At 60.1% G+C, this 90,547-nt stretch carries 79 protein-coding genes and 3 pseudogenes; 46 read left to right on the top strand and 36 right to left on the bottom strand.

Going from position 1 to position 90,547, the window contains the following annotated elements; all coding sequences use genetic code 11:
* Positions 1–495 (top strand): hypothetical protein (locus FFS37_RS36040; protein ID WP_210240488.1); only part of this gene is annotated, 495 nt, incomplete at its 5' end.
* 533 nt (positions 496–1,028) lie between these two features.
* Here FFS37_RS36040 and repC read toward each other — a convergent pair.
* The 4 genes from repC to FFS37_RS29650 form a co-directional block, all read right to left on the bottom strand.
* A complete protein-coding gene (gene repC, locus FFS37_RS29665; protein WP_137934514.1) occupies positions 1,029–2,372 on the bottom strand; it encodes a plasmid replication protein RepC in 1,344 nt (447 codons plus the stop codon).
* A gap of 198 nt (positions 2,373–2,570) precedes the next feature.
* Positions 2,571–3,611: a plasmid partitioning protein RepB gene (repB, locus tag FFS37_RS29660; protein WP_137934513.1), complete on the bottom strand. Its 1,041-nt coding sequence runs from the start codon at positions 3,609–3,611 to the stop codon at positions 2,571–2,573.
* A complete protein-coding gene (gene repA, locus FFS37_RS29655) occupies positions 3,608–4,825 on the bottom strand; it encodes a plasmid partitioning protein RepA (RefSeq protein WP_137934521.1) in 1,218 nt (405 codons plus the stop codon). Before repA ends, repB begins: the two co-directional genes overlap by 4 nt.
* Positions 4,826–4,983: 158 nt before the next feature.
* Positions 4,984–5,319 carry a hypothetical protein gene (locus FFS37_RS29650; protein WP_137934512.1) on the bottom strand — a complete coding sequence of 112 codons (336 nt, stop codon included), beginning with the start codon at positions 5,317–5,319 and terminating at the stop codon, positions 4,984–4,986.
* A 181-nt stretch (positions 5,320–5,500) separates the two neighbouring features.
* Here FFS37_RS29650 and FFS37_RS29645 point away from each other — a divergent pair.
* Positions 5,501–5,963: pseudogene (locus FFS37_RS29645) on the top strand (IS6 family transposase); the annotation flags it as partial.
* Between the two features lie 242 nt (positions 5,964–6,205).
* Here the strand turns inward: FFS37_RS29645 and FFS37_RS29640 are convergent.
* Positions 6,206–7,315 (bottom strand): site-specific integrase, encoded by a 1,110-nt coding sequence (locus tag FFS37_RS29640; protein ID WP_232375812.1) that lies wholly within the window; start codon positions 7,313–7,315, stop codon positions 6,206–6,208.
* Between the two features lie 301 nt (positions 7,316–7,616).
* Here FFS37_RS29640 and FFS37_RS29635 point away from each other — a divergent pair, with 301 nt between their 5' ends.
* Together FFS37_RS29635 and FFS37_RS29630 are read left to right on the top strand one after the other, a co-directional pair.
* Positions 7,617–7,913, top strand: a complete 297-nt coding sequence (locus FFS37_RS29635) for a hypothetical protein (RefSeq protein ID WP_137934510.1) — start codon at positions 7,617–7,619, stop codon at positions 7,911–7,913.
* Complete coding sequence (locus FFS37_RS29630; protein WP_137934509.1) at positions 7,903–8,496, top strand: type II toxin-antitoxin system VapC family toxin; 594 nt, start codon at positions 7,903–7,905, stop codon at positions 8,494–8,496. The genes FFS37_RS29635 and FFS37_RS29630 overlap by 11 nt, the downstream gene beginning before the upstream one ends.
* A 114-nt stretch (positions 8,497–8,610) precedes the next feature.
* Here FFS37_RS29630 and FFS37_RS29625 read toward each other — a convergent pair whose 3' ends face one another.
* A complete protein-coding gene (locus FFS37_RS29625) occupies positions 8,611–8,889 on the bottom strand; it encodes a hypothetical protein (protein ID WP_137934508.1) in 279 nt (92 codons plus the stop codon).
* Positions 8,890–8,975: 86 nt separating this feature from the next.
* Here FFS37_RS29625 and FFS37_RS29620 point away from each other — a divergent pair, with 86 nt between their 5' ends.
* From FFS37_RS29620 to FFS37_RS29605, 4 genes are all read left to right on the top strand, one after another.
* A complete protein-coding gene (locus tag FFS37_RS29620) occupies positions 8,976–9,926 on the top strand; it encodes a DUF1403 family protein (RefSeq protein WP_137934507.1) in 951 nt (316 codons plus the stop codon).
* A 5-nt stretch (positions 9,927–9,931) separates the two neighbouring features.
* Entirely contained in the window at positions 9,932–10,639 is a 708-nt protein-coding gene (gene scpB / locus FFS37_RS29615; protein WP_137934506.1) for an SMC-Scp complex subunit ScpB, read from the top strand.
* 156 nt (positions 10,640–10,795) lie between these two features.
* Complete coding sequence (locus FFS37_RS29610; RefSeq protein WP_137934505.1) at positions 10,796–12,562, top strand: ATP-dependent nuclease; 1,767 nt, start codon at positions 10,796–10,798, stop codon at positions 12,560–12,562.
* A complete protein-coding gene (locus FFS37_RS29605) occupies positions 12,559–14,085 on the top strand; it encodes an ATP-binding domain-containing protein (RefSeq protein ID WP_137934504.1) in 1,527 nt (508 codons plus the stop codon). Before FFS37_RS29610 ends, FFS37_RS29605 begins: the two co-directional genes overlap by 4 nt.
* Before the next feature lie 64 nt (positions 14,086–14,149).
* Here the strand turns inward: FFS37_RS29605 and FFS37_RS29600 are convergent, their stop codons facing one another.
* The 5 genes from FFS37_RS29600 to FFS37_RS29575 all read right to left on the bottom strand — a co-directional run bounded on the left by FFS37_RS29600 (position 14,150) and on the right by FFS37_RS29575 (position 19,145).
* Positions 14,150–15,802, bottom strand: coding sequence for a hypothetical protein (locus FFS37_RS29600; RefSeq protein ID WP_137934503.1), 1,653 nt, complete (start codon positions 15,800–15,802; stop codon positions 14,150–14,152).
* Between the two features lie 182 nt (positions 15,803–15,984).
* Positions 15,985–16,848, bottom strand: coding sequence for a DUF3800 domain-containing protein (locus FFS37_RS29595; RefSeq protein WP_096460118.1), 864 nt, complete (start codon positions 16,846–16,848; stop codon positions 15,985–15,987).
* A 46-nt stretch (positions 16,849–16,894) separates the two neighbouring features.
* Entirely contained in the window at positions 16,895–17,404 is a 510-nt protein-coding gene (locus FFS37_RS29590; protein ID WP_137934502.1) for a helix-turn-helix domain-containing protein, read from the bottom strand.
* A gap of 650 nt (positions 17,405–18,054) precedes the next feature.
* Entirely contained in the window at positions 18,055–18,756 is a 702-nt protein-coding gene (locus FFS37_RS29580) for an RES family NAD+ phosphorylase (protein ID WP_232375811.1), read from the bottom strand.
* 2 nt (positions 18,757–18,758) lie between these two features.
* Positions 18,759–19,145, bottom strand: a complete 387-nt coding sequence (locus tag FFS37_RS29575; RefSeq protein WP_137934499.1) for an MbcA/ParS/Xre antitoxin family protein — start codon at positions 19,143–19,145, stop codon at positions 18,759–18,761.
* Between the two features lie 157 nt (positions 19,146–19,302).
* On the opposite strand from FFS37_RS29575, the gene FFS37_RS29570 reads away from it, so the two are divergent.
* From FFS37_RS29570 to FFS37_RS29535, 8 genes and pseudogenes are all read left to right on the top strand, one after another.
* Positions 19,303–19,599, top strand: coding sequence for a multiubiquitin domain-containing protein (locus FFS37_RS29570; protein WP_137934498.1), 297 nt, complete (start codon positions 19,303–19,305; stop codon positions 19,597–19,599).
* Complete coding sequence (locus tag FFS37_RS29565) at positions 19,596–19,982, top strand: E2/UBC family protein (protein ID WP_137934497.1); 387 nt, start codon at positions 19,596–19,598, stop codon at positions 19,980–19,982. Before FFS37_RS29570 ends, FFS37_RS29565 begins: the two co-directional genes overlap by 4 nt.
* Positions 19,979–20,278: a hypothetical protein gene (locus FFS37_RS29560; protein WP_137934496.1), complete on the top strand. Its 300-nt coding sequence runs from the start codon at positions 19,979–19,981 to the stop codon at positions 20,276–20,278. The genes FFS37_RS29565 and FFS37_RS29560 overlap by 4 nt, the downstream gene beginning before the upstream one ends.
* Positions 20,279–20,337: 59 nt before the next feature.
* A pseudogene (gene istA, locus FFS37_RS29555) lies at positions 20,338–21,904 on the top strand (IS21 family transposase).
* On the top strand, positions 21,837–22,565 hold the full coding sequence (gene istB, locus FFS37_RS29550; RefSeq protein WP_027038551.1) for an IS21-like element helper ATPase IstB: 729 nt from the start codon (positions 21,837–21,839) through the stop codon (positions 22,563–22,565). Before istA ends, istB begins: the two are co-directional and overlap by 68 nt.
* Positions 22,566–22,711: 146 nt before the next feature.
* Entirely contained in the window at positions 22,712–22,972 is a 261-nt protein-coding gene (locus FFS37_RS29545; protein WP_137934494.1) for a hypothetical protein, read from the top strand.
* 210 nt (positions 22,973–23,182) lie between these two features.
* Positions 23,183–24,442 carry a metallophosphoesterase family protein gene (locus FFS37_RS29540; RefSeq protein ID WP_137934493.1) on the top strand — a complete coding sequence of 420 codons (1,260 nt, stop codon included), beginning with the start codon at positions 23,183–23,185 and terminating at the stop codon, positions 24,440–24,442.
* Positions 24,439–27,909, top strand: a complete 3,471-nt coding sequence (locus tag FFS37_RS29535) for an ATP-binding protein (protein WP_137934492.1) — start codon at positions 24,439–24,441, stop codon at positions 27,907–27,909. The genes FFS37_RS29540 and FFS37_RS29535 overlap by 4 nt, the downstream gene beginning before the upstream one ends.
* A 464-nt stretch (positions 27,910–28,373) precedes the next feature.
* On the opposite strand, the gene FFS37_RS29530 is transcribed toward FFS37_RS29535, so the two are convergent.
* On the bottom strand, positions 28,374–31,268 hold the full coding sequence (locus tag FFS37_RS29530) for a class I SAM-dependent DNA methyltransferase (RefSeq protein WP_137934491.1): 2,895 nt from the start codon (positions 31,266–31,268) through the stop codon (positions 28,374–28,376).
* A 761-nt stretch (positions 31,269–32,029) separates the two neighbouring features.
* On the opposite strand from FFS37_RS29530, the gene FFS37_RS29525 reads away from it, so the two are divergent.
* The 7 genes from FFS37_RS29525 to FFS37_RS29495 all read left to right on the top strand — a co-directional run bounded on the left by FFS37_RS29525 (position 32,030) and on the right by FFS37_RS29495 (position 42,846).
* Positions 32,030–33,223: a DUF6361 family protein gene (locus FFS37_RS29525; protein WP_137934490.1), complete on the top strand. Its 1,194-nt coding sequence runs from the start codon at positions 32,030–32,032 to the stop codon at positions 33,221–33,223.
* Positions 33,220–35,031: a phospholipase D family protein gene (locus tag FFS37_RS29520; RefSeq protein WP_137934489.1), complete on the top strand. Its 1,812-nt coding sequence runs from the start codon at positions 33,220–33,222 to the stop codon at positions 35,029–35,031. Before FFS37_RS29525 ends, FFS37_RS29520 begins: the two co-directional genes overlap by 4 nt.
* Entirely contained in the window at positions 35,028–37,964 is a 2,937-nt protein-coding gene (locus FFS37_RS29515) for a DEAD/DEAH box helicase (RefSeq protein WP_137934488.1), read from the top strand. Before FFS37_RS29520 ends, FFS37_RS29515 begins: the two co-directional genes overlap by 4 nt.
* A gap of 631 nt (positions 37,965–38,595) precedes the next feature.
* A complete protein-coding gene (locus FFS37_RS29510; protein ID WP_137934487.1) occupies positions 38,596–39,648 on the top strand; it encodes an ABC transporter substrate-binding protein in 1,053 nt (350 codons plus the stop codon).
* A 25-nt stretch (positions 39,649–39,673) separates the two neighbouring features.
* A complete protein-coding gene (locus tag FFS37_RS29505; protein ID WP_232375810.1) occupies positions 39,674–40,795 on the top strand; it encodes an ABC transporter ATP-binding protein in 1,122 nt (373 codons plus the stop codon).
* A 4-nt stretch (positions 40,796–40,799) separates the two neighbouring features.
* Entirely contained in the window at positions 40,800–42,032 is a 1,233-nt protein-coding gene (locus tag FFS37_RS29500; RefSeq protein WP_137934486.1) for an ABC transporter permease, read from the top strand.
* A gap of 4 nt (positions 42,033–42,036) precedes the next feature.
* Positions 42,037–42,846 carry an ABC transporter permease gene (locus FFS37_RS29495; protein WP_137934485.1) on the top strand — a complete coding sequence of 270 codons (810 nt, stop codon included), beginning with the start codon at positions 42,037–42,039 and terminating at the stop codon, positions 42,844–42,846.
* Between the two features lie 45 nt (positions 42,847–42,891).
* Here the strand turns inward: FFS37_RS29495 and FFS37_RS29490 are convergent, their stop codons facing one another.
* Both FFS37_RS29490 and FFS37_RS29485 read right to left on the bottom strand, forming a co-directional pair.
* Positions 42,892–43,785, bottom strand: a complete 894-nt coding sequence (locus FFS37_RS29490) for a LysR substrate-binding domain-containing protein (protein ID WP_137934484.1) — start codon at positions 43,783–43,785, stop codon at positions 42,892–42,894.
* 101 nt (positions 43,786–43,886) lie between these two features.
* Positions 43,887–45,101: a M24 family metallopeptidase gene (locus tag FFS37_RS29485; protein WP_137934519.1), complete on the bottom strand. Its 1,215-nt coding sequence runs from the start codon at positions 45,099–45,101 to the stop codon at positions 43,887–43,889.
* A 256-nt stretch (positions 45,102–45,357) separates the two neighbouring features.
* On the opposite strand from FFS37_RS29485, the gene FFS37_RS29480 reads away from it, so the two are divergent.
* Positions 45,358–46,572, top strand: a complete 1,215-nt coding sequence (locus tag FFS37_RS29480) for a M24 family metallopeptidase (protein WP_137934483.1) — start codon at positions 45,358–45,360, stop codon at positions 46,570–46,572.
* A 340-nt stretch (positions 46,573–46,912) separates the two neighbouring features.
* Here the strand turns inward: FFS37_RS29480 and FFS37_RS29475 are convergent, their stop codons facing one another.
* On the bottom strand, positions 46,913–47,692 hold the full coding sequence (locus tag FFS37_RS29475; protein WP_137934482.1) for a creatininase: 780 nt from the start codon (positions 47,690–47,692) through the stop codon (positions 46,913–46,915).
* 99 nt (positions 47,693–47,791) lie between these two features.
* Between FFS37_RS29475 and FFS37_RS29470 the strand changes: the two genes are divergently transcribed.
* The 5 genes from FFS37_RS29470 (at position 47,792) to FFS37_RS29450 (ending at position 52,808) form a co-directional block, all read left to right on the top strand.
* A complete protein-coding gene (locus FFS37_RS29470) occupies positions 47,792–48,706 on the top strand; it encodes a LysR substrate-binding domain-containing protein (protein WP_137934481.1) in 915 nt (304 codons plus the stop codon).
* Positions 48,707–48,798: 92 nt separating this feature from the next.
* The gene (locus FFS37_RS29465; protein WP_137934480.1) at positions 48,799–49,935 is read left to right on the top strand and encodes a polyamine ABC transporter substrate-binding protein; all 1,137 of its coding nucleotides are present in this window, start codon (positions 48,799–48,801) and stop codon (positions 49,933–49,935) included.
* A gap of 106 nt (positions 49,936–50,041) precedes the next feature.
* Positions 50,042–50,887, top strand: coding sequence for an ABC transporter permease (locus FFS37_RS29460; RefSeq protein ID WP_137934479.1), 846 nt, complete (start codon positions 50,042–50,044; stop codon positions 50,885–50,887).
* Positions 50,884–51,717, top strand: a complete 834-nt coding sequence (locus tag FFS37_RS29455; protein ID WP_137934478.1) for an ABC transporter permease — start codon at positions 50,884–50,886, stop codon at positions 51,715–51,717. The genes FFS37_RS29460 and FFS37_RS29455 overlap by 4 nt, the downstream gene beginning before the upstream one ends.
* Positions 51,714–52,808, top strand: a complete 1,095-nt coding sequence (locus FFS37_RS29450; RefSeq protein WP_137934477.1) for an ABC transporter ATP-binding protein — start codon at positions 51,714–51,716, stop codon at positions 52,806–52,808. The genes FFS37_RS29455 and FFS37_RS29450 overlap by 4 nt, the downstream gene beginning before the upstream one ends.
* Before the next feature lie 16 nt (positions 52,809–52,824).
* On the opposite strand, the gene FFS37_RS29445 is transcribed toward FFS37_RS29450, so the two are convergent.
* Positions 52,825–53,826, bottom strand: a complete 1,002-nt coding sequence (locus tag FFS37_RS29445; protein WP_137934476.1) for a GlxA family transcriptional regulator — start codon at positions 53,824–53,826, stop codon at positions 52,825–52,827.
* Positions 53,827–53,958: 132 nt separating this feature from the next.
* On the opposite strand from FFS37_RS29445, the gene FFS37_RS29440 reads away from it, so the two are divergent.
* The 6 genes from FFS37_RS29440 (at position 53,959) to FFS37_RS29415 (ending at position 61,871) form a co-directional block, all read left to right on the top strand.
* A complete protein-coding gene (locus FFS37_RS29440) occupies positions 53,959–55,212 on the top strand; it encodes a sarcosine oxidase subunit beta family protein (protein WP_137934475.1) in 1,254 nt (417 codons plus the stop codon).
* A gap of 13 nt (positions 55,213–55,225) precedes the next feature.
* Positions 55,226–55,528 carry a sarcosine oxidase subunit delta gene (locus FFS37_RS29435; protein WP_137934474.1) on the top strand — a complete coding sequence of 101 codons (303 nt, stop codon included), beginning with the start codon at positions 55,226–55,228 and terminating at the stop codon, positions 55,526–55,528.
* On the top strand, positions 55,525–58,524 hold the full coding sequence (locus tag FFS37_RS29430) for a sarcosine oxidase subunit alpha (protein ID WP_137934473.1): 3,000 nt from the start codon (positions 55,525–55,527) through the stop codon (positions 58,522–58,524). Before FFS37_RS29435 ends, FFS37_RS29430 begins: the two co-directional genes overlap by 4 nt.
* Before the next feature lie 9 nt (positions 58,525–58,533).
* On the top strand, positions 58,534–59,094 hold the full coding sequence (locus FFS37_RS29425; protein WP_137934472.1) for a sarcosine oxidase subunit gamma: 561 nt from the start codon (positions 58,534–58,536) through the stop codon (positions 59,092–59,094).
* Between the two features lie 17 nt (positions 59,095–59,111).
* The gene (glyA, locus tag FFS37_RS29420; RefSeq protein WP_137934471.1) at positions 59,112–60,386 is read left to right on the top strand and encodes a serine hydroxymethyltransferase; all 1,275 of its coding nucleotides are present in this window, start codon (positions 59,112–59,114) and stop codon (positions 60,384–60,386) included.
* A gap of 87 nt (positions 60,387–60,473) precedes the next feature.
* The gene (locus FFS37_RS29415) at positions 60,474–61,871 is read left to right on the top strand and encodes an L-serine ammonia-lyase (RefSeq protein ID WP_137934470.1); all 1,398 of its coding nucleotides are present in this window, start codon (positions 60,474–60,476) and stop codon (positions 61,869–61,871) included.
* A gap of 42 nt (positions 61,872–61,913) precedes the next feature.
* Here the strand turns inward: FFS37_RS29415 and FFS37_RS29410 are convergent, their stop codons facing one another.
* The 3 genes from FFS37_RS29410 to FFS37_RS29390 all read right to left on the bottom strand — a co-directional run bounded on the left by FFS37_RS29410 (position 61,914) and on the right by FFS37_RS29390 (position 64,735).
* Positions 61,914–62,102: a type 2 periplasmic-binding domain-containing protein gene (locus tag FFS37_RS29410; protein WP_210240487.1), complete on the bottom strand. Its 189-nt coding sequence runs from the start codon at positions 62,100–62,102 to the stop codon at positions 61,914–61,916.
* A 420-nt stretch (positions 62,103–62,522) separates the two neighbouring features.
* A complete protein-coding gene (locus FFS37_RS36645) occupies positions 62,523–62,963 on the bottom strand; it encodes a hypothetical protein (protein ID WP_408631456.1) in 441 nt (146 codons plus the stop codon).
* 1,409 nt (positions 62,964–64,372) lie between these two features.
* A complete protein-coding gene (locus FFS37_RS29390) occupies positions 64,373–64,735 on the bottom strand; it encodes a hypothetical protein (protein ID WP_137934468.1) in 363 nt (120 codons plus the stop codon).
* Positions 64,736–65,653: 918 nt separating this feature from the next.
* On the opposite strand from FFS37_RS29390, the gene FFS37_RS29385 reads away from it, so the two are divergent.
* On the top strand, positions 65,654–66,058 hold the full coding sequence (locus FFS37_RS29385) for an MAPEG family protein (protein ID WP_137934467.1): 405 nt from the start codon (positions 65,654–65,656) through the stop codon (positions 66,056–66,058).
* Between the two features lie 163 nt (positions 66,059–66,221).
* On the opposite strand, the gene FFS37_RS29380 is transcribed toward FFS37_RS29385, so the two are convergent.
* The 10 genes from FFS37_RS29380 to FFS37_RS29340 all read right to left on the bottom strand — a co-directional run bounded on the left by FFS37_RS29380 (position 66,222) and on the right by FFS37_RS29340 (position 73,813).
* Entirely contained in the window at positions 66,222–66,443 is a 222-nt protein-coding gene (locus tag FFS37_RS29380) for a hypothetical protein (RefSeq protein ID WP_137934466.1), read from the bottom strand.
* 458 nt (positions 66,444–66,901) lie between these two features.
* Positions 66,902–67,069 (bottom strand): hypothetical protein, encoded by a 168-nt coding sequence (locus tag FFS37_RS36230; RefSeq protein WP_232375814.1) that lies wholly within the window; start codon positions 67,067–67,069, stop codon positions 66,902–66,904.
* A gap of 230 nt (positions 67,070–67,299) precedes the next feature.
* Positions 67,300–68,151 (bottom strand): HAD-IC family P-type ATPase, encoded by an 852-nt coding sequence (locus tag FFS37_RS36585; protein WP_332312849.1) that lies wholly within the window; start codon positions 68,149–68,151, stop codon positions 67,300–67,302.
* The gene (locus FFS37_RS29365) at positions 68,118–69,923 is read right to left on the bottom strand and encodes a cation-translocating P-type ATPase (RefSeq protein WP_137934464.1); all 1,806 of its coding nucleotides are present in this window, start codon (positions 69,921–69,923) and stop codon (positions 68,118–68,120) included. Before FFS37_RS29365 ends, FFS37_RS36585 begins: the two co-directional genes overlap by 34 nt.
* Before the next feature lie 172 nt (positions 69,924–70,095).
* Positions 70,096–70,803, bottom strand: coding sequence for a CBS domain-containing protein (locus FFS37_RS29360; RefSeq protein WP_137934463.1), 708 nt, complete (start codon positions 70,801–70,803; stop codon positions 70,096–70,098).
* Positions 70,804–70,842: 39 nt separating this feature from the next.
* The gene (locus tag FFS37_RS29355) at positions 70,843–71,418 is read right to left on the bottom strand and encodes a sterol desaturase family protein (RefSeq protein ID WP_137934462.1); all 576 of its coding nucleotides are present in this window, start codon (positions 71,416–71,418) and stop codon (positions 70,843–70,845) included.
* 157 nt (positions 71,419–71,575) lie between these two features.
* On the bottom strand, positions 71,576–71,719 hold the full coding sequence (locus FFS37_RS35875; RefSeq protein ID WP_171026473.1) for a hypothetical protein: 144 nt from the start codon (positions 71,717–71,719) through the stop codon (positions 71,576–71,578).
* Positions 71,720–71,907: 188 nt separating this feature from the next.
* Positions 71,908–72,354, bottom strand: coding sequence for an RrF2 family transcriptional regulator (locus FFS37_RS29350; protein ID WP_137934461.1), 447 nt, complete (start codon positions 72,352–72,354; stop codon positions 71,908–71,910).
* Positions 72,355–72,436: 82 nt separating this feature from the next.
* Positions 72,437–72,901 carry a group III truncated hemoglobin gene (locus tag FFS37_RS29345; RefSeq protein ID WP_137934460.1) on the bottom strand — a complete coding sequence of 155 codons (465 nt, stop codon included), beginning with the start codon at positions 72,899–72,901 and terminating at the stop codon, positions 72,437–72,439.
* Between the two features lie 390 nt (positions 72,902–73,291).
* On the bottom strand, positions 73,292–73,813 hold the full coding sequence (locus tag FFS37_RS29340; protein ID WP_137934459.1) for a PTS sugar transporter subunit IIA: 522 nt from the start codon (positions 73,811–73,813) through the stop codon (positions 73,292–73,294).
* Positions 73,814–74,438: 625 nt separating this feature from the next.
* Between FFS37_RS29340 and FFS37_RS29335 the strand changes: the two genes are divergently transcribed.
* The 3 genes from FFS37_RS29335 to FFS37_RS29325 all read left to right on the top strand — a co-directional run bounded on the left by FFS37_RS29335 (position 74,439) and on the right by FFS37_RS29325 (position 76,315).
* Positions 74,439–74,852 carry a DUF5602 domain-containing protein gene (locus FFS37_RS29335; RefSeq protein ID WP_137934458.1) on the top strand — a complete coding sequence of 138 codons (414 nt, stop codon included), beginning with the start codon at positions 74,439–74,441 and terminating at the stop codon, positions 74,850–74,852.
* Positions 74,849–75,373, top strand: a complete 525-nt coding sequence (locus FFS37_RS29330) for a plastocyanin/azurin family copper-binding protein (RefSeq protein ID WP_137934457.1) — start codon at positions 74,849–74,851, stop codon at positions 75,371–75,373. Before FFS37_RS29335 ends, FFS37_RS29330 begins: the two co-directional genes overlap by 4 nt.
* A gap of 111 nt (positions 75,374–75,484) precedes the next feature.
* A complete protein-coding gene (locus tag FFS37_RS29325; RefSeq protein ID WP_137934456.1) occupies positions 75,485–76,315 on the top strand; it encodes an ATP-binding protein in 831 nt (276 codons plus the stop codon).
* Positions 76,316–76,332: 17 nt separating this feature from the next.
* Here FFS37_RS29325 and FFS37_RS29320 read toward each other — a convergent pair whose 3' ends face one another.
* The gene (locus FFS37_RS29320; protein ID WP_232375808.1) at positions 76,333–77,220 is read right to left on the bottom strand and encodes a LysR family transcriptional regulator; all 888 of its coding nucleotides are present in this window, start codon (positions 77,218–77,220) and stop codon (positions 76,333–76,335) included.
* A gap of 472 nt (positions 77,221–77,692) precedes the next feature.
* On the opposite strand from FFS37_RS29320, the gene FFS37_RS29315 reads away from it, so the two are divergent.
* From FFS37_RS29315 to FFS37_RS29295, 5 genes and pseudogenes are all read left to right on the top strand, one after another.
* On the top strand, positions 77,693–78,142 hold the full coding sequence (locus FFS37_RS29315; protein WP_137934455.1) for a (2Fe-2S)-binding protein: 450 nt from the start codon (positions 77,693–77,695) through the stop codon (positions 78,140–78,142).
* 11 nt (positions 78,143–78,153) lie between these two features.
* Complete coding sequence (locus FFS37_RS29310) at positions 78,154–80,409, top strand: xanthine dehydrogenase family protein molybdopterin-binding subunit (protein ID WP_210240485.1); 2,256 nt, start codon at positions 78,154–78,156, stop codon at positions 80,407–80,409.
* Positions 80,410–80,636: 227 nt separating this feature from the next.
* On the top strand, positions 80,637–81,932 hold the full coding sequence (locus FFS37_RS29305; protein WP_137934454.1) for a c-type cytochrome: 1,296 nt from the start codon (positions 80,637–80,639) through the stop codon (positions 81,930–81,932).
* A 107-nt stretch (positions 81,933–82,039) separates the two neighbouring features.
* Positions 82,040–82,156: pseudogene (locus FFS37_RS36225) on the top strand (sulfite exporter TauE/SafE family protein); the annotation flags it as partial.
* 16 nt (positions 82,157–82,172) lie between these two features.
* The gene (locus FFS37_RS29295; protein ID WP_332312808.1) at positions 82,173–82,847 is read left to right on the top strand and encodes a uracil-DNA glycosylase family protein; all 675 of its coding nucleotides are present in this window, start codon (positions 82,173–82,175) and stop codon (positions 82,845–82,847) included.
* A gap of 194 nt (positions 82,848–83,041) precedes the next feature.
* Here FFS37_RS29295 and FFS37_RS29290 read toward each other — a convergent pair whose 3' ends face one another.
* The 5 genes from FFS37_RS29290 to FFS37_RS29270 all read right to left on the bottom strand — a co-directional run bounded on the left by FFS37_RS29290 (position 83,042) and on the right by FFS37_RS29270 (position 87,984).
* A complete protein-coding gene (locus FFS37_RS29290; protein ID WP_137934453.1) occupies positions 83,042–83,257 on the bottom strand; it encodes a hypervirulence associated TUDOR domain-containing protein in 216 nt (71 codons plus the stop codon).
* Between the two features lie 105 nt (positions 83,258–83,362).
* A complete protein-coding gene (locus FFS37_RS29285) occupies positions 83,363–84,898 on the bottom strand; it encodes an FAD-dependent oxidoreductase (protein WP_137934452.1) in 1,536 nt (511 codons plus the stop codon).
* Between the two features lie 139 nt (positions 84,899–85,037).
* Positions 85,038–85,859 carry a universal stress protein gene (locus FFS37_RS29280; RefSeq protein ID WP_137934451.1) on the bottom strand — a complete coding sequence of 274 codons (822 nt, stop codon included), beginning with the start codon at positions 85,857–85,859 and terminating at the stop codon, positions 85,038–85,040.
* Between the two features lie 203 nt (positions 85,860–86,062).
* Positions 86,063–86,350 (bottom strand): hypothetical protein, encoded by a 288-nt coding sequence (locus FFS37_RS29275; RefSeq protein WP_126067802.1) that lies wholly within the window; start codon positions 86,348–86,350, stop codon positions 86,063–86,065.
* Positions 86,351–86,448: 98 nt separating this feature from the next.
* On the bottom strand, positions 86,449–87,984 hold the full coding sequence (locus FFS37_RS29270) for an FAD-dependent oxidoreductase (protein WP_137934449.1): 1,536 nt from the start codon (positions 87,982–87,984) through the stop codon (positions 86,449–86,451).
* Between the two features lie 538 nt (positions 87,985–88,522).
* Between FFS37_RS29270 and FFS37_RS29265 the strand changes: the two genes are divergently transcribed.
* Positions 88,523–89,509, top strand: coding sequence for a hypothetical protein (locus tag FFS37_RS29265; protein WP_137934448.1), 987 nt, complete (start codon positions 88,523–88,525; stop codon positions 89,507–89,509).
* A gap of 121 nt (positions 89,510–89,630) precedes the next feature.
* Here the strand turns inward: FFS37_RS29265 and fsa are convergent, their stop codons facing one another.
* Complete coding sequence (gene fsa / locus FFS37_RS29260) at positions 89,631–90,287, bottom strand: fructose-6-phosphate aldolase (RefSeq protein WP_137934447.1); 657 nt, start codon at positions 90,285–90,287, stop codon at positions 89,631–89,633.
* Here fsa and FFS37_RS36220 point away from each other — a divergent pair.
* Positions 90,259–90,547 (top strand): DUF488 family protein, N3 subclade (locus FFS37_RS36220; RefSeq protein ID WP_232375807.1); only part of this gene is annotated, 289 nt, incomplete at its 3' end. The two genes, fsa and FFS37_RS36220, sit on opposite strands and share 29 nt — an antisense overlap.

The raw sequence follows: 90,547 nt of genomic DNA, 5'->3' as shown, positions 1-90,547 counted from the left end.
CCATCGGCCGGAAACTTTCAACCAGCCCGGTGGCGTCATCTACAGATCTATGCGCGTGTTCGCGCTTCGTTCGACCTTAGCGTGTCTGCGGGAACGGTTCTTGTTCCGACCCCCGATAGATTCGAAGGGAGAGCCAAGCGCGTTCTCGACATTACGGAAGTCGAGGACTGGGTCGTGTCGGAAGTATCGGCCATAGAGCCGCTCACGGTCATAGACCTGCGAACGACAGGGCTGCTAAAGCTCGGTGTGACGACCAACGCCGCCCGTGCCAAGCACCAGGCCGCCGGCCGTCGACTTAGCAAGGCGCTCTATGATAGCTTCGCAGTCGACGGTGTACTCTATTCTTCTCGTCTGACGTCGGCCGAGTGTCTCGCAGTCTACGATCGCGCCGTGAAGCCCAAATTGCGATCAAATGCGGCAGTAGGCCTCGTGCGGCACGCCGGACTGATCTCGGCTTTAACGGCGATAAACGTATCGGTGCGGGGGCTTGGATAGGCATTCACATAAATGCGCCCAATTCGCTTTCCTGCGGACGACGTGATAGTCCGTCAAGTTAGATACTTCTTGAGCGCGAGGCTTAGGCCTTGCTGGGCAGCTGGTCCAACTCCCGATCAAAGAGACCGTCCCGTCCTCTTTCTTCTCGCCTCGGCCATGAGGCGTCCGGGCGTTGAAAGGCCCATTCCCCTTCAGCCCACTACATGGCGATCTGGGAAACACAGGATTTTCATTTTAGTGCGTAGGGAAGTATAGAATCTACAAACAGTCCTGGTCCGTGGCTAACGCTGATCCCCGAGCCGCTTGTACGCCGTCCGGGCATCAGCTGGAACCGCGCTGTCAGCCCGCGCCAACCAAGCCGCGCGATCGGTCTCAGTAAGTGAGTTCCACCACACCATTCCGGCGGTTTCGTCCGGCGTCGGTTCCCGATCGTGTTCGTTTCATGCCCTCGATGCTCTCATAAGACGCTCGTCCCAACAAGCACTGCAGCGATCGCTCAAGCTCATAGAGCGGATCAAAACCCGCCTTCCTCATCATGATCCGCGCCCCGGTCTGTCGAGGCTGCGTCGCAACGCATCGCTGATTTCCAACCGTGATTCGGTGCGCACAACCTTGCCTGCCGCCTCCAAATCGACGGCAGCGGCTTCAGCTCCGGTTCCGGTCGTCTTGGATGCGTCAAGCTTGGCCCGCAACAAGGCCATCACCATCGGCCAGACCGAGAACTTTCCGGCCTTTGCTCGGTCCGTCAAGCTGCGCAAATAGCCGCCGGCGCTGTTGATCTGGTCCTGCCGCTGGTAGATCGCGGCAATGATAATCGCCGCCTGCTGCTCACCCATTGCCGTTCGCGCTTCCTCCCAGGCGCTCGGGCTGATGCCCATGGTCGGCCGGGCAACCTCGGCCGCGGCCAGAAATTCACGCCAGCTGCGGATTCCGCCGCCGCCCTTCACTAGCCAAAGCATGTTCGGGCAGGCGTCCAACACGATTCCTAATGGTAGTTCGCGCTTCGGCAGGCTCCGTACGTTGTCGGTGTCCGCAACGTTGCCGCCCGCTTCATCTTTATTTCCTAAGCCGGGTTCAGATTCAAATTTAGAGTCTGGTTTTGAATTCTGTATGTGGCGCCCATTTTGGGACTCATTGGCGTCCACTTTCTGTGTTTTTACAAATGATTCCAATGCTTCACGCACTTCAGCCCAAAGGCCTTCAAGTTCTCCGGCAACCACCTCGAGAGTCTGCCTAGGTGCAGTGCGTGGTATCTGACCAACAATCGCCTGGTAGGCCTGCTGAACCCTGCCCCAGTTCGCCGGCACGCCTTCCTCAATGCCGGCGTCGATCATCTTGACGATATCACGTCGGCATATGGTAAGCCGCTCCTTAACGAGACGAAACGCCTTCTTCTCAGATCTGACCGCATCCGCAAGATCCTTGAACTCCTCAGCGCGCGCCACGATCGGCGAGATGTCAAAGCCATAGGCTTGCTCGATCTCGCCCGCCTGCCCTTTCCGGGCGAAGCGCTTGCCGTTTGGGCTGTCCCGACGGATGATCAATCCACACTCGACCAGAACGGCCAGGTGTCGCCGTAAGGTCGTTGGGGGCATGCCATTGGCGCGGCGGATCAGCTGCTCGTTGGATGGCCAGACTATCAGCTCGCCGTCGCCACAAAGCGCCGTGTCCGGATGGAACGACAACAGCGCGTCGAGAATGGCCAAGGCGCGATCAGTGGCGCCCAGAGCGATCCTGGCGTCCTTAATATCTTGGAAGACATGCCATTTGTGGACAGTCGACCCCTTCGGCACCGCCCTTGCGGTGACTTGGCTTGAGATCATGCCAAGCGTCATTTGCCGCCGCCCAAAGGGCGTCGTTGAGATATGCGTTTCCATGCTCTTTCACCTATCGCTAGGCAAAAGAAACCTGCTCGCCGAAACGACGCCTATGCCCGAAAGGGCTCTTGACTGTGATTCGCGGAAGTGCGATTCTCTAGGTGCTAACTTGGAGAAGGGCTTCCGGACGCTGTTTCGGGGGCCTTTTTCTTTTGCTGTGTCGATCTCCTACCTTCGATGCCTGTATCGGCGGAGCCGTTAACGGCTCTGCCGATTCTCCTTGAAGAGCCGCGGCAGCTCGTTGATCACGAATTCCGCAAACTCCGGTGATGATTTCCGGTCGATTGTGACTGTGACTTTCTGTTTGCTCTGGGTAATACGGCCGATTTCCTGACCAGCATCCGATAGAAGCGCATCCTGGCTGCGGGCGAGCGTGCCGGGCTTGAGCGATCGCGCCACAGCTTCAAACCTCTCCTTTGAGGAAAGGGTGGCGAATTGGTGCTGCTGAATGACGGCTCTCGCCTTGTGCAGTTGGGCCGGATCGACCACGACATCGGCCAACGACATCCAATTGCGCCGGCCGACGCCATGCGCGGGACCGATCGCCTCGATGAGATCACCAGGAATTTTGGCGCCGACAGCCAGCATGTTCGACAAGTCGCTTTTGTAGACAGAGAGCGCTGACATGATCACATCCCGTGAAAAGCGCTGTTCGAGCTGCTGAGCGAAACGAACTTTTTCAATATAGGAGAGATCTTGCCTTTCATTGTTCTCCTGGCCTTGGGCAACGACCAATTCCTGGTCTGTGAGCTTCCGCACGATTGCTTTGACTGGGATTTCCAGCTCAATCGCTGCGCGCAGGCGCCGGTGGCCGAAGGCGACCTGGTACTTGGCCGGATGTTCAGGATGGGGCCGCACGAGAATGGGTACCTGCTGACCCTCGTTCCTTATTGCCTCCACGAAACTGCGGAACGCTTCGTCGTCGCTCAACATTCGATCGGGGATGAACGATGGCTCGACACTGCTGGCGTCGAGCTCGACGATCGCCTGACCAGAGATCAATCGTTGCTCGATCTCGTCGGCCCTTTTCGAACGCTCATTCATTTCCCCGAGTGATTGCCCCAGAGCCCCCACTGGGGACCCGGAGCCGCTCTCCAACAGATCGGGCGAACCTAGAAGCGGGCGAATGCGCGAAGACCGTCTGGCTGCCGGTGGTTCAGGGGTCTCGGGACCGGAGAGCTCGGGATCAACCTGTGGCGGGCCGGATTCAAGGTTGGCGAAAATGCGCTTCCTGCTCATAGCGGTCTCCCCCACGCCTTCTTAATGAGAGCTTCGATCTCTGCGTTAACGCTCTCCACCGATTCTATCGCGCGGTCGTAGGTTGTTCGCGTAAATTGGCTGCGTTCCACCTCGAAGATCGTTTGGTTGGTAAGTCCCGCATCGGAAATTGCCGTACTTTTCAGCATCGGATGATTGAGAACGTGCTCCCCAAAGATAGAGCGGAGGAAGGCGACCATTTGATTTTGAGGTCCGTCGCTCGGCTCAAACCGGGTGATCAGATACTTCATCCATTTGTATTGCGAGGAAGCCCCCGCCCTGCTGATTTCATCCAACAAATCGCCCGTCATCGCCAGAAACTGGCTCATCGACATAACATCGAGCATCTGCGGATGGACGGTAATCAGGACCGACGTTGCGGCCGTAAGCGCGGATAGAGTGAGATAGCCCAGTTGCGGGGGACAATCGATCACCACGACATCATAAATCTTCTGAACCTGCGCGAGTGCTTGGCTAATACGGGCAAAGAACATGGCGTCGCCAGGCGCTCGGTTCATGAGCGCACGCGGAGTATCGTGTTCGAACTCCATCAGTTCGAGATTGCCGGGAATTAGGTGCAAGTCGGGGATGTATGTCGCACGGACAATTTCAGCGATGGGCCGCCTTTCTTCGTCGTAGCGGAGTGCCCCATAAAGGGTTTCATTCGGACCGACATCGATCTCCGGCTGATGGCCAAAGAGGGCGGACAGGCTTGCCTGTGGATCAAGGTCGATTGCCAGGACCCTATAGCCCTTCAGGGCGAGGTATTGAGCAAGATGGGCCGTGGTCGTTGTTTTCCCAGACCCGCCCTTGAAGTTCATCACCGTGATGACCTGAAGGTCTTCGTTTTCGGCTCGCCAAGGGAGATAGCGCCTGCTGCCTCTTGCTCCGCTGTCCAGGAACTTACGAATCGTATGAATCGCGTCGACCGAATAGGAACGCCGTCCACCACCGGAGACCGTGGACGCATCCGGGATTTCAGCGGCCACCTGTCGCAGGTAGCCTTCTGTTATCCCAATGAGCTTGGCGGTCTCGGCAGGCGAGAAATTGCGGATACCCTTTTCGGCATTGGGAGGAAACGTGCTGAGATGGTGGGCCTGCAGCTGAGTCGATAGCGTAGCCGAGTGACGCTGGATTAGCGTCTTCAACTCTTCCGACTCGCTGGCTGGCTCAAGTGCCGCAGCAGTGCTATCCATGGATTTCATTCTCTCTCGCCGCAGTTGCGGAAGTTTGTCATGTTTGCGGTTTTTTCCGCAGATGACCGGACTATGCCCGATTCTTTCTCATGCGCAAGAAAATAAGGGTTAACAGCTTCTTAACACGGATGGGTTCGCCATAGAGCTGTTAGCCGCGGCTAACTCCTCTTGGTCACCTCCGAGTGTCGAGCGGAATATACGTTCCGTTCGCTCGCCTCCGGTTGACCAAATGCGCTCGACCAAAGGCCGAGACGTTTGCCGAGCGCCAGCTTTTCGCGTCGAGCATAGCCCGGCAATGTCCCCTCGCCGCTTGTCGCCAAGACAATACCCATGCCAGCGTCGAGTCCCATCACTGCCGGGTTCTCGTCATCGACGTTACCCTGCGCGCGGAAAGCAGCCTCATCTGGCCGCTCGATGCGGATGGGCGGCACGCGACAGCCTTTCCGAGCGTTCGCGAAACGAGCCAGGCTGCGCCGACCAAACCGCATGGCCATGGGACGTCACCGTGAATAGCGGTCTGACTGGATCAAGTCGAAGGTGTGGCTCCCTAGGGCGATGTCACCGCAACGCCTTGTAAGGGACGCCGCGATAGACGCACTTCCATAAACCCCAGGCCAGTCAGCTACCAATGCCACTGCTTCCCGCCTCAGAGCATCGCCAATGCCGGGCGCGGCTCGGTTTCCGCTGGGTGTGCGCCTTGTCGAGGCTGCTGGAGTGCGCCGTTGTCGTCTCCAATTAAACGATCCGCCGTTGGAGAAGTTCTGCACGGACTATGCGCGTAACATTCATCCCAAGAAGCCGAGCCGGAACGACGTTTGGCATCTGGACGAGGTGGTCATCACCATCGTCGGCAAAAAACACCGGTTGCGGCGCGTCGTCGATCACGACGGTTATGTGCTTGACAAGATCGTCGGAACCGCCGCGACACCAAGGCGGCGCGCGCCGCCAAGTAATGCCGGACGTCGAAAGTGGACATCACGAGGATCTGAACAACCGCGCCGCGAACTCACATGGGCCACGGCGAAAGCGCTAGCGTACGATGCAGAGCTTTCGATCGCCGGGAAGTCTTCAGCACTTCCTCTCAATCTTCTCCGCCATCCGAAATCTCACGTTCCCACCCAGTCCACAACGCTCCGCTTTCAAAATGCCGCGTTCACCGTCATGCAAGCGATCGCGGAGTGGAAAACCGTGCGAGCCGTGACCTGAAATCAATCCGCAAGGCAGAACGCCTTCCGCGTGTCCGAGTTCACCTTAAGGTGACATCGCCCAGTGGGGCTGCTCTGACCTTGCACCAGATCATGGAAAAAGAGCCGGAAGCGGGTCTTATGGGCTCTGTCAGCCGATAAAGCTGAAGGTGGGTAGGGGCGGGCCTCTTGGCGCCTATAGCCCGCTTGCCTTGGTGAGATTGACACGGAAACGATCGCGTCTGCGCTGATAGCGGCGAGTCATTTCAGCCGAGGCATGGCCGAGCTGCTTTTGAACGTAGCGCTCATCAACCTCGGCCGAGGAAGCAAGGCCAGCGCGCAACGAATGGCCAGAAAACTTTTGGCCGCGTTCGCTCTCCGAAAGATCCCCGCGCACGCCGGCGGCCAAGACCGCGCGTTTGACCAGCCGCGCCACCTCCTGATCGTTGAGCCGCTCGGCACCCACCGCTTTGCCCTGACCGGTGACGCGGCGGAAGAGGGGGCCATGCGCGATGCGGGCCAGCTTCAGCCATGTCTGCAGGGCGACGACCGGGCAGGTGGCGTCGGACGAACCGCGGCCGATCTCGACCTCGCGCCAGCCGGTCTTGCCCCGCAACGTCACCAGCACGCCCTTGCCTGGGAAAACTTCAATCCATCCGCGACCGTCCTCGGTTTGATCGCGCGCAACATCAAGGCCGACGATTTCGGAGCGGCGCAAGCCGCCGGCGAAGCCCAAAAGCAGCATGGCGCGGTCGCGCAGACCGCGCAGCGTGCCACGGTCGAGCGTTTCCAGCATGGCTACAAGATCGTCGCGCAGGATGGCTTCCTTTTGACGGGGAGGGGAGGCGTGTTTGTTGCGGATGCCGGCCAGCACTGTGGCGATGTGCCGGTCCTTTCGGTCGAGCGGTTGACCGCGTTGCGTATAGTTCCATGTCAGGGACGAGAGGCGGCGCTCGATGGTCGACACCGACTTTTTGTCCCTCGCTGATCCCGAGGCCTGGGCGGCGATGTAGAGGCCGACGATTTGTGGGTCTGGCGGCAGCGGATCAAACGACTGGCGCCGGCACCAGCCGCAAAAATGCTTCCAGTCGGCGGCATAGGCGCGACGGGTATTCGTCGAGCTGGCGGCCTCGACATAATCGCGCGCGCGGTCTGCAAGCTTTTCGAGATGCGCGGGCATTGATGCTTGTCGCGAGCCCTGGACCTGCGAGGAAGGGGAAGGGGCCTCATCCGGGCGTCCCATTTCCATGACGACGTCGCCAATGTCAGGCAGATCGACGGTGTCGGTCGTGTTGACGGGCGTCATGAAATTACGGGGACTGCCCATCGGGGGCTCTCGTTCATTGGAATGTCGCAGTCTGCGATTCTGAGAGCACAACGTGCGACCAAAGCGCCGAATTGTCCACCGCGAGACGCTTGACTAATAGCCAAACTGCTTCCCGCCACGTACGACAATGGCCGGGCCTCGCGGCCCCGAGCGGGCACTGTACTCATGGACGATGCGGCGATCGTTTCCTCGGCATTGCCGTTCCTTGCCCCGTTCATTGCCTTCCCGTTCAACATCCTCTATGTTTCGTTCAACAGCGGAGAATCGAGGAAACCCTAGGATGAGCGATCGTGGCGCAACGGCAGCCGAAAGCGAGGAGCGGATCGCCCACACCCGCAACCGCCTGGTGCTTGAGCAGGCAAGGGCGGTTGGCCTTCTTGGCGCGGCCAAGAACACACGCCTTTCCGGCAGGGTGCCGTCGGAACTGATTGAGGCGGCGAAGAAACGTGCGCATGTGACCTCCGACACCGAACTCCTGGAGCTCGCCTTGTCGCGGCTGGCCCTCGATGACGATTTTGGCGCCCGGCTTGTGCGCCGTAAGGGCAGTATCCCTGCGGATATTGATCTTGGCGTTTGATCTCAGGAGCGCGCTGCGTTCCCTCAAGCCACAGCGGCGCACCGCGGGGCTGGAACGGCGTCCGGAGTCCGCGCTGTCCTGGGCTGGAGACGAGCCGGCGGTCGGTGGTGCCCTGCTTCTCGACACAAGCGTCTATCTGGATGTCTTGCAGGGACGCACTCCCGAAGCCGTCGATGAGCTTCTCACCTATCGGCTTTGTCACCACTCGGCCGTTTGTCTTGCCGAGCTCAGCCATGTGTTCGGCCGGCTCGACCCGGCGCATCCCACGACGAAGTCGATCCTGAAAGTGGTTGCAGACACGATCGAGGACATTCCCGGGCATCGGCTACATGCTCCCGACGCCACCGCCTGGGGACGCGCCGGCATGCTGGCCGGCCTCCTGTTCCGGCTGAGCCGTCTGCCGAAAGGGGAGGGGCACGAACGCCGCTTCCTCAACGATGCGCTGACCTTTCACCAGACCGGTCCGCTGGGGGCGACGGTCCTGACCGCGAACATCCGGGATTTCGATCCCCTCAGCCAGTTGGTTCCGTCGGTGCGGGTGATCTTCTACCGGCCGTTGACAGGCTTGCGCCCGCTGGGTTGAAAACATTGGTGGCAGATATGCGTGTAGACCATCGTCGTCGCAAGGGAGGGAGTGACGGAGTGAAAATGAAGGGCGAGCGGTTGCAAAAAGGGCAAAAATACGCTATACGATGCCTCAAGTGGTGAAACGTGTGATCGTTCCATCTTGGTCGGGAACAAGGCTGCTGGCAGCCGATAGCCCGAGGGTCAGGCAAGGCATTTTGTTCGGCCTGATGGCGACAGCCGGCGGCTTGCCGCCGCGATAAATCTCGTGATTTCTGGTGAAAAATAAGGGCGAGTGGGGCATTTTGCTGCTCGCCCGAAAAACGAGCGATAATGCAAGATTATCGTTCGTTATTGCTGCGCGACAAGCACAGCGCTTTTCGTCCATTTCTGTTGCTAAAAGCGCCGCCATGATTCATCGTGCTCTCCATGATTCTGCGTCCCAGACCTTCTGCACGTCACCACGCCACGCCTGCCGGAACCCCTCCGACCGTGCCAATGGCAGCGGTGCCGGCTTGGCTGCGCCGGGCCATCTCGGATGCCCACAGTCATGCGAGAAACGAGTTCGAGGACGTCTCGCTCGCCGCGGGCGCTGCCATCGGCGCGCTCGATGCTGTCGTCCGCCGTCAGGAGCGGTGGGCCGGCGCCTGGCGGCAGCGCCTGGCGCTTTCGGCTGCCGTGGCAACGGCAAAGCAGGCTGGCCGCGTCGAGGATGAAAGCGCGCTGCGCGACGCCGTGTTGCTCACCCGGCCCGGCGACAATGTCGGGCCCGCCGGCCGTTTTCTCCTCGCCTGGCGTCGGCTGGCATCTCGGCCAGCGGGGGATCTCCTGACGGAGAAAAATCTCGCGGCGGTGTTGGAGGAGTTTGGCTACGCGCCGGATGATGAGGCGGTCAGCGATCTGGCGGATGATCTTCGACAGCTTTCCGCAGGCATCGGAATGGTCGGCATGCTGACCGGTGCGTTCACTGCCGCCGAACGCCGTGGCTTCGCACGCACCGTTGGAGCTTGGCTCGCCGACGCCCTGCGGGCGCAGCGGCTGGGTTGGGCATACGCCATGCCGCTGCTGGGCGCCGAGGCAGCCTTGGGGACAGGCGCCCGCACGCCTCGACTGGCAGCCAGCTCCGTGGCGACAGGCATTGAGACAGATCCTGATGAGCGTGCGAAAGGCCTGCTGGCCGCGCAGGCACGCGCCGCGCTGCGCGCCATTGATTTATCCGTCGAGCTCGAGCGCCGCGCGGACCGGCTGCTTGCGGTCGCGCCGAAACTCCGGGCCAAGGCGGCGGACATGGTCGTCGAAAGGCTCTTGTCCGACGACGCGATCGTGGCATCCGAAAAGATCGCCGGCATGAGCGACCGCGGCCTGCGCCGGCTGTTCGACCGGCTGGTCGAACTCGGTGCCGTGCGCGAGCTGTCGGGCCGCCCAACCTTTCGCATCTACGGGCTGTGACGACCATGGTGGAAGCGGTGCGCAGACGCGGAAAGGATCGGCCAGATGACCGTCGATCAGCTGACCAGCTGTTTGACCGGGAGCTGGATCACTTGCCGCCGGAGGCGCGCTGGCGCGAATGGAAGAACCGTGTCGAAGCGACCATCTTCGCCGCCAGCGAACCGGTCGGCCGCGAGACGCTCGCGCGGATCGTCGGAAAAAACTGCAGCGTTGACCTTTTGATCGATGACATTCGCGAGGAACTGCGCGGTCGACCCTATGACCTCGTCGCCGTCGCTGGTGGCTGGAAGCATCTGACCCGGCCGGCTTATGCAGACGCTATCCGCAGTGCAGTCGGCGGTAACGAGCGCGCGGTGGACCTCACGCAGTCAGAGGTGCTCGTGCTGATGTGCATCGGCTACTTCCAGCCGATCACCCGTGCCGAGTTGTCATCTTTCTTCGGCAAGGAGATCAGTCGCGATTTTATGGGTCATCTGCGCGGTGCCGGTCTGATCGCTTCCGGCCCTCGTAGCCCGACGCCGGGCGCGCCCTACACCTACGTGACGACAAAAGAATTCCTGCTGGAGTTCGGGCTCGACACGCTGCGCGATTTGCCGGATTTCGAGGCGCTCGAGGACGCCGGACTGCTGTCGAAGGAGAAGCTCCTGGCTGGTGACATCATGCCCGACCTTGCCGGTAGCGAAGAATACCGTGGGGTCGAGGTCGACGAATGACTGCCCGCCGCCACACAACAGTTCGCTGGTCGTTGCGGATGCTTGAAGCTTAAGCTCGACTGCGAAGCGAAGGTCTTTCCATGTCCTGAGAGCTTTGCGGACCGTATTGAACGAGCCTAAGCTTGGCTGCATTGAACCCAACGATTCGGATCGACGATGGTTGAGCAGCCCCGCATCAAATATCTTGCGATCTCGAAGTTTCGGGGTATCGACTCTCTGGAATGGCGTCCAGATCGTCGAATAAACATCCTCATTGGCGGTGGCGATTCTGGAAAGAGCACCGTTTTACATGCGGTTTCGCTGCTGTTCAGCCCAACGAATACAATCCAAGTGCTCGAGACGGACTATCTCAATCGATCGACGAAGGAGGGTTTCTCAATTGAGGCCGTCGTCGAAATTCCAATCGAAGTCGGAATTTCAGACCATCAGCAAGCTCTGTGGCCTTGGGAGTGGGACGGACAGAAGGCGATCCTCCCGGACCCTAGTCATGAAGGCCGCCCCAATCAGGCCGTCTTCAAGTTTCGAGTCCGCGGCACCGACGAACTCGAGCCAGTTTGGGAGGTGGTTCAACCCAACGAAGACGTGGTTGCATTTTCGGTGGGACTGCGGCGGAAGATCGGAGTCGTTCGTCTTGCCAACGACGATCGTAATGACCGCGATCTGAGGCTCGTCTCGGGCTCTGCCCTCGACCGGCTCCTTTCAAAAGGAAATCTCAAATCGAGAATCAACAAGCAGGTTTCCGATGCGAACATCTCGGACGCGCTCTTGAAGGACGAGAAAGACTCGCTGGCGACACTCGGGGTCGCGATGCGTGAAGCCGGGCTACCCTACGATCTGGACCTTGGCCTCACGAGCAGTCAAGGCCTGTCGATCGGCGCTTTGATCGGGCTGCTCGCTAGCAAAGATGGTGTCATGCTGCCGCTCGCAAGCTGGGGTGCCGGCACGCGTCGTATGTCGGCGCTTGAGGTGGCTGGTGCAACCGAAGCCGCAACGAGGCTTACCATTATCGATGAGATTGAACGGGGCTTGGAACCTTACCGGCTGAGGCAGCTGATAGCCAAGCTGACAAAGGACGAGAGCCAGTGCTTTGTGACCACACACAGCGCTGTCGCGATCTCTGCGGCGACAGAGGCCGCTCTCTGGTTCATGGATTCCAAGGCCAAGATTGGGCCACTTCCTCACGACAAGATCGCAAACCAACAGCGCCGCGACCCTGAGACATTTCTGGCAAAGATACCTGTCATCGCCGAGGGGGTAACTGAGGTGGGATTTCTTCGGTTTCTTCTCAGGAATGCCTTCACCGCACGCCCCGAAGATCATGGTGTCCGAGTTTGCGACGGCGGCGGAAACGAAACCATGATGGGCTTGTTGCAAGGGCTCAGCGAAGGCGGTCTCGTACTGGGGGCTTTTTGTGACAACGAAGGAAAATCTCCCGAACGCTGGCGGCGAATAAGCGAAAGGTTCGGAGCGAGACTGTTTCAATGGCGGTCTGGCTGTTTGGAAGAAAACATCATCGCCCATGTACGCGATGACCAGTTGCTGGCTCTCGCGCAAGAGCCCGACGGTACGTTCGGTCGCCGGATGCGAACTCTCGCGGATCGGCTGGCGATCAAAGACAAGGACGAAGCGAGCATCCTAGCGGCATGTGGCAATCCTGAACGGCGCTTGGCGAAACTACGCTCGATCATCGTTGCAGCTGCCACTGGCAACAAAGATGGTGCTCCGGACGAACAGACAGGCAAGGAGTGGTCTAAGCACAGCCAAGTCTGGTTCAAATCGCTCGCCGGGGGCGTCGAACTCGGTACCAAGATGATCTCGTTGTCTGTCTGGCCCTGCGTCGAGCCGGAGATTCTGCCCTTCATCAACGCACTGCGCGCGACAATCGGCGATCACCCTCTTGCCGTAGGAGAGCTGAGACCGTGACGGATGACGAAGTCGCATCGCTGCTGCGGTCTGACCTCCCTTTGGTCACAATCGAGGCACCGGCAGGATGCGGGAAGACGCATCAGGGTTCGTCGTTTGCGATGGACGCGGCGTCAGCGCTGTCTAAGGGCCGTGTCCTGATCCTGACACATACACACGCAGCGCGCTCGGTCTTCGCTGCTCGCACGCGCGCCGTCGCAAATCGCGTCGAAATTCGGACTATAGATAGCTTTCTTACCGAAATCGCGAGTATCTACCACCGCACGCTGGATCTTCCTCCTGACGTTGCGGGTTGGGCGCGCGAAAATGATCGGTATGATGTGGTCGCCGCGCGATGCCGTCAGCTCCTTGAGAGCTCCGCAATCGTTGCGGGCGCTGCTTCACAACGTTATCCAATTATCATCTGCGACGAGCATCAGGACGCGACTGCTGACCAGCACCATGCGGTCGTCGCGGTACATTCGGCGGGATCAATCCTTCGTTTGTTCGGTGACCCGATGCAGGTAATATTTGCTGACAGCGAGGCAGAAATTCGCGCAACACTCGGGCGCTGGGCCGCCCTGAAAGATGCGGGCGGTTGGGGAGAACTCTCGACACCCCATCGTTGGATTTCTGGCACGCCCGAACTGGGAGAGTGGATCTTGGACGCTCGTCGGGCCCTTTCAAATGGAGGCTCGATTGACCTAACCGGCAGCCTTCCCCCGGGGCTAAGGGTACTTTTCGCTGAGAACTCAGCACAGGTTGCACATAAGGCGATCGGCATGTCACGAGAGCACAGGGCACCAATCAGCTCCCTGTTACGGCAAAGTGAGCAACTTCTGGTGATGACTGTCGGTAACGAACGCGTTGCACATTTGAACGCGTTTTTCGGTCGGTCCGTGCGCATTTGGGAAGGCCACACCCGCAACCACCTCTCGGCGCTGGCTGCTTGTATCCGGAATCACACCGGAGACCTCGATGCGATTGCCGATGGCTTTCTGTCCTTCGTCTATGCAACCAGCGTCAGATTTTCGGCTTCAAGCCACGGCAATCGCCTCAAGGCCGAGGTACAACAAAGGTGCGCGAGACCGGCGCGCGGGATGCCTGGTCAGTTGCAAGCAATCGCGAGCCATCTGATCGCGGAGCCGTCCCATCGTGGCGTGGCCAAGGCGCTCGAGCACCTCATCGGCCTCGTAGAACGAAAGGAAAATGGCTTCAGCGATATCGAGTTCGATCTAAAGAGCGAAGTCCGCGACGCCGTCCGAATGGGAGCTTTTGATGTAGCTGCAGACGGATTCGCTGAAATTACTCGGCGTCGAACGTTCTCGCACGCGCAACCACCACGCAAATGCCTGAGCACTATTCACAAATCCAAAGGCCTTGAGTGCGCGAATGCCTTGATCATGATGTGCGATCGATCGGCGTTTTCAGGGACAGAATACAAGCGCAGACTTCTGTATGTCGGCTTGAGTCGGGCCAAAGAAAAGCTGACTCTTATTGTATCTCAAAACAATGCAACTCCGCTGTTCAACGTGCCAGGCTGAGCAGCGTCGATAAAATTTCTCCAGCCGCCGATTGGTCGATATCCTGAGGGCTTCGAGCCGTGGCCTACTTTAGTTGCTCGAAATCGTCTGGGTGGTGGCCGAACGCGGCCTTGAACGCGTTCTTGGCCCAGATCTCCATGGCCTCGTTCTGACTGCCACCGGTCAGCGATCGAAAATCGTAGTGAAAGGGTCCGTCTCGAAGAACCCATTGAAATGTTAGGTCGTAGAGAACCGTCGACGCCATGAAGGTATCGAGCATGCGCTTCAGGGCGGTGCCCTCTCGGCCCGCAAACGCGCGGGTGAAGATTTGCTGTGAGTCAGCGCGATCCGTGAAGAGGGACAAGTGTCGCAGGAAAAGCTCCTGGAACACCTGAGTCGTATGGCCCAGAGCTAAGGCTTTGCCCGCCCAGCAGAAGAAGTGTGGATGGGTGAGCTTGCTCCTGCAGAGATCCATGAAATGTGAGGTCATAACCCGGATGGGCAGGTTACCAGCGGAGTACTCGAAACTCGCCCATTCGGCCATGAGGGCCTGGCCCGCCACCGTTTCGGACACGGCTATGACTGCTCGTAGGGCGACAAGCGGATCGTCATAGCCGCAGCGGTCGGTGAGGACGCGCGAAACGAAAGCATACTCTTCAGAGCTATAGGCTTGGATCGCTGGCTTCACTTCAGGATGCTCTCGGGCGGCCTGACAAAGCAGGGCGAATCGCGCGCCTGGATCGACGTCAGAAATGAAGTCCTCGAAACGTTCGATATCGAGGGGAAAGCCGCGGGTCGGGTTGATCGAAAGGTCGCAGATCAGCAGAAACAGCCCGACGAGGGGGCTGTCGATTGTCTCAGGCCATTCGGACTCACTGAGGCGAAGGAACTCTGTAAACGCATCGACGTAGATGCCGCTCAGATAACCGTCGGCAGCGTAGGCCGCGCAAGTCGAGGGGCCGCCGGACGAAGCGAGAAACTGAAGTTGGATGAAACGCGCCTGGCCTTCGAAGATAGCGTGAAGCCCCACGTCACCGCGCGTGATTGGCGACCCATGGTAGAAGCCCTCGTGGCGCGTGACCGAGAGGCGATCGAACTCTGCTTGCCATCGTTCTGGATCAGGCAGGCTATCGGGCTCCAGATCGCAAGACTGCAGCAGGGCCATCAGCGTGTTACCATAGGCGATACGGTACGAATGACCGACGCTCTCGAAATGTTGGTTCTGCCTAAGCTCGGATGACCGGTTTGGGCTATGCGCGAAGAATTTGTAGAACTCGATGTCCAGCGCATTGTTGACGGCAATGTTAGCTTCCGCGAGCGCCTCGGCCGAGGGCGCCGTGCCATGGAGTAGCGCGTCATCAGCCCATCGCTTTAATGATTTCTTCGGCCCAATTTCCGCGATCGCCTTTTGAAGGTGTTCGAGACTGCTTGAAAATTGTGCTGGGTAGCAGAGGCTGAAAATAAGGCCAGCGGTCGAGCCTACATGCTGCCACCAGTGGATAGTCTCGTGGATGTAGGTCGAGTAGGCTTGGATGAGGTCTGCAGGGTCGTGCCCCCCAAAGTCGCCTGAGGCGAGGGCGTCGACCAACTCATGAACACGCGGGCTCAAGCGCAGCACGAATTGTTTGGTGCTGTAGAGACCATGAGCTTCCAACGTCGCCGCGAACGTCGTAGGCGCCATCAGGATGCCTCCGCTCGGTTCGAGCAAATCATGTTTGAGGTCGTTGAAAACGATCATATTGCGGCCTTGTGGTTGCGCATACAATTGAGGCGTGATTTGACCTCTCGTACCGTCGCCGACGGTATGTCGTCTCGCCGCCGGTACTCTGCGCGATCTGCTATAAAGTTGACATTCGCCCCCCCATGACATAGATGTCTCCTCGGAGGCTTTGTACGCGGAAACGTGGGCATTGCCTTTTTTTATGCCGGGTTGAGAGCGATAGGCCTCAGATCCCGAATGTGCTTAATCCCCCAGATTTTTTCACCTCCTTCGGTCTCGCGACTGAATCGGATTCGCTTTACGCGATCAGCTAGTCCCGCCAATTCGGGTCTGGCCGGCAGCGTCATGCCATTCAATCGCAAACCCCAACTGATCACATACGCGACGATGTCCGTCAGCTGAATTAGCGTCGTTAGATCGCTGTGTACGAAGAAGGGTTCCGGGATAATGAGTCGGGCGCGCACCCTGCCGTTTCGTGTCCTTATGAAATAGTTCGATACCTGCCCAAGCAAGACATGGCTCTGTGCCTTATCTAGCTCGTCGAACACGAGATATCCCATCGGATCGTCTGGCATTCCATTCAAAAAGTAATAGAAGCGCTCGAATAGGAAGGCGTAGTCCTTTCGCATCGCTTCATCGCTTGGTGGCCGCGGTGCTGATTGCGGGACCATGGTTGCGAAGACCTGTGCTCCGTGGCTACGAGCAAGGTTGAGCGCAAACTCGCAATAAGCGATCTTCGCCTGGCCGAGCGCAGTCAACCGATCGCGCGTCACTGCTGTCCCATCAAGAAGGATTTCCCGCGCAAGGCGACTGCGGGTGTTCTGCTCGAAGGCTGGCAATTGTGCAGCGTGTCTGAAAGTTTTTGGCTTGAGTAGCTCCTTGGCTTTCGCCTCCTGGCCGTAAGCCTGATAAAGACGCATCCCGAAGATATGCTGCTGAGCGTCGGAAAGTTGCCGGATGAGGGGCCATATCTTTCGGTCCTCGATCGCAACGCCTGCCAGCACTTCATATGGCGAATTCCGGCGATCTTGGCCTGACTCGTCAATAAATAGCGCCCAACTCATTCCAGTCCCTCGCTCTTGTTCTTTTTATCCATCGGGCCCCAGGGGATCATCGTGCGGCCTCGACGCTCGGTTTCGGCGTGGCTTTGTAACCACGCTTCGTCACCGCCTTGCGGGCTGCCTTGGCCGACTCTTCGATTTCGCGGAATTCAGGTTCTAGTTCCTGAAGGCGCTTCACAAGTCCGCTCAAATCATAGGTATTGCTGAGCTTGCCCCCATTGCTGCTACGGCGCTCGATCCTCTGGACCAATCCGGCCTGCTCCAGTTCCGCAATGTACCGTTGGACCTGGCGTTCACTAAGGCTCAACCGCTGCGCAAGGGTCTCCTTGCTTGGAAATGGTTTCCGCTCCTTATCCCACCAGAAATCGCACAATTGCAGGAGGACGGCGAGCTGGGTCGGATTAAGCCCGATACGCTGCTGAGCGCGCAGCAAGAGAGACGGAACGAGGCAAAAGCCCAGCTCGATTACCTGTTGACCCCATTTATCGGCGGACGCTTTGTTGGTCTTGATCGTCGGCGCCGGCGTTGCGTCTTCTTCTTGTGGAGGATTTGCGGTCATGGTAGTGTCCTTTTGCTAGCTTCCGGGACACAAATGCGCGGCGTTTGCGCTGTTTGCAAGAGGGCGCAACCGGACGTATATGTCTCTAGGGACAAGACATAGATGTCGCTAGGCTACCAGTCAAGGATGGCTGGTAAAGAAATACGCATCGTCTAATCGCAGATGAAGGCGGACTGCACATAAACGAGTAGTAGTTTCGCACCAGGCGCCCATGACCAGTGGGAGTGGCCGGTTATCTCCCGATAATCAGGCTTATTCTGTCTGATGGTCTTTGGAGGGGGCTGATCTTGGGGAGCATGAGGTTTTGTGCGGCAGTCACGTTGCGGCCGACCAAACGGGCGTTTTCTGTGGCGTGGTTCCGGCCCGCTCGGGGAGCCTCCGTAACCAACCGTCCCACAGTTCCTCATGCTCTCCAGTTGTCTCAGCGCAACGCCATTGCTACGTTGCCGACTGGCGGCTGGTGGCGAGAAAACCCAGCCGAGGGTCGCGCCGACACGGAAATCCGATACAGTCTCGCGGCGAAGTTACGTACCGCTGAGTATGTGGATCTCGATGCTCCGATCGCCACACCGTGGCTGTACCGGCGGCCAGAGGTTGAGATCGACGTCTGACGACTCCGTTTGTCGACGGGACGACAGGCCGGACTTAGACTATGCCGCTTTCATCACTGCGTCCTTGAACAGGTCGTCCGCCCTGAAATTCTCTCCCTTGTCGAAGCTGTATACCGACTTCACGTGACAGCCGTCCCAGACGAAGCGGAAATGCTCGGCCTGAACGCTTCTCGCGAGAACGTCTCCGTTGAAGATCGCGACGCAGGTCCCGGCAGGCCGGACGGGGCAATTGAATAGGGCACCATCGGCGCCGACATTTAAGAGCTCTTCCCCGACCTCCCACCGCGCCGTTTGGGTCAAGGTCGGGTCGAGCGCCCGCAAATCAGCAAGTCGCCCCTTCACGCGAGTACCGAGGACCCGCATGTCGAGGTCGAGAGGCGGCTCCTCGGTACGCGAGAGGAAGAGTTCGCGCTTGCGCACAGACATAGCGAGGGCGGTCTGAAGGCAGTCACACAACTCCATGGCGCCGAAGAGCGGGCTCAGCAGCCACGTGCCCTCGGGATTCAGGTAGGCAAAGGGAGCATGGTTCCAGTTCTGTAGTTTGGGGGACGCTTCGTCGACCTGGGCATCCCCGGTCAGCAGCCGGCGCATCTGCGCGCGGGGATTCGTGAGATCTTCGACCGAAGTCACAACAGGCCACACCTCCTCCCGCGCGACGCGCTCGTATAACGAGATGGGCGGGAAGCGCGAGGGGATGAGGCGATACCAGGTACTCTCGACCACTACATAGTCGACGCTCAACACTATCCTCCCCGCTGCGCATCCAAATATCGTCGTACATCAATCAGGTCCGCCATTCTCCCCTTCATCATGTGATCGAGGGCGCTGCGGCCGTGCCAATATTTATTCTCCCGTTTTATCCACTGATCAGCGCGCTGAGGATCCGGAAACAAGATGTTTAAGCACTTGTAGATACTGAACACGTGCGAAATCCGTTCGAGCGTATCGCTGGGGATCGCTCCCCCCTCTTTCTTCCATTTGAAGAATGTCGACCTGGCCGGCGATCCAAGCAGGATGATCTGCTGATCCGTCGTTAAGCCCCAGGCGTCCGCGATGTTGATGAAGGTTCCTAACGCGGTTCGCTCTTGGACACCTCGTTCAATCGATACGTCCTGAGCGTGTCCAGCCATGCATACCCCGTAAATATGGTAAGTCCAAAATCGAACTTGAAACTCACAAGCAGTCCAGATATGGATTAGTCCAGATATGGACTGATTCGTGAAATTGAATCCGATTTGCCAGTTAGTCAAGAGTCCCACCTGACGGGCAGCCCGATAGGAGATCAAAATGTCGAAACACGATGTGCTGGAGCAGACCAGCAACGGCAAGGACGGCGGCAAGCCCGATAAGCCGAAGGCCTATACCTTCTTTGTCGGGCGCGAGAAATTCGAGACTGACCAGCCGGTGCTGACCGGGTTACAGATCAAAGCCAAGGTCCCTGACTGGGATCCCTCGCACGATCTCGTTCTGGAGGGGCACGGAGACGATCCCGACCGCGTCATCCGTGACGATGAAGAGGTCTCGCTTGAGAAGATCCACGGGCCTTTGCGCTTCTCTGCCGTGCCGAAGGCAAATTTTGGATGATGAGCCTCCTAGATGTCCAGCTCGCGGAGCTCACGGAGCGGTATCCCGGGGTCGCGGCCACTCGGCTTCCGAGCGGCACGACCCTGATCACCGTGCCGGGTGTGCGCTTGCCCGCGGGCTGGACAAAGGCGCACACGACGATCTGGTTCCTGGTGCCCCCGGGCTATCCCTACGCGGCACTAGACTGCTTCTGGGCCGATGGGGACCTGCGGCTCGCCGGTGGCGCCGTCCCGGCGAACGCAAGTGCTACGAACCCCATCCCGGAAGTCGGTACCCCTAACCTGTGGTTCTCCTGGCACCTCGCCCAGCCGTGGAATCCTAACCGCGACAGCCTCTCCTCGTGGATGAACACCGTGAACGACCGCCTTCGGCAACTGAAATGACCGGCTTGCGTTTCGCCGCCCCCGAATACGACCGCCTTGCGCGCACCCTGCTCGCACATGACGAGGAGACCTGCGCCGTCGTATTCACCCGAAGCGGCGGCTCGGAAGGCGCCTGGATCGCTGCCGACTGGGTGCTGGCCCCCGCAGACGCTTACAGCCATCGCGACGGCATCTCTGCCGAACTCTGGCCCGCCTATCTGGTCGAGATCGCCAACCGCGCGCGCAAGGAGAAGCTCGGGTGTGAATCGGCGTGCAAAATTGACCCCATAAGCCGGGGAATCGGCGTCCAATTTTGACCCCCCTGATGCTTTGATTTGCGACCATCCGCTCGTCGTGGCGAGCGGATGGTGTGGGGATGAAGTCGGTGGATACGATTGCCCGGGTTCGGCGCGCCTTCCATGTGCAGGGATGGTCGCTCAAGCGGATTTGCCGCGAACTGCATGTGTCGCGGAACACCGTCCGCAAGATACTCAGGTCCGATGAGACATCGTTCTCCTACGAACGCGAGCGGCAGCCCAAGCCGAAGATCGGTCCGTGGCAGGATCAGCTTGACGGGTTTTTGAATGGCAACCGTGGCAAGGCGGCGCGCGAGCAACTGACACTGATCCGGATTTACGAAGAGCTTTGCAGCCTCGGCTACGAGGGAGGCTATGACGCCGTCCGCCGATACGCGAAGAGCTGGGCGAAGGCGCAGGGGTCGGCGATGGCGGACGCCTATGTGCCGCTATTCTTCGCGCCGGGCGAGGCCTACCAGTTCGACTGGAGCCACGAGATCGTCCTGATCAACGGCGTGACAGTAACCGTGAAGGTCGCCCATGTCCGGCTCTGCCACAGCCGCATGATGTTCGTCAGGGCCTATCCGCGCGAGACCCAGGAGATGGTGTTCGACGCCCATGACAGGGCGTTTGCCTTCTTCGGCGGCGCCTGCACGCGCGGCATCTACGACAACATGAAGACGGCGGTGGAAACGATCTTTGTTGGCAAGGACCGCCAATACAATCGCCGCCTCCTACAGATGTGCAGCCATTATCTGGTGCAGCCAGTCGCCTGCACGCCGGCGTCGGGCTGGGAGAAGGGTCAGGTCGAGAACCAGGTCGGGCTGGTGCGCGAGCGCTTCTTCACGCCCAGGCTGCGCTTCAAGACCTATGAGGAGCTGAACGCCTGGCTGCAGGACAAGTGCGTCGCCTATGCCAAGGCGCACCGTCACATCGAGCAACCGGAACGAACGATCTGGAACGTGTTCGAGGAAGAGCGCGGCAAACTGGTCGAGTATCGCGGCCCCTTCGACGGATTCCACACGGTGCCGGCCTCGGTGTCGAAGACCTGCACGGTTCGCTTCGACACCAACAAATACTCGGTCCTGTCGACGGCCGTCGGCCGCCCCGTCGAGATCCATGCCTATGCAGACAGGATCGTCATCCGCCAGGACGGCGTGGTCGTCGCCGAACATGCCCGCTCCTTCGGGCGCAACGAGACGGTCTACGATCCCTGGCATTACGTCCCTGTACTTGCCCGCAAGCCCGGTGCGCTGCGCAATGGCGCGCCATTCCGGGATTGGGCTCTGCCACCAGCGATGGAGCGTATCCGACGCAGATTAAAGGCGGCGCATGACGGCGATCGGCAGATGGTGTCGATCCTGGCCACGGTGTTGACCGACGGCATCGATGCCGTGGAGGCTGCCTGCCAGGAAGCGCTCGATCAGAATGTCTGCTCATCCGCCGTCATCATCAACATCCTGGCGCGGCGGCGCGATCCGGCGCCGGCAGTCACCATTCTCACCCCGGACGCACTTCGCCTGCAGCATGAGCCGCAGGCCGACTGCGCCCGCTACGACAGCCTCAGGAGGGCAAGCTGATGGAACGCACCCAGGTTCTGGAACTGATGGGCACGCTGAAGCTCTACGGGATGCGCGGCGCCTATGACGAGGTCATGGCGACAGGCATCAAGCGCCAGCACGAGCCGCCGAGGATCGTCGGCGATCTGCTGTCGGCCGAGATCGCCGAGAAGCAGGCCCGCTCCATTAAATACCAGCTCACTGTCGCCAAGCTGCCGATCGCCAAGGACATCGATGAGTTCGACTTCGACGGCACGCCGGTCAATGAGGTGCTGGTCCGGGACCTCGCCAACGGCACCTTTGTCGCCGACCAGCGCAACGCCGTGCTCATCGGCGGCACCGGAACCGGCAAGTCGCATCTGGCAATCGCCATTGCCCGCGCCCTGATCCGCAACGGCTCACGTGGCCGCTTCTTCAATGTCGTCGATCTCGTCAACCGGCTCGAGACCGAGCACCGCGGCGGCAAGCAGGGCCGGATCGCCGATTACCTCACCCGGCTCGACTTCGTCGTGCTCGATGAACTCGGCTATCTGCCCTTCGCGCAGGCCGGCGGGCAATTGCTCTTCCACCTAATCAGCAGGCTCTACGAACGGACCTCAATCATCGTCACCACCAACCTGGCGTTCGGCGAATGGCCCGCCGTCTTCGGCGACGCCAAGATGACGACAGCGCTGCTCGACCGTCTCACCCATCATTGCGAGATCATCGAGACCGGAAACGAATCCTGGCGTTTCAAGAACCGCGCCTGATCACCCCATCAAGCTGCCAAGCGCCATCCGCGCTCGCCCTGGCTGCGCAACCCTGACCAGCTCCGCCCGGGCGAACGCTGACCGCCGCGCACTACACAAGGGGGGTCAAAATTGGACGCCGATCGGGGGTCAGTTTTGGAAGCCGTTTGACAGCCGAGGTCCTGGCGGCACTGGACATCGTCAGATTCAGACCCACGCTCGAGATCGCGGAAGAGCTCAACGAGATTCCATGGGACGTAGCGCGTGCCGCACGCAAGCTTGTTGACGGCGGGCTCGCCGAGTATCCAGCAGACGCTCAGCGTGACCGCCTTCGGAAAAGGCCCATGCAGGAATCCAAACCGGAGAAGCCGCGCAAGGGAGGATTTCTCGACTGGATGCGGCGCCTTCTGTTAGGTGAGACGAAGTAGCGGCATGCGTAGGTCACTTCGAGGCGGGACAGTTCATCCGAGGTCTTGGGGTGAGGTCGTTGGCAAGTCGGAGTGGATGTCTTGTTCGCTGATAGCCACTCACCTCGCTCGAACGCCGACCTATAGCTCGAGAGCCAACACCCCGTATCTTGAGATGTTTCCTGTCGAGCCGCAGCCGAACGCCGTTATGCTCGGACCGGAGCCAGTGTCATGCCATTTCGATTCGTTCACACCGCCGACATCCATCTCGACTCGCCGCTGCGTTCGCTGGCGATGCGAAACGGCGACCTTGCCGAACTCGTCGGAGACGCCAGCCGCCAGGCGTTTGTCTCCATAGTTGACCTCTGCCTGGCGGAGCGTGTCGATGCGCTGGTCATTGCCGGCGATCTCTATGATGGCGACCAGACGTCGATGAAAACCGCCCGCTTCCTGGCGTCGCAGATGACACGACTGCACCAGGCCGGCATCAGTGTCCTCAAGATCCGTGGCAATCATGACGCGCTATCGCGCATATCGAAGCAGCTGGTGTTCCCGGATACGGTCACGATCTTCGGTGGCCGTTCCCATTCAGTGCTGCAGACAGCCGGCGGGCTCGACGTCATGTTTCATGGCTTGAGCTTCGCCAGCCCCAAGGCGCCGGACAGCCTGCTGCCCAAGTATTCAGCGCCGCGTGAAGGCGCGGTCAATGTCGGCATCATGCATACCAGCCTGGCCGGATCGCCCGGCCACGACGTCTATGCCCCCTGCAACGCCACCGACCTGCATGCCCATGGCTTCGACTACTGGGCGCTTGGGCACATCCATGTCCGCCAGGTCCATCCCGGGGCGAGCACGGTGGTGATGCCGGGAATTCCCCAGGGCAGGGACATCAATGAGGCCGGGGAGAAATCCGTCACCCTGGTGACGATACGAGACGACCGCACCGTAGAGATCGAGGAGAGGCTGACCAGCATCGCGCAATTCGAAAGGGCGAATGTCGACCTGACCGAAACGGTGGAATGGTCCGATGTCGTCGGACGAGTCCGCTCCGCGCTCGAAGATGTGCGCGCCTCCGTCAGGTCCCGTCACGTTGTGGTCCGTCTCGGCCTGACCGGGGCTTCACCCTTATCCTGGGCGCTGATCCGTGACCGCGACCTGCTGCTCGCGGAAGCCGAGCAGGTCGCGGAGCAGATGGGTGACACCTGGGTGGACAAGCTCGAGCTTAGCGTCTCTCCATTCGCGGCCGAACCATCCGAGGGCATCGCCGATCCGATTTTCGAACTCGCTCAATCCATGCGCGCCGATGCCGGCTCGGACGCGTTCCGCGCCGAGGCGAGGGCCTTGGTCCAGAAGATGGTCGCGGATCTTCCGCCTGACGGGCGCGATTTCGCCGGCAAGGACGAGGCTGAGCTGGAGTTGTTCCTCGATAGGGTGCTTGCCAACGGCGCAGATCTGGTCACCGCCCGCCTCAAGGCCGGTGGGTCACAATGAGGCTCCGGCGACTTGATCTCATCCGTTATGGCAAGTTCACCGACAGGACAATCGACTTCGGGCTGAAACCGGAATCCGGTCCCGACCTGCATATCGTCTTCGGCCTGAACGAAGCCGGCAAGTCGACCGCGCTTTCCGGCTATCTCGATCTGCTGTTCGGCATCGAGGAACGCAGCCGCTACAATTTCCTGCACGAGTACAGCGCCATGCGCATCGGCGGGGTGCTCGAACTCGGCAGCGCGGAGCACACGTTCACACGCACCAAACAGCGCACCAACTCATTGTTGAACGAGACTGGCCAACCGGTCAGCGAAATGGCGATATCGGCGCATCTGGCCGGCCTGTCTCGCGACGCATACGAGACCATGTTCTCGTTGGACGACGAAACGCTGGAAGCAGGTGGAAAATCAATCCTGGAATCGCGCGGCGACTTGGGCAAGCTGCTGTTCACGGCCAGCGCCGGTCTCGGGCACGCAAGCGATACTTTGAGCGTGCTGGAGGCCGAAGCGGACAAGCTCTATCGCAAGCAGGCGCACGGAACCGAGCTTGCGCTGCTCAAGAAGCGGCTTGCGGAACTGAAGGCCGGCAGGGAGGCGATCGACACCTTGGCGTCGACTTATGAGAGCCTTGAACCCGAGCGTCTCGACGCGACAGAAAAATACGACCGCAGCATCGCCGAACGATCGGTGCTGTCGGCTCGGCTCGATACCATCGCGAAGTATCTTCGCGCGATCCCGATCCTTGCCGAAATCCGACGCAAGCAAGCCCAACTGGCCGAGTTGCCCGAGATCGCTTCACCGTCACGGACCTGGACGGGCAGCGTCACTGAGATGATCGATGACGACGCCAGTCTGAGAACGCGGCTATCCGCGAGTGTGGAGGAACTCGAGCGGGTGACGACAAAAATTGCGTCGGTCGATGTGGACGAGACGATCCTAGCGATCTCCGAACGGGTTCTCGGCCTAGCCGACCGCAAGGTGCGCCATGTCTCGGCCGGCCTCGACCTGCCAAGTCGCAGGACGGAGCTGCAAATCCTCGACAATGCGGTGGCGAGCTGCCTTGCCGCCCTTGGAAAGCCCTCCGAGCAACACCCTGCCAAACTGCTCTTGCCTGCTGCAACCATTGGCGCTGTGCGTACCATGGTCGAGCAGCGATCCGGGATCGTCACCAGCGTCCGCGTTGCGCGCGAGGAGGCCGCGGCAGCTGCTGATGCGCTTCAGGGGGCACGCGAGCGGGTCGGCGAAGAACGGGCCGTGCCGGAGCCTGCCAGGGCAAGGCTGGCTTCGGCTTTGTCTACGGCAAAGGCTAGCGGATACATGAGGGAGACCAAGGCGGCACGCGAGGCCGCGGATGCCGGTGCAATTCGATGGGAGGCCGCGATCGCGCGCTTGCTTCCCTGGTCGGGCGATGCTCAGGCATTGGCCAGGATCGCCATTCCGAATGCCGGACGCCTGGGCGCATGGAAGGCGCTGGCAGCAGAGCTCGGGAAGGGTAGGGGCATCCTTTCCGAACGTCTTGCCGAGCACCAGGGCAATCACGACTTGCTTTCGGCGCGGCTGGAAGCCCTTCGTGCCTCAGTCGATGTCACCGACGATGATGCGGCGGGCGTCATTCGGCGCGCCCGTGACGAGGCCTGGGCAAGGCATCGCGATGACCTGACTGGCGATACGGCGGATGATTTCGCGGCAGCACTGGCCCGAGACGACAGTGTCGGAGCAGGCCGTTTGGCCAACGCCCGGGAACTGGTCGAAATCCGCAGCACAAGCCGCAATCTCGCAGAAACCTCGGCCACCATCGCGCATGCGCGTGATCAACTTGCTCGCAACGGCTCAGATCGGGAGGCTGTGCTCTTGGAAATTCGCGCATCAGCAAGAGAGCTGCTCGCAGACCGCCAGGAATCATCCCCCGAGCAGCTGATCGAGCTGATCGAGGATCGCATCGCTGCCCGAAGAGAAGCGATCGCGGCCTGGGAGGAGATCGAGCTTTCCCGCAAGAAGGCCGAGCGGGCGGTTGATGAGGAAGGCCGAATACGCCTGGAGTTGAGCGGTGCGCTGGCGAGCGTCGGCGTCGGTTCGGGTCCGGGTGACAGCCTGGAGACGATCATGGCCGCGGCAGAGCTGTTCCTTGAGAGACAATTCAAGGTGGACGCTGAGCGCACCGAGGCGCTCAAGACGGTTAGCACAAGGCAAGAGGATCTGGCCGCCAGGCGCCGAGCTGTCGAAGTCGCGGAGCGACGTGAGGATGAATGGCAGGCTGGTATTGCCGAAGCGCTAAAGGGCACATGGCTGGAGAGCGGCATCTCGGTGCCCGGCATGGGAGGCGTCCTTGACCAACTGGCTGAACTGTCCAAGGGCCTTCAGGACCGGGACTCCATGCAGCTTCGCATCGAGAAGATGGAGGCCGACAGGGACAATTTTAAGGTCGAGGTTTCCGCCGTTGCAGCCGAAGCGGGCGAGGCGGCGGACGACGACGAACCGGAACAGCTGGCCCTTCGGCTTGCCGAGCGCTTGGAGCGCGCCGAGCGCATGCGCGAGGCCAAGGCAAGCCTCGTCAATGACCTGCAGCGCCTGCAGGATCAACGGGAGATCCTCGATGCCGAGATTTCGGCGCATGAGCGCCGCAAGAACGAGGTCCTGAGCGTCTTTGGCGTCGCCACACTGGCGGAGGTCGTGCAACGCGACGAACTGCTGCGCGACAGGGATCGCCTGCGCACTGCCGTGGCCGAGCTTGAGGAACAGGTTTCGTCCGAGCTCGCGGTGGAAGGCTTCGAGCAGGCGCGTTCGATACTGGATGGTGTCGATCTCGACAGCCTTGCAATCGAGAAGGCCGAAGCCGAGCAACGGCTTCACGACCTTGACGAGGCGATACAGCAGCAGCTCATCCGGCAGACACGCGCGACCGACAAGCTGGACGCCATTGGCGGCGACAGCGCTGTTGCCCGCATCGATGCCGAACGGCGCACCGTCCTTCTCGAGATCGAGGAAAAGGCCGTCCGTTATATCGAGCTGAAATTGGGAATCATGTCGGCTGGCAATGCGCTGCGTCTCTACCGCGAGCGTCACCGCTCCGGGATGATGGAGCGCGCATCAGACGCGTTCGCCCTCATGACGCGCGGCCAGTACTCTGGCCTGACAACGCAACCTGTGAAGGGTGGGGAAGTGCTGATCGCATTGCAGCGCGATGGGCAATCCAAGGTCGCGGACGCGCTGTCAAAGGGCGCGCGGTTTCAGCTCTATCTGGCGCTGCGGCTTGCCGGCTACTACGAGTTTGCGCAGTTTCGGCCCTCCGTGCCCTTCATCGCAGACGACATCATGGAAACTTTCGACCATGTCCGGTCCCAGGAGGTTTTCCGGTTGTTTGGCGAAATGGCAAGTGCCGGTCAGGTGATCTATCTTACGCACCACCAGCACCTGTGCGAGATCGCCAAGGCTGTAGTGCCGGGCGTAGCGGTCCATGAGCTCGGATGAGATTGGACTTCTTGATGCGCTGCGGAAATACCGTGCTGTTCGATTGCCCCTTAGCTAGTCTAATCGACATTTCCAAGCGCCGGCTTTCGCGTCAGCTTTGCGCCTCATCTCGGCCGTGGAGGCGAAGTTTTCCTCCACTCGAAAGCCAACATCCAGGTTGCGGGCAGTGAGGCAGCTTTGCGCCTCGCGGCGCAGGAGGCGATCAGGAGCGCGGGTTGGCCGACAAATACCGAAAATAGGCAGACGCCTTGCAGCATTTCCATCCGTTCGTCAGCTCTAAGCTGCTGATGGGGATGGTGAAAACATACGCGCGGGAAGCCAATAGGGAAGACGCGGCAGCCGGTTTCCGATCAGCTGCTTTCGAGCGATCCAGAGCCAAACTGGACAGGCTCCCACCGGCCCGGGCCGGTCGTTGATAGCTAAATAGGACGCGTAAGCACATCCCGTCAGGGTCGGCCTGTGGTTCAGACCTCTTCATCTGTTTCGTCGTCATCGACGACGCTGAGCTTGGACCCGCCGCGTGACACGTTGAGTTCCAAGAAAAATCTTAGGACTTCATCCGGCTTGGCATCAGCGGAGATTCCATACGCAGCCCCAACAGCCTCATCTACCGACCGGTGAGCGTCGATCAGCCATTTGGGCTTTGCATTGTAGAGCTTCGTCAGAGTGCGCTTTGTGAGCTCCTTCGCCGCCTTGTCATCGACAGGAACAAGACGCTCTGGGAAATGCCCAACGACCTCAGGGATCGATGTAACTAGGCCAGTTGGGTTCAGCCAATTCTCCCGAAGGCGGTTCAGCTCTCTTGCGACTTCTGCGATCGCACGCCCATGAGCATTCTTCTCCAAATCGTTAGCAGCCAATTTAGGGGTCAGCCCATCCGGAAATGCGAAGGTGCTGAAACTGGTTGTCGGCGTGTAGCGAGGGTCATTGCCCACGCCCAGAAACGTTCCTCGCCGAAGGGACCAGATCTCGTGGAAGCGGCTGTGAACGATCCCGAAGGTCGTGTCATCAGATCGGGCAATGACCACTACGGCATTGTCGGCGACAATCGGCGGCTTCCGCCAAGCAAAAAGTCGGTACTTCGCCACTCTAGGACTTACTATAAACCGGTCGAGCGAAGCGATAGCTGCTCTTAGCTCTGGCCTTGAGCGCCAGTGCTGCCACCAGCTGAGCAACGCCTCTGGTTGTGTCATGTTCGCCCGATGTGCTTTCACCGGTTCGATATATGCATAAGGCGCCTCGTAAAGGGCCGCCTGGCTTTCTGTCATGTCGCGAAAGTCGACAATGAACCGGTCCTTTGGCCGATTGGTAACGTCGTTGCCGACCAGGAATGGCAAGACGACGTCACTGTTAGGACGTCCGTTCGGGTTGACAGGTTGTGCAAGCAGTTCGCGGGCGATGCCGCCGGGCAACACGAAGGATGCCGGCGGCAGCTTCAACTTCACAGCAGCCTTTTTATTTAGCTGGCTTCGGGGCACGACACCCTGGAAGGCCACATCAATGTTCGCGTCCAGAATCTTTGCACGGCTTAGATCGAACGCTTCGCCATCGCTGGGAGCATGCAGATCCGCGAAAATCGTGGACACCGGCTTTCCGTCAAGAAGCGGCGCCTTCGCCTTCTCTCGGCCGAAACAAACAAGCGATACCCGCACGGCTGCTCCGTCCACCGTCCATGGTTCATCGCGCCAAGCCTCGAAGATACGACCATTCCGTGCGATCGGCTCTAGCACCTCGCGGCTTGCTCCGCCGGTGATCGAGTTGGTGGAGACCAATCCAACATGTTGGGGGCCGCCATTCTCGACGGCTTGCCAAGCCTTCGCAAACCAGAAGCAGACCAGGTCAGCGCCTTCGTCCACACGCCCACGATAAAGGCGCCTAATCTTGGCCGTATATTCTGGCCCCAGCTCTGGTTGCAGCTTTCTGCTGCCGAGAAATGGAGGATTCCCGACAATCACGTCGGCATCCGGCCAGCTCGCCTCGGTGCCATCCTCGTTGATCAGGGCGTCCCGATGATCGATGTTCTGCAATGGCCTCAGGATGGGCGTCTTGCTAACATCGAAGCCGTTCTTTCTCATCCATTGGATCTCGCCAATCCATACGGTGACACGAGCCAGTTCGGCTGCATAGGAGCTGAGCTCGATCCCCCGCACGACCTCCGGCCCCACGGTAGGGAACTGCCGCCCTAACCCGAGGATCTCGCCCTCAAGATTCACGCGGTGCTCAAGGTCCTTGATCGCCAGCAGACTGAGGTACAGGAAATTTCCGGAGCCGCAAGCCGGATCTAGCACTCGAAAGCTCCTGAGCCGCTCCAGAAACCCGTTCAACAGCTCTCGTTTTCGCTTTGCCGAGGTTTTTGCGTGCTCTATCCTCTCCCGGATTCCATTCCACTCTCGTGTGAGCGGGTCGATAATAACCGGCCGGATGATCATCATGATCTTTTCCGGGTCGGTGTAATGGGCGCCAAGCTGGCCGCGTTTCTCGGGGTCCAATCCACGTTCGAAGAGCGTCCCGAAAATCGACGGATCGATGTCGGACCAGTCTAGCGCGGCCGCTGCTCCGATTGACTCGAGGTCATTCTTGGTTAGAGGGAGTGCGGTAGCATCATCGAATAAACCGCCGTTGAACCACTCAATTTCATCAACGCCAAAGGGGCCACCCTTCTGCATGGCCCCAAAAAGCTGCTCTAGCATACCTTGAGCCACTGAAGGCTTTTTGATGCTTTTCTCTAGGATAAGGTTGAATATCTTTCGAGGAAGGAGGCCGATGTCCTCTGCAAACATGCAGAAGACAAGCCTATTCACGAAGTGAGCGACGGCATGCGGGTCATGAACTTTGCTGAGGCTGATCGCGAGTGAGGCGAACGTGTCTGCGGCTTCACGCGTGAGCGCATCAATCGTCTTGGCGGGCCTCAGCCGATCAGGTTCCGTAAATAGCCAACGCAGCTTATCGCGTTGATTTGCGTCAGAAAGATCTTGGATCTTGATATGATGGGTCTCTGATACCGTATTCGTCCAGTTAGTATGAATGACAAAATGGTCCATGTCGGACACTACAAGGAGCGGCGGGTTCTCGAGCGCCACCGCATATTGCTGCAGCTGTGCGTAGGCGGCTGTCAGATCTTTCCTCTTGCCTTTATATTCCCAGCCGAAATGCCCCTTTTTCCATACGTCCGCCCAGCCTTCACCTCCAGTCGTCTTTGAAGCGCCCCGCTCAAAGCAGTACCAGTCACCACTCGTATCAACGTCGGTCGGCTTATCCACGCCCAACATCTCGCACAGGTCGTTGAAGTGCGACTGTGCCGCGGAACGTTCCTTGAGGGTTGACGCCTCCCACTTCCCAATGAATTGTTCAGGTGTCACGATCGCTCCGAGTTGTCCGAAAATCTTATAATCGAGGGAATATTTTCCTCATCCGCAAGTTCACGCTATCGCGTCTAAAAAGGTCCCTAAGTCAAGGTGATTTTGGTCGGTTGTCCGAGCCGCGAGGGAAATGCCAGCAGGGCACGGCCATTCGTCCATGAGGTATGATTCCCGCCAAAATAGTGACGAACCTCAATCGATGCACGGGTTGACCCGCCATCGGGCGGAATTCCTGAAGTTCTGAGCATTGATGATGCGGCAGCGCGGTTGATTTCTGCTTATGCTAGCCTTTCGCACCAGGAAAACAAATGTTCCTCGCTCTGTTCGGGATCAGCGGACATCGCTCTATTGAGAACTGGTCGCCGCATGAGGCATAAGCCGCGCTGGTGCCATAAGCAACTAAACTTGGCTGTGGGTGTGATTCGAACTTATTAATTCAACGACAACCTAAGCTATCTGCTTGACGCGGTGCGACCATTTGGGCCAACTTCGTTGGCGGGGGATGATTCTTGGCAAGCTCTGTATCGGTGTCTTCGCCGGACATTTTGCGTCCGCAGCTTTTCGGCCGGCTCGGTTCCGACATCTTTGCGGTGTTTTCGGATGGAAATCGCGTGCGCACGAACCGCCGATCCTGGCGGTCAACAACGCCCTCTTTCGCTGCGACCTTCTCATCCCAAGCCTACGGAATCCGCTCGAGGAAAGTCGCCCCGCGCGCGATATTGTCGACGGAAGTTCAAGTCGGATGATGACAGGAGCAGCCGTTGCCTAGTGTCGAGCCCACGATCGGCTGGTTCATGCTGTCGGAAGCCGATCGGGCCGCCGCCAACCGACTGCTCACGAGCGCCGCATCCGACGGGACGCGTGACGAACTCGGGTTCGCTCCGATCCACTTCGCCTTCGCCGACCGGTTCTTCCCTGGAACGTCGGTGCAGCACGCCCAACTCAGATACGTGTTCTTCGTCGCTTGGTCCTACCAGGAGCTGCTCTCCCGCACAGCTGGCGAACGCTTCTCAGTCGACAAGCTTTTCGAGATCGAGCGACGATACTCGCGCCGCCTCATGCAATCAGTGGAGGTGCTGGAGAGCTCCGGCATCTCCGGCTGGACGAAGTACAAGGCAGAGCAGCGTCCGATGGTGCGCGCCAGCACCATCTACTGGACCGCCCTTAGGTCGTGGCGGATGGCAAGCCCTGTCGGAGGTCTAAGCGAAGCTCCCACTGAGACCGGACTTCGCGACAGGTGGCAGCGCCTTATCACAAGGGAGGATGGCGATGACGGCAAGTACTTAACCGCGGTCCTGTTCGAGGGATTGCCAGGACCCCCGCCAGGTTGGCTCAACAGGACCGGCAAAATCGACTTCGCGCTGCGCGGCCAAGAGGCGAAGTATCTCCGGCGGTTGTGGATGGTGGCCGGAAAGGATCGTACCCAGCCACTTCTCAGCAGACTGGCCGAGGACGGAGTGACGACGGAGTCGCTCTGGTCCACCGCGGTCCGGCGAGCCGCGACGAAGCCTGACCGCGACGCCCTTGTGCTCGCCGAAAGGGCAGCCTCCGTCGCCTGCATCGCCCGAGCCGCACACTCAGCGCTGATCGAGGCCAGGCGCAATGTGGACCGCGGGTTTGAGGATCACCGCCACGCGGATGCGCTTCCGCTGCTCGTCGAGGAACACCGGAAAGCCGCGCTCGATCTTGACGTCGCCGCGCTTAGATCGGAGACCCGCATAGATACTCGTCTCGTAGAGTTCATCGAGACCGTGACGGAATGGGTGCGCGAGCGGAGGCCTCTCGATGCGATTGCCAGTGCGCTGACGATCAGGGAACGGGATCTGAAGGATGTTCGCGCGTACCTCGTCAACGAGAAGCGCCGCCGGGACTGGCAGAAGGGCGTGGCCACCCCCCTCGACTTCCGGTGGCCCGCCGTGCGCAACATGATCAAGTGCGTAGGGCACGCATCATGACCTTCGGTCGACGCGACGACCGCATCTCGATATTCGGCACGCTTAGACCGGGCCCCGGTCAGATGGTGTCACGGGCGATCGTCACGACCTATTCGCTGGACCTGGTCGCCATGCTCGGCTTGGTGCTTGCGCTGGGAAGCGATGTCGAAGTGGAGTTCGAGGCATCGCCGCTTGGGCTGGTGAAGGCGTTCGACAAGCTCCGTGGCAAACTCCTCGTCTTGCATCAGCTCAGCCGTGTCATGGCTCCGAGCGCGCATCGGTCAGTCCTGCCACTCTTGGATACGATGGTACACGCCATCCCCTCGAACGAGCGCGAAGAAAGCTGGCACCCTAAGACCGCCCTGGTGAGATACGAGGCGGAGGGTGGTGTCGAATGGCGCTTTTGGATTGGCAGCCGCAACCTCACGGGCTCGACCGACCGTGACGCCGGCATGCTGCTCGTGACCTCCAAAGAGAGGGCGGCCAAGCCAATCCCCGACATCGCACGCCTGGCGGAGGATTTGATGGAGGAGGCCCGGCTCACGCCGACCGAGTTGAGCGAGCTTAGATCCACCCGATGGATGGCACCGCCGGGAATGAGCGTCCGTAACATCCTCTGGCGTCGCAACGGACAGACCCGGCGGTTCATCGATACGGCGCTGCTGCCGCGAGCCGACCGCAGCTGTGCAGTCAGTCCCTTCATCGATCACGGCGGCCTCGCCGAGGTCCTGAAGGCAGGAGCGCGAAGCATCGCGCTCCTGACGACCGAGATCGCGGGGGCGGACTGCGCACCCCACGACGGGGTGAATTTCCGCGTTGACGCCGCGCCAGAGCCCGAGGCGACCGTTTCCGTCGAGCAGCAACAGGAGGAAGCGGACGGCGAGTTCAACGAGCCGCCGTCTACGGGCATTCACGCCAAGCTCCTAGCGGTATCAAAGGGGCAGAGGACCGCGCTCCTGCTCGGCAGCGCGAATCTGACGAAGCGAGGCCTGGTCGGTCCCAATGCAGAAGCCGTCGCGATTCTCGACATCACCGATCCGGCTCTGGCTGATTCAATCTACGGCTTCGTCGACAGTGGCATCGAGCTTGCCACCATTGAAGTTGATACGACTCAGGAGCGGGAGAATGCACGCGCACAGCGGGAGCTGGACGGACTAATCAGCCAGTTTCTGGAATGCTCGTTCATCCTAGCCTACAAGGACGACGGGCTGCACTTAATCGTCGGCGATGGCACCGGACATGTGCTGGGGCTTGCGCACTTTGAGGTGTCTCCATTCCTCGACGCCGACGCCTGGACGTCGATCCAGGGATCATCGCGCTCGATACGACTGCTCGCAAACCCGCCGCCTGTGAGCGAGCAGACGTCGCTCGTAAACTTTCGGGCGCGCAGCCTCACCGACCCGGAGGTGAGTCGCAGCTGGGTACAGGCTCTCGACGCCGAGGGCATCGACGTTGAACGGAGGGACCGCGTGCTGCTTGCGCGCTACGTCGGTGCGAACAGGTTCCGCGACTGGCTGCGGTCGCTCCTCGATGGTGTCGACGGCACTGGCGGGCAGCGCTGGTCGGACGCAGTCGGGACATCACCCCGACAGGACCCGTCCGGTCGGCTGGCCCAGATTTTCACCCTCGAGACCATGTTGGCCGCCTGGGCGCGCGACCACAAGGCGTTCGAGAGCCGCGTGGGCGGAATGATGGTAATGCTGGAATCGTTCGGGGAGGTCTTCGCGACCATTCCTGACGATGAGGAGCGGGAAGCCGCACTCAATGACCTGGAGGAGGTGCGGCCGTTCCTGCAGGCTGTCCATGACGCCATCGGCGTCGCGGCGTGACGAACCTTGCAGAGTTCCAGAGAAGGACCGTTCGTGTCGCGCTCAAGCGTCTCGAGGGGGATGGGCCGAGACGCTTTTTGGTGGCCGACGAAGTCGGGCTGGGCAAGACGATCATCGCGCGCTCGGTAGCCGAAGGGCTGCGAAAGAACCGCCGCCGGCTCAACGTGATGTACCTCTGCCCGAGCCTCGAGATCGTCGGACAGAACCGACTGAAGTTCGTGTCACTCACAGAGATCGACGAGAAGGATTACACGACGGGCGAGGACCGCCTAGCGCTCGTGCCCGGTGCGCTACCCGACGAGGGCAAGGGCTATCGCATATTCACCTTCACCCCCGAAACCAGCCTACCTGGATGGAAGCCAGGCCCGCGAACAGGCCGAAAGGCGGAACGCGCGCTCATCCGCAAGGTACTCGACAAGTACGATGCGCTGAGGTCCATCGTCCTGCGACTCGACCGCAACCGCGGACCGAATGCGCGGTCGCTTCTTGGCGAGCGAGCGTCAAGCCTGGAAGGCCACACCCAGATCGGCATCGAGCGTGCGTTGCGTGACATCTTCGACTGCCCAAAGGGCAACCTCGAGAAGACCATCATCGCTTGGCTGGAAGCAAAGGAGATTAGGCTAGCGGAACTCATTGCACGGTTCCGATCCGCGCTGGCCCTTTCGGCGTTGCGCTCGAAATCGGTTCGTCCGGACCTCGTAATCCTCGACGATTTCCACAGATACGCAGATCTGATCCTTCCCCAGCGCGAAGCATCTGAGGACAGGCTAAAGCGCGAACGAGCGCGGGTGCACAAGCTCCTTGTTGATGCACTCCTGAAGGGCGATCAGAAACCCGCAGTCCTCCTGCTCTCGGCAACACCCTACCGACTCCGCCGGCTCAGCGGCGAAGAGGTGCATCCCGTCGAGCATTACCGGGCGCTGGTCGACCTGGCTGGATTTCTCGCCGACGATCCCAATTGCTGTGTGACGGTGGAGGCGGCGATGCGGGACTATCACGACGCACTCGCCACGCCTGGCTCCTCCGAGATCGTGCGAGAGGAAGTGCTCAAGGCGAAATCCCGACTGGAGACACTCCTGAGCCCGCTCATGGCGCGCACTGAGCGCGCTCTCGTTCACAAGAAAGATCTGTTCGAACGCGACAACCACCTCGTCGACATCGAGGCGCGAGACCTAATGCTCTTCAGGCACCTCGCCGAGAACTGCGGCAAGGAATTCGCCGGATGGGCGCCAGCGATGTGGAGTTCGATACCCTATCCCGCGCAGACGCTGCATGTGTACAAGGTTTGGGAGAAGCTGTCCGATGCCAAGGCGCCGCCCTTCGAGGCTGGGTCCGGCCGCGGGAGTTTGGCTCATCCGCAGTTGCGAGTGCTCTCGGGCATGGCGGGCGGATCAAAGAGTCTGGCGCTGCCATGGCAACCGCCGACGGTGCCATGGTGGCGCCTGGAGGGACCTTGGTCCTCGAAGCGGACCCTGCCAGGCAAGACACTCCTGTTCAGCAAGTGGCGCGGAGCACCCACCTCGATATCCGCGCTGCTATCGATTGACCTCACGGGCGGGATCGGCGGCCATGGCAAGAAGGCGCCGTTTCTAAGACCCGGGGGCAGCGAAAGTGGAGCGCTCGTTGGCATCTTCATGCAGTGGCCAAACCTGTCGCTCGCGATCGACCCGAGAAAGGCGACCAAGAGTGGCATGCTGGCGATGCGGCGTGACGCGGTGGATCAGCTGGAGGACTATCTCACCAGAAAGGGAGTCCGCTTGGACGGGGATGAGAAGAGGCCGACTTGGATTGTCGCTTGCGGCATCGAGCGGCAGATCTCCGCACAAGCCTTCAACCGCGTCGTCTCGCTCGCGGCGAGCGCACGGACAGGCGGGAAGTCCAAGGATTGGAGAGCCATCCAGCGCATCGCAACGATCTCGCGAGCGGAACTTGCGACCCTCGCAGATCACATCGTATCGGCTCCGGGATCGATCATCGCCCGCTGCGTCAACCGGCACGGCATCCCGCAGAACTCGAAACGCGAATACGCACCCGTCTTCGACTTTGCCTGGAACCGACTCCGCGGGTATTTCGGGCATCGCACCTTCGCCGAATTGATGCTCGCTGCATCGACACGCACGCGCTATCCGGACGCGCTGTGCGAGGCCATGATGAAGGGCGGCTTCGAGGCCGTCCTCGACGAGCAGATCTGCCTCGTTGGGAAACTAGGTGATGCTCGAGGACTCGAGATCGTGGAGCAACTGTCCAATTGCATTCTGGACCGTCCCGGTCTCGTGCAGTTCAAGCGGGCGAGAGGAAAGTACCGAGTCCCCGTCCAGGCGGTCGCCCCCTTTGCTGGGGGCGAGCAAAGGCGGACGGGAAAGAAGAAGGGGGGAAGGCTACGCAGCGACATGCTTCGCCGCGCGTTCAACTCCCCATTTTGGCCCCATGTCTTGTGCACAACCTCGGTCGGCCAGGAGGGCCTCGACTTCCACCTCTGGTGCCGCCGGATCGTGCATTGGGACCTGCCGACTGACCCAGTTGACTTCGAGCAACGGGAGGGCCGGATCGCCCGGTTCGGGAGCCTCGCTGTCAGGCAGTCGCTCGCCGCCGCCCACAGCGATGCAGCATTAGCGCGCGCGGAGGAGGGCAGCCCGTTCGCCTGCCTTCTCGAAGTCGCCCGGGAGCAGCCCCCTGGTGGTACCGGGCTTGAACGCTGGTGGCTGCCGGACTCGGGCCGTCCGGAGAGTATCAGTTTCAATTGGCGGTTCAGCCTGAGATCGACCCGAAAGGAGCGGATGCTCAAGGACCTCCTCTACTACCGCCTCGCGCTCGGCCAGCCCGACCCCGACGCCTTCCTCGAGATGCTGCGACGGGTGGGAGCAGATGAGGAGGACGCCCATCGCCTGGCGATCGATCTATCCGCGATTTCGCGACCCGAACAACCAGAATAAGCGCCGGCCTCAGCACCGCGGCTTGACGATGAGCCGTCTTGGTCGCCTGCACTTCGATCCTCATTGCAGTGTCAGAAATGGAGGCGGGAGCGGAGCGACCGCTTCCTGATAGTTTCATTCTTTTGCGGACGGTCGGCTTCCGGCCCCGTTGCGGCCATTTTTGCACTCCCAAACTGGCCTTGGGCGATGAATGGAAACGGTCAGGTGTTCCCGGTTTGTGCTCGAAAAGTCGCATAAAAGGGCAGAGTGGAACGCGGAGCTGGATCGTCGATGGCGAGTGCTGGCAAAATGATGCCATAGGCAGCTGAATCCTTAGGCCTGCCGTGCATGGACAAGCAGGGCAACAATGCAAGCATGGTCGTATTCGAGGAGCGGTCGGCTCGATCAATTCCTACGAAAAATCCGCTCGAAGCGTACAGAACGTCGTCGCCGGCACCGACGCTAGCCGTCCAGCGCTCTGCCAAGCGCTTCACGCGAGGTCTGAGACAGCCTTGTCGCGATAACGGTTTCTCATGGGCCCATGCGATGTACTTATTTGCTGTCGCGCCCTAGCCAAATTACCGTTTTGCACCGGCCAAGGCTCACTCAGACGAAGTCGAGGCCGTGGTTCCAATCAATGGGAGTGGCGGAAATGAGATATCCCTTAACAGGTCGTGTGCTGACTTTGTCGCTGTTGGCGCTGACGCCGCTTTGTTCGAATGCAGCGCGAGCGCAAGACACGCTTTCGGTCATGAGTTTCGGTGGCGCTTATCAGGAAGCGCAGCGCAAAGGCGTGTTCGAAACCTATACCGCCGAGACCGGGGTCAAGATCGACGAGCAGGAATATGGCGGCGAGATCGCCAAGATCAAGGCGATGATCGAATCCGGCAACACCACCATAGATGTCGTCGATGTCGATGCGCCGACGTTGCTGCAAGGATGCGACGAGGGCATTTTCGAAAAAATCGACTGGGCGAAGGTCGGACCGCAGGACGATTGGATCAAGGGCACGACCTCGGAATGCGGCGTCGGCACGATCGTCTATGCGACGACCCTTGCCTATGACGGCGCCAAGCTGGCCGATGGTCCGAAGACGATCAAGGACTTATTCGACACCAAGAAATTCCCCGGAAAGCGCGGCCTCTGGAAGAACCCCGCAACCAACCTGGAATTCGCGTTGCTCGCCGATGGCGTTGCGCCTGACCAGGTCTACGAAACACTGTCGACCCCGGCGGGAGTGGATCGTGCCTTCGCCAAGCTCGACACGATCAAGGACAGCATTGTGTGGTGGGAAGCGGGCGCCCAGGCACCGCAGTTGCTCGCTTCGGGCGAGGTAACGATGACGACCGCGTGGAACGGCCGCATCTACAACGCCAACAAGGAAGGCAAGGATTTTCGGATCGTCTGGGACAACCAGATCCTTGACTCCAATTACTGGGTAATCCCCAAGGGCGCTAAGAATGCCGAGGGATCGCTTGCCTTTATCAAATACGCGGTCGAGCCCAAGGTACTCGCGGGGATCACCAAATACATTCCCTACGGCCCTGTACGGAAATCGGCGGCCGAGTTCGTGGCGCCGGAGGATGCCAAGAATCTACCGACCAGCCCGCAGAATCTGACGGTTTCGCTAACCCTCGACAATGGTTTCTGGGCTGACAACGGGGACGAAATACGCAAGCGGTTCACGACCTGGCTCGCGCAGTAGTCAGGACTTCCGGAGGAGAGCATCGATGAATTTTGCCCAGCGAATGTCACTTGCGACGGACAACCCAGTCGATGCCCTCGTTCGGTTCGAGGACGTGAAGAAATCCTACGACGGCATCAACTTCGTCGTGAAGGACCTCAATCTCGACGTCTTTCGTGGCGAGTTCCTGACCATGCTGGGGCCTTCGGGCTCCGGCAAAACCACGACGCTCATGATGCTCGGCGGTTTCGAACAGCCGACGCTCGGCCATATCCTGCTCGACGGCAAGCCTGTCGAGCGGTTGCCGCCCGAGAAGCGCAACATCGGCTTTGTGTTCCAGAACTACGCACTGTTTCCACACATGACTGTGGCGGAGAATGTTGCGTTTCCGCTGCGCTATCGTGGCATCACCGGCGCGGCCGCGAAGGAAAAGGTTCGCCAGGCGCTCGGCCGCGTCAGTCTCGACGCGCTGGGCGATCGTCGCCCGGCGCAGCTTTCCGGCGGCCAGCAGCAGCGTGTCGCATTGGCCCGCACTCTCGTGTTCGAGCCCTCGCTGGTGCTGATGGACGAGCCCCTCGGGGCGCTCGACAAGCAATTGCGCGAACGCATGCAGATCGAAATCAAGCAACTCCAGACCTCGCTCGGCATCACCATGGTCTACGTCACCCATGACCAGTCCGAAGCGTTGACCATGTCGGACCGCATCGCTGTCTTCCACGATGGCCGTATCCAGCAGCTTGCGGATCCGAAAACGCTGTACGACGAGCCGTCCAATCGTTTCGTTGCCTCCTTCATCGGCGAGAACAACACGATGCCATGCACCTTGCTTGGACGGGAAGGAGGCGTGGCCATCGCGCGCATGGCCGACGGCACGACGTTGAAGGCCGCCGGCGCCAATGTGTCCGGCACGGGCGCGAACATAAGTGTATCCGTGCGGCCGGAGAACATTTCGCTGGCCGGCAAGGGTGTCCGTGCCGGTCTCAACCGTTTCTCGGGCAAGGCGCGCGACGTCTTCTTCCTCGGCGACCATATGCGGCTGTCGGTCGAGGCGTTTGGCGGCCAGCTCGTCACCGCGCGTATCCCGGCGCGGCAGGCGCGGCATTTTGCGTTGGGCGAGGATGTCGTCCTCGAATGCGGCATTTCCGAATGCCGTCTGCTGGAGGCATGACGCCATGACCGTAGCGGAGATAGACCGTGTCAACATCTTCATGGCCGTACGTCGGGCAGAGAGACCCGCTCGGCGGGCCGCGCTTTCGCTGGCTCTGCCGCTGATCGTCTTCCTGGTGGTCGCCTTCGTCGCTCCAATCCTTTACCTGCTGGTCACGGCGGTGGGCAATCCGGAGACACGCGAGGTGCTGCCGCGCACATTGGAGGCCCTCCAAAACTGGGATGGCGCTTCAACACCGGACGAACCTGTCTACGCCGCGCTCGCCGCCGACTTGAAGGTCGCCAAGGACAACAGCACGGCCGCCTTGCTCGGCAAGCGTCTCAACTACGAGATTTCCGGCATGCGCAGCCGCGTGCTGGCGACAGCACGGATGGTCGAGAAACTGGATACCGGTCCGTACAAGGAGAAGTTCCTCGCGTTGAACCAGGATTGGGGCTCGCCTGAAACCTGGGCGATCATCAAGCGCAACGGTGGTTCTCTCACGCCTTACTATATGCTGACCGCGCTCGACCTCAAGCAAGCCCCGAACGGATCGGTCGAGCGCGTCCAGGGCGACCAGGCGATCTTCCTCGACGTGTTGGGGCGGACGCTTTTCGTAGCCGGGTTGGTGACGCTGTTTACCCTTATCCTGGGCTATCCCGTCGCCTATGTGCTGACCATCGCGCCCAAGGCGATTGCGGGCATCATGATGCTGATGGTGCTTCTGCCGCTATGGACGTCGCTGCTGGTGCGCACCACAGCATGGGTCGTGCTGCTGCAGTCCGACGGCATCATCAACGACGTGCTGATGGCCTTGCATCTGACAGGCGAGAGGGTTCAGCTCATCTTCACGCGCGTCGGCACGGTCATCGCAATGACGCACATCCAGTTGCCCTTCACCATCCTTCCGATCTACAGCGTCATGCGCTCGATCCCGACCACGCAGCTCAGGGCGGCTCGCTCGCTCGGGGCGCCGCCATCCTCCGCCTTCTGGCGGATCTATGCGCCGCAGACGCTGCCTGGCGTCGTTGCCGGGTGCCTGATGACCTTCATCCTGTCGCTCGGCTACTATATCACGCCGGCACTGGTTGGCGGGCCGCGCGACCAGATGGTGTCCAACTTCATCTCGACCTACATCAACCGCGATCTCAACTGGGGCCTGGCTGCAGGCCTGGGTGTGGTCCTGCTTGTCGTGACACTTGCCATCTACCTGTTGTTCCTGCGCCTCGTTGGCGCCGACAAGATCAAGCTCGGGTGACGCCATGTGGCTGCCTTCCTATGCGACTCCCTCTGAACGGATAATGCGCACGCTGGTGGTGGCGTTCGCCGTCTCGGTGCTCTTGTTCCTGATCGCGCCACTGTTCATCATCGTGCCGTTGTCCTTCTCCAAGGATCCGTTCTTCACCTTGCCCGTGCGGGAGTATTCCCTGCGCTGGTATGCGGATTTCTTTGGCAACGCGCGCTGGATGAACGCCATCGCCAATAGCGCCGTTGCGGCGGTGATGACCACGATCCTGGCCACCACGCTCGGCACGTTGGCGGCACTCGGCATCTCGCGTCCCGATTTCCCAGCGCGCCGCCTGATCATGGCATTGCTGATCTCGCCGATGATCGTGCCAATCGTCATCGTGGCTGTCGGCAGCTATCTCTTCTTCGGCCAGTTCGGCCTGACGAACACGCGCACCGGCCTCGTCCTGGCGCATACCGCACTGGCGACGCCTTTCGTGGTCATCACGGTGACGGCGACCCTATCCACCTATGAAACCAATCTCACCCGGGCGGCATTGAGCCTCGGCGCGCCGCCGTCGGCGGCGTTCTTTCGCGTCACGCTGCCGAACATCCTGCCGGGGGTCATTTCCGGCGCAATCTTCGCCTTCGCCACCTCGTTCGACGAGGTGGTCGTCGCACTGTTCATGACGGCGGCGGAGCAGCGCACTCTTCCAGTGCAGATGTTTTCCGGCATCCGCGACCAGATCAATCCGACCATCATGGCCGCTGCGACGCTGCTGCTTGCGCTGTCGATCATCCTGTTCGCGATGCTGGCGCTGCTGACCCGGCGAAGGGTGAAATAACCGGCTGGCCACCACGTTTGTCCGGCTGGAATTCGAAGGCCGTTCTCAATCGACCTTGGCAGCACCTTCGCCGGCGACGAACATATCAGCAAATCGAGCGGCAAAACTCTGCGCCACAGCGGACCGCTTGCGGTCGGGGCTGACATAGATGCCGACCACGACATCTGCGAGCCGAGGCAGATGGGCCGACGGTTGGATGATCCTGAGTTTCGCTGGAATGATCCGGCGCGCCAGTACCGTCACCCCGAAGTCGGCGCCCACAGCCGCCTCCAGGCCGGCAAGACTTGGGCTTGTGTAGACGATCTCGAAATTGCGACCGTCGCGCTGTAGCGCAGTCAGCATGTTGCGACGGTAGAGGCACCCCTCGGGATAACAGACAATGCGCAGTTCGCTTTGTCTTGCAGCATCCTCCGGCAGATCTGGCATCTGCGCTCCGCAGACCCAGGCCAGCGTCTCCTTCCAGGTCATGAACGCGCCTTCGGAAGGCCCGTCCGGGGTCATTGCCACGACAATATCGAAGAGGCCATTGCGCAGGCCCTGCAGCAAATTGTGCGACAGATCGCAGACGACGTCGAAGGTCAGGTCGCCGCCATCGCGCGCCAGACTGGCCATCAGCTTGGGCAGGAAGTGATCGGCGTAGTCATTTGGGATGCCGAGCCGCAGGCGACCCTTGCTGTCGCGCTTCGAGAGCTTCAGCATCATGTCATCGTTCAGCGCCAGGATCTGGCGCGCGTAGCCGGCAACAAGTTCACCCTGTTCCGTGATCTGTGCGCCGCCTTCCTTGGCGAAGAGCGAGACGCCGAGCAATTCTTGAAGCCGCTTCATCTGCAGGCTGATCGCCGGCTGCGTGCGACCGAGCTTTTCTCCCGCCCGCGTATAGCCGCGCAGGTCGATCACGGTGATGAAGGCGCGGAGAAGGTCGGTCGGGATGCTGCGCATGGGTTAGCTCCACATTCGCCGATTAGATCACGGCGCTCCAAACAAACGCAAGCGAGCCTCCCTTTCCAGGAAGGCCCGCCAGGGATAGCGCTATTCGGCGATCATGCCTTGACGATGTTATGCTCCGGACCAAACGGGAACTTGGTGATGTTTTCCGCCCCGTCCTCGGTCATCACCAGAATGTCGTGCTCGCGATAGCCGCCAGCGCCAGCCAGTCCCTCGGGGATGGTCAGCATCGGCTCCATGGAGACAACCATGCCCGGTTGCAGCACTGTGTTGATGTCCTCGCGCAGTTCGACGCCGGCTTCGCGGCCATAATAATGCGACAGCACGCCGAAGGAGTGGCCGTAGCCGAACGAGCGGTAGCCGAGCAGATCGTGACTGCGGTAGATTTCGTTCAACTCCGTCGCCACGTCGCCGCAACGTGCGCCGGGCTTCAGGAGTTCGAGCCCGCGACGGTGGACGTCGCAGTTGATCTCCCAGATCCGCAGGTGCTCGTCGCTGGCATGATCGAGGAACAGCGTGCGCTCGAGCGCGGTGTAGTAGCCCGAGATCATTGGGAAGCAGTTGAGCGAGAGGATGTCGCCTTTCTGAACCTTGCGCGATGTCACCGGGTTGTGCGCGCCGTCAGTGTTGACCCCCGATTGGAACCAGACCCAGGTGTCCATCAGTTCGGCATGCGGAAAGGTGTTGGCGATGTGCCGGACCATGGACTGCGTGCCGGCCAGCGCCACTTCGTATTCAGGAACGTTCTCGCGGATCGCATTGCGAATGGCTTCGCCGCCGATGTCGGCGGTGCGCGCGCCTTCCTTGATCAGGACGATCTCCTCTGCCGACTTGATCGTGCGCAGCCACATGGCCGGCGCGCCGACGTCGACGAACTCGACGTCCGGGAAGGCGTCCTGCAAGAGCTTCCTGAATTCGAGGTTGACGTGGTCGAACTCGATGCCGATACGCTTCACGCCGGGCAGCGTCTGCTGCAGGGCGTAGAAATAGTTGTCACGCTGCCAGTCGGTGTAGGTGATGTTATCGCCGAAAGTACGGCGCCATGGCTGGCCGGCATCGATGCCGGCCGAGACCGACACTGCCTTCTCCGGGGTGACCACAAAGGCATAGCGGCGGCCGAAATAGCAGAACATGAAGTCCGAGAAATAGCAGATGTTGTGGTAGGAAGTCAGCACCGCCGCGTCGAGCTTCAGGTCGGCCAGGATGCTGCGCAGCCCATCCTGACGGCGCGTCATTTCGGCGGGGCTGAAGGTGGCGACAGCCTTCTCGCCATTATGCATCTTCTGTAGACGCAGCAATTCGTTGGGCATGCCCTTGGCGTAGACGTTCATTCTTTCCTCCGCATCCAAATCGGGTTCAGGTTGGAAGCGGACTATAAAAATTCGGCCGAGCCGCTGGAAATGAGAAGTCGATATCGGAGGATAAGTGTTGCTAATCGCCGGTCTGCGCCACAAACGCGCGCGGGATTTCCATAACTTCTCGTAATGCAGGCATCAGGTGAATAAATTGTCCTGATGCGCTCATCGATCGTAGCTTTCTTGCATCGATATTGCAGGGGACAGCACGATGACCGACGACATGTTGCATGTGATGGCGTGGCACAATGGGGAAAAGGAGTACTCGCCTTTCTCGGATGCCGAGATGAAGCGCCGCCAGGCCGACATTCGCCTCTGGATGGCAGAGAACAAGGTCGATGCAGCGCTGTTCACGTCCTATCATTGCATCAATTATTACTCTGGCTGGCTCTACTGCTACTTCGGCCGCAAATACGGTATGGTCATTGACCACAACAAGGCGACGACGATTTCGGCCGGCATCGATGGTGGCCAGCCCTACCGCCGCAGCTTTGGCGACAATATCACATACAGTGACTGGCGCCGCGACAACTTCTATCGTGCAGTGCGCCAACTCACTGCGGGCGCCAAGCGCATCGGCATCGAGTTCGATCACGTCAACCTCGACTTCCGCCGTCAGCTTGTGGAGGCGCTGCCTGGCGTCGAATTCATCGACATCGCTCAGCCCTCGATGTGGATGCGCTCCATCAAGTCGCTGGAAGAGCAAAAGCTGATCCGCGAGGGGGCACGCATCTGCGACGTCGGCGGTGCCTCCTGCGTGGCGGCCGTGAAAGCCGGCGTGCCTGAGCACGAGGTGGCTATTGCAACGACCAACGCCATGATCCGCGAGATCGCGAAATCGCACCCCTATGTCGAACTGATGGATACCTGGACATGGTTCCAGTCCGGCATCAATACCGATGGCGCCCACAACCCGGTCACCAACCGCCGTGTCCAGTCCGGCGATATCCTTTCGCTCAACACCTTCCCGATGATCTTCGGCTATTACACCGCGCTCGAACGCACATTGTTCTGCGACCACGTCGACGACGCCAGCCTTGGCATCTGGCAGAAGAACGTCGCTGTCCACCGCCGCGGTCTCGAACTGATCAAGCCCGGCGCCCGCTGCAAGGATATCGCGATCGAGCTCAACGAGATGTACCGGGAGTGGGATCTGCTGAAGTACCGCTCCTTCGGCTACGGCCATTCCTTCGGGGTGCTGTGCCATTACTATGGCCGCGAAGCGGGCGTTGAACTGCGCGAGGACATAGACACAGTGCTGGAGCCCGGCATGGTCGTGTCCATGGAGCCGATGGTGATGCTGCCGCAAGGCGTGCCGGGTGCGGGCGGCTATCGCGAGCACGATATCCTGATCGTGAAGCAGGACGGCGCGGAAAACATCACCGGCTTCCCGTTCGGCCCGGACCACAACATCGTCGGGGACTGACGGACGTGTTCTACATCCCCCACGATTGGCATCAGCGAGGGGACCGAACAAACCGACCCAACCCTTACGCGGCGTCGCCGGTCTATGGCTTCGCCCGCGAATTCTTCATTTTCCTGATAAAAGTGTTCACGGCCGACACTCTCGTGGAACGCGGTGATTGCCCACCCGACGAAAATGCCGGCACTGTGAGAGGGCAGGCGCCACCGAATTGGCCGTTTCCATATTGATAATGCGTACTGGATCGAGAATCGCTTGACGGGGTGGCCTTCGCGCGCTGCCTAAAGACGCATTGGGAGTTCAAGCCCCGATCGCAATCCGGAAACAAGGCGGGACGCAGGGCTCAGCGCGGAAACTCGGCCCGCAGGGCTTTGACGATGCCCCTCACGCAGACATCCAGCAAGATGTCGCCTTTCGCTTTCGAAGCTTCCTTGGGCGACGACAATGTGCCGGTCGCCGGTGTCCATTCAGGCTTGGGCGGGTATACATCATAGGGCGGAAAGCTGGCCGGTTCATGATCGGCGGCGCGCTCGAGATGAACGAAGTTCGGGTAGAGCGCCAGCATCAGCGATGTTTCGAGCACCCCACCATGTTCCAGATCCCAGCCAGTGAACCCGTTTGGATAGAGCCGCGCGATCGTCGGCTTGTCGACGAAATCCCAATAAGACAGCACCACGATCTTCATGTCGCCAATACCGCCCCAGCGCAGTTCGCGCAGCGCCAGATCGATGCCTTCGACGATGAACCACGAGTTCTCGAAGTGGCCATTCATCAAGCAGATATTGCGCACGCCGTGGCGGGCGAATTCCTTGATGACATCGCGGAGCGCTGCGACCAGTGTCGCGCCGTCCAGACTGGTCGTGCCCGGCAGGTGATTGCCGCCCCCCGATTTCTGATGCGATTTGTAGCCGTAGGTGAAAGGGGGTGCCACAAGCGCGCCGATCTCGCCAGCGACGCGGCGGGAGAATTCGACCGGCAAGAGTACGTCGACATGCATGGGCATATGGTGGCCGTGCTGCTCCATCGACCCGACCGGCAGCAGGATAGGCACGGAGCCGTCCCTGACCTTCGCGTCGTAGTCCGGCCAGGGCAGTTCGGCGGCGAAAACACTGGAATCCGACATGATGTCCTCCCAAGGCGGCTGTTGGAATTGATGCTTAACGGTGATAGTCATGATATCAAAAATTTATATTCATGATCCAGGTATGAGAAATCCAAATCCATGCGCAATTTCACCAACTTTCAAACCGACCTGCTGCGGGCCTTTGTTTCGGTCATCGATCTTGGCGCCTACACCAAGGCCGGAGATGCGCTGGGGCGCACCCAGCCGGCCATCTCGCTGCAGATACGCCGGCTCGAGGAACTGGTCGGGGCGCCAGTCATCAAACAGGTCGGACGCAGTCTCACTCTGACCAGCGAAGGGGAGATGCTGCTGAGCTACGCCCGCGAGATGCTGCGGCTCAACGATGAGGCTGCGTCCTATTTCAATCGGTCGAAGATAGCCGGGGTGCTGCGGATCGGTCTGCCAAACGACTATGCGGTCGCTTTCCTGCAGGGCGTGATTACCGAATATACCAGTCAGCATCCGGGCATTTCGCTGGAAATCCACTGCGGCTGGAGCGCCGACATTCTCGATCGGCTGCGCGCCGACGAACTCGATCTGGCGGTGGCGATGGTCAACAATGAACGCTCCCAATATCTGTCGCGTTCATGGATCGAGCGGCCGATCTGGGCTGCCGCCGAAGCTGCCCGTTTTGACCTGGGAACCGGTGTGCCCCTCGCAGCCCACCCAGAAGGTTGCGCCTATCGGGCGCGGATGATCCAGTCTCTGGATGCCGCACAGATCCGCTGGCGGGTGGCCTATACCGGCTCCGGCATCGCGGGGTTGCAGAATGCCGTGGTGAACGGCCTCGGCGTCAGCGCGCTGACCCGTTACACGATGCTGCCCGGCATGCGGGTTCTTGATGACAGCGACGGGTTTCCAGCGCTCGCTGAAATCCGGGTCGGCTTGTTCTACAAGCATCCCCGTCTGTCCGATGCAGGAATCAGGCTGGTCAATCACATCGTCGCGCGGCTGGATGAAGCCGGTGTCTCCGGCGACCCGGTGCGGCGGCCGATCGAGCTGGATCGCCAATAAGGCATGTAAATGCATTTATTATGAGAATTAATTTTCCAAATAGTTGGACCGCTCGTAGGCTTGATGGGACTACAAGCCAAAGGGGAACAACCATGATAGTCAAAAAAAGCTTGTCCGGCCTGCGCACGCGCCGCGATCTTCTAAAGGGCGCAAGTATTCTGGGCGGCGGCGCGCTGGCGATGCCGTTCCTCAGCCGGCTGGCTTTCGCCGACCCGGTCGAGCTCAATATGCTCGCATGGTATGGCCATGCCGAACCTGACGTGGTGGCCGAGTTCGAGGCCGCGAACAACGTCAAGTTCAAGCCGAAATACTACACTGGCGGCGACAACATGCTCGGGCTGATCGCCCAATCGCCCCCGGGAACCTTCGACGTCATCCTGTCGGATGCCGAATACGTGCAGCAGCTCAACGCGGCCGGCTATATCGAGAAGCTTGATCCCGCTGACTACCCGTTCGACGAATTCTTCCCCGAATTCCAGCATTTTCCAGGACACTGGCAGGGCAACGACCTCTATTCCGTCATCACTCGGTTCGGCTTCCTCGGCGTGGCCTATAACACCGAAGCGATTACCGAGAAGGAGGCCTCGACCTACAATGTCTATTGGGCCGAGAAGCTGAAAGGCAAGGTCGGGCATTTCGATTGGCATCTGCCCAATCTCGGTCAGATCAGCCTGCTCGGTGGCAACGCCTTGCCCTATGATATTGACGCCGCGGCCTGGAGCGCCGTGCAGGAAAAGACGAGATCGCTGCGCCCGCAGATTGGCGGCTTCTTCGACTACGGCGGCACCTTCTCGTCGCTTCAGAACGGACAGATGCTGGCCATGGCGGGCATCGGCGACTGGATTACCGGGGCGCTGGAAAAGGGCGGCGCGAAGGTGCGGACCGTCATTCCGGAAGAGGGTGGCCTGCAGTTCACCGAATCCTTCTCGATCGGCAAAGGCTCGCAGAAGGCCGATCTGGCGAAGAAATGGATCCAGTACATCACCTCTGCCAAGGGCCAGGTGAAGTCGGCCAACATGGTAGCCTACCCTTGCCTCATCCCGAACAAGAAGGGCTGGGAGCTTTTGGCCACCGAAACGCCGGCGGAGGCCAAGCGGCAGGGTATGCTGCTCAACCAGAGCAATGTCATGGACATGATCCGCAATGGCCGTATCAAATACCGCCAGTTGCCGGTTCAGCAGAGCCTTGAAGACTGGAACGACTTCTGGTCCGAATACAAGGGGTCGTAACAGTCACCATCGCCAGGTGGGCATCCTGCCCACCTGGCATTCTTGGGGAATCGTCGTGCGTCATGCAGACGGACGAGCCGTGGCTCAACGGACGGAAACTGCATCGATGCGGAAATCGATCACCCTTTACGGACTGACATTCTCGCTGCCCATGCTGATCTGGCAAGTGCTGTTCTTTCTAGCGCCGCTGGTCTTTTTGATCGCGCTGAGTTTTTGGACGGTCCGGAATTTCCGCATGGAGCCGGATTTCAATCCAGACAACTGGGCCAGAATGCTTGGCCGAGGCGTTTTCTGGCAGGCCTATTTTCGCACGCTGGTCCTGTCCACGACGGCCGCGATCATCACCAGCGCGTTGGCCTTCCCCTGCGCCTACGGCATCGCCTTCAAGCTGTCGGAAACGGCGCGGCGCTGGGCCGTGTTCCTGATGGTCATCCCCTTCTTCACCAGCTATCTGGTGCGCGTCTATTCATGGCAGATTTTCCTGTCCGACAACGGCATCATCAATGCGCTGCTGGCAAAGGCGGGCATTGGGCCGTTCGGCATGCTGAATTCGGTCTTCGGAACTATGGTCGGCTATCTGACTCTGAGCTTCCCACTCGTCGTGCTGCTGCAATTGTTCAGCCTCGTGTTCGTCGACCGCACGCTGATTGAAGCGGCGCACAATCTGCGCTGCGGGCGCCTGCGCACGGTGTTCGAGGTGGTGGTGCCGGCGGCCAAGGTCGGGCTGGTGATCGCGGCGCTGTTCTGCTTCATCCTCACCTTCGGCGATTTCGTCAGCCCGCTCTATCTCGGCGGCGGTGACCCGCCGACGCTGTCCATCCTGATCACCGACACCACCAAATCGGGCCAGCAATGGCCGCGCGCGGCCGTCATCGCGCTGACCATGATCGCGACGTTGCTCGCGGTGGCGTTCGCGGCGGTGAGCTTTGCCTACAAGGAGCGCGGGCGATGAGCGATTTCAACCGCAATCCGCTGATCGACTGGGCGCTGAAGCTCTACATCGCGCTCGCCTTTGCCTTCATTTTCGCGCCGATTGCCGCGAGCTTCGTCTTCTCGCTCAACATCGACCGTTTTCCCTCGCTGCCGTTGGGTGGTTTCTCGACCATCTGGTACGAAGCCGTCTATGCCGATCCGCTCGTCTGGGAGGGCTTGCGCAACACGCTGATCGTCGGCGCGACCGTCTCGGTCGTCGCCACGGCGCTCGGCTTCGGCGCCGCCTACACCGACTTCCGCTATAAATTCTTCGGCAAGCCGTTCTATCTGGCGCTGGCGCTGTTGCCGCCGACCATTCCCGTGGTCATTCTGGGCCTGGCGATGCTGGCCTTCCTGTCCAACGTCCACCTGTCCGGGGAAGTCCATTCGGTTATCATCGCCCATGTCGTCATGTGCGCACCCTTCGCCATGGCGATCTGCCGATTGCGCCTATCGCAGATGGACCCATCGCTTGAAGCCGCCGCCTGGAACCTCGGCGCGTCCGAATGGATGGCGATGCGCCACGTCATCGTGCCGTTCTGCCGGCCCGCCATCTTCGCCGCGTTGTTCATCACCATGGCGGTGTCGTTCGACGAATTCGCGGTGTCCTGGTTCGTGTCCGGCCTGCACGAAACACTGCCGGTCAAGGTTCTCGGCTTTCTGCAAGGGCAGGTCAGCCCACGCATCAATGTCATCGGCACATTCGTCTTCCTCGCCTCGATGACGCTGGTGATCCTCGCCCAGATTCTTCTGATGAAACGCAGCGTCGCGCCCAAGGCCGGCGGCAACGCGTCGGAGTTGTTGCCATGACCGATCAAGCTCTCGTCGTCTTCGACGGCGTCGCCAAGAGATTCGGCAATTTCAACGCCGTCGAGCACATGGACCTCGAAATCCGCAAGGGCGAATTTCTTGCCATCATGGGGTCGAGCGGCTGCGGCAAGACCACCACGCTCAGAATGCTGGCCGGGCTCGAAGCGCCAACCGAAGGCGAGATCCGCCTTGCCGGCAAGCGTATCAACGACCTGCCGACCTGGCGCCGCGACACGCCGATGGTGTGGCAGAGCCTGGCGCTGTTTCCGTTCCTGACGGTGCGCGAGAACGTCGAGTTCAGCCTGCGCATGCGCGGCGTCGAAAAAGCCGAGCGCAGGCAACGCGTCGACAAGTGGCTCGAGCGCATGCAGATCACCGAATTCGCCGATCGCAACGTCGCCCATCTTTCCGGCGGCCAGCGCCAACGTGTGGCGTTGGCGCGATCGCTGGTGACGGAGCCGGAAATCCTGCTGCTCGATGAGCCGCTGTCGGCACTCGACGCCCACCTCAAGGTGCGCATGCAAACCGTGCTGTCCAACCTTCAGAAGGAACTCGGCATCACCTTCGTCTATGTCACGCACAGCCAGTCGGAGGCCTTTTCGATGGCCGACCGCGTCGTCATCATGAGCCGCGGCCGCATCGAACAGATCGGCAACCCGCAAGAGATCTATCGCGCGCCGCGGACGAGGTTCGTCGCCGAGTTTCTCGGCTCATCCAATATCTTCGCCGGCAAGGTTTCGGCGGCGGACGGCGATGCCATCAGGATCGCCACACCCTCAGGCGAGTTCGACGTCGCCCGCAATCCAGCCAAGACATTGGCCAAGGGAGACAAGGCGACCTTCGTCGTCTCCGGCGATCGCGTGCAGTTAACCAACGAGAAGCCCACGGACGCCGTAAACGGCGTGCAGGCCTCGGTGGTCGGCGAGGAGTTCGTCGGCGCCACGGCCGTCATCCACCTCGAAGGCGCCGACGGTCTGGAACTCAAGGCGCAGAAGAGCCACGACGAACTGGAACGGCTGAACCTGACGCCCGGTGCGAAAATCTGGATGTCCTGGCGCACCGAGTCGAGCCACATCCTGCCAGGCGAGTAGGCGTCGAACCCCTTCCCTAAGCGTTGCTTCGAAATACCGCCGGCGTCACCCCGCGGCGCTCGCGGAAGGCGCGGATGAAGTGGGACGAATCGCAGAAGCCGGTCGAGTTGGCGATTTCAGTTACCGAACCCTGCGAGTTTTTGAGCAGAAACTCGGCATATTCGAGACGCATGATCTTGTAGGCCAGCGTCGGCGCCATGCCGATCGTGCCCTGGAAGTGGCGCTCAAGTTGCCGTCGATTGGCGCCGAGGCGCCGGGCAAGCTCGTCGACGGCGATCGGGGTGTCGATGGTCTGCTGCATCAGCAGCAGCGCCCTCTTGACCATCGGATCGTCGGTGTGCAGGTCGAGCGGCATGCCGGGCTGGGGCGTCTCGGCTCGCTCGGCCTCGTCGATGATCATGATGTTCAGGCTCTTGCGGGCCTGCGCGCGCCCGACATGCCTATCCACCAGATAGGCCGCGAGATGCGCCGAACTGGCGCCGCCCGAACACGTCAGCCGGTCGCGGTCGACGACGAAGATCTGGTCGGAGACCGGCTTCAGCCCGTCGAACTGCTCCAGGAAATCGTCGTGATGGAACCAGCTGACGCAGCATTTGTAGCCGTGCATCAGGCCGGCGCGGTGGAGAGCGAAGGCGCCGGTGCAGACGCCGACCAGCGGCACGCCGGCGATCGCCGCCCGATGCAGGAAACGCACATAGTCCGGATGCAGGTTTTCGATCTCGTCGATCAATCCGCCGACCACCACGATGTAGTCGAAGCGGGCCGGGTCGCCCAACCGCTCCTCGGGTTGAACCGCGATGCCCGAACTGGAGACGATGGGGTCCATCGTGGCGGAAAGCACGCGCCAGCCGCACAGGATCGGTCGACTGCGGTCGCCCTCGTCGGCGGAGAGGCGAAGCACGTCGACGAAATTGGCAAAGGCGCAAAGGGTAAAGCGCCGGGCCAGGATGAAGCCGACTGAAAGACGCCTTGAGTCGCCACGCTTTGGCGCATGTCTCGATTTCGTCCGTATCTCCATAGGGTTCGATATAGGGTTCGATCCATCTCGCCATTTCGTCTGTCGCACAGGTAATACTACCCTGACGCAGCCGTTCTGTTCAAGGCCGGGTATTGGGTGAATAGTCGCGGCATGTTGAACCCGGGGTAAGTCATGACCCGCTTTTCGTTTTCCGCGCTGCTGCGCAACGCCGCGACCGGCAACAAGAACTGGCAGCCGCAATGGCCGGACGCCGAGCCCAAGGCCGAGTACGATGTCGTCATCGTCGGTGCCGGGGGCCATGGATTGGGCACGGCCTACTATCTCGCCAAGGAGCACGGCATCACCAATGTCGCGGTCATCGACAAGGGCTGGCTCGGCGGCGGCAACACCGGCCGCAACACCACCATCATCCGCTCCAACTACCTCTACGACGAGAGCGCCAGGCTCTACGACCACGCACTCGACCTGTGGGAAGGCTTGAGCCAGGAGCTAAACTACAACGTCATGTTCTCGCAGCGTGGCGTGATGATGCTGGCGCATTCGATCCATGACGTGCAGAGCTTCAAGCGCCATATCCATTCCAACCGGCTGAACGGCGTCGACAATGAATGGCTGACGCCGCAACAGGCCAAGGCCTATTGCCCGCCGCTCAACATTGCCAGAGACGCGCGCTATCCAGTGATGGGCGCCGCCTTGCAGCGGCGCGGCGGCGTTGCCCGCCACGACGCGGTCGCCTGGGGTTATGCAAGGGGCGCCGCGGCGCGCGGCGTCGACATCATCCAGAACTGCCCGGTAACGGCGATTCGCCGCGACGTCTCGGGCAAGGTCACCGGCGTCGACACGCCGCGCGGCTTCATCAAGGCCAGGAAGGTGGCCGTGTCGGCGGCCGGCCACACCTCCGTGGTCATGGACACCGTCGGCGTGCGCCTGCCGCTGGAGAGCTACCCGCTCCAGGCGCTGGTGTCGGAACCGGTCAAGCCGATCTTCCCGTGCGTCGTCATGTCGAACACGGTTCACGCCTATATGAGCCAGTCCGACAAGGGCGAACTAGTCATCGGCTCGGGCACCGACCAGTATGTGTCCTACAGCCAGCGCGGCGGCCTGCCGTTGATCGAGCACACGGTCGCGGCTATCTGCGAGGTGTTCCCGATCTTCACCCGCATGCGCATGCTGCGCAAATGGGCCGGCATCGTCGACGTCACCCCCGACCGTTCGCCGATCATCGGCAAGACGCCGGTGCCGGGGCTCTACGTCAATTGCGGCTGGGGTACTGGCGGTTTCAAGGCGACGCCGGGCGCAGCCCATATCTTCGCCCACACCATCGCCCGAGACGAACCGCATCCGATCAACGCGCCCTATACGCTCGAACGCTTCACCACCGGCCGGCTGATCGACGAGGCCGCCGCCGCCGCCGTCGCGCATTGAGGGGAGAAAAAAGATGCTCCTTATCCGCTGTCCCTATTGCGAGACCGAACGGCCCGAGGTCGAGTTCGTCTATGCCGGTGAAGCACATGTCGCCCGCCCAGTTGATCCCGCCGCGCTGACCGACGACGAATGGAAGAATTTCCTCTTCATCCGTTCGAATGCGCGCGGCACCCATTTCGAACGCTGGCGTCACATGCATGGCTGCGGCCGCTTCTTCAACGCGGTGCGCGACACGGTCAGCGACCAGTTCGCCATGACCTACAAGGCAGGCATGCCGCGCCCAACGGAAAACGAGATCAAGGAAGCGCGTTCATGAGCACCTATCGCGTATCCGGCAAGGGCCGCGTCGATCACAACCGGCCGGTCCGCTTCACCTTTAACGGCGAGAACTTCGAGGGCCGCCAGGGCGACACGCTGGCCTCCGCGCTGCTCGCCAACGGCGTGCATCTCATCGGCCGCTCGTTCAAGTATCACCGCCCGCGCGGCTTCCTCTCCGCCGGTTCGGAAGAGCCAAATGCGCTTGTCGGAGTCAATCGTGGCGTCGGCCGGGCCGAACCTAACACCCGCGCAACAGTGCTAGAAATCTTTGACGGCCTGAACACCGTCAGCCAGAACCACTGGCCGTCGCTGAAACGCGATGTCGGCGCCATCAACGATCCGCTCTACATGCTGTTTTCGGCAGGCTTCTACTACAAAACGTTCATGTGGCCGAAGTCTTTTTGGAACAAGGTCTACGAGCCGATCATCCGGGGTGCCGCTGGTCTCGGCAAGTCGCCCGCGGTTCCCGATCCGGACACCTATGCCAGCCGCTATGCGCATTGCGACGTGCTGGTGGTCGGCTCAGGTCCTGCTGGTCTTGTGGCAGCTCTGGAAGCGGGAAAGAGCGGCGCCAAGGTCATCCTTGTCGACGAGAGTCCTGAATTTGGCGGCTCGCTGCTCGGCGAGCCGGATGCGGAAATTAACCACCTGTCGGCATGGGACTGGCTGCTGGAGACAAACGCCGCGCTTGCCGCGATGAAGAACGTCACGCTGCTGAACCGCACCACCGCTATCGGCTATTATCACCAGAACTTCGTCGGCTTGTGCCAGCGCCTGACCGATCATCTTTCCGAACTGCCGGACGGCGCGCCGCGCGAGCGGTTATGGAAGGTGCGGGCAAAGCAGGTCGTGCTCGCGCAAGGGTCTATCGAAAAGCCGCTGGTGTTCGACGGCAACGACAGGCCAGGTGTGATGCTGGCTGGCTCGGCCCGCGTCTATCTCAATCGTTACGGCGTCAAGGTTGGCAACCTGCCGGTGGTCGTCACCTCGCACGACTCGGCTTGGCTCGCCGCTTTCGATATGGCCCAGGCCGGCGCAAAGGTTGCAGCGATCGTGGATATCCGCGCTCGGGTTCCGAACTACTTCGTTAAGCGCGCCAGGGCTTTGGGTATCGAAACGCTGTGCGGCTGGACCATAAGCGGCACCAAGGGCCGGCATCGCGTCACCTCCGTGCGGGTCAATCCGGTCAGCGCCGGTGGCCATGTCGGTCCAGCCCGGACGATCGCCTGCGATGCACTGCTGATGTCGGGCGGCTGGACGCCGAGCGTGCACTTGTTCTCGCACACCAAGGGCAAGCTCGACTGGAACGACGAACGACAGATGTTCCTGCCGGGCGCGCGCACTGAAGACAGCCGGTGTGCCGGCGCCGGTAACGGCAAATTCGGTCTGGAAGAGTCTCTGATGGAAGGCGCTTCGGCAGGAGCCGCCGCGGCGATCGATGCCGGCTTCAGCGCCAGCGCCGGTTCCTACTCGGTGGAAGGCGAGGTGCTGTGCATTGGTGCCAGCAACCGCGAACTGCCGTCGGACGGGAGCGCATCCTGGGCCAAGGCCTTTGTCGACTTCCAGAACGATGTGACCGCCAAGGACATTCGACTTGCCGTCCGCGAGGGGTTCAAGTCGATCGAGCACATTAAGCGCTACACCACCACCGGCATGGCTACTGACCAGGGCAAGACGTCGAATATGAACGGCCTCTCAATCGCGTCGGACGCGGTTAAGCGACCATCGCCGTCGGTCGGGCTGACCACGTTCCGCCCGCCCTACACGCCGACCACCTTCGGCGCCTTCGCCGGCTACAATCGCGGCGACCTGTTTGAAGTGACGCGCAAGACAGCGATCGATAGCTGGGCTGAGGAGAAGGGCGCCGTCTACGAGCCAGTCTCTCTTTGGCGGCGCGCTTGGTATTTTTCGAAACAGGGCGAGGACATGCACCAGGCGGTGGCGCGCGAATGCCGGGCGACGCGCCAGTCGCTCGGCATGTTCGACGCATCGACGCTCGGCAAGATCGAGATCGTCGGTCCGGATGCGGCTGAGTTTATGAACCGTATGTATACCAACGCCTGGACCAAACTCGCGCCAGGGCGGCTGCGCTACGGACTGCTGCTTGGCGAGGACGGCTTCATCCGCGATGACGGCGTCATCGGCCGGCTTTCGACGGACCGCTTCCATGTCACGACCACGACCGGCGGCGCCGCGCGGGTGCTCGCCATGATGGAGGACTATCTGCAGACCGAATGGCCCGATCTGAAGGTGTGGCTGACCTCGACCACGGAACAATGGGCGGTGATCGCGCTGAACGGGCCGAACGCCCGCAAGCTCATCGAGCCGCTGGTCGAAGGCATCGATCTAGCCAACGAGGCGTTCCCCCATATGTCGGTCGCCGAGGGCAGGATCTGCGGCGTGCCAACCAGGCTGTTCCGCGTCTCTTTCACCGGCGAACTCGGCTTCGAGGTCAACGTGCCGGCGCGCTACGGCCGCGCCGTCTGGGAAGCGCTGTACGATGCTGGCCGCAAATACGGCATCACACCCTATGGTACCGAGACAATGCACGTGCTGCGTGCCGAGAAGGGCTACATCATCGTCGGCCAGGACACCGACGGCACGGTGACGCCGGAGGATGCGAGCCTTGCCTGGGCCATCGGCAAGACCAAGCCGGATTTCGTCGGCAAGCGGTCGCTGACCCGCCCCGACATGCTCATGGCCGACCGCAAGCAACTGGTCGGGCTGCTGACGAGTGATCCCAAGACCGTGCTGGAGGAGGGGGCTCAGATCGTCCTCGACCCGAATCAGAAGGTGCCGATGAAGATGGTTGGTCACGTCACCTCGTCCTACTGGAGCGAGACGCTCGGACGCTCCATCGCGCTCGCCATCGTCGAAGGCGGGCGGGCGAAGGAAGGCCAGACCGTTCACGTGCCGATGCCGGACAAGACCCATTCAGCCGAGATCGTCGGCATGGTGTTCGTCGATCCGGAAAACAAGCGCCTCAATGTCTAGGAGACGACCATGCTGCAGGAACGTCACCCGCTGAAGGGTCACCGCATCTCACTGGCCGAGGGGGTCTCCCTCGTTATCCACGACGCCGAGGATTCTTCGCGCTTCAACCTCCGCATCGCGCCGGAAAATCTGGGAGCTGCCTCGAAGGCTTTCGGCTGCGAACTGCTGGCGACGATCGGCGCGACCGCGACTTCGGGTGGCAGGCTGGCGCTTTGCCTTGGCCCGGACGAGTGGCAGCTCTATGCGCCTCTCGCTGAGAGCCGCTCCATCGAAACCACTTTCGCCGCGCTCTATGCCAGCTGCCCGCACAGCCTGGTCGATGTCGGTCATCGCGAGATCGGCATCGCCGTCGAAGGTGCTGCCGCGGTGCTGGCGCTGCGCTCGGCCTGCGCCTTCGATTTCGACACCATGCCATCGGGCACCGGAACACGCACGATCTTCGACAAGGCGCAGATCATCCTGATCCGCCACGACGAAAACCGTTTCCGCATCGAGGTCTGGCGCTCTTTCGCCGATCACGTCTGGGGACTGTTGCAGGCCGCCAGCCGCGAAATCGCGCTCGGCATCTGAGAACAAAGGACAAGCAAATGACCCTTCACCAGACACAGATGAACGCAACGCTCAGCGACGCCGAAATCGCTGCCTCCATAGGTCGCGAACTTGAGCGCCAGCAGAACCAGATCGAATTGATCGCATCGGAAAATATCGTCTCCAGCGACGTGCTTCTGGCGCAGGGGTCGGTGCTGACCAACAAATACGCCGAGGGCTATCCGGGACGCCGCTACTATGGCGGTTGCGAATTCGTCGATGAGGTCGAGACGATCGCCATCGACCGCGCGAAAAAGCTGTTCGGCGCTGGCTTCGCCAATGTCCAGCCGCATTCAGGCGCGCAGGCCAACCAGGCGGTGTTCTTGGCGCTGCTCAACCCGGGGGACCGCATCATGGGCATGTCGCTGGCGCATGGCGGGCATCTCACCCATGGCTCGCCGGTGACGATGTCGGGCAAATGGTTTGACGTTGTCAGCTACGAGGTGCGCCAATCTGACCAGCAGATCGACTACAATCTGCTCAGGCAGAGAGCTCTGGAAACCAGGCCGAAACTCATCATCGCCGGCGCCTCGGCCTATCCACGCGCCATCGACTTTGCGGCTTTCCGCAGAATCTCCGACGAGGTCGGCGCCTATCTGATGGTCGACATGGCGCACTATGCCGGATTGGTCGCTGCCGGCCTCTATCCAGACCCGCTGCCGCATGCCCATGTGGTAACCACCACGACGCACAAGACGCTGCGTGGCCCGCGCGGCGGCATGATCCTGACCAATGACGAGACGCTGGCGAAGAAGTTCAACTCGGCTGTGTTTCCGGGCAATCAAGGCGGCCCACTGATGCACGTTATCGCCGCCAAGGCTGTAGCCTTCGGCGAAGCCTTGCGCCCCGACTTCAGGGCCTATGCCGGACAGGTGGTCGCCAACGCCCGGGCTCTGTGTGAGACACTTATTTCGGGTGGTCTCGACATTGTCTCGGGCGGCACTGACTGCCACATGGTGCTGGTCGATCTGCGCCCCAAGGCCGTCAAGGGCCGTGACGCCGAGCAGGCGCTGGAGCGCGCCGGACTGACCTGCAACAAGAACGCCATCCCGTTCGATCCGGAAAAGCCGGCGGTTACGTCAGGCGTGCGGCTCGGCACCTCGGCCGGCACGACACGCGGCTTCGGCGAAAAAGAATTCCGGCGGATCGGTGCATTGATCCTGTCGGTGATCGATGCACTGGCCGAGGCCGGGCCGGAGGGCAATCGCGCAGTCGAAGAGAACGTTCTGGCCGAAGTCCGCGACCTCTGCCGCCGTTTTCCTATTTACCAGTAGCGCCGGTTCAATGGCCAAATCTTTTGCGAAATGTGCCGCGTCCACCGGCGCGGCTAATTCGCCAGCCTGATGAGCCGGAGCAGTCAGATGTTTCTCAGTGTATTCGACATGTTCAAGATCGGCATTGGTCCGTCGTCCTCGCACACGATGGGCCCGATGACGGCAGCGGTCCGCTTCCTGCAATCGCTGAACAAGCGGGCGGCAACGGGGGGCGAAACATCAAAGCCGGCCAGCTTGCGCGTTACGCTCTATGGTTCATTGGCCTTCACCGGCAAGGGCCATGCGACGGATCGTGCCGTGGCGACCGGACTGCTTGGTTACACGCCAGCCGATCTCGACCCGGATGAGGCGGAACCGCGGCTCAAGGATCTGCAACGCACCAAGACGCTGCGGCCTGTCGATCTGCCGCCACTTGCCTTCGATCCGAGCACTGACATCGTGTTCGACTACGGGCCTGCACTGCCCGGCCATGCCAACGGGCTTAAGTTTGAAGCGTTCGACGTCGATACCCGATCATACTTCGCCGAAACCTTCTACTCGATCGGCGGCGGCTTCGTCGTCACGGCGGCAGCGCGGGAAGCACCTGAGGCGACACCCGCCAGCGAGGTTGCCCGCTGGCCCTATCCGTTCGACACAGCGGCGTCGATGCTGCGCATGGCCAGGGGCACTGGCCTTTCGATCGCTGCGATGAAGCGGGCCAACGAGCTCGTGGTGCGCCAGCCGCGCGACCTCGATGAGGGCGTGGCGCGTATCTGGGCGACGATGAGCAACTGCATCGACCGTGGGCTTGCGCTTGACGGCGAACTGCCGGGCGGCCTTCGCGTCAAACGGCGCGCCAAGAAGATCCTTCAGCAACTTGAGCAGGAACGCGGCTCGAACCGCGCGCAACCGCATGTCACTTCCGATTGGCTCAGCGTTTATGCCATGGCGGTGAACGAGGAGAACGCGGCCGGCGGCAAAGTGGTCACAGCGCCGACCAATGGCGCGGCCGGGGTCGTGCCAGCGGTGCTGCGCTACTATCTTGACCACTGCGTCGGCGCCGACCCGGCCAGCGTTTCCGAGTTCCTGTTGACCGCCGCCGCGATCGGCGGGCTGATTAAGCACAACGCCTCGATCTCGGGCGCGGAAGCCGGCTGCCAGGGCGAGGTAGGCTCGGCCGCAGCGATGGCCGCCGCAGGACTCTGCGCGGTTCTCGGCGGCACACCGGGGCAGGTGGAGAACGCAGCCGAAATCGCGCTTGAACACCATCTCGGCATGACCTGCGATCCGGTCGCTGGGCTGGTCCAGGTGCCATGCATCGAGCGCAACGGTATCGGGGCGACCAAGGCAGTCGCGGCCGCTTCACTGGCGCTGCGCGGCGACGGTTCGCATTTCATGCCGCTCGACAATTGCATTGAGGCGATGCGCCAGACCGGCGTAGAAATGAGCGTGAAATTCAAGGAAACCAGCCTTGGCGGGCTCGCTGTCAATCTGCCCGAGTGTTGAGCGGGACGTGAGACGGTTGACGAACTTAGGTACTGTGCTTCTTCAGCCGCGAGCTGAGAGGTGGTGCGCTTCCAGACGAGGGAAATCCGTGTGCATGATCGGTCGCACCTCGAGGTTGCGCCCGAGAAAACCAATCAGGCTTTCGGGATAAACCGTCACACCCAGGCCAGCCGCCAGCAGGCCCAGCGGCGCGAGCGTATTGGATGCCTCGAGCTTGGTGTTGAGCGGCACGCCTTGGCCGGAGAAATGTCGTTGAGCCGCCAGCGATAAGCCTCCCATTGAGCAGGCGCGTACGGACTTGCGGCTATCGAGTCGCATCTCTCAAAGGGTGAGAACGATGCAGCGCACGTGCGTGCCCAGGCGGCTATCGTGCACTTGGCGCAATTGATCGAAATCGAAAAGTTGCCGCGTCGGACTTAGCGTTCGAGGTCACAGGTGAACGACCGGCCGCAAACCGTTCGGTTGATCGCGTTCCTGACATAGGTTGGGTCCGGTCGTAAACGCCGGCGCCAGCCCCACGCATTTCCAGCTAGAGTCTAATCTGTCCTGTCAGTACTTTCCACCTTTGAAGCGCTTTCGGCTTCTGTGGCGTGCCAGTCGCGGTCGATCAGGCCTTCCGCAGCCTGATGAAGGTGTTGAGAGCAGACTAATCTAGCCAGCTTTTAAGCGGCCGAAGCGCTTTCTCCCGGGTCTGGACGAGAATACCTCGTCTCCCACAATCAGCGTCAGCTTCCCGGGTGAGAAGGTCCGAAGTTTCTCAGCGAGCTTGTCGATGGCCGTTGTGATCGTGCGAAGTTCTATGTTCGCTCGTCGTCCCGAATCTGCCGACGTCGCCGCATACATGATGTTCACAGGCAAAGAAAGAAAACCCGGGCCCGTCGGCGCTGCCTGACTGTCTCTGAAAGCCCGCCGCAACAGAACCGGTATCTGGTCAGGATGGGTTAACTCGCGGGCCCATTTCACAGCGGGTCTGGCCAAATTTACGAGATCCCCCGTTAGAAGCGGATCGTCCGCGATGTGGCGCATATCCTGCTGCCCAGCGGTAGCGACCAGCGGGGTCCTTGCGAGTTGAGCGGCCAGGATCGCGCCCATTGCATGACCAAGACCTCCGGAGGAATGAAGGTTCACAACGCCGACACGGCCTGAGGCCTACGCATACCCATCTGCCATCGCCACAACCGACGTCTCCTGGAGGCAGAGCACGAAGGCGATATCCCGCCTCCGCTGCGCCCTCACAGAAAAATGGCAGACGCCAACGAGGCCTTCACGGAGAAGAGCGGCTTCGTCAGCCGGATCATCGCAAGAAGCCTTCGGGCCGATGCCGGAGGCCGCCCGACGCTCCAACAACATCAAGTAGAAGGTGCGTTCGACTCGTCGAGCATGTCTTTGTCGAGCAGAAGAGCCGCATGGGGCTGTTCATCCGAACCATTGGCATCGCAAGCGCCACGACGAAGATCGACATGGCCGACATCCTCTACAATATGAAGCGCCTGATCTATCTGGACCGCATCGCTATCGCGTGAACTGCCGCCGAAAGGGCCGCGCGCCGCCGCAAAAGTGAGGTGTTGACGACCGATGAACGCGGTTGTGCGCCGAAATCTGTCGGTCACCTTCAGTCAGCATGTTGGTCGAACCGTCCAGCTTGGCTAGGGGGCGGATGGCATCCACGAACGCGATCCCGGGATTGCGCCTACCCGAATAGTGGAAGCAAAAAAGCTGCGCGTAAATGACAACGAAATTCATTTGTCAAATTAATGAGAGACAATACACTCCGAGTCGCTCTAAAATGCGTGACGAGGAGCTTTCAATTGTACTATATGAAGAGGCCAAAGACGGATTTATTTCATAATGTTAACAAGAAAGCGATTTTCGTCATTGCGAAATGATACAGAGGGGTGCTGGATATCATGAGACGTGCAATGTGATTGTCTGCGATGTTTATTTGCCGAGACCGGAGTTCTCAAATGACGCTTTCTCTCTCTTTCGCAACGCGCTCAACAGATGACGTGGCCGACGCTTATGTGCGGTCTAGAGGTAAATCGGGATTCTTGTCGACGGCTCGCGCGATCCAGGCAATGCGTCTTTATCTGCCAAATTGCGATGCGACCGATCGGGAATTAGAGGGAATTGTCGCATCCGCGGCCATTAAGCATGGTGTTTCTGTCAAATTTGACGTCGCGCGCGCGGCAGTACCCGCGTCTCAAAGACCTGCTGTACGCACATCTTGAGATGAGACGGGCAGACCGCCTGGGCAACCGTCCGTTCCCAACCGCGCTCGATCCGTTCACCTGCAACCGCTACGAGTGCGTAGAATTCGTACGTGAAGTCTTCGACATCAGCGTGCGCTAAATCGGCCTCTGCTGCGGAGCAAGCCCACACCATATTCGCACGGTCGCGGAGGCGCTCGGCCGTACCGTGCCCGGCAGTTGCTATTCATCTCTATCCCTCTGGAGATCCTCTTGGAGTATTTTATCATGCCCGTTGAAACGGAAAAAACTAATTTAACTCAAGCTGTTGGAATTCGGGAACTCTACACGGATGACACTGTTGTGGCGCTGAATGCCGCTCTTTTCGAGCGTGGCGTCGAAATCGAACAGATTATCTCTGTGCTCACTGTCCCGGGGCAAGCGATGGGGCGACCCGTACCGCCGCGGTTCCGCGTTCTTTATCGGTCTAATTAACGTCGGACCCTGATCGGCACCGACAATACCGCGCGCAAGGAGGCTGAAGAAGCGCTCCTCCAGGCAGGCGCGTTGCAGAGCGCGATCTTCAACAGCGCCAACTTCTCCAGCATCGCCACCGACGCCAAAGGTGTAGGTTTGGCGGATGAATACCTCGTCTTCGACGATGAGAATAACGGCCATCAATGGGCCATGAGCGGCAGAATCGGCATGGTATCGGAAATCCCCTGACCGCGGAGTCCGCAGTCAACACGAAACTCGCGTCTCAGGAGAAGGTTCCATGAGGTGTGTCGTATTATTGTTCGTGCGCGAAGGCTGTTTTCGTAATCCCGATATGCATGCGTTGAAGTCACGGATGTACTGGCGGCCCCATCAACGGGTGCGCGCGGAGCAGGTATGATCCCAAGACCTGACAGCAGCTTCCTGTTCGTTTCCGTGGACGATCAGGTGAGGCCAATGTCTAAAAAGCGAAGGCGGGCATACCTCGCCCCCTTAGCGTTACGCATCCAGCCTCCGGAGCGCCGCGAGCCGCCGTGACATTATTAGTCAGTCGTTTCGACTGATTGTATCCTTGGCTCTATGGAGCGGCGACAGTGGTCCGCCGTTGGGTCGTTGAAACGTCACCCATACCGACCCATGTATGTGTTGCGTCGGATGTCTCCTCCCATTCGTTCGACGCGTTCCCCTCTGGAGGTTTTAACCTTCATAATTGGCCGGGCTTAAGAGCCCGGCCTTTTTTATTGAGGATATGAGCCTAATACGAAGACGCCACGGGACGCGGTCGCGCAATCTTATGACGCTGAGCCGAATCGTGAGCTTCATGATTACGTTGTGGCGGTTCCATACAGGGCGAGATTAGAATTCTCGCTCTCAAATTGCCGGATAGCGCCGGTCTGATCGTCTATTGCCGGTCGCACTTCAGGTCGGGATCGTTGTTTGCGCCGCCGGGGAAGCGCAAGGGCCATCCTAGTGGTAGAATTCTGACATTTGGTACCCGATGCGAAATACCTGTTCCGACCCAAGCGGAAGTTCGCTCAGCGTCGTCTGTTTGGAGAAGATCGGCTACAAATAACAAAAGGGCAGGAAGACTTGGGAGGGAATATGTCCAACACGGGTTACGCATTGACAGGGTTTGTCTCGTGGGCGCTCTTTCTGCTGATAGTAATGGAAACCCTCCGAACCTATCTCGTTGTCACAGGAAAGGTCGCGGCCAACGGCTTCACGCCAGACAATTCCGGACTATCGCCCTTCATGCAGCGCCTCGCCCGCGCTCATGCCAACTGCATCGAAGGTCTGCCGATTTTCGGCGGCTTGCTGGCGATTGCGATTATGACATCAAGAACAGGAATTACCGACCCTTTGGCGTCTTGGCTCCTCAGCGCGCGAATCGTGCAGTCGATTATCCATCTCGTTTCGACTAGTCCGACAGCGGTAAGTCTCCGCTTCACTGCTTTCGCCATCCAGATGGCGATAGGCGTCTATTGGTCGTGGAAGCTGATGACCTAAGGGCAGTGCGAATAACCAACAGCGATAGACGTTCCGGCAGCGGGGGTGCCGCGATGCATAGTCTGAAGGTGGCGCTGGTTGCTCGTCCCGGACAACGAGACATACGACAGGAAACCACCCTGAGTTGTCTTCTTATCGGGTACCAAGCGTTAGAATTTCACCACTAGTAGCGCCAACCTTGCTTGAATTCGCTTGTGAACCAGCGCTCGACGTCATCGCGCACCGATGTTGTGGTTCGAAATCTCAGGTGTCCGGGCGACTTCTCCTGAAGCCAAGAAAAGAAATCGGAAAAACTTGGATCGTCCGGCTGATGCGGAAGGCCGCGCTCCTCAGCCCATTTTGTGCAAAAGAAACGCACAGCTTCTTCGGCTTCATCCTTTTTCATGCACGAGATCATGGTCGGGTGTTGCCGGAAACGCAAGGCGGTCCGGCTTCGGAGCCGCGGGCTCGGTGATGATCTTACAGGTCGTGATATCGAGGTGGAGTCGTATGCCGAAAGACCGGCGAACGAGAACGACGCGTGTCCAAATGCGTGCGGTTCTCCACAGCAGCTGCAGGCGCCACAAGGGCGGGGTTGCACGCGATGTTGAACGCAGCTTCCTGATAGCTTGGTCTTCTATGACTCTAAAAACCGGCAGCCGCGGGCAAGTTCGCAACACATCCTTCTCGCAGTCGCTAGTCCGCCTTCGATGGTGTTGCGCGGGTCTCCTTTTGGCCAAGACCCTAGCCGGCACCTTGGGCGGAACCGGAACGTCGTGGGGGGAGCAGCCGGCGAGGGCTTTCTTGGGTTAGGCTGGGCAGCCCTCAAGAATGGAAATGGGTCCTCGGGTCTCAATTACGGGTTCAAGCTGTAGACCAGCGGCGCCGAACAAGCTTGCATACTGGGGCCTGCCTTCTCCCCAGGCCGCCGGTGACGGCGAGCATGGCCACATCGATACCCTTGATCTGGTTCGGTTCGTCACCCGGCGGCCCAAGCGTCTCGGCCAAAAGCACCTTCCCGTTCGACAGCATTGCCTTGCGGCAATTTTGCAAGAGCGTGCATTCCGTTTTTGTCGAGGCCATCGAGCAGGTTGGGCCCGTCATCGTTTGGCGCAAGGAATTGCGCGAGGGGTCTGGAGCGGCAGGGCCGGAGGCAAGAATGGTGCGCCGGGCCCCAGAGCGAAGCGCGGTATCGCCGTTGGGTGTGTGGCAGTCCATTCCTGAAGGCCCATGCCGGCACGCCCGTGTAGTTCTTCAACGGTTCAATCTTCGACCGCTTTTAGGCGGAGCGGACGCGGTCGACGAACTCGCTTTCGGTGCTCCCGCCCGAAGAACCAGCGTTTCGTCAGTTCCGACACGATCAGATAAAGGCAGGTGATGGCAACGATGCCGCCCAACGTGGGAAGTGGCAGCGGAACGAACCCAAGCCAGCCAGCCAATGGCAAGTAAGGGATCGCGATGGCGAGCAGCGCCACCCCGAGCGTCAGTGCGGACAGGAGAGGGCTCGGACGGCTCAGCCAGAACGCGTGATAGGTACGGATAATGACCACGATGGCAAGCTGTGTCAGCAGCGATTCGACGAACCATGCCGTGCGGAAGATGTCTACCGTCGCATGCTGAACGAGCAGCAGAAAGCCGAAAGTCAGGAAATCGAACAGGGAGCTAATGAGGCCGAAGCTGATCATGAAACGACGGACGGCGCCGATGTCCCATCGCCGCGGCGTGCTGGTCTGCTCGACGTCGACGTTGTCGCCGGCGATCGCGAGCGATGGCAGGGACGACAGAAGGTTGTTGAGAAGTATCTGCTTGGCCAGCAGCGGCAGGAAGGGCAGGAACAGCGACGCGAATGCCATGCTGATCATGTTGCCGAAATTTGCGCTCGTCGTGATCGAGACATATTTCATGGTGTTGGCGAAGGTCTTCCGGCCGTGGTCTATGCCACGCAGCAGGACGCCGAGATCGCGCTTGAGCAGGATTAGGTCAGCCGCTTCGCGCGCGACGTCGACCGCGCTGTCGACCGAAATCCCAATATCTGCTTCGTGCAAGGCCGGCGCATCATTTATGCCGTCGCCAAGGTAGCCTACGACATGGCCGCGCCTACGGAGCGCCTCGATGATGCGCTCCTTCTGGTTGGGTCTATCTCGACGAACAAGTCCGTTTTTGGCGCGCGCGCGAACAGCGCATTCTTAGTCATCGTGTTCAGTTGTTGGCCGGTCATGATCTTGTTGGCGCCGAGACCGACCTGGGCCGCAAGATGCGCGGCGACATAGCGATTGTCGCCAGTTATCATTTTGACCGCGATGCCGCACTTGCCAAGGGCTGCAAGCGTCTCCTTGATCCCAGGTTTGGGCGGGTCGAGGAAGAGCAGGAACCCGGCGAAGGCGAGATCCTTCTCGTCGCTTCTTGCATAGTGGGATTGCCGCGCAAGGTGGCTGACTGCGACAGCGATCACGCGAAAGCCCTCTGCGCTCCATGCCTGGAATCGCGCGTTGATCATCGCCCGATGCTTGTCATCCAGCGGCGAGCTTCCCGTGCCGGCAAGTACCGACGAACAGACCTCAAGCACGTTCTGCACCGCTCCTTTGCAGATCATGAGATCCTGGCCGGCGGAAACCTCTTGCCTGACGACGACGGATAGCCGCTTGCGGATGAAGTCGTAGGGGATCTCATCCACCTTCGCGTATGTCGAAGAGCCGGCCTTCGCGTCAGGGGTTGCGGCGATGGCCGCGTCCAGCGGGTTCCGAAGCCCTGTCTGCAGCGTGGCATTGAGGCAGGCCCACCGCAGGATCTCGGGCGAGATTTTGCCCTCCGTATCATAGCAGCCGTCGAGATGGATGATGCCCTCGGTCAGCGTGCCCGTCTTGTCGGTACACAACAGGTCCATGCTGCCCAGGTTCTCGATCGCTTCCAGCCGTCGAACGATAACCCCGTCGGCCGCCATGGCGCGGGCGCCGCGCGACAGCGTCACACTGATAATGGCGGGAAGCAGTTCGGGCGTCAGTCCGACCGCGAGTGCGAGCGAAAAGAGCAGGGACTCGATGAGCGGTCGGTGCAGGAGCAGGTTGGCGACGAAGACGACGATGACGATCGCCAGCATGATCTCCGTCATCAGATAGCCGAAGCGACGAATCCCCTTGGAGAAGTCGGCCTCCGGAACGCGCCGTTCGATTGCGGCCGCGATTCCCGCGAATTCCGTCCGACCGCCGGTCTCAACGACCAGGATTGTCGCTGTGCCGCTGCGAACCGAGGTTCCGGTATAGACCGCGTTGCTACGCTGCGCGATCGTTGCGTCGATTAACGACTGGCCGGGGGCCTTGACGACCGGAAAAGTCTCGCCGGTCAACGTCGCTTCGCTGACGTTGAAATCTCGGGCATCCAGGATGATGCCGTCGGCAGGGATCAGGTTGCCAGCCGAGAGCCTGATTATATCTCCCGGCACAATGTTTTCAGCCGATACAATTGCCTCCACACCGCCGCGAACCACCGTAACCTTCCGCGACACGCGTTGCTTGAGCGCGTCCATCGCCCGGGAGGCCCCGTATTCCTGGGTGAAGCTCAGGAAGCAGCTTGCAAGCACAATCAGGCCGATGATTGTCGCGTTGCTGACGTCACCGACGACGGCCGAGACGCCTGCTGCAAAGACAAGGATGAGCACCAGAGGGCTGCGGAACTGACGAATGAACGTGCCGATGGCGGTGGACTGCGACGCGTTGCCAACCGTATTCGGTCCGCCTTTGGCGAGGCGGCTTGCCGCCTCGGGTGAGGAGAGACCCTTCGCGCTGGTTCCAAGCGCGCTCAGCAAATCGGCCGCCGCCCGTGACCAATAGGCCTCTGCCGACCTTGCGGCGCGGGGTGATGACAATGGCTGAGCCCCCTTGTGCCGCATTGACGGCTTTCCTTTTCCAGAGCGAGAAAGACTTGGATTACTTCGCAGCGGCCTCTACCAGACCGTCTGAATAACCACTTCGAAGGAAATCAAGTAAGTGCGTTTCGGCAGCCAATCGGCCCCGCCCTCAACTCCCTGAGCTCGCCGCAGGCGATCGGGTTGGGACAGTGTCTCAAGCCAGCGGATCGATCATCATGCCGGATAGGGGTTCGACCCATAAGAGATGATCCGTCACAGCCTTGACGCCCGCGATGTTTTCGGCCGCGACAAGCGCTGCCTGGCGCTCACGTTCGTCAAAGATCGGTCCGCTCAGTTCCGCGACGCCCTTGTCTACGTTGACGTGAATCAAGCTGTTGCGGGCCCACGTTTGGCTAGCAAGTTCTGCGAGTATACTCTGGCGTATCTGTTCGTCGCCGACATCCGTCGCATCTCGCTCTGGGAGGACGCGAAGCAATGCACGCAGAAGATCGGAGCGAGCGATTATGCCCACTACTTTCCCGTTTTCAACCACCGGGAGGCGTTTGACATGGTGGTCGGCCATCAGTTCGACGACGTCTTCGAGCGATGCTTCGCGAGCTGTCGTGACGACACTGTCGGACATCACTTCGTCGACCCGCCGTCCGTTGGCGTGGACATATTCATCAGCGACTTTTCCGGGGCTGACAAGAAATTCAAGCCAACGCGAGCGCTTGCGTTTCGTGCCCAGTTCCCCCCGGCGGAGAAAATCGCCCTCGCTGATAATTCCCACCAGCGTGCCGTCACTCTGAATGACGGGAAGGCCGCTGATCTTCCTGGAGAGCATCAACCTTGCCGCATCGGCGATCGACGCGGATGGCTCGATACCAACAACTGGTGATGTCATTACCGCTTGGACTTGCATGTTCATCTCCTTCAAGCAAACAGCTGCGGCGGCTTTCGGTCACAATCGAGGACTTCGGATTTCTGAACGTCTGGCTGTCTGCTTGGTTGTGGCGGTGCGAAACATCCTGTCCCAAAGCCCAGTGGTCACGCCAAAGTTTCCGTCGCCGTCAATATGGTGGTGCAGAGCATGCCTTTGCTTCAGCCTGTAGACATAGCCTGCATGCGGGGGGTGCCAATGATGTAGGATGTGGTGGATGCAGACGTACCACAAGTAGCCTACTATCAAGCCGCTAGAAACGGCGCTGGCGATCTCGAAGTTTGTGAGGAGCCATATAGGCAGGAACACCAGTAACCCATGAGCCGAAAGGCTCAGCCACGAAGGCGTACCGCGCGATGCGGTCTCGTTGACATGATGATCATGGTGCAAATCCCTGATCAAAGGAAAGCGATGGAAGATCACGCGATGAAGCCAGTATTCGATCAGGGTCCACAATCCAATGAAGAATCCGCAAGTAGTTATCCACCAGGCCGCACCGCTCAATCCGGCTTCAGCCAGACCGCTGGCTGCGAGGATTGCTATCAAGAGCGGGTAAACGACGAAGTCGCTGTAGTAACCAATCGGGCTCAACGGCATTTCAGACCCGTTCGTTTTTGGGCTCCGGAGGGCGTTGCATCGGGGATGTCGCACCCGACAGGGCATTCTGATCGAAGAGCGTAAGCATTTCCTGTTCTACCAAAATGGATTTGCGGGTCGGTCGGTCTGTCGAACTTTTCGCCGCCTCATCCCGAAACTAGACAAACATCATGACGATGATCGCGCCGAGGACGATCAGCACTAGTCCGCCGATCAGCATCGGCAGCAGACTGTTGTCCGGGTCGATACCAGACTCAATCTCCCTCGTTATCGGCTTCTCGTTCTTCTTTGGCTTAACCACGGCTCGTCTCCATGAGAGGAAAAGCGGCAGGCGTTCGGCAAGAGGCGTGTTGCCGATGTACGTGACCGTGACAGCTGTCTGTTTCGTCCTCAAATCGATCCAGAGACGAAATGGTTAGGCTCTCCATTCCTCGCTTCGCAGTCATTTTGTCTCCAGTCCTAGAAAAAGGCTCAAGCTTATTCGCCGCCTCACGCCGCGCCGGTGCGATCTGGCGGCCGCCCGCCAAGGAAATCCTCGGGCTTTAGCGTGACATCCGCCAGTGTGTAGCGATCAAGGGTGCTCTGGAAGGAGGCCATCGCTTCGCCAAACATGCCTGAAAGCTTGCAGCAGCGAGTGAGCACACATTGGTTTCCCGAGGCGAAGCACTCCACGAGCGCAAAATCCGGTTCGGTCAGCCGCACGACATCGCCGATGCGGATCATCTCGGGCTGGAGCCCGAGAACAAGACCGCCAGAACGGCCACGGATCGCCTTCAGGTAGCCGCCGCGCGTCAAGGTATTGGCGACTTTGTTGAGGTGCGTCTTCGACACCTTAAAGGCGCGAGCAGTCTCCTCGATCGTGATCAGGCGATCGCCGGCGGAAGCCGCATACATCAGCATCCTCAAAGCATAGTCCGAGAAGTTGGTCAGCCGCATGGATGGTTCCTCTCATGGATCGGCGTCCTGTTGGGGACAACTCGCGAACCCAATCCAGCATCACAGGTCTTTCTCGCCAGCATCACAGGTCTTTCTCGGCGATCGGCTCGATTCCAATCGTGCTCTCGCCGCGATTGAAGGCGACCGCGAGACGAAAGCTGTGCGCGATGCGCAGTGCGCGATCCATGAACAGAGCCGCCACCTCGGGCGGGCAGATGCGGCGCACCGTTGTGTGAAACAACTTCAACCAACGCCGGAAATGCATCTCGCCAAGATCGGCTATCGCGAGATGCGGCGGCAGAGGTCGCCCTTCATATCGGGTCGTTCGCAGCAGTGTCGCGGACCAAAAATCACACATCTTCGCCAGATGACGCGGCCACTCGTCGGGCAGGATTCGCTGGTAGAAAATGGGGCCGAGAAGCTCGTCGCGGCGAATTTCATCATAGAAGCCGTGAACCACACCACGGATCATGGTCTCGTCAAGCACATCCGGCAGCGGAACGCCGTCGACGATGATGGTTCTCTTGCTCCGACTATTCCCGCTCATGTGTGCGCTCCCATCTCCGCAAGGCCAAGGCGGCTTTTGACATCCTCGCCAGGCGCAATGCTGGCTGCCGGCCGTATGGTGTCCACTGAGAGTGCTGGCAGACTGCCGATACGAAGGGTCACCTCGTGCGCAGCACCGGAAATGCGCAAGCTTGTTGCGGTGTTTTGCGATGAGGATCGATGGTTTTGCATTCTCATGATTTCTTACCGATGAACCCAAGGCTAGCATCCCAGCTAAAACATATATTGTCAATATATGTTTTAGGAATGACGACCATGAAAGGAGAATGCTATAGGGGACATCGTGAAGGCTGGCCCCCAATTCATGAGCCGGGAAGCTTGACCGAAGCCGAGGTCACTTCCACACATGCCGGCGCCAAGGTATCAGCGGCTAATTGCTCAGCTGCCTGGGCATGACAATGCCAAGTCCGGCCTGGCAGGCGTGCGAATTGGTAGAAATGGCCGGACGCGGATCAGTATCAAGTATTGCCATCACCTCATCGGCTGACTGTGCCTGTCGGAGCCCCTCCCGAATCCGAGGCGTCCGAAGCACCCGGCACACCTGTGAAAGCGCGGGAAGGAAGGCGGAAACGGCAGAGCATGGCCAGAGCATTGTGTAAACGATATCGACCGGTTCGTCGTCTGGACCGTGGAAATCGATAGGCTTGGCCAGTCGCGTGAAAGAAGCGACAGGCGAAGAGATCGTGTCGAGCAAAGCGTGTGGGATCGCAACGCCACGGCCGATACCCGTCGAGCCGAGGCACTCGCGGTGCAGAAGATCACGGAGAACTATCTGCTCGTCCGTCCCAGATCTCCGTGCAATCCTGACGGCGATTCTCGACAAGGCCGAATGCTTTCCCTTTGTCACAAGGTCAAGCGAAATGTCTTCTTCTGACAAGATGTGGGGGATCATCACAGTCGCCTCTAAGCTGGTCCGAACGCGGTTGCGAACAAGCGTTCAGCCACATTGCCCACGCAGGGCAGTGTTCACTTTGGATTGAATTGGGATCTGGCTGTCCCGGACGCAAAGCTAGGGTCTTTTCGCGTCCGGGCTAGAGGCCTGCTTTGAGGCGCTGCGGCTCTCGTCGGAAATGGAGCGTGGAACTATTCATGGCAATTCAAATGTAGTGAAAGGTTTTTCGAAATCAAGCAAACAGCGCGGGGCAGGGAATTCCGGCCCAACCGCGAACTGTGTCAAGCTTCGGACGAACAAAAGCGGCCGTGACGGGGCGTGTAATCCGGCTTGCCTTGTCGCGGCTTGCTGGCAAACGACATCCTGCCAACGCGCGTTCCCGAACCTGTCCAATAGGTTCGGGAGCAGGATTCATCGATCTCGAACCGGATCCAAAAGATATCAAACTAAACGCACGGGCATGCAGAAATAGTGCACTGAAATGCCAGTTAATTTCGTTTGACGAACATAAGGGCCTCCTACTTACTGGCGGCGCGAACAGGCCGTATCAACAGCAAAATCACATTTTTATCGGTCTCCCAAATTCGGCCATCGCGGCTTTTGAATTCAACAAGGAGATACCCCTATGAAAAAGCTCGCCCTCGCACTTGTCGTGACAATGGCCAGCTCGCTTTGCGCCATGGCGGCAGCTGACGTAGCCAAATCGCCGCCGGCCGCGCCTTACCAACAGGTAAGCAAGCTAGTAAAGTTGCCTGACTTTCTGCCGGGCATGGGCCAGCTCTTCGTAGATCCGGCGAAACTGCCGGCCGGTCCGTTCCTTGCCTATGATCACGATGGCAAGCTTGTCAGCACGATCTACATGTTGCCGATCAAGGATCTCAACCCGGACAAGCGTTTTGACAACCTCGCGGCACCGGGCGGAAATGTCGACCATGTCGACGTCTACTACAATGCCGGCCATCCAGGCGTCGAAGTCCCGCATGCCCACGTCGTGCTGTGGCATGTCTCGGTCGCCGACGAAGCGCGGGTTGCCAAATGACACTCACGCGTCGTGAGATGCTGGGCGCGGGCGGCGGGCTTGCCGCCGCCCTTTCCCTATTCCCATTGACGGCGTGGGCTAGCGAGGTGGTGGACATCAGGATGCAGGGGCGCGACGACGGCTCACACGTCTGGTTCGACCCGATCGGCATTCTGATCAAACCAGGACAGACGATCCGCTGGACCAATCTCAATCCTGGCAATTCGCACACGACGACGGCGTATAATCCGGCAAACTTTGAGCGGCCGCTCCGTATCCCCAAGGCCGCAAAACCGTGGGATTCTGACTATCTCCTGCCCAACGAGAGCTTTTCGGTTACCTTCACCGAGCAAGGGGTCTACGATTACTATTGCATCCCTCATGAGCATGCTGGAATGGTCGGCCGTATTATCGTCGGCGAACCCGAGGCACATGGCTGGCCTCAACTGGCGGGAGCGAATGGCGACCTACCGGAGGAGGCCCTCAAGGCATTTCCGACCATCGAAGACATCATGACGAAAGGGATCGTCCGGCGCGCTTAGATCATGCGCATGAGAGGCACGACCCCTTGGCAACAAATGGACCGAATAAGACGATACGAATGAGAGCGCGAGCTTCTTGGGTGTCGTCAGTGACCTGAAGGGGCGACTTTCATGACAGGCTGCGTGTTTCCGTGTGAAACTCAACCACCATCTCAGTCGGAACGCGACGTGCGTACCCAGGTGCCGGACACGCCTTTCGATGTCCAAACTGCAGCTGAGCAACGGGAGCGCGCAACGCATCGGCTTGCCGCGCTGGGCGAAATGACAGGCGGTATAGCCCATGATTTCAGAAATCTCCTGACAGTAATCGAATCCGGGCTCGGGCTCGCCGAGCGGAGAGCAGACGAACCCGAAAGCGTGCGTGCCTACATTGCGGCAGCGCGGGAAGGGATCGATCGAGGGGTCGAATTGACGTCGCTATTGCTCGCCTTTGCAAAGCATCAGGAACTCGATGCCCACACTGGCGACATGAATGAATTCCTCAGGAGTTTTGAACCTTTCTTGAGATATGGCGGCGGGCCAGATGTCCGCGTTAAGCTCGAACTAGGTTCCGATGTCCCGGCGTGCCTGATCGACCCGGCATTTTTCGACGCAGCAGTGCTTAATCTCGTCATCAATGCGCGCGATGCCATGCCAAATGGCGGCGAGATCCGAGTCATTACCGGGCGAATGGTGCAGACGACGGCATCACCTGATCCGCCCGGGCCGGGAAGCTATGCGCACGTTCGCGTCAAGGACGCCGGTTGCGGCATGCCTGAAGACGTCTTGCGAAAGGTGTTCACTCACTACTTTACGACCAAGGGTGAGAAGGGTACCGGAATAGGGCTGTCGCAGGTACGTGCATTCGTGCAAATGGTTGGTGGCCACGTTAGCATTGCAAGCGAACCCGGCGTTGGAACGACAGTTGATCTTTTGTTCCCGTCAATCCAACCGAATCCCTGAACGTCGTACCAGAATTCTTATGGTTTGATGTCGCCGCTCGCGATGGCATGCAGTCCTGCCAAGGCAGGGACCGCTACGGTTTCATCGGCGTTAGCAGATTGCACCGCATAGACCGGGTAGGAGAACTGCGGCATTTCAGGTACGAGGTGGAGGCGCCCGGCCGCAATGTGAGACCGCGCCTCGCTCATCCTGAAATAACCGGAACCGCCGGCCGCAAGTACATAGCTCAGTGCGAGCGGACCGAGGTCGAAAGAAAGATCCGGCGCAGCACCCGGGAAATTCATCCCATGGTGAAGCGTAAAGTCCGGCCCCCAATCCATATAAACATAATCGGATCCGTCCAGGAGGTGCGCTTCTGAATTGGTAGTTACGAGGACGAGTTTTTCCTCCAGAACCAGATCGATCTTCAAACCCGGTCTGTGCGGGGGCGCGTACATGATGGCTATGTCGACCATTCCCGACGCAACCTGATTGATCAGGTCCTGCGGGACATCGACGTGTACTCGAAGTGCAATATCCTGAAGCGAGCGACGCATCCATCGAACCCAGTCGAGCAGAAGGGGTTGAGCAAGACTGACTTCGCTGCCGACAGTCAGAACGGCGCGACGGCCTGGTGGGACAGCAACCTGATGAAGGGTGCGCTGCCATAGCTGGACGAACATCGGAGCGTGGCGCAGGAATTGTTCGCCAGCAGGGGTGAGCGAAGCGCCGCCTTTATGCCGGACGAAAAGCGGTCGACCTAGTTGTTGCTCAAGGCTGCGAATTCGCGCGCTCACGGTCGTCTGAGCAACATTCAAACGTTCCGACGCCCGGATGAAGCTTCCGCTGGAAACAATCTCGATAAAAGTGCGAGCGAGCTCGATGTCCATAGGCAGTATAACATAAAAATTGCGTTCAAAGGTCAATCGAAATCATTTGTCAGATAGATAGCACCCATATTTAGGCTTCGGAAAATCCGCCAAGCGCGGCGTCGGTCGGTTTCGTGGGCGAAGAGTGGCTCGGCCCGGCCATCTCTCTGCCTCGCTCGCCAATGGGCAAACAATCACCGCCCGGCGACATGACTCGAACGCTCAACGAGGAAGTCTATCGTTGCCTGGTCACCTCGTGGAATTCGATATCCACATACCCAATGTGGCAGCACAAAAAGTGCATTTAAATAACATTTCTATTCGTTTGCCAGATAGCTATCCCGGTCAGTAGGCTTTTGTGGAATTCGTCAGTCAAAACGCTAGATGCGTCGTCGATTTTGTACAGATAGCGCGAGAGACTTTGCACTCATCGCACGTTCGTAGATTGCACACAGCTAAGCCTGGTTGAGCCGCTGCTGCTGCCTCGAAATAATAGCGACCTCGACGCGACGATCCTGGAGATCCGAAGATGTTAAATTTCCAACTCAACGGCCACGATGTCACCGCAGACGCGCCAGACGATGCAACGTTGTTATGGGTGCTCACTGACGATTTGAAGCAACACGGCCTGAAATTCGGTTGTGGATTGTCACAATGCGGAGCGTGCGACGTGATGATTGACGGTGAGGTCGTCCGTTCCTGTCAGACCAAGGCCAGCAGCGCCGGGGGACGGTCGGTTACCACGCTTTCCGGGCTGATGGAGAACGGCAAGGCAAGCAAGCTGCAGCAGGCGTTCATTGACGAACAGGCGGCGCAATGCGGCTATTGCCTATCGGGGATGATCATGACCGCCCAAGCGCTCATCGATCGCAATCCCAAGCCGACCGAAGCAGACGTACGCGCCGCGCTGAATGGCAACCTCTGCCGCTGTGGGACGCATACGCGGATTATCCGCGCCGTATTGCGCGCGACGGAATAGGGAGGCCAATCATGAACACAATGCTCAAAAAGATGACCCGGCGCGAGCTTCTCGCAACGACTGGCTTTCTTACTTTGACCTTTGCCATGCCGTCGAATTTGTTCGGTCAGCAGGCGCCGGAGGCGTTGGGTATTGCTGGTGGATCGGGTCTTCCGCATGACCTGAAGAATAACCCGATGCTCAGCGCCTGGCTGCGCATCAACTCGGACGGAACCGTCACGCTGTTGATCGGTAAGGTCGAATTCGGCCAAGGCAACAGAACCGCCATCGGGCAAGTATGCGCCGAAGAGCTCGACGTCGATTTCAGCCGCTTGCAGATCATCGCCGGCGACACCAAACTCTGCCCGGACGAAGGTGTCACCTCGGGTTCGACGTCGATGCCTGACGGTGGGACCGCTGTCCAATATGCTTCGGCCGAAGTCCGTGGCATCCTTCTTGGGTTGGCAGCAGAAAAGCTCGGTCAGCCAGCTGAAACCATGAAGGTCAAGGACGGCACCGTCACCGCCGCTAATGGCAAGACCACGACCTACTGGGAACTCGTTGTCGGCAAGGCACTGGACGTCAACGCAACCGAGAAGCCGATACTGAAGGACCCGGCGACATACACGATCGAAGGTACCTCGGTGCCGCGCGTCGACATTCCGGCGAAGATGACCGGTGGCGAGTCCTTCGTTCAAGATATGCACCCCGATGGTGTGGTCTACGGTATGGTCGCTCGCCCGCCCAACTACCGATCGAAGCTGACAAGTATCGACACAGGGCCGATCGAGAAGATGCCCGGCGTGATCAAGGTGGTGCGCAACGGCAGCTTTCTTGGCGTGATAGCCAAGACGAAAGACGAGGCCATGGCGGCCTCGGCCGCGCTGGGCACGGCTGGGAAGTGGGACGTTCCCAACGACATGATCGGGAACGCAGGCATTTATGACTGGCTGTTGAAGGCGCCGAGCAGTCCTAACATAATCCACGACCAGAAGCGCGCAGACGGCGCCGCGCCCGTCAAGACGATTGAGGCGACGTTTCAACGGCCGTATGTCATGCACGGTTCTATTGGAACGTCGGCGGCTATCGCGCAGCTGGGCGCGGACGGTGTGATGACCATCCACACGCACAGCCAAAGCGTGTGGCAGACCGCGGAAGCGATCGCGAAGATGCTGAAGGTGGATACTGACAAGGTCCGCTGCATCCACACCCAGGGTTCAGGTTGCTACGGTCACAACATGGCCGATGATGCCGCGGCCGACGCGGCGTTGTTGGCAGCTGCCGTTCCTGGCACAACGGTGAAACTTCAGTACACGCGCGCCCAGGAACACCAGTGGGAGCCTTACGGTCCCGCGATGGTCATCAAGATCAAGGCCGGCGTGGACGGCGACGGCAACGTGCTCGATTGGGAAACCGACGTATGGTCCACGTCGCACGCCACGCGGCCGGGTGGAAACCCCGGCAACCTCCTGTCGGCGCGCTATCTTGATCCGCCGTTCGAGCAGCCGACGCCAAAAGAAATCCCCGGTCCGAATTTTGGCGCTGGCCGCAACGCCATCCCGCTGTACGAGTTTCCAGGGCAGACCGTGACAACGCATTTTGTCAGTGAGATGCCGATTCGCGTGTCGTCTACGCGCTCGCTCGGCGCCTATGCAAACGTCTTCGCGTTGGAGTCGTTCATCGATGAGCTGGCGCATGACGCGAAGGTGGACCCGCTCGAGTACCGGCTGCGTTTTCTCAAGGACGACCGGGCGCGGGCCGTGCTGACGAAGGCGGCCGACCTGTTCGGCTGGAGCAACTACAAGCGTAAACCAAACCAGGGCCGCGGCATCGCTTTCGCGCGATACAAGAACTACGCGGCGTTGACCGCGGTTGCGATAGAGGTTCGCGTCACCCCGCGTAGCGGGCGGGTGCAGGTGCTGAGAGCGTCGGTCGCCGACGACAGCGGTCAGGTCGTCAACCCGAACGGTATCGCCACCCAGATGGAAGGAGCGGTTATCCAGTCATTGAGTTGGACGCTCAAGGAGGAAGTTAGATTCAGCGATTCGGCGATCCTGTCAGCCGATTGGGCGAGCTATCCGATTATCACTTTCCAGGAAGTGCCCAGCATAGACGTTGCGGTGATCAATCAGCCAGGCATGCCGTTCCTCGGCACAGGGGAAGCGGGTCAGGGGCCGACTGCCGCGGCAGTGACGAATGCAATATTCGATGCGGCAGGCGTGCGGTTGCGCACGCTGCCGTTGACGCCTGATCGCGTGAAGGCGGCGATGGACGCCAAGAAAAGCTGATCTCCCCGACCAGCAAGAAAGAAGATAGGCACAGCTATTCGTGGGTTTTGTTGCAAGCTTTCTGTAATTGGCACAGCGGCATGAAGGTGACCCCATTTTGGAATGATGTTGTGCCGCCTAGTGAAGAAAGCCGGATAGTAGCGCGCGTGCGGCTATTCTGAATTTTGCGACGGAATCTTTGCCGCCGATGTGTCGATGTGGAGGATTGTCGTGAAGGGGTGGACGCCATGCGTTATTTGATTTCGGCCCTTATTCTCCTCTCACTGGCGATCGTAGGCCTTTACGCATGGGTAGATCGATATTCTGAGATTGATGCGATCAAACCGTTAGCCGCCAACGCCTTCGACAAGGTCGTGATAGACAAGGGCGCTAGCCTCGTCGCGATCGGTGATTGCGCAGTCTGCCATACTAAGCCAGGGGGTGATTCCCTCGCCGGCGGCCGCGAGATCAGGACGCCCTTTGGCACTATCCTTTCGACAAACATCACGCCGGACGTCGATACGGGCATAGGCGCTTGGTCACTGCCCGCCTTCACCCGCGCGCTCAGGGAGGGCGTAGATCGCCTCGGAGGCTATCTGTACCCTGCCTTCCCCTACGACCATTTCACCAAAGTCAAGGACGACGATATCGCTGCGATCTATGCGTATTTGATGACCCTTCCCCCGGTCAGTGCGCCAAAACCGAAGAACGAACTGCCGTTCCCATACAACGTGCGCGTCCTGCTCGCCGGCTGGAATTTCTTATTCCTGCGCCAAGGCGCCTACTCTCCCGACCAGACTCGAAACGACCAATGGAATCGTGGCGCTTATCTCGTTGAGGGTATTGGCCATTGCGGCGCATGCCACACTCCACGCAACATCTTCGGCGCCGAGCGCCGTAGCGGCGCCCGTTTTGCCGGCGAAACGCTGGAAGGTTGGCATGCGCCGGCGCTGAACATGGCCTCGCCTGCGCCAGCACCGTGGACGGCCGACGCTATGGTCAACTTTCTTCTGGATGGTTGGGATGGCGATCATGGCATCGCCGCCGGTACCATGACACCCGTGGTCAATGGACTCGGCTCTCTTTCGGAGGACGACGCCTACGCCATCGCGACCTATATCCTCTCCTTCCAGGATCAGACCAACGTGGACGCGCGGACGAAGGCAGCCAAGTCCTTCGCCGAGAAGGTCGATTTCGGCCCGTCTTCGCCTGCACCGCCGCCGCTGGATGCCGCCTCCGAGCGCGGCGAGGCGACTTTCGCCCGCGTCTGCGCGAACTGCCACCGCGCCGGCACCAACACGGCGCCTTTGGCGCTAAGCAGCGTCGTTAGCGGGCCTGACCCGAGAAACCTGATCCACATTATCGACCAAGGCATCGAGCCGCCCCAGAACGCTCTCGACCACTCCATGCCGGCGTTCGGCCGATCGCTCTCCGCCAGCGACCTTGCTGACCTGGTGACGTTTGTGCGCAGCCGCTTCTCCGAGAAGCCCGCATGGTCGAACGTGTCCGTTCTCATCACGGAGGCGCGAGCCGCCGAACAGTAACCCAAAAGACCAGCATGAATGAGGTTGTTGCAACAGCGGCTGGAAGCGCAAAGAGGCTAGATTCGAGCCAATTATGCGGCAAGAATTTCGAACTGCTCGGCCAGGGAGGGCGGGCGACCCGCCTCAAATCGGAAACCCTTTATCGAGTGATCGCCGTACTGTTGTTCGTCATCGCGGCCGTCCTCCTGTTTGGGCATGATGCCACGGAGGCTTCTCTCATCTTAGGAATGGAACGACCTGGTGGACATTGCTGCAACTAACTTCGACCTGCGGAGCCCCAAAACATGCGCTAGCTCGGAAGAGTCGCAACTCGACGCGTTACTCTCGAACATTCGTGCCTGTCGCGCATGTGCTGGGGAATTCAGCCATGAACCCCGTCCGGTGGTGCAGGTAACCTCCGAGACCCGGCTCTTGATCTGCGGCCAAGCGCCAGGACGACGGGTGCATGAGAGCGGATTGCCGTTCGACGACCCTTCAGGTGATCGGTTGCGCGAGTGGCTTGGGCTCGATCGCCATGTCTTCTATGGGGACTCGCGGATCGGCGTGGCTCCGATGGCGTTCTGCTTTCCTGGGACCAATCCCAAAGGCGGCGACTATCCGCCACCGCCACGGTGCGCCACGCTCTGGCGCCGGTCGCTTCTGGCGTGCCTGCCGAGGGTGGAACTGACGCTCCTGGTCGGTGCTTACGCTCAACGGTGGGCGTTGCAGCACACCTCGGGACCGTCGATGACCGCGACCGTCGCCGCATGGCGCACCTATGGTCCCGCAGTGATCCCGCTGCCTCATCCCTCGTGGCGCAGTACAGTCTGGCTGCGTCGCAACCCGTGGTTCGAGAACGAATTGGCGCCTCATCTTCGCACCCGGGTTGCTGCCATCCTCAGCGGCGCAGCCGCCCCTCATGAGCCGGCGTCATGATCAACTCGCGGCGGACTCGGTACCGGTCTTATTAACCGCAGACGTGACACTCCCCGGCAGTCGAACGGTTGTCGCCCGGCGGCGAGCGGGATCGTCGACAGCTGTTCGGCAATGAATCCTTCACGGGAGCACTCCGGAACGCCATGAGCGCACGCCTACGCGGCCTGATTGGTTCGATCAATTCGGCCAGGCCGTCAGTCACTCAATCGGGTGAGCACCTGGCCGCGGTGCAGGGCCACGTGGTCGGTCTTGCTGCTCTTGATCTCGTATTGTGGAGACTGCGGGCTCGCGCGATGCGTATAGCCCTTGTAGTCTACATCTTGGGTATGAATCTCAACGATCGTACCGCTGACGCGACCAGCTTCCGAATTCCAACTCACCCGATCCCCGACCTCAAACCGTTTCGTCATCACGAGCGGCGCGGTGCCGCGGTGCCTTCTTGTGTTCGGTCATTCTGTGTGCTCCGCTTGGGCAGACGCAATTCAAGTGTAGGCTGAGGGACTAGATCTTGGCGGTCACTCGTTCCTGACCATCGCCCGCTCAAACTCCAGTTCGGCGCGGAGTCCCGCCAAGTCCCGATGGACGAAGGCCTGGGCCAACTTCTGGCCGCCGCGCCGGTAGGTGACTGTGCAGTCTCTTGCTGTGAGATCACCGTCGATTTCTGCCTTATCCCACCCTTCGGCGTGGCCGACGTAGGCCAAGCTGAAGTCGTACTGTTCGGTCCAGAAAAAGGGCACGCAATCGAACCGCTCACGTCGGCCGAGCATGTTGCGCGCAGCGGTCTGCCCCTGGCGCTCAGCGACCACCCAGTGCTCCACGCGAATGTTCTCACCCGTGCGACGGTCGGGCCAGCGGGCGATGTCACCGGCGGCGAAAATCCCCGGAACGCTGGTTTCCAGATAGGGGTCCACCGTCACTCCGCGGTCGAGCTCCAACCCGGCCTGCTTGGCCAGTGTCAGAGTTGGGCGCACGCCGATCCCCGCGACAACAAAATCGGCCGCGAGTGTGGCCCCATTCTTCAGGGTGACGCCGCCGACACCGATCGAAGCCGCCGTCGTGCCGAGGTGGAAGACCACACCATGAGGCTCGTGAAGCGTCCGGATATGCTGCCCGAGGTCGTCGCCAAGAATCCGCTGCATGGGGATTGCTCCGGGGGCGACCACATGGACGTCGACGCCACGCGCGCGCAGCGAGGCAGCAACTTCCAAGCCGATGAAGCTGGCGCCGATCACCACGGCCCGACGTGACGCCACAGCGTCGGCGTTCAACGCATGGGCGTCGGCAAGCGTCCGCAGGTAGCGGACGTGAGGCCGTTCGTCACCCGTACCCAGCCGCACGGGCTCGGCACCCGTGGCCAGCAGCAACGCGTCATAGGCATATCGGGTCCCGTCAGTGAGTTCGACGTGCCGTGCCCCTGTGTCGATAGAACCCACACGCGCACCCAGCTTCAGCTCGATGTCCTGAGCTTGGTAGAATTCAGCCGTGCGCAACGGATTCGAGTCGTCCGAGGCGGTCCCCGTGAGATACCCCTTCGACAGGTTAGGACGATCGCAAGGGGCCGACGTATCGGCGCTCAGCATCGTCAGCCGCCCGTCGTAGCCCTCACGCCGGAAGGTTTCAGCGGCCGCTAGGCCAGCAGCGCCGCCGCCGACGATCACGATCGAGTCGGGCAGGCCGGAGTGGGCTGGAAGCGACCGGTGCGATGCGGGCTTGCGCCGCGCCCGAACCCGTATGCGGCCGTCGTTACGCTCGACATCAAAACACGGGATCGATGTCAGGGCAGGGGCGCGGAGCGCCTCCCCCGTGCGCAGACTGAAGCAGGCATGATGCCAGGGACAACGAACGGTGTCGCCGACGAGGAGTCCGTCGGCGAGCGGTGCGCCGTAGTGCGTGCAAACCGATCCAACGGCGAATATCTCCTCGCCTCGGCGCGCCAGCAAGACGGGCTCGTTGTCAACATGGCCGGCGAGCATGGCGCCATCTGCGAGCTGGCTCAGAAGGATGCCAATGCCGAAGTCCAAATAGTCAATGTCAGGTGTACTGGAGTTCATGGAAAGCCTCCTTGCTCGATCCTACAGCCTCGGCGTGCAACGCGCTCCGGGGACGGCGCGACGAAACGCTCCGCTGGGGCAGGGTTCCTGCTCGGATTTTCCAATCTGACGGTGCGCACCGACCTCTCGGGCAACGTGATCAATTCGACATGACCCGGTTCAATCGATCATTTTCCAGCAGCGAGCGGGTAGCACCGCCGAAGATCCACTCCCTGAACCTGCTGTGGCCGTAGGCGCCGGATATGATCAGATCCGCATGCATCGCGTCGGCGACATCGGCGATCGTTCCGCCATCGGATTTTTCCGGAAACACTTCCGCTTTCGCCTTTACGCCGTGAAAGGAAAGTAAGGCAACGACATCTTCCAGGCTGTTCCAGGTTTCGTCGGTTGCGTCACTATCGATCGTAACGACACGAACCTCCTGGGCCATTTGCAAAAAGGGCATGGCATCAGTAACCGCACGCCTGGCTTCACGCGTGTCCTTCCATCCGACAACAACCTTGTTGATGCGGAAATTTTCCTGGTTGGTTGAGGCGACCAGTACAGGTCGTCCCGCTTGAAGGATCAGGTTGCCGAGATCGGTGGACCGATGGACGTTGCCAGAAGAGGCACCCTCGGGCGACGCTGTGACGATGAGATCGGCCACGCGTGCCGAGTCGATCAGCAAGCGGGTCGGATTGCCCACCGCTCCACGCCATTCGGTATCAACCGTTGCGCCAGCAAGGCCTTCGAATTCCGCGCGGAGGTCCTCAATTCGTCGCTCGATGTTTTTCCGCTGGCGCATCATGCTTTCTCCGTCGAAGGCCACTCCTCCTTCCATCACAACGGGCGGAGGAACGTCGGCGGCCGAAAGACCGATCAGGCGCGCATCGAACCGCTGGGCCAAATCGACACCAAGCTTGATAACAGGAGCGACCATACCGTCGATGTCGAGATTGAGGACGATTGACTTGTAGGCCATTGGATTTCCTTCCTTGGATGGGTAATGAGTCGATCCTGCTAAGGGAGAAACGCCAACCGGCGATGCGCCGCAGAACGCGACGCGACAGCTGTCATCAAGCGTTAGAAGGACGGACCTCTGCCCTGCAACGCCTCAAAAAACTCGGCGTCACAACCATCGTCATGAAGCGTCGCCGGCCGGCGTGACCGTCGATGCTCCTCGCCCTACTCGAACATGATCCGAGCGGTACCTTTTTTGGCGATCAACATTCTCCGAGCTTCCTGGATCCGCTCAGCCTGTAGTTTGGTATAGGGGCCCATCGGCTTGGTCTTTTCATCGCCGCGACGGACCTGGCAGTACCACTGGCCATTGATCGAGAATATTTCAACCGACGTCGACGTCTCGTTGGGCTCGTCCTTAGCGACCGCCTCCATGAATTTGACGATCGTTGAATAATGTTGAGCGGGCGCGACCGTGCCCAAACCATTGGTGGTGCTCAGTTCCTGTTGCATTGTGGACATAATCCGAACTCCTTTGGGTCACGACGGCATTCCGCTCAGCCATTTCTCATTGCGCTCTTCTTCGGACTGCGGCGCCCGAGAGCGCTTTGCTAAGTCGCCATCTGGTGCTCCATTTCCATCTCTGCCTTCAGACTTTCGATGTCGCGGAAGATCGAAGCAACAGCCAGCGTGCGTCCTTCGCGTTTGAAGCGCAGCAGGCAATCCCTGGCTGTGATGTCTCCATCGACCGCGATCTCATCCCATTGTCCGGCATGGCCGACATAGTTGATGGGAACATCGTAATGCTGACTCCAAAAGAACGGCACGGCCGCGAATATCTCCCGATGGCCGAGCATGTTCAGGGCCGCGGTTTGCCCCTGCCTCTCTGCAACCACCCAGTGCTCGACCCGAATGTTCTCGCCACTGTAAGGATCTGGCCACTGCGCAATGTCGCCGGCCGCGAATATCCCTGGCTCGCTGGTTTCCAGAAAGGCGTCCACAACAACGCCGTGGCCAACGACCAGCCCCGCCGTTTTGGCAAGTCCGGTCCGCGGCCGCACGCCGATGCCGACGACGACGAAATCCGCCGCCAACGTACCGCCGCTGCTGAGTTTCACCTTCCTGCCGTCGATGCTTGTCGCCGTGTTCTCGAGATGGAATACGACGCCATGTTCTTCATGGAGGGCGCGGATGAAGTCGCCCATTTGCGGGCCCAGGACCCGCTCCATGGGCCGCTTGTCCGGCGCCACGACATGAACCTCGATATCGCGCGCCCGCAGGGCCGCGGCAACCTCGAGCCCGATGAAACTGGCTCCAATCACGATCGCGCGCCTTGCTGTGGTGGCTTGCTCGATGATCGCCTTGCAGTCTGCGAGCGAGCGCAGCGTGTGAACGTGTGGTTGGTCGGCGCCTGGGATGGTCAGGCGGACGGGTTCGGCTCCGGTCGCAAGCAGCAGCCTGTGGTAAGGAATCCTTCCTTCATCAGCGAGGACGACCTCGCGGGAACGCAGGTCGATGTCAACGGCCTTCGTATTGAGACGCAGGTCGATATGGTTTTTTGAATAGAACTTCTCGCCGCGGAGCGGAATCCAATCCTCAGGGGCCTTTCCGGCGAGGTAGTCCTTGGAGAGGTTCGGCCGGTCGACGGGCGGCGCTTCGTCGTCGCTGATCATGACGATGCTGCCATGATAGTGTTCGCGCCGCAGTCTTTCCGCCGCCGCGAAACCGGCCGCGCCGCCGCCGACAATGACGACTTTCCCTGGAACCAAGCTGGAGTCTCCGGCACGCGGCCTCGGTGCCGTCCATTTGCGCTTCTCGCCCACGAATATCCGATCATCGCGCTGCTCAACCGACCAGCAAGCGAGTGGATTGAAGGCAGGCGCTCTTAAGGCCTCGCCTGTGCGCAAATCGAAGCACGCGTGATGCCAGGGACACCGAACGCTATCCTCCACCATAAGACCGTCGACGAGCGGCCCGCCGTAATGTGTGCAGGTCGCCCCGACGGCGAAAACCTCGGCCCCACGGCGCACCAGCAGCACCTGTTCATCGCCGCAATGGCCTACCAGCTTTCCACCATCGGGAAGATCGGAGAACGCGATCCCCTGAGCCAGATCCGGCCCGTCTAGTTTGTTATGGCCTTCAGCCATTATCTTCTCCCTTGGCGATCCCGTGTCATCGCGTGTTCGGTGAAGCGGGAACTTCCAAGCCCACCAGCATCGGAATATCTTTCGCCTGGCCGGCGCGTCGTCAGGTTTTCAGGACTGCCAAAGACCCAGACCAGTTCACTCGTTGCGACCGAGCCGCATACACAGTGTAGTTTCTCGCCTTCTTAGATATCGTGCAAACGAATTTAATCGGCAATTGCATGCAATTTTTATGATACGTTAAACGACAGCTTTTGCTGGGGAGGCAAGTTGCTAGCAGGTGCTTTGCGAAGCAGGTTTGGCTTCTCCCTTTGCCTTTCTCGTCGACGCTGACACCACCATCGACGTTGTGCCATAGGCCATCGTTCGCGCCTTCAATTGTGGTCCGGCGAGCGTTGACGACGAGCTTCTCGATCGCTCTCGCCGCCACCCAGAAAACCTTGAAGGGTGTGAAGCCGTCGAAGTCCAGGAAAAGACCACCTATTCTTGCAGGTTGAGCATGCAGCAGATAGACACCCTCACGGAATCCAGGGAGATACCCATGTACGCAATCGGACTAGCTCTAGCGGCTCTCACCCTGATGCCATCTTTGGCCTCCGCTCAGGCATTCGTCTGGTCTGAACAACTGCAGAAATCGCCCTCCGAGCTTGAGGCTGCTCTTGGGGCGAACGCAAAATGTGCCCACGCAGCGCAACACTCCGTGCCGGTGGAGACCGTCGATTTGGGGACCACAATCGGGGCTGACCTTTTCTCGCCGGTTGCAGTGCACGACTTCATGTCATTGGTGTTCGTAGTTGGCAAAGAGAACCCGCGCGTAGATCGAAATCCAGACCGGCGATATGTTGCGCAACAGATCGAGAAATCCGTGTGCTCGATAGGGAGAGAGGCCACAGCGACCACATATTCCTTTATGGATCGGATCTTCCGGATCAAACTGGTGTTTGACCGATGCGAGTCACGAGAGGAGAAGGCTCACTCGCTTTTGGGAATGGACGCGTCGTTGGTGTACGCACAATGCGAGGGTATTGACCTCAAGGAAAAGGATTTCGACACCACACTCTACCAGTCGATCAAGGGCCGGAACTCATATGGCTACACCAGACAGGGACAGCCAGGACTTCTGGACTATCGATGGTCTCGCTTCATGGATGGCGAGTACGAAGCAGCGGAACGGAGATACGTTGTCGACTTCGGCTGCAGCGTTCGCCGCGAGATCGAGAGCCAGATATCACATATGGATCAGTCACATCGATGCTTGATAGACGTCGATAATTCCGACCCCACACATTGGTCGGCGACTTCCATGTATGAAAGCTTCACGCCCGGCATGATTTTCGATGACGTCAGCTTGCGCCTTACCGCGAACCGGCTGTTCGTCGACATGCCGGCTGAAAAACTAGCCATAGAATCCATGCGGCCTGGGCTTCAGGCAATGGTAGATGGCATCAAAAAGGGCATCGTTAATCGGCTAGCCGCGAAGGAATCCGAGGACAATGGCGTGTCCAACATCCTCGGCGCTGGCAACTGACGATCAGCACCTCGGCCCGTGACGCCCGGTCCAAGCCTTCGCGAGGCCCTCCTATACACGCGATGACGTGGCTGGCGGACGGCAAGGCGTGACGTCTCCCAGGGAAGCCTGTTGCGAGCGATTACAGGATCGCTTGCCCCGTCTTGCCCCAGTCGGCGAGAAAGGACTCAAGTCCCCTGTCGGTGAGCGGGTGTTTGGCGAGGTTTCTGAGCACCGCCGGTGGCACGGTCGCGATATTGGCGCCTGCGATCGCCGCCTGTTTGACGTGGAGAGGGGTACGAATTGAGGACGCCAGGATTTCTGTCGTGAAGGATTTGTCGTTGTCATAGATCTTGCGGATTTCCCGGATCACCTCCATGCCGTCCAAACCGAGATCGTCGAGCCTGCCGACGAACGGCGAAATGAAGGTCGCGCCTGCCTTGGCTGCGAGCAGTGCTTGGTTGGCTGAAAAGCACAGGGTGACATTGACCTTGTGTCCGAGCTGACTGAGCGCCCGGCAAGCCCTGAATCCATCCCAGGTGGATGGCACTTTGATGGCCACATTGGCGGCGATGCTGGCCAAACGCACTCCCTCGGCGATCATGCCATCGAAATGGATCGCGGTGACTTCCGCTGAAACCGGGCCCTCGATTGTGTGGCAAATTTCCTTGATCACATCCCTGATCGGTCGGCCGGTCTTTGCAATAAGGGACGGGTTGGTGGTCACCCCGTCGAGAAAACCTGCGGTAGCAAGCTCGCGGATTTCAGAAATGTCGGCTGTATCGATAAAGAACTTCATTGTCTTTCTCCTTAACGTGAATACGTCCACCAATGATTTGATGAGGTTTCTTCAGTTTGGTTCCCTGAAAATTGATTTTGTTCTCGAAGTTGCGACCGCACGCCCTATGTCTTTGAAAGGCAACAGCAGTGCGGGAGCGACGTCGATGAGTGAAGAAATCTCCAACGAGAGAGTAAAACTGAAACGGGCATATGAGAGCCCGGCTGCCGACGACGGCATGCGCGTGTTGGTTGACCGGCTTTGGCCGCGCGGGGTCAAGA

It is taken from the genome of Mesorhizobium comanense, from assembly GCF_005503535.1.
Lineage (GTDB): Bacteria > Pseudomonadota > Alphaproteobacteria > Rhizobiales > Rhizobiaceae > Mesorhizobium > Mesorhizobium comanense.
Note: the sequence above shows the minus strand (reverse complement) of the source record. Positions and strands in the feature narration are given on the sequence as shown.

Excerpts from the sequence above, each read along its gene's own strand:
- FFS37_RS29440 (WP_137934475.1), top strand. The coding sequence starts at position 53,959 with ATGACCCGCTTTTCGTTTTCCGCGCTGCTGCGCAACGCCGCGACCGGC.
- FFS37_RS29455 (WP_137934478.1), top strand. The coding sequence starts at position 50,884 with ATGAGCGATTTCAACCGCAATCCGCTGATCGACTGGGCGCTGAAGCTC.
- FFS37_RS29450 (WP_137934477.1), top strand. The coding sequence starts at position 51,714 with ATGACCGATCAAGCTCTCGTCGTCTTCGACGGCGTCGCCAAGAGATTC.
- FFS37_RS29350 (WP_137934461.1), bottom strand. The coding sequence starts at position 72,354 with ATGCGGCTGACCAACTTCTCGGACTATGCTTTGAGGATGCTGATGTAT.
- FFS37_RS29285 (WP_137934452.1), bottom strand. The coding sequence starts at position 84,898 with ATGAACTCCAGTACACCTGACATTGACTATTTGGACTTCGGCATTGGC.
- FFS37_RS29385 (WP_137934467.1), top strand. The coding sequence starts at position 65,654 with ATGTCCAACACGGGTTACGCATTGACAGGGTTTGTCTCGTGGGCGCTC.
- FFS37_RS29340 (WP_137934459.1), bottom strand. The coding sequence starts at position 73,813 with ATGATCCCCCACATCTTGTCAGAAGAAGACATTTCGCTTGACCTTGTG.
- FFS37_RS29575 (WP_137934499.1), bottom strand. The coding sequence starts at position 19,145 with ATGGCTGGACACGCTCAGGACGTATCGATTGAACGAGGTGTCCAAGAG.
- repA (WP_137934521.1), bottom strand. The coding sequence starts at position 4,825 with ATGGATAGCACTGCTGCGGCACTTGAGCCAGCCAGCGAGTCGGAAGAG.
- FFS37_RS29270 (WP_137934449.1), bottom strand. The coding sequence starts at position 87,984 with ATGGCTGAAGGCCATAACAAACTAGACGGGCCGGATCTGGCTCAGGGG.
- FFS37_RS29595 (WP_096460118.1), bottom strand. The coding sequence starts at position 16,848 with ATGAGTTGGGCGCTATTTATTGACGAGTCAGGCCAAGATCGCCGGAAT.
- FFS37_RS29290 (WP_137934453.1), bottom strand. The coding sequence starts at position 83,257 with ATGACGAAACGGTTTGAGGTCGGGGATCGGGTGAGTTGGAATTCGGAA.
- FFS37_RS29305 (WP_137934454.1), top strand. The coding sequence starts at position 80,637 with ATGCGTTATTTGATTTCGGCCCTTATTCTCCTCTCACTGGCGATCGTA.
- FFS37_RS29635 (WP_137934510.1), top strand. The coding sequence starts at position 7,617 with ATGAGCGATCGTGGCGCAACGGCAGCCGAAAGCGAGGAGCGGATCGCC.
- repC (WP_137934514.1), bottom strand. The coding sequence starts at position 2,372 with ATGGAAACGCATATCTCAACGACGCCCTTTGGGCGGCGGCAAATGACG.
- FFS37_RS29425 (WP_137934472.1), top strand. The coding sequence starts at position 58,534 with ATGCTGCAGGAACGTCACCCGCTGAAGGGTCACCGCATCTCACTGGCC.
- FFS37_RS29475 (WP_137934482.1), bottom strand. The coding sequence starts at position 47,692 with ATGTCGGATTCCAGTGTTTTCGCCGCCGAACTGCCCTGGCCGGACTAC.
- FFS37_RS29565 (WP_137934497.1), top strand. The coding sequence starts at position 19,596 with ATGATGAGCCTCCTAGATGTCCAGCTCGCGGAGCTCACGGAGCGGTAT.
- FFS37_RS36230 (WP_232375814.1), bottom strand. The coding sequence starts at position 67,069 with ATGCTGTCGAACGGGAAGGTGCTTTTGGCCGAGACGCTTGGGCCGCCG.
- FFS37_RS29485 (WP_137934519.1), bottom strand. The coding sequence starts at position 45,101 with ATGCCCAACGAATTGCTGCGTCTACAGAAGATGCATAATGGCGAGAAG.
- FFS37_RS29345 (WP_137934460.1), bottom strand. The coding sequence starts at position 72,901 with ATGAGCGGGAATAGTCGGAGCAAGAGAACCATCATCGTCGACGGCGTT.
- FFS37_RS29495 (WP_137934485.1), top strand. The coding sequence starts at position 42,037 with ATGTGGCTGCCTTCCTATGCGACTCCCTCTGAACGGATAATGCGCACG.
- FFS37_RS29650 (WP_137934512.1), bottom strand. The coding sequence starts at position 5,319 with ATGGCCATGCGGTTTGGTCGGCGCAGCCTGGCTCGTTTCGCGAACGCT.
- FFS37_RS29335 (WP_137934458.1), top strand. The coding sequence starts at position 74,439 with ATGAAAAAGCTCGCCCTCGCACTTGTCGTGACAATGGCCAGCTCGCTT.
- FFS37_RS29465 (WP_137934480.1), top strand. The coding sequence starts at position 48,799 with ATGATAGTCAAAAAAAGCTTGTCCGGCCTGCGCACGCGCCGCGATCTT.
- FFS37_RS29480 (WP_137934483.1), top strand. The coding sequence starts at position 45,358 with ATGACCGACGACATGTTGCATGTGATGGCGTGGCACAATGGGGAAAAG.
- FFS37_RS29310 (WP_210240485.1), top strand. The coding sequence starts at position 78,154 with ATGAACACAATGCTCAAAAAGATGACCCGGCGCGAGCTTCTCGCAACG.
- FFS37_RS29590 (WP_137934502.1), bottom strand. The coding sequence starts at position 17,404 with ATGACCGCAAATCCTCCACAAGAAGAAGACGCAACGCCGGCGCCGACG.
- glyA (WP_137934471.1), top strand. The coding sequence starts at position 59,112 with ATGACCCTTCACCAGACACAGATGAACGCAACGCTCAGCGACGCCGAA.
- FFS37_RS29330 (WP_137934457.1), top strand. The coding sequence starts at position 74,849 with ATGACACTCACGCGTCGTGAGATGCTGGGCGCGGGCGGCGGGCTTGCC.
- FFS37_RS29510 (WP_137934487.1), top strand. The coding sequence starts at position 38,596 with ATGAGATATCCCTTAACAGGTCGTGTGCTGACTTTGTCGCTGTTGGCG.
- FFS37_RS29265 (WP_137934448.1), top strand. The coding sequence starts at position 88,523 with ATGTACGCAATCGGACTAGCTCTAGCGGCTCTCACCCTGATGCCATCT.
- FFS37_RS29600 (WP_137934503.1), bottom strand. The coding sequence starts at position 15,802 with ATGATCGTTTTCAACGACCTCAAACATGATTTGCTCGAACCGAGCGGA.
- FFS37_RS29275 (WP_126067802.1), bottom strand. The coding sequence starts at position 86,350 with ATGCAACAGGAACTGAGCACCACCAATGGTTTGGGCACGGTCGCGCCC.
- scpB (WP_137934506.1), top strand. The coding sequence starts at position 9,932 with ATGGTGGAAGCGGTGCGCAGACGCGGAAAGGATCGGCCAGATGACCGT.
- FFS37_RS29500 (WP_137934486.1), top strand. The coding sequence starts at position 40,800 with ATGACCGTAGCGGAGATAGACCGTGTCAACATCTTCATGGCCGTACGT.
- FFS37_RS29620 (WP_137934507.1), top strand. The coding sequence starts at position 8,976 with ATGGCAGCGGTGCCGGCTTGGCTGCGCCGGGCCATCTCGGATGCCCAC.
- FFS37_RS29445 (WP_137934476.1), bottom strand. The coding sequence starts at position 53,826 with ATGGAGATACGGACGAAATCGAGACATGCGCCAAAGCGTGGCGACTCA.
- istB (WP_027038551.1), top strand. The coding sequence starts at position 21,837 with ATGGAACGCACCCAGGTTCTGGAACTGATGGGCACGCTGAAGCTCTAC.
- FFS37_RS29640 (WP_232375812.1), bottom strand. The coding sequence starts at position 7,315 with ATGACGCCCGTCAACACGACCGACACCGTCGATCTGCCTGACATTGGC.
- FFS37_RS29505 (WP_232375810.1), top strand. The coding sequence starts at position 39,674 with ATGAATTTTGCCCAGCGAATGTCACTTGCGACGGACAACCCAGTCGAT.
- FFS37_RS29390 (WP_137934468.1), bottom strand. The coding sequence starts at position 64,735 with ATGGCCGTTATTCTCATCGTCGAAGACGAGGTATTCATCCGCCAAACC.
- fsa (WP_137934447.1), bottom strand. The coding sequence starts at position 90,287 with ATGAAGTTCTTTATCGATACAGCCGACATTTCTGAAATCCGCGAGCTT.
- FFS37_RS29520 (WP_137934489.1), top strand. The coding sequence starts at position 33,220 with ATGACCTTCGGTCGACGCGACGACCGCATCTCGATATTCGGCACGCTT.
- FFS37_RS29380 (WP_137934466.1), bottom strand. The coding sequence starts at position 66,443 with ATGAAAAAGGATGAAGCCGAAGAAGCTGTGCGTTTCTTTTGCACAAAA.
- FFS37_RS29360 (WP_137934463.1), bottom strand. The coding sequence starts at position 70,803 with ATGCAAGTCCAAGCGGTAATGACATCACCAGTTGTTGGTATCGAGCCA.
- FFS37_RS29535 (WP_137934492.1), top strand. The coding sequence starts at position 24,439 with ATGAGGCTCCGGCGACTTGATCTCATCCGTTATGGCAAGTTCACCGAC.
- FFS37_RS29490 (WP_137934484.1), bottom strand. The coding sequence starts at position 43,785 with ATGCGCAGCATCCCGACCGACCTTCTCCGCGCCTTCATCACCGTGATC.
- FFS37_RS29430 (WP_137934473.1), top strand. The coding sequence starts at position 55,525 with ATGAGCACCTATCGCGTATCCGGCAAGGGCCGCGTCGATCACAACCGG.
- FFS37_RS29610 (WP_137934505.1), top strand. The coding sequence starts at position 10,796 with ATGGTTGAGCAGCCCCGCATCAAATATCTTGCGATCTCGAAGTTTCGG.
- FFS37_RS29540 (WP_137934493.1), top strand. The coding sequence starts at position 23,183 with ATGCCATTTCGATTCGTTCACACCGCCGACATCCATCTCGACTCGCCG.
- FFS37_RS29365 (WP_137934464.1), bottom strand. The coding sequence starts at position 69,923 with ATGCGGCACAAGGGGGCTCAGCCATTGTCATCACCCCGCGCCGCAAGG.
- FFS37_RS29460 (WP_137934479.1), top strand. The coding sequence starts at position 50,042 with ATGCGGAAATCGATCACCCTTTACGGACTGACATTCTCGCTGCCCATG.
- FFS37_RS29470 (WP_137934481.1), top strand. The coding sequence starts at position 47,792 with ATGCGCAATTTCACCAACTTTCAAACCGACCTGCTGCGGGCCTTTGTT.
- FFS37_RS29560 (WP_137934496.1), top strand. The coding sequence starts at position 19,979 with ATGACCGGCTTGCGTTTCGCCGCCCCCGAATACGACCGCCTTGCGCGC.
- FFS37_RS36645 (WP_408631456.1), bottom strand. The coding sequence starts at position 62,963 with ATGGGCGCGATCCTGGCCGCTCAACTCGCAAGGACCCCGCTGGTCGCT.
- FFS37_RS29625 (WP_137934508.1), bottom strand. The coding sequence starts at position 8,889 with ATGGCGGCGCTTTTAGCAACAGAAATGGACGAAAAGCGCTGTGCTTGT.
- FFS37_RS29325 (WP_137934456.1), top strand. The coding sequence starts at position 75,485 with ATGACAGGCTGCGTGTTTCCGTGTGAAACTCAACCACCATCTCAGTCG.
- FFS37_RS29435 (WP_137934474.1), top strand. The coding sequence starts at position 55,226 with ATGCTCCTTATCCGCTGTCCCTATTGCGAGACCGAACGGCCCGAGGTC.
- FFS37_RS29355 (WP_137934462.1), bottom strand. The coding sequence starts at position 71,418 with ATGCCGTTGAGCCCGATTGGTTACTACAGCGACTTCGTCGTTTACCCG.
- FFS37_RS29280 (WP_137934451.1), bottom strand. The coding sequence starts at position 85,859 with ATGGCCTACAAGTCAATCGTCCTCAATCTCGACATCGACGGTATGGTC.
- FFS37_RS29570 (WP_137934498.1), top strand. The coding sequence starts at position 19,303 with ATGTCGAAACACGATGTGCTGGAGCAGACCAGCAACGGCAAGGACGGC.
- FFS37_RS29315 (WP_137934455.1), top strand. The coding sequence starts at position 77,693 with ATGTTAAATTTCCAACTCAACGGCCACGATGTCACCGCAGACGCGCCA.
- FFS37_RS29415 (WP_137934470.1), top strand. The coding sequence starts at position 60,474 with ATGTTTCTCAGTGTATTCGACATGTTCAAGATCGGCATTGGTCCGTCG.
- repB (WP_137934513.1), bottom strand. The coding sequence starts at position 3,611 with ATGAGCAGGAAGCGCATTTTCGCCAACCTTGAATCCGGCCCGCCACAG.